Below are 115,343 nucleotides of genomic sequence, written 5' to 3' on the forward strand. Positions count from 1 at the left end.
AATCACCTGATCGTAGGCAACGGTAAAGGTGCTATTCTGCAGGTTGGGACAGTTAGTAAAGAAGAGGTATTGCTTAGTAAAGATAAAAACGTCATGTTCGATTATGCAGCGAAGACTGGGAATATGCTCTTCTACATCAACCCTAATCCCGATAACACACTGTCGGCCTACAATTTGGAGACGAAGAAAGAGACGATCGTGGACAAATCCGTATGGAGAATGTCACTGTCCCCTGACGGCAATCAGTTAGCCATGCTGAAGAGTACGGGGGATACGGAACGCACGCTGTTCCTCATGAACTCGAACGACACCTCGAAGCGGACTAAGCTCGCCGTGACGACTCAGATGTACGCCTTCGATTGGTCCCCAGATAGCTCATACTTGGCCTTCGCCGTGTATAACAAGGACAGGGACGGCATGAACGGTGTCTACGTTGCGGATGCGAAGACCGGCAAGATCGAGCAACTCGGCGATTTCCAGGATGTCGCAACCGTCGCCTGGAGCCCTTCGGGCAAGCAACTAATGGTCTCGACGAGCACATTTGTGGATAATAAGCCCAAACTTACGACTTATCGGTTAGTGTTGAAGTAATTAACAAGATTAATATGTTGATTACACCAACGGAGAACGAATATTACAATAAGAAAAAAAGCGTCCAACATATTAGTCACGACTAATATGTTGGACGCTTTTTAAATTTGAGATTTTTGATGTTAAGGTCTAGATAAATAGGAAGCAATCTTCGACATTTTTTTCATTAACTGCGGCTATCTAAAATGAGAGTAACCGGGCCCCAATTGGTCAGCGACACATCCATCATCGCTCCAAATACACCCGTCTCCACCTGAAGACCTCCGGCTCTAAGCTCTTGGTTAAAATAATCATAAAGTCGCTCGGCTTCCGCTGGAGCTGCTGCTCCCATAAAGTTCGGCCGTCTCCCCTTGCGACAATCCCCGTATAAAGTAAACTGGGATACCGAGAGAATTGCTCCCTCAGTCTCCGTGACACTGTAGTTCATTTTACCGGCATCATCTTCAAAAATACGCAGTCCTGCTATTTTGTCCGCCAAATATTTGGCATCCTTTTCTGTATCTTCATGCGTAACGCCGACTAGCAGCATCAAGCCTTTGCCAATTTCTCCGGTCACTGCCCTATCCACGGTTACTTTGGCGTCCTTACAACGCTGTACTACAACTCTCATCGTACTACTCCGCTCCTTGCCCTATTGCATAATCCGATTCACTGTATATACATCCTTGACTCGTTTCACTTTATCTACAACGGATTGCAGATGCTCTGTGTTACGGATGAGAATGGTCATATGAATCATTGCCATCTTATTCTTGTCAGAGCGCCCAGTGACCGCAGAAATGTTCGTTTTACTCTCGGAAACCGCCTGCAGCACTTCATTGAGTAGTCCATTACGATCATGACCAGTAATCTCAATATCCACACTGTAGTTCGCTTCCATCGTACCTTCCCATTCCACCTCAATCACTCTTGCTGCTTCTTCTCCATCACCTTCACCCGGAATGTTAGGACAATCCTGGCGGTGTACAGATACGCCCCGGCCCCGTGTAACATACCCTACAATGTCGTCACCCGGTACCGGATTACAACATCGTGCAAAACGGACAAGCAGATTCTCAATTCCTTTTACACTTACGCCATTGGTAGGTTGATTACGTTTTTCGCCGGAAGACTTGATCTCCTTCATCTCTGAGGTAAGCTCTAAGTGATTAGCGGCTTCTTCCTGCTCTCTGCGCAGCTTCTCCGTCAAACGGGAAGCAATCTGAGAAGCGGTAATTCCCCCAAAGCCAACAGCAGATAACATATCCTCAACATCGTTAAAAGCGAATTTCTTCGCAGCTTCTAATAATTTCTCATCGGAAATCCACTCAGAAACCTCGACATTCAGACGCTTCAGCTCACGTTCAATCGCTTCGCGACCTTTTTCGACATTTTCCTCACGCTTTTCTTTTTTGAACCATTGCTTAATTTTGCTTCGCGCATGAGAGGATTGGGCAATCTTGAGCCAGTCGCGGCTTGGTCCGTAAGAATGCTTAGACGTCAGTATTTCAACAATATCGCCTGTCTTCAGCTTGTGATCCAGCGGTACGATTCGTCCGTTTACCTTAGAACCGATCGTGCGATTCCCCACTTCCGTATGAATACGGAATGCGAAATCAAGCGGTACAGAACCCGCAGGAAGCTCAATAACCTCGCCTTTAGGCGTAAATACGAACACGAGATCCGAGAAAAAATCCATTTTGAGTGATTTTACGAACTCTTCGGCATCCTTGGCCTCATGCTGAAGCTCCAATATTTCGCGAAAAAAAGGCATCCGGTTCTCCGGATTCACATTATTGCTGGTACCTTCTTTGTATGCCCAGTGTGCTGCGATCCCGTATTCAGCCGTGCGATGCATTTCCCAAGTACGAATTTGCACTTCGGTCGGCTCTCCGCCAGGACCTACCACTGTAGTATGCAAAGATTGATACATATTCGCTTTGGGCATAGCTATATAATCTTTGAATCGACCTGGCATCGGCTTCCAAAGCGTATGAATAATTCCGAGGGTTGCATAACAATCCTTGATATTATCCACAATGATACGGATGGCCAAGAGGTCATAGATCTCGTTAAACTGTTTGTTTTTTGTGCTCATTTTGTTATAAACACTGTAGATATGCTTCGGGCGACCTGAAAGATCACCTTCAATGCCCATTTCATCCAGCTTGGCACGAATACGGCCAATTACGCTGTCGATAAATTGCTCACGTTCTGCCCGCTTCTTATGCACCAGATTAGCAATGCGATAGTACTGCTGCGGATTCAAGTAACGAAGTGCAATATCCTCCATCTCCCACTTAATCGCGGAAATCCCCAAACGATCAGCCACAGGACAGAAAATCTCCAACGTTTCGTAAGAAATACGCCGCTGGCTCTCTTCAGATTGATACTTTAACGTACGCATATTATGCAGGCGATCCGCTAGTTTGATAACGATAACCCGGATATCCTGCGCCATCGCAATAAACATCTTACGGTAATTCTCGTTCTGCTGCTCTTCCTTTGAGCGAAAACGGATGCGTTCCAGCTTAGTTAAGCCATCGACAAGCATCGCACAGGTATCGCCAAATTTCGCGCGGATTTGTTCCAATGAGACCGTCGTATCTTCCACAACATCATGCAAAAGCGCCGCAACAATAGATATAACATCCATTTGCATATTGACGACAATATCTGCCACCGCCAGCGGATGCAGAATGTATGGCTCCCCCGACTTGCGGATCTGCCCGTGATGAGCCTGATCGGCAAATTCATAAGCTTCCCGGATGCGGAGAAGATCTTTATCTTTTATATAGGCGCCAGCCTTATCAATTAATCGCTCTATGCCCATTCTCGTCGTATCCGTTTCCTTTCTATAATAAAATGAACCCGCAATCATTCTAAAATCTGCAGGTTCCAATCATTTCGCAAGCAACTTACGCTCTTGTTCAAAGTTGTCTATAATTATGACGCTTACGAAGGATTACGTCAACACTTGCCATCTCATGGTATTCAAGAAGTAAAAGTTATGAAAATCGGACAAATTAATAACACTTGTGAAAATGTTGTTGTAAAAATGCCCAGTTCTATTTAATCTAGTAAAGGCGGATTTTCGCTGGACAATATCATAGCCAATAAGAAAGAGGAGTGAACTCCATTGCAACGCGAAATTCAAGTTAATGAAAAACTTCCATGGGGCCCCGGTTTTCTATTAAGCCTACAGCATTTGTTCGCCATGTTTGGCAGTACAGTGCTAGTGCCTAACTTGTTCGGGGTTGACCCTGGGATGATTTTGCTGATGAACGGTATCGGCACACTGTTATACATCTGGATTTGCCGTGGTAAAATACCTGCCTACCTAGGCTCCAGCTTTGCATTTATTGCACCAGTCTTATCTGTGCTTGCCGATCATCAAGATGATCATATGAAAGGGTATTCGCTTGCTTTAGGCGCTTTCATCATCACTGGTGTTATCTTTGTACTCGTTGCTTTAATCATCCGTTATGCAGGAACAAAATGGATTGATGTCGTCTTCCCACCAGCTGTAATGGGTGCTATCGTAGCAACGATCGGACTTGAGCTTGTTCCTGTTGCCGCGCGTATGGCAGGACTTATTGCTCCTGAAGGTGTTGCAGTTGCAGACTGGACTCCTGATGGCAAAGCAATCACACTTTCTATGGTAACACTGGGCGTAACGGTAATCGGAGCTGTGCTTTTCCGCGGTTTCCCTAAAATCATTCATATCCTCATCGGTATCGTAACTGGTTATGGTTTAGCTTATATTATGAAAATGGTGGATACTGCTGCCATATCTAATGCAAATTTTTTAGCACACCCTACCATTGTTACTCCATCCTTCGATTGGAATGTAATCCTAACCATTATTCCAGTATCGCTTGTTGTAATTGTTGAGCATATTGGACATTTGCTTGTAACCAGCAATATCGTCGGTAAAGATTTGGCTAAAGATCCTGGACTTGACCGTTCCCTGATGGGTAACGGGATATCAACCATTCTTTCCGGTTTTATCGGTTCTACTCCAAATACAACCTACGGTGAGAATATCGGGGTTATGGCTTTAACTAAAGTTTATTCGGTATATGTTATTGGCGGTGCAGCGGTGATCGCCATTGTGCTTTCGTTCTCAGGGACTTTCTCCTCCGTTATTGCTAACATCCCGACACCTGTAATGGGTGGTGTATCCCTGCTGTTATTCGGCGTAATTGCCGCATCAGGTTTACGGATCTTTGTTGAGCAAAAAGTTGATTTTTCCAAGGCTACTAACATGATCATGGCTACCCTGGTACTTGTTGTCGGAATTAGTGGCACAACCCTTACTATGGGCAACGTAAAACTCAGTGGTATGGCTCTAGCTACAATTGTTGGTATCGTTCTAGCCATATTCTTCAAACTCATTGAAGTTCTTGGACTGTCCAATGATGGTGGGGAAAGCGATAAAGCTGCTCACTAATTTATTTATGAATTAATAATTCAAAAAGACTGCTCTAGATCCATTTTATGGATTAAGCAGTCTTTTTTTTGACTCAAAACTGAAATTTCCGGTTGATCGTTTAAGAAGCATTTTGATCAAAAAATGCAAAACAGCAATTCTCCGCAAGTGGTGACAGAGAATTGCTGTTGTTTGCACTTTTCAACATCATTCGATACATAAATGCCCATTTATTTCCCGGGAAAAGACAAGTTTATCGGATTAATCTTCGTAATCAACTAAAGTAATAACTTCAATTCCAGAAAGCTTATTACGTCCAGCAAGCTCAACCAATTCAATCAAAAATGCTGCGCCTACCACCTTACCACCAAGCTGCTCCACAAGGCTTACCGAAGTAGCTATAGTGCCTCCTGTTGCTAATAAATCATCAGCAATTAATACATTTTGTCCAGGCTTAATCGCATCTGTATGAACAGCAAGTGTGTCTTTACCATATTCAAGATCATACCCAACCTCGATAGTCTCATAAGGCAGTTTCCCACTCTTACGAATTGGCACAAAACCTACACCCAATGCATAAGCAAGCGGTGCACCAACTACAAAACCACGTGCTTCCGGTCCAGCTATTACGTCTATTTCTAAGTGAGCTACAAGAGCTTTCAGTGCATCAATCGCCTGGCGGTAAGCGTCACCGTCTTTTAGCAAAGTGGTGATATCTTTAAAACTAATACCTTCTTTTGGAAAGTCAGGAATCACGCGAATACTATCTTTGAAATCCAAATTTTTCATCTCCTAAAAGTTTTGTTAGCATATGCTACTTTGAGTTCAGTTCGGCAAAACTTACTTCGTAAGCGCCCGCTTTGTTTTGTTAGCATATGCTTCATTGAGTTCAATTCGGCAAAACTTGCTTCGTAATTACGATACGCCTAAACGACGTGATAACATCCAATCCTGTAGCTCAGACAGGCTACCTTCCATGAAGTACTGCTCCATTTCCGCCATCTGCCCCAGTCTAACGAAATGACTTGATGCTGTAAGACTCTTAGCTGCGGGCTGCGTAATAAAGGTCACACTTCCCTGACTTCTTTCGATAAAATCAAGCTCCTCGAACACATCTAACATTTTATTAAGCATTCGAATACTTAATGATGATTGTCGGCTTAGCCGCAGCAGCACTTCATTCTCAGGTGTTGCAACAGCAGTGATTGACGCCAGCAGTTTATAAAGTATTTTAAAATGATCCCGTGTCGGAATGATAAGTCGTTCACGACCATCCTTTATAGAATGCAACAGTGCGATATTATCAGCATTAGGAAAAGCCTTTAGTAACGCGTCAAGTTGTTCAGGCGTCTCCGGCATATCCAGTAGACATAACAATGAGACATGCCCTGATTCCTGAATTGAGTCATCCTTATTAGCGGCGCTAATGCCATCTTCTTTATCATATACCCAGAAGGACATTCCTATCAATTCAGTCTGTGGGTTCATACGACCGCTCTGAAACACTGCTGCAGCACGATATGGACCAGCACCGCTATAAGGCAGCAGCAGCTCTCTAATATGCGCAGCTTGCCGTACAGCGTCAGCAGCGCCACGGAGATCGAATAACTGAGCATCTTGAACAGATAAATCCTGGAGCATCAATTGTGGTTTCCTCGAGCCATTCCACTCGTTGATCGACAGTTCTGCCAGCACATTGATTGTGGTGCCCGCAGGAAGGAGCTTAGCCAAATCTCCTTTACCAAAAGCTAAGGCTTCAATTGTACTCTTCCCTTGCTGCAATACAATCTTCAAGTGTTTTCCTTCTTGCCCCATTGTTCGTGTCTCTTTCACGGTAGCCCCGCGAATGATAAACTTTGGCAAAGGATTTGACATCCCGAAAGGTGCAAGCCTTTCCAATTCAAGCGCGGTCTGAAGGGACAAATCAGATATCGACACTTCTGCATCAGCAGAAGTAACAGGAACGAAATGCTCCGGTGTCAACACAGTAGCCGCGTATTCATTTAATGCCGCAGCGAAGGCTTCTAAGCCGTCCTGATGCAGACTCATTCCTGCGGCTGCTGGATGACCACCGAAATGCTCCATTAAGTTAGAACAAGAGGATAACGCCGCATATATATCAAAGCCAGGAATGGAGCGGGCAGAGCCTTTGCACATACCGGTCTCTGGATGAATATCCAGAATAATCACAGGCCGATAGTAACGCTCCAGCAGTTTGGAAGCCACTATACCTACCACACCCACATTCCAACCTTGTTCAGCAAGAACAATGATATCTGGTATTTCTCCGCCCTGAGCAATCTGCTCCAGTTTTGCAGTGGCCTCCACTACAATTCTTTCTACAACCAATTGGCGTTCTTTATTGAGCAGATCAAGTTCTCCAGCCAGTTGCTCTGCCTCATCAGCATGCTCTGTTGTAAGTAAAGCCACTGCCCGTCCAGCATGATCCAGACGGCCGCTCGCATTGATACGAGGCGCCATTCCAAAAGCGATATTAACCGCACTCACGGTACTCATGCTCACCCCGCTGACACCTAATAAAGCACGAATACCAGGGAATCGAGAGTTTCGCATACTGACTAACCCGTTTCGAACAATCTCGCGATTCTCGTCTAGAAGCGGCATTAAATCCGCTACAGTACCGATAGCGGCTATTTCCTGCCATTCTTCGGGAGTTTCCTCACCTAACATAGCCTGAGCCAGCTTATAAGCTACCCCCACACCCGCCAATCCTTTGAAGGGATATGGGCAGTCGGGTAGCTTCGGATTAATCAGCGTGTAAGCCTCAGGGAGAAGCTCTGGTGGCTCATGATGATCCGTGACGATCACATCGATCCCGAGTTCATTAGCGTAAGCAATCTGATGATAGGCGCTAATGCCAGTATCTACAGTAATAATTAAGGATACACCCTGCTGTAGAGCCCAATCCAAAGCATGATTATGCAGCCCGTAGCCCTCATTCGAACGGTGCGGGATATAAATATCAAAGGAAGCACCCAAGTAACGTAGCAAATGAATCATTAATGCGGTACTGGACACACCATCGGCGTCATAGTCACCGTAAATAAGAATATGTTCTTCTTCTTTTAAAGCCTTTCTAATTCTGGGAACCGCTTCGGCCATTCCTTTTAGGAGGAACGGATCATGCGAAGCTTCCACACCGCCATCCATGAACGATAGAGCCTCATGCGGCGTATTCATTCCTCTAGTCACTAATAGTGAGGATAAGAGCGGAGAAATAGAAAGGCTCCGGGCCATATCCCTTACGATGTCGGGATCGGCTGCCGGAGATTGCCATCTTGTTTTTGAATAAAGCAATAGCGCTCACCTTTCTCTCACCTTGCGAACTACTGAAGCAACGTCGGAATATCATTATCCGCCAATTCATAGTTACTTTTGTATGGATATCCGGGATCATAAGGAACTACGTCCATGTGTACCTCACCAACATGAACAAACCGGTGTTGTAATAACTTTCTTGCACATTCCGATATATCCTGTGCTTCCATCACCGTTATCCGCGGATTTACACTGATCTTCACATGCAGATTCACATAATTTCCTTGCTCAAGCGCCTTCAAATGTTCCACACGGATAACGCCGTGAACACGTTGTACAGTTTCAATAAAATTAGCTGCCTCCTCAGAAGGTAGCTCCTGCACATTCTTACCATTTACCGTACTAACAATGAGTATATAGCCTTTACGAAGAATTAAGCATCCTGTTAAAAGTGCGGCAATAGGGTCCATATAGAGTAGAGGATGCCAATAGGTCCCTCCCATTGATAATGATATCCCAACTAATACTGTGATAGAAGTATATAAACTGAAACGATGACTATTGGTATAAGCAGCATGACTGCCATCACCTATTTTTTTAAAGTACCGATATTGATATTGAAATACAGCTTCTTTAAATACAATAGATAGCAAGACAGTTACAAGTGCAAGTTCACCGCGAGTAGATGACTGTCCTTCGGTTAAGTCACGGATTGCAGAGAAGACGATCTGCAGCCCTCCCATTAGGATTAATACCGAAAAAAGTATAGCTAAAAGCGGTTCCTTATTCCCCCGCCGGTCTTCTATCCGTTGCTTGCTCTTTCTGTTCTCTTCAGAGCGCCACGGAAGAATATCCGCCAATTTAGCTGCAGCATCTGCTCCGGAATATAAAGCATCGCCCATTAATGCCTTGCTACCTGAAATATAGCCAAAACTACCCTTAGCTACTGCCAAAGTAACATCGCTGATGATCCCTGTCCAAGCAACCGTCTTGCTTTGCGGTGATCGTTCTTTATTCATACGAGGCCCCCCTTACCACTAGCAAGTAATCTCATGATGATACAATACACATGACATACTACCCCAAAGATTTCGAAAGCCGCGTCGCATTTGACGCGGCTTTCTTAAATTATAAAGTTGATGTTTTTTTCATTCAAGTGTAGCCATGTTATTTCTCTTGAGACATTAACCTTTAGCTGGGCTACTCTTTACCTTTGTCTTCTCACGCTTCTTAAGCAGTAGCCACACCGGACTTGCAATAAAGATGGAGGAGTACGCTCCAAATAGCAATCCGATAACCATCGCAAGCGAGAACATCTTGATGGACTCTCCTCCGAGAATTAACAGGAAGAACGCCGCAATAAACACGGTAAATGCTGTGTAGAGAGAGCGCATAAGGGTCTGAGCCACACTCTTATTCACAAGTTCTTTCAAGTCTTCATAGGTCTTCTGTTTACCAAAACGTAAATTCTCACGGATACGGTCAAAGATAACGATCGTATCATTGATGGAATAACCGATAATCGTAAGCACCGCTATAATGAACGTCAAATCCACTTCCAAACGGAAAATAGAGAAGATGGCAACGACCATAAAGGCATCATGGATCAGTGAAACGATAGCTGCCAATGCAAACCGCCATTCAAAACGGATACTTACATAAATGATAATCCCTAGACAAGAAATGAGAACCGCATAGATCGCATTACGTGCAAGTTCTTTAGACATTTCAGTATCCACGGTGTTAATCTCAAACGATGCCTTATCGTCCAGCTTCAAGATCTCTGCTTTAAGCGCTTCATCTTGTTGCTCATCAAGTACTTGATCGTAACGAACGTTGACCCGTTCACTTCCTAACGTAATGCTTGGCTCACTTGAAATCCCAACTTTTTCAACCGCTGAATTAACTTCTTCCAATGTCAAATTCTTAGACAGAGAGATATCAACATTAGATCCTGCTTTGAAATCAACGCTGTAATTCAATCCAAAGGTTGCTAGGAAAATCAAACCTGCCACTGTAAGAGCAATGGAAAAAACATAGAAAAATTTACTCAAATGTACGAAATCAAGCTCTTTCTTAAAGCGCACGAATATCACTCTCCTTAACACCGAAACTCTTCGGTTTGTTCAGCTTACCTGCTTTAACAAGCTGGCTAAGCAACCAGTGGGAGAAATAAAGATTCGTAGCGATACTCAGTACGATTTCCACGATCAGTACCAATGCGAAACCTTTGACTGCACCTGTACCGAAGGCGAACATGACAGCCGCCACAATAACAGTTGTGACATTGGAGTCCATTACTGTCCGGAAAGAGGATTTATTACCTGCTTTAACAGAGGAAAGTACACTTTTACCACTGCGCATTTCTTCCCTTATCCGTTCATTTGTAATGATATTGGCATCGACGGCCATCCCTATACCCAGAATAAACGCGGCTATACCAGGCAATGTCAATGTAAAGTCCGCAAAGACAAAGACCACAATTAGCAACCATGTATGCAAGATCAGTGCAAAACTAGCCAAGAGACCTGGCAAGCGATACATACCGATCATGAAGATAAGGATAATCAAAGAACCTATTAAGCCAGCTTTGATCGTTTGTTCAAGCGACTGTTTACCAAGTGTTGCACCCACACTTTGGGAGTATTTCTCAGTAAGTTTCAGTGGCAACGCACCAAGATTAATAGTGTCAGCCAGTTCACGTGCTTCTTTAATTGTATACTGACCGGAAATAGACGCACTACCATCGGTAAGTACTGCTTGTACCGTAGGGTCCGATAGTTTGTTCTCATCCAAATAAATTGCGAGATTCTTTCCTAAGAGGCGTTTAGTAATCTCTGCGAATTTATCCTTGTCTTTTATTTTGATACTGATGATTGGCTGATTCAGGTTATCCCGTCCAACCTCTGCTGCACCTTCAACAAAATCACTACCTACCAGTTCGATCTTGCTGTAAGTACCTTCAGCGTCACCTTCAGCAGCACTACGGAAAGTCAGAACTGCAGGCTCCTTCATCTTCTTACGAACCTCTGCTTCATCAGTAACGCCCGCAATTTTCAAACGAATACGGTCAGTACCTTCAGTTGTAACCTCTGGTTCACTGGTTCCGAGCGCATTAGCCCGTTTTTCCAAACTTTCTGCTGTTTTCAACAGTGAAGCTCGGGACAATGCAGCTCCCGCTTCCATAGGCTCTGCATGGTACAGAATCTCAAATCCGCCTTTCAGGTCAAGACCAAGTCTAACCTTGTCCAGCAGTCCAGGAGTAGTAAATACCATGACGCCTGTCAAAACGAGCACGGTAATAATAAAGCCCATTAGTCTCTTCATGCTCTAGCTAGTTCCCCTTTCATTAACTCAATATTCCTATTATAGCTACACGCGAAATGACCGTCAATTCACAGCATGGACATAGCTATACTCACACAAAGAAACGGCCGCCCCTGCTCATAACAGCAAGACATCCGTTTATATAGGAAATGTGAAGTTATTATTCTCTCACTTTACAGCTTTATGTACCTATTCGCAAAAAGAAACGGAGTGTTTGTTATTCAGTTCAACCCCCGATAGGCCGCTATAGTCAAATAAGTCATGTAACTATTGGCTTTTAAGGAATAAATATCATTTACCAGCTTATGCAAGGGAGGCATCCCGTCCTTATCATAATTACGACTGATACAATCCCAAATATCCTTGCTGGTTACATACTCATAGCCGAGGAGCCGGAATTCTTCAGCTTTGCTGCGGCACATGGCTTCGATTTCTTCACTATGTTGATCATGATTCCACTGTTCCGATTCCACGTGATGACACCTCCAAAGATCGCTCGTGTGCGTATGCTTACCATAAGTATTCGACCCAAGTTCTCTGCTTTCCTCCTTCCGTCACAAAAAGTTACAACTACTAAAACAAGGCATGCAGGGATAGGGGTACAGCATATCCATAAGAATAGACAAGTTGGCCAGCGTTTCATTTCATTTGGGGAAGAAGGCGTGACCTTTGAGGAAACAGAGCTTTATTCAAGGAACTTTAATCTTGCTTGCCGCCGGCATCATTAATCGAATGCTTGGATTTATACCCCGAATTGCTTTGCCGCGCATCATTGGAGCAGAGGGCGTGGGTCTATATCAGCTCGTGTATCCTTTTTTTCTCGTGCTGGTTACTGTCATTACAGGTGGTATTCCTCTGGCTATTGCTAAAATGGTGGCGGAAGCTGAGGGAGAGAACCGCCCTGAGAAATCGCGGCAAATTTTACGGACTGGCCTTACCCTTAGTGTCGGACTAGGGATCTTCTTTACCATTGTTGCGCTGGTCAGTGCTTCATGGGTCTCCAATGTGCTCTTAACAGACCGCCGAGTTTATTATACTTTTATTGCCATGATCCCAATGATTGGAATTGTTGCTGTATCTGCGATCTACCGTGGTTATTTCCAAGGCAGGCAGAACATGATTCCTTCCGCACTTTCTTCGGTTTTTGAGTCTATCGTGCGAATATTTTTTATGCTGTGGTTCTCTTGGCTTCTGCTACCTAAAGGTATCGCTTTAGCTGCTGCAGGGGCGATGCTCGGTGTAACTGTGGGAGAGATTGGTGGAATGTTAGCCATTCTGTGGCAATATTATGTCATCACGAAAAAAGATAAAAAAACAACCCCCTTCCTAGAGCAGCAGCCGGTCGAACAGGACAGTATACCCTCTAATCCAGAAGCTGTAAAATCAACCTCCCCCATACTGCGGCGTTTACTAGGTGTATCTATTCCTGTAACGGCAAGCCGACTTGTGGGCTCTTTTTCCTATCTACTGGAATCTATAATTACCGTACGTAGTCTTGCATTGGCAGGAATCGCAACAGCCGCAGCGACTGCGCAGTATGGGTCTTTACAGGGAATGGTGATTCCTTTACTGCTGCTTCCCGGAGCTTTGACCTCCTCCCTTGCGGTGTCTTTGGTCCCATCTTTATCCGAGGCTGCCGCGAGAAAGGACTTGCCTACCATTCACAAACGAATGCATCAAGCCCTTCGACTCGCTCTGGTAACAGGCGCTCCCTTTGCTGTTCTTATGTATGTCTTGGCGGTCCCACTATGTAATTTGTTATACGGCAATGCGGACACCGCTCCTATGCTAAAACTAATGGCCCCTTTCGCTTTGTTCCTCTATGTTCAAGCCCCCTTACAAGCTGCGCTTCAAGCTATGGACAAACCGGGCAGGGCACTCATCAATACCCTTATTGGGGCAGTAGTCAAAATCATTTTGATTGTTATATTAGCTTCACAGCCTGATTACGGAATCTACGGCGCAATCATTGCCATAATTGTGAACAGTGTTCTTGTTACTCTACTGCACGGGTACAGCGTGGTCAGTCTAATTTCATTATCCTTACGAATAACTGATACCATTAAGACCTTATGTGCGATGATCATTATGGGAGCGGGCGTGCGTTATGTATACATCTCCATTCCCATTGCAGATGCACAATGGATTCAATTTTTATTTGCCTCTGCGATAGGAATGGCCCTGTATTTCGGTATCAGTCTATTAGCTGGTCTTATCTCACTTCGTGATTTGGATCGACTGCCGTTCATTAAGCGCTGGCTTTAGAATGGTTATCTGTTATCCAAACGGTCAACATACACTCGGCCTTTATGATCAATGGAGCAAAGAAATACATCCCGGAAATCTGATACTCCCTTTTGGCGAATCTGGGTTCTCAGCCAGAACCTTGTTTTCCCTATCATCTCTAAATTATGATCCTGGACCTTTCCATCCATAATCAGTGGAATAGGAAGCCCTTCATATCTGATTTTGTTCTTTGGCAGCTTTACTTTCTGACTGCTTACATCTGCATCCTCATCGTTCTTATTGTTCTCAGCAACTGAACTGCTATTGCCTGTTTGATTAGAAGATGAAAGTCCTTTGTCTTTTTCGAAAACGGTAAGTTGACCACTGGGCTCCAGAATCGCAAATTCCACATCTGCAGGACTAGCTATGTTCTGACCTCGCAATTGCTGCAGCAGATCATCAATATTGTACCTTTGTTTACGCATCTCTCCCCGGTGCAGCTTACCTCCAGAAATAAGTATGCTCGGTTTACCGTCCATTAACAGCCGAATCTTTCTACTCTTAAGACTGAGCTGAGCAACCACAACCTGAATGATAACCAATGTGGCCATCGGAACCAGACCTTCGTAAATCGGGCGATTAATATCCTCGATCACAAAAACAGCAATCTCAGCAATCATAATTGAGATCGTTAGATCAAATACAGATAACTTACCGATTTCCCTCTTCCCCATGATACGCATGCACAGGAATATGAAGAAATACATCAGCACGGTCAAGAAAATATGGGTAGTGATATGCTGGGACATATAGCTTCGCTCCCCTCCACTCTCACCCGCAGACTTGTTTTCTCGGGCGGATTAATGTAACCCTATTCTGACCGCTCAGCACAGGGAACATTCGGAAGCGAACATATTAATTAATGGTAAAAAGGCTGCAATGCCCATTCTTGTACTATTGGGGCAAGCCTCCCCATACAATGAATAATAACTTATGTAGATTATTTTTCTAAAAAAACTTTAGGAGGTTGTACCATGTATTTAATCCGGCGCCTGTTCTCATGGAGAATAGCCAATCCTGTGTTATCTGGTCTATGTCGATCCTTCCTTTGGATGCTGTTTGGCGCGTTTGTCCTCTCTCTTTTATTATGGGGCAGCGGTCTCAAGGAGCAAGATCTCTCAATGTACACTTATATAGTACACGGCATAGCCGCAGCATTCGGAGGACTAACCGCCGGTCGCAGAGCCACGAACAAAGGCTGGTATCAGGGAAGTCTTACAGGAGTCTTTTACGGGATTATCGTTCTGCTAATTGGATTTCTGGCTCTGGATAGCTCACCTTCTGGTGTTGATCTTCTTTGGGTGCTGGCTGCTGCAGCAATTGGAGCGCTTGGCGGAATGTTTGGGGTTAATTTACAGAAAAGCTAAAATTATTATTTCATTAAATTCGAAACATTCCTTGAAAATATGTTAAACTGTGATCATCTGACTTCATAAAGAGAATCAAGGAGGCTTCGAATGCTTTGTTTTACCAATCAATGAACCATATTGTTTTGTACACAGTTGCATTAGTAGTGATATTAGTATGGATTGGCGCTCGTCGTAATCCCATCATGGCATTAGTTGAAATTGGGAGAGAGATGCTGCGATCCTATAAGTTTTTGCTACTGATGGCAGGAATGTTTGGTGTACTGGTCTTGAATAAATATGAACTGCAAATTGAAGAAAAAATGCATCTTGCCTCAGATTATACATCCTTTGTATTTGGATTAGAGGGGCATTTTGTCCAAGCTGTTCAGGATATATTCTATAGTCCATGGCTAACGCCTATCATAGTTTTCTTCTACATTTTCATGCTTCAATCTGTACTAGCAGCTTCTCTAGGTGTTTATCTGTTAGATAAGAACCGTGTGATGCTGTACGCAACCTGCTATGCTATTATCATTAACTATGCCGTAGCGATTCCATTCTACCTATATTTCCCTGTAAATGAGGTATGGTCCTATGTACCTGCAGGTGTTAGGTTTACTATGCTGGATGTATTTCCGAAGTTTGAGCAAGAGTACCGCCCTCTATCCGGTCTCAACAACTGCTTCCCGAGTCTACATACGTCCATTTCCGTTACAATGGCACTACTGGCATTCCGTTCAGGGAACCGCCGCTGGATGGTCATTACGAGTATTTCCGCAGTCGTAATCGTCTTTGGTATTTTCTATCTGGGCATTCATTGGCTTACAGATATGATAGGCGGCACTCTGCTAGCAGTCTTGGCTTCTACAGTTGGTGTTCAGCTTGCCAAATTGACTTTACGGGGACGTGAAGAATCGCTCACAGTTCGCAGCCGAATAACGGATATGCGTTAAACGAATAGATCACTATGAAAAATGAAAGTCAAAAAAGCGGTGTCCCTCTTAAAGAGAGACACCGCTTTTTATGTAGTTAATACAGATAAAACTATACTTTCTCCTCCACATCCGTCGCAACGGAGTGACTAATGGAACCGCGATCAAAGGTCAGTTTAGTTACATCATTAACCCGTAGAACCACGATATCATCGGAGATTTCCATGATCGTACCGTGAAGACCACCAATTGTGACGATCTTGTCGCCCTTTTTCAAAGCCTTTAACATCGCATTACGAGTTTTGGTCTTCTTTTGTTGCGGACGAATCAGCAAGAAGTAGAATACTACAAACATAAGTACAAATGGACCTACAAGACCTAGTATACTACCTCCACCTGTTGCTGCTGCATATTGAAACATATTTCTCCCCCCTTTCAAAGTACATTAAGGCATTAAATTCAACCTAGAAGCCTTTAAGATTATCATATAATCCGTATTTTGCGAAAAACTCATCGCGAAAATCAAGCAGCCGATCTTCCTTGATGGCTTCACGTACTTTACGCATCAAATCCAACAGGAAGTGTAAGTTATGGTATGTCGTCAATCGAAGTCCGAAGGTTTCATCGGCTTTGATTAGATGGCGCAAATAAGCGCGGGAATAATTCCGGCATGTGTAGCAATTGCACTCCGGATCAAGCGGCCCAAAATCGCGGGCATACTTTGCGTTGCGTACAACGAGTCTTCCCTGACTGGTCATCGTTGTTCCATTTCGAGCAATACGAGTAGGCAGAACACAGTCAAACATGTCCACTCCCCGGATTGATCCTTCCAGCAGTGCATCCGGTGAACCAACGCCCATTAGATAGCGAGGTTTTCCTTGTGGCAGCAGGGGAACTGTATAATCCAGCACTTCATACATTAGCTGCTTGGACTCTCCGACGCTGAGCCCCCCAATAGCATACCCCGGGAAATCCATGGAAGTCAAATCAGCCGCACTCTGACGGCGAAGATCCTCATACATACCACCTTGCACGATAGCGAATAGACCTTGATCATTCGGACGAGCATGACTTTTCAGGCAACGTTCCGCCCAGCGTGTTGTACGCTCCAGTGATTTTTTCACGTAATCATATTCAGCTGGGAATGGTGGACACTCATCGAATGCCATCATGATATCAGAGCCAAGTGCGTTTTGAACCTCCATAGCTACTTCAGGAGACAAGAACTTCTTGTCCCCATTTAGATGAGAACGGAAATGAACGCCTTCTTCTGTGATCTTGCGCATGTCACTGAGCGAGAATACTTGAAACCCGCCGCTATCCGTCAGAATAGGACGGTCCCAGTTCATGAACTTGTGCAGTCCGCCTGCTTCACGAACGATATCATGTCCCGGTCTCAGGAATAGATGGTACGTATTACTCAAAATAATATGAGCATCCATTTCTTTCAGTTCTTCAGGACTCATTGTCTTGACTGTGGCTTGTGTGCCGACTGGCATAAATGCAGGTGTCTCAATCACACCATGTGGAGTGTGGACTCTTCCAAGTCTTGCTCCGGATTGTTTGCACGTTTTGATGTGCTCATAAGTAATTGCTGCCATAAGTTAACCCATCCTCTTACCTTAGTAAATAAACATTGCATCTCCAAAGCTAAAAAACCGGTACTTCTGATTTATCGCTTCTTCATAAGCAGCTAAAATATGTTCCCGACCTGCCAAAGCACTAACCAACATTACCAAAGTTGACTTTGGCAAATGAAAATTAGTAATTAACGCATTGACTACACTAAACTTATATCCCGGATAGATGAAAATATCCGTCCAACCACTACATTCAACAAGCGGACCGCCTTCACATTGTCTTCCTACCGTCTCAAGTGTCCGACAAGAAGTCGTTCCAACTGCAATAATGCGGCCCCCTTGTTCCTTGGTAGCATTTATAGTGTCTGCTGTTTCTTGAGACATTACAAAATACTCTGAATGCATAACATGCTCTTCAACCTTCTCAACAGACATTGGACGGAACGTACCGAGACCCACATGAAGTGTGATATAAGCGATATTTACACCCTTTGCCTCAATCTGTTCCAACAGTTCTTTGGTAAAATGAAGCCCTGCTGTAGGAGCAGCTGCCGATCCCTCATGCTTAGCATAAACGGTCTGATATCGTTCACGATCATCCAGTGTTTCCTTAATATAAGGAGGCAGTGGCATCGTTCCCAGCCTGTCCAAAATCTCTTGGAAAATACCCTGATAAATGAAGCGAAGCGTTCGGCCGCCCATATCAGCCTCGTCCTCGATAACAGCACGAAGCTCATCACTAAAGATGATAACCGCTCCTGTCTTAAGCTTCTTACCCGGCTTAACAAGCGCTTCCCATCGATCGTCTCCCAAATTCTTTAGAAGAAGCACTTCAGCCTTAGCTCCCGTATCTTCTTTAACCCCAAACAATCTGGCAGGAATGACTCTCGTATCATTCAGAACGAGCGTATCTCCCGGTTGAAAATAATTAATAATATCGGTAAAATGCCGGTGAGCCAGCGCCCCATCCTCCTTATTTACTAGGAGTAGTCTAGAAGAGCTACGGTCAGAGAGTGGTGTCTGGGCAATTAATTCTTCCGGCAAATGAAAATCATATGCGTCTACATTCATGGTCTGTCTTCATTCCTTAACTATAGTAACGTTCTGATAATAGTGTTGCAATATCTGCTTGTAATCATACCCGCTGTCAGCCATGCCTTTTACGCCCCATTGTGACATGCCTAGACCATGACCGTATCCTTGGCCAATGAATAGAAAGCCCGAACTGTTAGTAATCGCTCTGGCTGATGAATCCCCGCCCATCACTACAGTTCCACTGCCGTTTACATTAACCTTACCTGATGCAGAGAGTACACCTGCGCTCTGTGAACTTCCAATCGTGCTAGTAGTACCGTCAGCGCCTAATACAGTATAACTTCCGGCTGGTACAATATCAAACAATGTACTTGGCAATCCATTAAACGCAGAACGGAACATATCAGGATATTTCACATCCAGAGACTGACCATTTGCTTTCACCTGAATCGCTCTTCCAGAAGGACCGCGCTGAGTAACCTGCAAATTAAGAATGCTGGAAGGGAGCGTGCTGGTTGTTTTACCCTGCAAGCTTTTTAGAAGGTCGGCAGAGGTATATGGCCCTTTGATCCAGCTATAGCTGCCGGACTCATAAACTTTATCCAGAACAACTGCATTCTCGCCTGGATTCAACTTACCTACCGCACTTACACTACTTTCAACAGCAGGAAGGGGTCGTACATTGACATCTTTAGTGGTAGCTGTCGCGATGTCCAGTCCCGCTGCAGTTTTATTCCCTGTCAATTTAATGTTATCCTCACGTGCGTATCCTGAGGTGCCATTAGCGAGCAGTAAATAATACCACTTCTTAGCGGTCGCGGTAGCTGCGACATCCTCTTTGCTGGGAACACTGGCGAATGCATCTCCACCATTGCCCCATACCTCCGATGGATCAGCTGTTACACCGCCACTGTTCGAGGAGAACACAGCCTCCACAACTTTGCCACCACTCATCAACACTTCACCAGCAGTAGCATCCACAGCCTTAATAATGACAGGAGCCTCTGATCCAATTCCGTTATATACCTGACTCAATGTAGAATCTACTACATTCGCTACATCAAAACGGTTGCCTTGCGCCATTGCATAGCTTCGGGCGGCGACAGCCTGAGCCTTTAGAGCTTCATCCGGCCAGCTGGAGGAAACCTCTCCTCCAACCACTGCGTACAAATATTGTTCCAGTGGCACTTCATTGATAACCGCTAGAGAGCCTCTCAAATTACTTAGCTCCATATTTCCACGGTAGGTACGCTTGGATCTTTCTTCGAGCTGAATTCCAGCCTCATTGCCAACTGCCAAAAACTTAGCATCATTTCCGGAAACCATATAATGATTAGCCTGTATTTCATTGCTAAAATCAAGCCCAGCATCTACACGCAACATTAACCCGGGTGAAGTCGCAGCAGATCCAGCCAGCTGCGGCAATGCTGCAGACACTGCAGTCTGAACAGCAGCCAAATCTTTATCGTTCGCAGCTTCGCCAACCCATACTTCATACTGAGCGCTGCCATCACTTCCCGACAATAACACCTTCCATGCATCAAAACCAGCAGCTGTAATACTACTCAGAGCACTATCAGCTTCTTGTTCCGAAGAATAGCGACCCGCCGATAAATGCTTATCGCCTTTCACTGCAGGGGTTTGATCAGCAGGAATACCGAGCCCTGCCTTTACTACACGGGCAAGCCCATCCTTGGCAGCAGCTTCACTGGCATAGACCCCTGTATACAACTGGTACACATTGGTTCCATTTCTAGAAATCATAAAAATCTGAGGCTTATCAGAAGTAGACTGAAGCTTTTTAGCCGCATCAGCAGCTGTTTTCCAGCTTGAAGTCTCCATTACCTTCACTCTATAACCATCCACACTAACACGAATTCTGCTCTGCGCAGGCACCGATAACAAAGGAGCGCTCCCTGGTTGGTTTGACATCAAAGTAAAGCTTTGTGTTGATTGCATAGTTACTACTGGCACGGTAGATTTATATTTACTACCAATATCGGCATAAAGGGCAACTCGTATCGTACTATTAGAATCGGCATGACTGGCACCCGCAGGGATCAAGAGACTTCCCACAGCAATTGCAGCTGCTAGCAATCCTTTGCTTAGTGGAGCTATACCTCTCCATTTCATCTTCGTATGCTTCATCCAGCATCCTCCTTTTGAATGTAGTTACTGACTCAGTGCTGCTCCGGAGGGAGCGGAAGGCCTAAGTGATGATAAGCGGCCGGGGTTACAATTCTTCCACGAGGACTCCGCTGCAAGAATCCGATCTGCAGCAGGTAAGGCTCATAAACGTCCTCAATCGTCTGACTTTCCTCACCAATTGTGGCAGCAATCGTATCCAGCCCTACAGGACCGCCACGAAAGCTTGAAATCATTGCTCTTAACATCTTGTGATCGATGCTATCCAACCCGCGTGGGTCTACTTGTAGCATCCTCAGGGCTTCCCCAGAAATCTCAGGGGTTATAATCCCGTCTCCGCGCACTTGAGCAAAATCACGAACCCGCTTCAATAGTCGGTTCGCAATCCGCGGCGTTCCCCGGGAACGAAGCGCTATCTCTTCCGCCGCATCACCGATAATCTCAATCCCTAAAAGATCTGCATTTCGAGCCACAATGTAGCTCAGCTCATCTATCGTATAGTACTCCAAGCGGCTGACCACTCCGAAGCGATCACGCAGTGGCGCTGACAATAGCCCGGCACGGGTGGTAGCACCTATAAGTGTGAAAGGCGGCAGATCCAATCGTACCGAACGGGCACTTGGTCCTTTGCCGATCATGATATCCAGCGCGAAGTCTTCCATCGCCGGATACATAACCTCCTCCACCGTCCGGTGCAAGCGGTGAATTTCATCGATGAACAGCACATCGCCTTCCTGCAGGTTCGTCAGCAGGGCGGCTAGATCTCCCGGCCGCTCTATAGCAGGACCGGACGTGGTTCGTAAATTCACACCCAGCTCATTGGCGATAATGTTCGCGAGTGTTGTTTTACCGAGACCTGGAGGCCCGTAAAGCAGCACATGATCCAGCGCTTCACTTCTCATTTTGGCCGCTTCGATATATATTTTCAGGTTTTCTTTTACCTGATTCTGTCCGATATATTCTCCCAGATAACGAGGGCGTAAGCTTAATTCTACCGCCTGCTCGTCCATCATCAAATTTGCGGATATGATCCGGTCATCCATTCCTATCGCTCCCTTTCTTCAGGATGTGTTCGGCTTTATTTAGCAATGTATAACAGCCCCAGTGCCTTCTTCATTAACACATCTACAGTCCCTGTCTCTGCTCCCTCTTTCTTCATAGCGAGCCACACGCGATCCAATTCACTTTCGGTATAACCCAATCCTTTAAGAGCATCTCTAGCTTCTTGCCAAGCTAACCCATCCGCCCTTTCTTCCATCGGCACTGCAAATAATCCCGTTTGCATCGAGGCCATACTGAGTCCGTCCAGCTTATCCTTCAAATCTAGAATCATCCGCTGCGCCGTTTTTTTGCCAATGCCCGGCAGTTTCGTTAGGAAGGTGATATTCTCTTGGTAAATTGCCGAAATCAACTGATCTGGAGTTCCACCTGTCAGTATTCCGAGTGCAACCTTCGGACCGATCCCAGATACCTCTATCAACTTGCGGAACAATCTTTGCTCCTCCCGTGTCGGGAACCCGAACAGCAGCGTAGCATCCTCACGTGTTTGATAGTGAATATAGATCGTTACAGGCCCTTCTACTTTAGCGAAAGTATAAGGGTTCGGGCAGAACACCCGATAGCCTACTCCTTGTACATCCAGCACCACATATTCTGACTCCAAATGAACGACGGGTCCTCTTAAGAAATCTATCATTTTCGCAATACCTCATTTAATTTAGAATTAAGACTGCTCGAATGGGCATGACATACCGCTACCGCAAGTGCATCCGCTACATCATCCGGTTTAGGGATCGCCGATAATTTCAACAACAGCTTCACCATTTCCTGTACCTGCCGCTTCTCTGCCTTACCATAACCAACAACAGCCTGCTTCACCATCATCGGTGTATATTCCGAGACGGGTAGGCCGCGCTGTACAGCAGCTAATATCGTTACTCCGCGGGCCTGTGCTACTGGTAATGCTGTTGTAACATTACGTGCGAAGAACAACTTCTCTATCGCTACAGCATCAGGTTTATATTTATCAATGAGCTGACCCATGCCTTCATAGACATGCAGCAAACGTTCTTCCTCAGGCGTATGAGCCTCAGTCTGGATACAACCATATTGGACCGGAGTCAACTTATGACCTTCCTTATCTACAAAGCCAAAACCGACAATCGCCAGCCCTGGATCAATTCCCAAAATGCGCAAGCACGATCTCTCCTCTATAACAGGCAGTTTATTCCACCGTTTTCATCCATTACTCCGCAATGAAGCGAACATATGTATTCCTTCAAACCATTATAGCAAAAATACCCCTTCCGGGAGAAAAAAAGTTTACCCTTTGATGCGAAATGACAACTTTAGGCCTACAATGGGAACTTTACACTTTCTTATATTTGCAAAAAAAAGCTGCCCTATAGCCATTAATAATGACTTTAGGACAGCTCGTATGCTTTTAATGCTATTGCTTGTTCTGCATGACATGTTCGGCAGCCTCACGCGCATAGTCACTGAAGGTGGACAACACGCTGTTGTACTCCTCTATATCCTGCACACGAATGCCTTCATGAAGCTCTTTCCACATATTTTCCGGTAAAGAGGACTTTAAGGAACCCATATCCATTTGAAAAAAAGTCTTCAAAACCTTTTCCTGCACCGGGGGTCCTTTAAATAATTTCAAATTTCCAAAAGCATCGACACCGATGTAGGCTTCTTTTTTCGTAAGGGTCGAGAGATCATTCACTTTTTGTTCCAGCCACAAATCTCCCTCGCTGCTGATCCAACCGTTCCAAGCAGGGTGTTCGTTAATAATTTTCTTAAGCTGAAGCGGGTTCTTTACACCCGGCAATGTCTGAATTTCTTCCCCGGATACATACGATATTTTTAAATGAACGGTTCTGCTGAGTCCGCTTTGAGTGATTGTCTGCAACAGTTGTTCGTTATTTAAAGCAGCCTTCTCTTTCTCCTCACCGCTGTCCACGCCTACTTTAAACACAGCTGCGGCCAATTCACTTTCAGTACTATCCGCCAAGCTAGAATTCGTCAGCAGCCCACTGATTTCCTCAGGCACCTGCATACTGCGCCAAGCTAGTAAAGTAAAAGCCACACAAGCTGCTCCTACCCAAAGCGCTTTTTTCCAACGTCTCCATCGCTGCCAAAGTTGTTTTTTTATGCGCGACACGTTAATCCCTTCATTCTGGTTTTTCCCTATTGTGACCTGAGAAGGGATCATTTATGCGCTTTTCTGTGAATAATCGATATTTTATTACAATTACAAGGTTGACCTTACAGTATAGTTCAGGCGTTAGGAATAACCGGCAGCTTCACATGGCTTGGATATTCACTATTATGGTAAACCGTCTGCAGCACTGTAATCGCCTCTGTATCTTCATACGGGTTACCGCCAGTATTCGTATTAGGGAAAGCAACGAATTTACTGGACGAGGTAATCGAGAAACGAATTCGGTGTCCTACCGCAAATCTGTGAGCAATATTCGGCATGAAAATATCGTATTCCTCCACTTGGCCAGGAGTGAGCAGTTCTGGTGCATCAAACCCGTGACGATATTTTGCTCTGACAATATAGTTAGATAACCTGATAGAGTCTCCTTGTTCATTTACATCACTAAGCGTAACTACCCAATCCGTATCCTTACCTGTGCTGGCAGCGTAGATGATAGCAGACAATTCGCCAGCTATAGTTAATTCTTCTGTCAACACCTCACTAGTGTACACAAGAATATCATTTCGCAGCTCATATTTTCTCAAGTTTTCAGGCTCTCGTTCCCCGCTATCATCCATAGGATCATTTGGGTTATAGACATAAGTATCTTCTGGTGAATGCTCCTCTGGCGCTGTAAGCAGCTTCCCATCTCCTTGTCCTGAATTAGCCCGGCCACCACTGGAAAGGTAAAACGGCGTAGTTGTTGCTTCAACCGGTGTCCAATCCTCCGATGTTCTCCACTGATTCTCACCAACGACATAATAAGAGGCTCTAGGCTCCTGATCTATTCCGTTCGGAATGCCTTTGAGGAAGCGGTCAAACCAGCGCAATACAGAAACATCATAATCATAAACCACTGCATCATTGCCGAAGCTTACACCCTCATAGTCTCTGGCCCGGTTTGGACCATGCTCCCAAGCTCCTAAACGGATTTTGCGATTCGGCACATCATGTTCAGTCAGCATTCTCCAAGTCTCCGATACACCAGGGCTGTCACCGTCATACCAGCCTGAGATTACATACATAGGGACCTGCACCTGATCCCCACGCACTGTAAAGGTACAGTTTCTCCAGAAATCATCATACTCCGGATGCTGGCTCCATAGATCCCATGGTCCGGATGCTTTACCGATCATTTGTTGAGGAATCTCCTTAATCGGTCTTGCATCGACGGCCGCTTCTGGGTTCACCGTAATGCCCCCAAAAATATCAAAATCCGTTCGGGTGCCTACAGATTGTGCAAGCGTCCAAGACAAGAGTGGCCAAGAGCAAAGCGTTCCACCCTTACGCGCCGTATCTACAAACGGTGAGCCGACATTCACTTCATCCACAACAGCCTTTAAATTGGGATGCCCGCTGGTCGCCGCTGAGACAACCACAAAGCCCAGATAGGACGCGCCCCACATGCCAACATTTCCGTCCGACCATTCCTGCGCGATAATCCAATCGATCGTATCATAGCCATCATCCCGTTCATTATAAAAAGGGATCAATTCCCCTTCCGAATCCGCCCGGCCTCTAACGTCCTGCGACACCACGGCATAACCTTTGTTGGCCCATCTCATAAAAATCTCTTTTTTCCCGTTACGGTCATAACAGGTTCTTACCAGAATCGTCGGAAGCTTGGTTCCCGGCTGAATGCCTTCAGGTAGAAATACATCCGTCGCTAATCTCACACCGTCGCGCATCGGAATCAGATCCGTACCCAAATCATTCACACCATACTCTGGTTTGGACAAAAGGGGATCATCATAAACAACCAGAGGCGTCAGCTTCTCATATCCTGCTTTAACAATCAGCTCGATGCCATACCGATTCGGCGTAAGAAAAGCAATAATCTCACCGTCCAAGGTCACGATATCCAGTGCCGTCTCATTTCGCAGCGCCCATACTTGTGAAGTAAGCTCACGGCCATCCATTACAGCCTGATACTGAATATGCTTTTGATAAAGATCACCGTTACTTAGAACTACCTCATCATTGACCCATTTTGCTTTAGCATAAGCGTCTATATGTTCATGGATTTTCTGAAATGGAAGAACGGTCTTGAACTGGCTATCCAACACGTTGTACTGCATTTGTGTTCGTCTACGTGGATCAACCTTGGCGAGCATAATCTGTTGTTCCGTAAAATGTATTTTCCCTGAATAAATGCCCGAACAGTAGAAGTTAAATGTAGTTGTGTTCAAATATGTTGTCATCTATTTATCCCCTATCCCCAAATTTCTTCAAATACGCGCAACCAGTTGCCACCCATGATTTTTGCAATATCCTCATCCTTATAACCGCGAGCCACTAGACCTCTAGTAAAGTTGATAAAATAACTATATTTTTCAAGCCCAGCAACGGTTTCAGTAGAAGGTCCGTCTCCTTTGGCGAAACCTAGTTTAGGTGCGATATGTTCTTTAAAATAGATCAAAGACCAGAGCACATCACTCATCGGCCAATCCGTCCCAATTCCGACATGATCTACGCCTACAAGCTGGATTACATATTCGATATGATCCAGCACATGATCAATAGTTGTATGATTAGGGTCTTCATGAGCAAACCATGGCATAGCAAAAATACCGATCACTCCACCTGTCTTAGCGATCGCAATGATTTCCTCGTCACTTTTGCAGCGCATATGCGGATAGATGGCCTCTACACCTGTGTGTGAAGCAATAACCGGAGTCTTAGAATACTGGCAAGCATCGAGCGTGGTCTGTTTTCCGCAATGTCCCGTATCTACAATGATCCCCAGCTTGTTCAGACGCTCAATGAACCTTTTTCCATAATTCGTAATCCCAGCGTTCGACTGTTCTGCACAACCTGCACCAACCTGATTCTGATTGTTATACGTTAATTGTAGAATTCTCAAGCCAAAATTATGTAACACATCTAATAGATCCAGATTCGTACCTAGACCATCCGTTTCTTGCGCCGTGATAATACCCGACTTATGGCCATTACGCTTGGCTGCACGTATGTCTCCTGCGGTTAAAGCTTTAACTAACCAATCTGCGGAGTCGAACTGAAGCTGAACTTCAGCCATGCTAGTGATCATGCTTTCTAAGGATTCTAAATGAAGTTCCCGGTTCCCCGCGGTAATTCCTGATTTATACCATTCACTTTTATACTCTGGGATCTCACCGCTGGCCGACAGCTTAGTGATCATTTTAGCTGGCATACTGCTGTATACCATCGGCTCATCTTTATAGGGCTCACACAGCTCTTTAATTTTTTCGGACACAGATTCTGGAATTGCGCTTGGAGATAAGGGTCCTTGAAATAGCAAATCAATATTAATGTTCTGCTCATGTAAACGTATGGCCCGCTCTTCTTCTAGCTCCGTCAACTTGAAATCATACAAACCTTCATATGTGCTCATCATGTGGTCGCTCCTTAAAATGCAATTTCAATCCCTTTTTGTAATCTAATTGCTTCATTATAAATGAAGTTAGCTGCTGCTAAATCCTCTATGGCAAGTCCTAGTCCTTTAAAAAGAGTGATCTCATCAGCTGTAGCTCTGCCCTCGATACTCCCGCTGATCAGTTCACCCATTTCACCGATGATATGGCCTGAAGTGATCACGCCTTCGTTCAGCGGAATTAAATAATCCCCAGATTCATTATGCGTGGATTCCAATCGGTCTACATACAACTTAGCTAACCGGACGACCTCCGAATCCAGCTCACGATCCGCTGGTCTGCACGCTCCAACCGCATTGATGTGAACACCGGACTTCAGCCATTCTCCTTTAAGTACAGGCTCTGTGGATGCTGTTACGGTACAAATGATATCTGCTGGGCTGACTGCCTCTTGTACAGACTCAGCGACAACGATCTCTATACCATATTTACGGCTCATCTCTGCTTGGAAATCTCTTGCTTTTGCAAGTGTCCTACTCCAAACTCTGACCTCACGTATGGATCGAACCAGCAGCATCGCTTCCAGATGGCTTTTGGCTTGTTCGCCCGTACCAAGAATGGCAAGCACTTCAGCATCTTCTCTGGCCAGATAACGAGTGGCTACTGCGCTAACAGCCGCTGTGCGAATTGCCGTAATCTTTAGTCCATCTACTACGGCTTTCAGAACACCGGTAGAAGAATCGAATAGCGTAACAAGTCCTTGATGGGAAGGTAGACCTGAGCCATGATTGCTTGGGAATACACTGATGATTTTGGCTCCTGCTACTTCTTCACCCTGCAAATAGCCCGGCATTAAGCCAATCAGGTTGCCTTGGTGCAGCGGGAGTACTTGTCTTAAGCTCTGTACAGCTTGTCCAGCGGACAAGTCCTTCAAAACAGATTCCATCACTGTGATGCAAGACTCCATTGCTAATAGCTCAGTCACTTCATTTTGATTAATGACTAGCATAAGACAACCCTCCTTTACTTCATTGTGAGAACAAATATGGGAATGCAAAATTATTCTTTATATCATAACTTATACGCTTTAATTATTCATGTATAAAGCTGGAAGCCATGAATTTGTTTTACCACGAGCCATTAGCTATACTTAATATAGTTCATATTCTATTTTAAGGAGCTGACGATTGATTATGTCTAGTAAAATAACTTTAGGTAGAACAAATTTGCAGGTACTCCCTCTCGGACTGGGTGCCAATGCTGTTGGTGGGCATAATTTATTTCCCGGCTTAAATGATGAGACTGGTAAAAACATCGTTCGCAACGCTCTTGATCATGGGATCAATTTCATTGATACCGCATATATTTATGGTCCAGGTAGATCTGAGGAACTGATTGGAGAAGTACTGAAAGAAAGAGGCGGCCGTGACAATGTGGTCATCGCTACTAAGGGTGCTCACAAGATTACTGGTGATAAGGTTACAATCGACAACTCTCCAGCTTTTCTAAGACAATCTGTAGAAGACAGCCTGAAACGCCTCCAGACCGATTATATCGATCTTTACTATATTCATTTCCCGGATGAAAGCACACATAAAGATGAAGCTGTTGGCGAGCTTAAGAAGCTGAAAGATGAAGGAAAGATCAGAGCAATTGGGGTCTCCAACTTCTCCATTGAACAGCTGAGAGAAGCCAACAAAGACGGGCATGTAGATGTTCTTCAATCCCACTACAATTTATTGCAACGTGATGCGGAAAAAGATTTGCTCCCTTATACACAGGAGCATGGTATTTCCTTCGTGCCTTATTTCCCTCTTGCATCCGGCCTGCTTGGCGGTAAATATAAGCAAGGCGATACATTCAGCGACATTAGAAAGAACGACCCACTGTTCCAAGGGGAGACTTTTGCTAAAAACTTGGAGAAAGTGGATAAGGTTCGCCAAATTGCCGATGCCAAAGGTGTTGAAGTCGCTCATGTGGTGCTCGCATGGTATTTGACTGTACCTTCTATCGACGCACTTATTCCCGGTGCTAAACGTCCAGAGCAGATCGTATCGAACCTGGAAACGCTAAAGGTTCAACTGTCATCTGAAGAGATCAGAGCGATTGATTCAATCTTTAAGGCGTAATAACGCCTTATAACTAAAGTAAGGGGTTGTCCCAGAAGTCATGAAATGGCTGCAGGGACAACCCCTTTTTGCTTTGTTCTATTATTTGAGCGGTTTGATTGGTTTGTTACGTTCATTGCGCTGCAGTTCATTCGTTGGATTCGTTGGAAGAACATCTTTAACTAACATGCCCACATGCACAGCTGCTATCGGACACAGCTGACCTTAAACAGAGCATGATTACATATTTGGAATCCTAACGGCCCCCATAGCCGCTCTTGGCATGTAAAACATCCAATAAGGACCTTTTTCTAAGGAATAACGTCAGTGAGGTCCGTAAATCACAGTGGATGTATTAAGTTTCAGCGGTGCAGCCTGCCAGCGAGCCACGGAGTAGCGATCCTTGTCTAACCGCTAAAAACTCAGAGTAGTGTTTCTTATTTAATATCCTAAATTCTTTGTATTAGTAAATATTGTTTGCTATACTTTCTCTGTGTATCAGTAGACTTAAATTTTTATACAAAGGGGAATTCCTTGATGATTATTCAACCTAAAACACGCGGATTTATATGCACAACAGCCCATCCAGAGGGATGCGCCAAACAAATAGAACAACAAATTGAATATGTAAAAGCACAAAAGAAAATTGAGGGACCTGCGAATGTACTTGTCATTGGTGCTTCTACCGGATACGGACTAGCTTCTAGAATTTCAGCTGCCTTTGGTGCTGGCGCCAATACCATTGGTGTGTTCTTCGATAAAGCTGCGGAAGGTCAGCGTACCGCTTCTGCAGGCTGGTATAACTCCGCTGCCTTTGAACAACAAGCAGCAGAGCTTGGGCTTAAATCACACAGCATAGTTGGCGATGCCTTCTCTGATGCTATTAAAGAAAAGACCATTGAATTGATTAAAGCTGAATATGGCACTGTCGATTTAGTTATTTATAGTGTCGCTTCACCTCGTCGTACCCATCCGGTAACAGGAGAAACCTTCTCCTCCGTAATTAAACCAGTGGGAACAGCTTATTCGAATAAAACCTTGAACTTCCACACAGGTGAAGTATCCATGACCACTATTGAGCCTGCTACGGAAGAAGAGGTACGTCAGACAATCGCCGTTATGGGCGGTGAAGACTGGAGAATGTGGATCGATCAGCTTCAAGCAGCTGGTGTCCTTGCAGACGGTGCTACTACCGTTGCTTACTCCTACATCGGACCTGAAATCACTCACCCTATCTATCGGGACGGAACCATTGGACAAGCCAAGCATGATCTGGAACAGACGGCGATCCAAATGAATGACCTTCTTGCGTCAAAAGGCGGACGTGCCTTTGTATCCGTTAATAAGGCGCTTGTAACACAGTCCAGCTCAGCGATTCCTGTAGTGCCCCTTTATATCTCTGCACTTTACGAAGTGATGAAGGAAAAAGGCCTGCATGAGAACTGTATTGAACAAATGTACCGCTTGTTCTCTGAGCACCTATACGGAGAAGGCAAGGCTACTACTGATGGAAGCTGCCTGATTCGTATTGATGACTGGGAAATGCGCGAAGATGTGCAGACTGAGGTTATGAAACGTTGGGACGAGCTGACAACTGAGAACGCTGCCGACCTAGCTGATCTTGAAGGCTACCGCCAAGACTTCTTCAATCTATTTGGCTTCAGAACAGATGGCGTAGACTACGAAGCTGATATTGATCCGAATGTCGACATTCCTAATATGGTCTAAATGCTAATGAGGTGGTCCGCAAAAGTAGTGAATTCTACTGATGTGGCCGCCTCTTTTATTTTTCTAAGCATACCTTTCAATACGACACAGGATATATTGGCTTAGCCTCCCTCTATATGTTATGGTTTGATAGAATACTGCAAGTTCTACTTACATTCGAAGGAGTGAATCACTCATGGTTAAAAAAATTAGTGTAGCGAATGGTGTACTAGACGTATCCCAAATTTCGCTTGGCTGTATGCGGATCGCGGATTTGTCTGCAAAAGAGGCTGATACACATGTACATAGTGCGTTGGAGCTCGGAATAGACTTCTTTGATCATGCTGACATTTACGCAGACGGCAAAGCTGAAGAAGTATTCGCAGGAGTACTTCAGAATAATCCTGGTATGCGTGAAAAAATGCTGATCCAAACCAAATGCGGAATCCGCAAGGGCTATTTTGATTTCTCTAAAGAGCATATTCTCCAATCCGTGGAGGGCAGCCTTAAACGCTTAAAGACCGATTATATCGATGTGCTCCTGCTTCATCGACCCGACACGCTGTTCGAACCTGAAGAGGTGGCTGAGGCTTTTGACATTCTGGAGAGCAAAGGATTGGTCAAGCATTTTGGGGTGAGCAACCAAAACCCGCTGCAAATCGAGCTACTCAAGAAAAATGTTAAACAACCACTCCTGTTCAACCAGCTGCAATTGAGTATAATGTTTACGGGTATGATTGATACCGGCTTCAATGTAAATATGACTAACTCCGGTTCGGTTGTCCATGATGGCGGGATTTTGGAGTACAGCCGTCTACATGACATGACCATTCAGCCATGGTCACCTTTCCAATACGGCTTCTTTGAGGGTGTGTTCTTGGATAACGACAAGTTCCCTGAATTGAATGAGGTCATTAACCGCCTAGCTGCTGAAAAAGAGGTGACCAATACTGCTATTGCCATCGCCTGGATTCTCAGACATCCGGCAAATATGCAGCCTGTTGTCGGTACAACCAATACGCAGCGATTGCGGGATATTGCCAAGGCTTCTGATATTACGCTCACCCGACCAGAATGGTATGAAATATACCGAGCTGCCGGCAATTTACTTCCATAAGTATAAAAAACCACGAAATACGTTAATAACGTACCTCGTGGTTTTTCTTTTTGGATGGACTCTCAGAGATTTGAAGCCTGCACAAATTGATTAAGAGTCAACTGCTCTGCCAACTGGGGGCGGACAACGGTTATACTCCATAAATCAAAGCTTAGACACTCCCGTTCTTAACCGCAATTCAGCTAACCATTTGCACAACAAATCAATAGAACACTAGGCATATAATGAACATAATAACAATTTAGCAATACTATGGAGGTTATTATGAACTGGAAATCGGCGATTGAACACACGCTCTCCACCACCCGTCTTAACATTAAGCACTTTGGTGACTCTTTTCCAATTGTAAGCCTGGGAGACGGCAAATATCATTTAACTGACCATACCGGCTGGACGGAAGGGTTCTGGTCAGGTATTTTGTGGCTGAGCTATGAATACAGCAAAGACCCGGAGATTCACGCCGCAGCCATCCAAACGGTTGATTCTTTCAAGAAGCGCATGGAAGCGGAACAGGAGCTCGATCACCATGACATCGGCTTTCTGTATTCGCTGTCCGCCAAGGCCCGCTGGATCGTTGATAAGGATGAAGAATCGCGTCTGCTGGCGTTGCAGGCAGCAGACATTCTAATGAAACGCTGGCGCTCTGTCCCGCAGCTGTTTCAAGCCTGGGGACCGGAAGGCGATCATGATAACGGAGCCCGGATTATTATTGACTGCCTGATGAATCTTCCGCTGCTCTATTGGGCAACCGAGCAGACCGGAGACAGCAGCTATGCGGATTACGCGAAGATTCATGCCGAGAAGAGCCGACGCTTCCTGGTGAGAGGAGATGATTCCTCCTTTCATACTTTTTATTTCGACCAACTGACGGGCAATGCCATCCGTGGAGGAACCGCACAGGGCTATCAGGATGGTTCAACTTGGACACGGGGACAGGCTTGGGGTGTCTATGGCTTTGCCTTAGCCTACCGCTATTTCAAAGAGCCGCATTATCTGGAAACCTCCATAAGAATGGCCCGATATTTTTGGGAGCATCTTCCTAATGATCATGTTGCGTATTGGGATTTCGATTTGCCGCAGGAGGATTCCACGCCCCGCGACAGTTCGGCTTCCGCCATCTTTGTGTGCGGACTCCTGGAGTTGCTGGAACATTTGCCGGAGGATGACCCGCAGCGGGCATTGTTTGGTGAGGCCGCAGAGAAGTCTATGGACTCCCTGTTGAACCGCTACTTTACCGCAGGCAGTCCATCTGAAGAGGGTTTCCTGCGGCATGGCTCCTATTCTGTCAGAGGAAATTCATCTCCCGATGATTTCATGATCTGGGGTGACTATTTCTTTTTGGAAGCGCTGCTGCGTCTGCAGAAAGGTGTTCCGGGATATTGGTATGAGCACTAAAGTGATTACGCATCAGCCCCCCGTGTCACCCGTGGCTCATATGAAATGAATGATCTATACTGTAATTAATAACGGTTATTAAGGGAGTGTTCCATGAACAGGAACGATCATTTACCCCAAAGATTTAAACCTAATTTATTTATGTACAATTATAAATATGAAAATGAGGAAGCCCATTGGTTTCACGCACATCGGGGAATTGAAATACTATATATTTACACCGGCCGCGGGGAAATCATGGCAGAGAATCAAACCTACCCTATCCGGGATCATACACTGGTCTGGTTTCAGCCCTATCAGCTGCACCGTGTGATGGTTCCTCCGACACCCAACCGTTCATATATCCGGACGAATCTGACCTTTGACCCCAGTCTTCTAGAGCAGTACCTCTCCGTTTTTCCTTTAATGGAGAAGTTTTTCCGCAGGATGTGGAAGGGCAGCCTTCAGATGCCGGTTTTCTATGATTTGCAGGACACCCTGATTCCTGATTTGCTGGAGGAATTAGATTATTCCACAAATAACTCTGCAGCTGGCACAGAAGAAAATATCGGATTTCTGATGCTTCAGCTGATTCGTCTGCTTCAAAAACACATGTCAGGTGACTTGACCGAAGTTAGCCCGCTACATTCGCGTGGAGGTTCACATGCTGAGCGTATCACCGAATGGCTTGATGAGCATTACAAAGAACCCTTCAGCCTCGAAGTGCTGGCTGCCGCGATGCACCTGTCACCCTATCATATTTCGCATTTGTTCAAGGAATTTGCAGGCATCACGCTGTCCGAATATCTGATGCAGCGGCGTGTAAGAGAAGCTTGTATACTGCTTGCCAATACCACTAAACCCGTTAAAGAGATTGCGGCAGAAGTGGGCCATCTTTCCCCTTCATATTTCAGTCAGATGTTCAAAAACAATAAAGGGATTTCACCCGAAAAATACAGAAGGAGCATCCGCTAAAACCAGCTTTTTGGATGGTACAAACAAGAATAGAAATAATCCATCAAATACCTGTCTCATGATCACTGCAAAAAATCACCCTTTCATAAAATGGAGTACTAAGCAGCCATTTTACGAAAGGGTGATTTAAATTTATTTAAAGACGAACAAAGACGTGAAACAAGAAACAGATTGGAAACGGCAGGATCCGCAGCCAACGGTCGAATGTCTCACCTGCCAGTAAAATACGAGTGGTGTACTTCTCTACAGAATAACTTCAACCTTGACCGATGAACGTCCGGGATAAGGGGGAAGTACATTACCTTCCACCTGTTCTCCATCAACGGTGATTACTTTGACGCCTTTGCAGACCTTGCTGACATTCGTAACGGTGATGTCATAGACACAGCCTCTGAAACGCCGTTTTACCGTAAACCCTTCCCAATTTGCGGGAATACAGGGATCAACGGACAAGCCTTCCAGCACGGGCTTCACACCTATAATATATTGGGTGGCGGCGATATACATCCATGCAGCCGTGCCTGTTAACCATGAAACATTGGCGAGACCAAACTTGTCTGACTCCGGCCCGAACAGGTTGGAGGCATAGACATAAGGTTCTGCTTTGTAACGCCATAAGCCCGCCTTATCCATGGCCACATTCGGCAGCAGCTGACGATAATATTTATAGGCCAAATCTCCCCGACCAAGCATGCATTCAGCTATAATTGCCCAGGTGTTGGCATGACAGAATACCGCACCGTTCTCTCCCGTCCCCTTATTGTAATTGGTCAAAGGATCCGCAGGATCGGGAAAGGTGGTAATAGAAGGATGAATTTTTTTGATGCCGAGCTCTGTGTCCAACATTTTGCGTACGCTATCCATTGCTTTCAGGCCCTTATCTTGGTCCGCCATGCCGGACATAGTGGCCCAGGTCTGGGCGTTGAGCCAGATTTTGGCCTCATCGTGTTCATCGCTGCCGAGGAACCGACCATCATCCATAATCGCCCTCCGGAACCAACTCCCGTCCCAGCCGATACTGTTGACCAGCTTACGCTGCGTCTCGTACATAGCTTCATACTGTGCGACGTCCTCCGGGTGGCCGGCGAATACCGCAAGATCAGTCATCCGCAGCAGCACCGTTCCCAACTGCATCGACGTCCAGATGCTTTCTCCTCGCCCCTCACGGCATACGCGGAACAGCTGATCGTTCCAGTCCGAGCGAAGCATCAATGGGAAACCGCTTTGTCCCAGCTTCGACACGGTAAAATCAATCGCCGCCTTCAGATGCGCATACACCGTTCCCTCACCGCCGTCATAATAAGGTACCCTGGTCTTCAGAAAAGCGGCATCTCCGGTTTCCGCCAGAAGATCCCATGCCGCCAGCGCAGTCCACAAATGATCATCGGAATGGATGCTCGTTACCGGGTCCCAGCCTTCGTTCGGAAAGAAGTAGTGATTCACATGCCCGTCCCTGTACTGCTGGCCGAGCAACAGCTTCAGCTTGTCAAAGGCAAGCTCCGTATCAAAGGGCACGACCGCCAAAATATCCTGCGCGGTATCCCGGTAGCCGACACCTCTGAACGTGCCCGTGGCATAAAAGGAAATGTTGCGCGAAAACAGAAAGTTACGGTGCGCCTGGTATGGATTCCAAATGTTAATCATCCGCTCGGCATCCTTATCCGGCAGACTGCTCTCCCACGCACCCAGGTAATCCGCCCAATTTTCTTTCAGCGCCCGGAAGGAGGCTTCTACGAATCCCGCTTCCCGGGAGTGAGCGACTGCCCTCACAATCGCCTGCTCATCCGCTGCAGTACCGAGAAAGACATTTATCGTGCGACTTTCCCCTGGCTGCAGCGTCAGGTTAAACTGCAGCGCACCGCACGGGTCGCCGCCCATCAGGGTGGAGTTGGTGCAGCCCCCGTTTTCAATTGCCGCCGGATTGGATTCGCTGCGGTAACAGCCAATGAATTCCTCGCGATCACCGTCATAACCGGCAAGCGGCATATCCGCTGTCAGATAGACAAGCGGTGTCTCCTCCGGTTTGGGCTGGTTCTCGACGCCATACCGGTACACCAGCGCCTCCGCTTCATGGTACTGCACCGAAACCTGATGTTTGTTGTAGCACTGCCACTGCAGCTCACGCATAAATTCCAGCATACCGAATTCGGCGTAGGCATAGACCTTGAGCTCTTGCGGAGTATTGCCTTGATTGGTCAAGGTCAGATTCCAGATCAGTGAATTTTCATAAGGCCCGACAAAATACACCGTTTGGGCTGCTATGCTCCCCTGACTTGCCTCGAACCGGGTATATCCCATGCCGTGGGAACTCTTCCACATCTCCGGTTTATCTGTGGCAGGTTCGCTGGTCGGGCACCAGTAGCGGCCTGTTTCCGCATTTTGTATATAAATATAAGGGCCTGAACGGTCCATCGGCAGATGGAAGAAACGGTAGCGCGTAATGCGCCAGATCTGGGGCGACTTGTAAAAGGCCACACCGCCGCCCGCATGCGACAGCATCGTGTGGAAGGTACCGTTCGACAGGTAGTTCATCCACGGCGTCGGCATATCCGGCCGTTTGAATTCCACCTCCTTCTCCTCGTCCCTGAAGATATAATAATCCTTGGGATCGGTATGTTCATGGGGATCAGCTCTCACTTGGTTCCAGCTCCTTTATAAGATTATCGGGTTTATTTCGGCTCGACCTCGTCAAGGGTCAGCCGGTATTCCAGGCCCTTCATATAAGTGCCGTCAGAATTCAGAAAGGTCAGACCAATTATGAGGTCACCGCCGCTTCCCCGAACTATCGCAATCAGCCGGTTGAGTCCGCTCTGCAGCGTAATCTCCCGCTCTGGCTCTATCACCAGAGCACCGTTCAAATAAATCTCATAAGAGGCGGTTGTGTTGATACGCAGCCTCCCCCGGTGTAGCTGTCCCTCTCCCCCCCATTCCTCCGGCGTATGCACAAAGCAGCTTAGAAACCACGGACCTCTTCCCGCATCCGCTATTTGCAAAGTACCGTTGCCGGAACGCCGCTCTTTCTTGTGCATCCAGCCGTAAAGGCCTTCGCCCAGATTATTCAAAGAAAACGCCGGATCGGTGTAGTACGCCTTCATCTCCTCATAATCAACATGGGGCTGACAAGGCAGGGCCATCATAGTTTCCACGGCCCACTCCTCATCTCCCTTCACACTGTCCAGCAAGCCGTCGGCAAATGACGCGCCTAGATTAGCGAGCAAACGGGAATACAGGCGGAGTGCCTTCTCACTTCCGGAGTCCGTCAGCAGCTGGGAGCAAAGCACAGAGCCTGTTCCCAGCTTGACTTCGGTCAGGTAGGTTCCCGATGGACGCGTATTTCTGCGGTTCAGCTCCACCAATGCGAGACGGCTGTATTCCGCCGTGTAGCCATGGACGAAATAATCCTTCCAGGCGGTACCTTCAACGCTCGTGCAGAGAACTGTTGCGGCCGGTATCTCCAGGCTGTCCGCAGCCACCACCCGGTTAAGTACATCCCGCGGCGACAGAAATACCTTGTCGAAGCCGAACAGGTCGACCGGGCTGAACCCCTGCACGGCGGCATGGACATCGTCCGCCGCCAAGTGATACGCCTCGTGCGGCTTCACGCGCACGGGGCGGTCCAGCAGGCGGGCAAGCGCCGCTTGCTGGCTTGCCGAAGCCGGCAGGAGCAGCACCTGCCCGCCGGCTTCAGCGTAACGCCGGAGCGCCTCGGCAGCTCCCGGCGCTTCCAGCATGCAGGCTTCGGCCACGATCAGGCCGAAGTCCTGCATGACCCCGAGCGGCGCTGTGTTATCCAGCGCCGTATACCGCAGCCGCAGCTGTTCAAGGAACGCTGCGGTCTGCCCGCCGCGGCGCACCAGCGCAGCCGCGGGCCGGGCCTGAGCTCCGGCGGTGTCCCCGCCGCCGGCGTAGGCCAGCAGGTTCCGCAGTAGCAGGCAAGCCTGCGGAACCTGCTCCAGATTGGCCATCAGCTCCAGCTGATTGGCCAGGAACAGGCCCTTTCCGCTGCGGTATTCCAGCAGCGGAGACCACAGATCGCCGCCGTCTCCGAAATCGCCCGTGCTGCATTCCAGCAGCAGTGAGAAGTCGCCTGTTACCGGCTTCTCAAAGGCGGCCTGAATAATCGGTGTCGGCCCCTCTTCGCGCAGCTCTTTATGCCAGAACATCAGATCCCTGTCACCCAACCCAGCGAGCACCGGATGTAGGTAGCTGCCGGCATGCGCACGGAAGAACGGCCGCCGCGAGAGCGGCAGCTTGCCCAGCGATAGCTGGTTCTGCTCCAGCAGCAGCAGCCGGCCGCCCCGCGCGGCAAATGCCTTCAGCAGTACCTCCACTTTGCCGTCTGCATCCTCCATCCGGCTACCGACAATAAGCAGATAATCGGCTGGCAGATCGTCCAGTAGTGAACGTTCCACTCTTTCACAGCCCGGAACAAGCCGGCGAATGTGCTCAAAATCGAGGTCCGACCCCCAATAGGCGGACCTCCGCCGCACATTCACAGGCTGACTCAGCAGGCTTGCGGACATGAGCCTGTACTCCAAACGCAGCTTGTGCACCAGCTGCCCACCGTGGAACAACTGTGCTGTCAGCGTCGCCCGCTCTCCGTCGGCAGCAGAAACAGGCATCCAAGAAAACGAAACGACCTTTTGTTCAGCAGGATTCTGACTGAAAGTGAAGCTTTGCTCATGAACGTTCTTGTTCCCCTGCCAGATTACGAACTCCATACTAACTTCCTGTGCGGACAGAGTATCGTTGTATACGTCAAAGCTCCGGAAGACCGGCTTATCATCATAGAAGCAGCTGTTATACTCAGCGGCAATGATCACAGCAGGTTTAAACGCCTCAGCCATAATCGCAAAAGCCGGATTAGGCTGATACAGGGGGTATTCCTCCGGCAGCAGACCGTTGTTGATAGACAGCGAATAGGCCGGGACACATTCCGGCTTCACTCCGGGCGTTCCCGGTTCAGACGGCGGCAGCGTAAGATTCTGCTCCGGCATCGGCCGCATGAAATAATGAGCAAAATTAAAGGTGGAAATGCCGGACACCCCCTGCCGCCTTGCATATTCCACAAACAACCGCTCCTTCAGCGCCAGCCCTGCTGTGCTTTCGTCCGTACCGCGGTAGGCCTGCAATCCGTTGTACATGCTGCTGTTCTGCGGACAAATATACCACCAGCCGCCGTGTTCCCCAAAAGTCAGCGGAACCGTACGGTCCCACTGGCTGATCGTGCCGTCGATATTGTAATGGCGGCTTTCCACCTCCGTATAGGCTTTTGGCAGCAGCCGGTTGTCCCCCTCGGCGATCACCAGACGAGTAGGATCAAGTTCACGGATCTCCGCGATCAGGCCGGGCATATGCTGTTTGAAGCCATCCCGTCCGTCTACCCAGCGCATTTCGTTCTGCAGGCTCCAGAGAATGACCGATGGATGGTTTTTGTCGCGTTGCACTAATCGGCGTACATGCTGCCGGCAGTTCTCCACATAAGCGGGATGGTCCGCCTGCATCGATTTGCCCGAGCCGTAAATCGCCGTCTCATCGACGATCAGCATACCTTCTTCATCAGCGATACGGACATAATCGGAAGGATAAGGCTCGGCATGCAGCCGGATGCTGTTAATACCGGCGGTGCGGCAGATGCGGTACCAGTTGCGGATATAAGCTTCCGTCATCTGAAGTCCTCCCTGAAAATGCCAGGAGTCGCCTCTTAGATTGACCGGAATGCCATTCAGCATAAACCGCGGTCCTTCACACCAGAATTCTCGGAAACCGAATACTTGGTCATACCGGTCGATGACTTCCCCGTCTTCGAGCAGTTCCAGCACCGCACTATACAAAAACGGCTCATCCGGGCTCCACAGTCTGGCGCCGCTCCAATCCAGATGAAATGAGGCATTATACACTTCACCAGCCCGTTCGTTCTCACACAGCCTAAGTTTCTCCGCAGCGGCAGCATCAACAGCTCCGGCTATACACTCCGCAGATAGAACTGGCCCGGGTTCGGCTGCCACCTCGTAACTCTCCTCACTACCTGACGTCAAGGAGGCTGTCAACAGCTCTACTTCTTCCCCTTTTATCCCAGCACTAGCCATAGCTGCGGCTCTCGGCTCTTCGGAATCTTCTGCCGCTTCCAGCCCTCTGGCAAATTGCCGCAGCACGCCTTTCTCCCAGATGCCCAGCCTTACTGTTAGCGGACCTCTGCCCCCGGCTGTTCCTGATCCGGCAGCCACAGCCTTCACCTCTATTCGCCCCTCCCTGACGGAAGTGCGGATCGTAACATCCTCCAGCGACAGCACAGGAATACCTTCCAGATAAACATCCTGCCAGATTCCCCGGCTGATTCTTCCATACCAGGAGCCCATAAGCCCCGTTATTTTTGACATACCGTTTGGAAGCACGACGGTGTCGAAGCTGCTGCAGACAACATGCAATTGATGCTCCCGTTCCTGTTCTACCCTGGAAGTAATATCAAGTCTCAGCGGCAGGTACCCGTCTTCCCAAACGCCAACCTCCTGCCGGTCAATATAGATCACAGCCTTTTGCATAATACCATCCAGCCGTAATATGATCCTCTGCCCGGCCATGCTTTCTGGAACCCGGAAGCTCCGATGCAGCACACCCGCTTCAGCGGCATCCCACTCCTCCGGATAGCCGTACAGGTCAAACGGGGCATACTCATATTCCGGGATGCCGCCGAATGATTTGCCGTCCGAAAGCGGGTAGGTCCGCCTCCAGCTGGAAGGTACCTGAAGCTTGCGCTCCTCATAGTTGATTGTTTCGGGCAGCCTGCGGCATTGTGGCTGATCATATAAGGGCATGAAATTCCAATTCCCGTTTAGACATAGCAGATTACGCATCTCTTGTTCCCCACTTTCCAGGGAAGGCGCGTACTTCGAGCACATTCTCCAGCTCCCGCCACAGCTCCTGGCCCTTAGACGCTTCCTCCCATTTGATAAAATGCGGCTCCATCACTTCAGCCCAGTTGTCCGGCCGCAGCCGGGTCTTCAGTTTTCCTTCATAAGGGGCTGGCTCCCGGGTAGCCGGCTGCTCTGCATAAAAAAACAGCACATTCTCATGCAGGCCGATCATGCCGTATTTATCGCCGTCCCCCGGCCGCTCCTCCTGGTATTGATAGTGGTAATAAATATAGCTGGCTGCCTCTTCTGGCTTCAGCAGCGCAAGCCGTCCGTAAGGCTTGCCTTCCGTGCTCCGGCGCTCCCAGTGCTGTATGGAGATTGGCTTTTGGTAATGAAAAATATCCGTCATCGGCACCCAGCGGCGCCCTTTTTTCCCTCCAGGCCACACGGCAAGCCGCTCCGAGACCTCCGGCAGTAAAACTTCCGGCGAAACCGGCGTTCCGAGACATTCATAATATAGAAACAGTTGGCTGCTGCAGACAAACAAGCTTAAATGGTCCACTCGGAGACGCTCCATAACGTCGATAAGCGAATGAGAGACCTCCCTGTTACGGAATAAAGCAGCGGCCTCCTCACCTTCCAGTTCTTCAGCTCTATATAAACAGCGCTTCATTCCGCACCTCCTTATCCTCACACTCATGTTACTGCATGCAAGCCTTTCCAGCCTTGACGATGCTGACCTTGTTTAGCATAATTACGACATTGTCTGCAAGAGCATTGATGGGATATTCCTTAGACTCCTCCTCACAGGTTAACTATAAAGCGCTCTCCCCATAGGAAGAGCGCCCAATAACATTTAAGCCATAACCGAGAAGGTGAAGTCATCGAACAGCATGTAGGGGAAGCCGTCCTTAAGCAGCAGGTTCCTACGATCTCCTTACTTCTTCAATCCTTTATCTTTAAGGAACTGCTCGAATTGTTTGGTTACTTCCGCTACGTATTTTTCTTCACCCGCTTCCTTCAGCTTGCCGTAAAGTGCAGGCCAGGTTTCTTCGAAATCGAGTGTTCCAGTAACCAGTCCCCGTTTGTATTCACCCCAGACAGCGTTAAGGTTGGCGATCTCCGTATTCACCGGCTCGGAATTGAACTTGAAGGCGCCGACAGGATTGACCTCTGAATTGGAATTGATCTTTTTAGTTTCTTCCCAGACGTTTTCCGGCTGTCCCTCTTTCAGATAAGAATTGAATACGCTCCCAAAAACCCAGTCCATATTCGGCAGATAACGGGAATCTGCCAGAGCCTTGATGTATTCACCATTGGTCTTCTCATAGTGTTCACCAGCTACGCCGTTGCAGAGCAGATTGTACAGCTCCTTATCGGTATTCACCAGATTGAGGAACATCATCGCACGTTCCGGATTAGGAGCAGTCCGGCTGATCGATTGGTTGGTCGTAGCCGAATAGCCGTTGGAGAACCAGTCGCTGAGCGGAACTGTAATAACCTCATTGCCGCCGTTTTTGGCCTTGACTTCAGCTTCCACACCGGGCTTTAGTGTAACGTTGAAATCGACTGCGATTTGGCCTTTGACGAGATAATCATTCATTTTTTCCGTAGCTGCATCTTTATAAATATAACCTTCCTTATACCATTTGCTGGCCAGTCGGAAATTGTCCAGCTCTTCTTCCGGATAACGCTGCAGTGTGTAGGTAGGATCATCTGTTTTGATATAGAAATGGTCATCTAGTCCCGGAACTACCCAGTACTTGTCGTCATGTGACTGAGGATTGATGAAAGAAGTGCCGAATAAACCAAATGGAATAATGTCCGGTTCATTTTGCTTGATTTGGGCCAAGAACGGTTCAATATCTGCAATTTTCTTAATGGAAGCGGTATCAAGATTATACTTGTCAGCAAAACGTTTCTGGATGATAAATCCGTAACGGGAGCCGTTGATCTGCTGATTCGGGATACCGTAAATTTCTCCGTCGACCGAAAGACCGTCCCACATCACCTGCGGTACATCCGCCTTCAGCTCCGGTGCGTATTCATCAAGCAGAGCATCCATCGGCTGGATGGCTCCTTTGCGCACCAGCTCTTCCGGCTTCAGCATATAGCCGGTCCAGAGAATGTCGAACTTCTCCCCCGCCGCCAGCACCGTGTTCATCTTCTGCACATAATCTCCGATCGCAACAGGCATTAGCTTGACTGTGGCATTAATCTTCGCCTTCACGATTTTGTTAACTTCCTCCTGTACCTTCTCCTGGTCGGCCTGAAGCTGTGACAGCGGATAATACCAGGTCAATTCAACCGGCTTTAGCTCGCCTGCGTTTCCTGATTCCGGAGCCGCGCTTTGTGTGCTTTCCGCTCCGCTTCCTTCCGCGCCTTTCCCGGCATTACTGTTGCCACCGTTATTGTTCCCTCCGCAGCCTGACAACACGGATGCAACGAGCAATACGGATGCCAAAACTCCAAACAGCCTCTTTTTCATGTAAGTGACCTCCTGTACTTTGTACATGTAATTGTATGTTAACCCTTTAGGGAGCCAACCGTAAGTCCTTTAACGAAAAACCGCTGAAAAAACGGGAAGATCACCAGCATCGGTCCACCGGCCAGCACAGCGATCGCCATCCGCGCCGAATTGTTAGGGAAACTCGCCAGATCAATGCCGAGCTGCTGCGTAAATTCCGAGTTCGTAGTCAGAAACTCAATACTGTTGAGCGTCCGAACCAGCAGGAGCTGCAACGGAACTTTATTAGGATCGTCAATGTATAACATCGCGTTGAACCATTCGTTCCAGTACGTAAATGAAATCAGGAGACCCAGCGTAGCCAGTGCTGGCGTCGACAGCGGCAAAATAATCTTGAAGAAAATGCGGAATTCCCGCGCTCCGTCAATTTTGGCTGATTCAATGATCTCAAGGGGAATTTTGGACATGAAGCCCTTCATGACCATGATGTTAAACGGTGACAGCAGGATAGGAAGAATCAGCGCCAGCAGGCTATCTTTCAGATGCAGATATTGCGTAATGAGAATGTAGGAAGGAACGAGTCCCCCGCTAAACAGCATGGTGAAAAATACATAAAATGTTGTCACCCGGTTATACCGATAATCCTGCCTTGAAATGACGTATGCGGTCATCGCAGTCAGCAGCAGCCCGGCTAATGCGCCAATCACGGTCACCATGAGCGTCACTCCGTAAGCCCGGAGCAGAATGTCGGGAGCGTCCAGCAGATAACGATAGGCATCCAGACTGAACGATTTAGGGAGAAACTGATACCCGTTTTCGGTCAGCGACTTTTCATCCGTAAGCGACACTGCTATAACGAGCAAAAAAGGCAGGACGACCACCAGTGAAAGCACCGTAAACAGCAGGTTAATGAATAGCTTGGAAAATTCGAATTTCTTGGACACTTTCTGGGCACCTCCTTACCATAAGGAATGATCGGGATTGATTCTGCGCACGATTCGGTTTGCACTCAGCACCAGCACCAGACCGACAACCGATTGATAGAAACCTGTAGCCGCAGACATACTCACATTGCCGACTTCGCGCAGCGCACGGTACACATAGGTGTCAATGATATCAGTAGAACCGTAGAGAAAGCCTGAGTTATTCGGTATAAAATAATGCAGGCCAAAGTCGCCGCGGAACATGTTGCCAATGGACAGGATCAGCATAATAATGACCAGCGGAGCCAGCAGCGGAATGGTGATTTTGAACGCCATCTGCCTTTTGGTTGCCCCGTCTATCCGCGCCGCCTCGTAATATTCGCTGTTAATACCTATGATGCCGGCAAAATAAATCAGCGTGTTGAACCCTACCACTTTCCATAATTGAACCAGGATAAGAATCACCGGCCACGGTGTAGCATTCTGATACCAACTTACCGTGTCCAGACCGAAGGATTCCAGCGTACGATTGATAAAGCCGTCAGAATGGTTCAAAAAGGCGTACGCCACGTAACCCACCAGTACCCAGGAAAGAAAGTGGGGCAGAAACAAGGCTGTCTGGTAGAACTTGCTCCACTTTGCCTTGATTTCGTTCATGAGAATCGCCAGCAGCAGCGCTGCCGAGGTGCCTACCAGAATGTAAGCGGTGTTATAAAGAACTGTATTACGGGTAATCCGCCACGCTGTGTCGGTAGTGAATAAATAACGGAAGTTATCCAGTCCTACCCACTTGCTGCCGAAGATTCCGAGATCATACCGGTAATTTTTGAAGGCGATAATCAGGCCGATCATTGGAATATAGGCAAAAATCAATTTGTACAGTAATCCCGGCAGCGAGAGTAGAAACAGCTCCCGGTTATTCCGGAAATGATGAAGCTCTCTTCCGATCCAATTCTTTTTGCGCGTTCCGGGCGGCACACCTGAATTTGCTCTTTGATCCGCTAGTGGAACCTTATTCAACATAACCAAAGCCCCTTCCTTTCCTTCCTTAGCTGCAGCTGTTTGCCTGTGTTCCAGGCTTTGCACGACTAACAATAGCGCAGAATCAAGCTTTGGCGTTACTGTACAATTGCAAGATTGCTGTAAAGAGGGACTGTATTGTTGCCAGTTTACTGTTCTGGCCGGGCGGAGTTGAAGCAGCGGGTAATAGAAAGATAATTTATAGCGGGGATCTTTTAGATTCCTTTAGTTAGCAAAAAGCCCGCTAAATGAACAGGGTTCATTTGCGGGCTGACTTAAGTATAAATTGGACAGGTTATCTGCTGCGGTCAATGGCAGATTTCAGTCGGTACTCCTTCGGTGTCGTTCCATAGCGCCGTTTGAATAAACGGTAGAAATAGCTTTCATTCCCGAACCCGACCTTTTCCATAATTTCAGTTACGGTTAAGTCCTTCTGTTCCAGGCACTCTCTGGCACTGCTCAATCGCGCTGCGTTAATCTGGTCAACAACGGTCGTTCCTTCCTGCGCTTTGAAGACTTGGCCCAGATAGACGGAGCTCATCTTGAGCATGTCGGCAATCCGCTGCACATTTAGATCTGGATCGGCATAATGCTTGTCGATAATTTCCTTCACCGTTTCTGCGAGCAGCCTGTTCTTATCTTCACGCCCGCTCTTGCGCTGCCCTGTGACCTCGCGTACAACCTCCAGAAGTACACCCTCAATCTCATCCAGTGTCTCCTTTTCAAGAATACGCCGATTAATGGCCTGCAGGTTGTAAGGCACCGGATTGACGTTACGATTGTTCATCTCGCCAAGCGTATTGCTTAATGTAACCGCAAGATGAAGTACCGCAGAGAACATATTTTCGAAACTGAAGCCGCCGAGCAGCTCTCTCCATTTGCGGATCGCTTGCTCCGTCTCCGCCAGATCCCCACCCTTCAGTCCTTCCGTCAGCTGCCTTTCCAGCTCCTGCGGAATGCGCAGGGATTCATTCTCCTCATTCTCCCGAAGCATTTCAGGTTCAAGCACCACTCCCTTGCCGAAAATCATCCGGTAATTGGAGTGGCGAATGGCTAGATTGTAATGCTCCGATATGCACCGGTAATCTGTGAACAATTCGCTAAGCGTAACCGTAAAGGTAATATGGTAATAGTCAAAAATAGTCTGCTGAAGCGCTCTAAAGCGCTCATCCAGCTTCGTAAGTGTCCCTGCTTCACTTCCGACGATAAAGACAAGATGGCCGCTTTTCATGTCCGCCGCTTCGCAGGACCCTTCAAGCCGCAACAGCTCCTGACCGATATTGGCAATGGCAAAGTAAAGCAGGGATTCCATCGGCAGCCCCGGATCTGCCGCAAGTCCCTGCAGATTGTCGATCTGCACCAAGGCTAGTCGCAGAGGCGACGGAAAAGCGATGTCAATTCCGTGCTGCTTTCTGATCTGCAGGAATACCTGTTCATCAATACTGCCGCTTGACCCGATCAGACTCCGCAGCTGGTAAAGCTTAGCGATATTCGACTGCGATGCCCGTTCCAGCTCCAGACCCTTCAGCTTGCTGATCATCTCAGTTACGTTGGCCGCAATCAGCGACAGCTCATCCTTCGCCTGCGGGGCGCCGCGTACACCCTGCGGCACCAGCGTCAGCAGCTGGCCCACCGGCTTATACAGCCGCAATGCAAAGAATACGGACAGCAGGATAGCGAGCAGGACTACAGACAGCGTGACCGCTACCTCCGTCCATTTCATCTGCCGGACGCTGCCCAGCACAACATCGTAGTCCTGCATACTGACGATCTGCCAGTTATTCATCGCTTTGCTCAGATAAGTGACCTTATATTTCCTTTCTCCATTCGTATAGTTAAAAGAATTAAGAACCGTATCCGAGGAGGAAATCCGCGGCAGCAAATCCGCCTTGATGTTAAGCCCGTCAGGCAGCTGCCCGTTGGTAGAAATAAGCACCTCGCCTTCGCTGTCCGTGATAAAGAGCACATCATTTTCCCGTTCCGCTACATGATTAAGCGCTTTCATGTTATCCAGCATCCAACCCGGCTTCACCGTTAAAATCAGCACATTGTCATTGATAGAACCAAGAGACTCCCCGTCATAAATGAATGTAGCAAACACATCAATCCCCCCGTCCTTTCCGTCAAGGTCCAGCGGAATCAGCTGCAGCTTCGGCAGATCAGCCCGGGAGTTCATGTATTTCTTCAAGGAATCGTAAAGAAGACTATTGTTAATTTCATGATTCAGCGAGGAGAAGAACCGGTGCTGGGCACCGTTGTAAAAGACAGCTGCATGCAAATACGGGGAAGCCGCCACTGTATGGTTTAGGCGCTCGATCTTGAGAATGCTCTGTTTGTAATCTGCGCCGGACTTCAGCGCGAGCAGCTCTTCATCATTATAAAGAGATACTGCCAGATCCTTAACGATACCATTCATATTCTCTATATTGTAGTTAATTTGGGTAAGCAGCTTCCGGTCGGCTTCGTTCTGCAGGCTAAGTACCTTGCCGCGGGCGCTCGAGTTCACAACCAGCGAAGCGACCGCCAGAACGGCGACAACAAGCATAAAGCTGAGCAAAATCCGCTGTAGATATTTGCGCGAACGGATTGTCTGCAGTACATTCATGTGTCCTCACTCCCTGATTTTAGGGTGACCTTAATATAATCCCGCCTTGTTTTGCTTGTCAATCCGTGTTTTCGCGGGCCGCCTCCCGCGAATCCTCTGTATCCGACAGCTTATCCAGCTCTGCGTGGAACAAATCCCGCAGAAGTATGCGTGCTATAACCCTATGTCCTGATACATCCGGATGGATACCGTCGCCATATCTATACGAGGCATTAACCGACCTCTCATGCCGGATATGCTCCAGCAGCGGTGTGCGCAGATCGATGACACCATCAGCGGGACAGCCCCCGCTTAGCAGCCAGTCCGCATAACGCTCCAGCACATGATCGTAATCTCTGTAGGGCACCAAATAGCTGAAATCATCCGCTTCCGCCGGCTGCAGCGTACCGTTCATTGACGGGGCGTCGAATGGCGGCGGTGTCATCAGCACGGCTTTGGCCCCTGCTTCCCGAATTTGTGTGCTCAGCCGCAGCATCCCCGCCTGATAGGCTGCAAAACGTTCTTCCGAAAAGGGATGATAAATCCCGTCATTCATCCCGTAGCAGGCTACGACCACACTGGGAGAGGCTTCCTTAAGCTCTCTTGACAGCCGGTTATGTACACAGGGCCGTGGAAAAGGATGAGTGGCTTCGCTAAGTCCCGAAGCCGTCTCGCTGGGAACACCGCAAGGGACCAGTTCTACCGTCCAATCCGGACGGTGCACCTGCAGCCACTCCCTAGTTAAGCGGATATATAGACCGTCAGCCGTAATGCTGTCCCCTAGAAATAGAATCTGGGAATCTGCGGAATCTTTTGTTACCTTGTCAGTAAATAGATGCAACATATTTATCCCTCCTGACCATCGCGCAGATCTCCCGCTTGGCCGAAGCCAGGCGATGCCCCGCATTCTAATGGTAGCGCCGGCTGTCCTTTTCCGCCTTGACGATTTCGACCTTCTTTAGCATAATATGGCCATGACAACCAAAATATTTGCACAGGACATCGGACTTGAACCCGGTTTCACTTTTAGAATCCAGAAATGTCCGCTGACCCATGATTACTATGTCCACAGCCATGATTTCTCCGAGCTGGTCGTCATTCTGTCGGGAAACGCCGTGCATATCATTGAGGGGAGAGAGTATCCAGTCACTGCCGGCCAGGTTTTTCTGATCCACAGCGATGTTTCCCATGGTTACAAGGATGTCGACGGCATCGAATACTTTAATGTGATGTTCCAGCCTGAGCAGCTGCTGCATCAGTCCGAGCTCAGACTGATGCCGGGCTTTCAGGAATTATTTTACATTGAACCTTTTTACCGAAAGGAAATGTATTTCAAAGGTATGCTCTCCCTTGAAGCAGAACAACTCTTGGAGGCCACACGGCTGCTGGATAATATCCTCGAAGAGCATGACCGGCAGCCTGAAGGGTACAGGCTGATGAGCCGCACCTATTTTACTGCTTTGGTAGGCATGCTATCACGCTATTACCAAACCAGCAGCAAACACGAGGATAACAAGGCGCTGCGGATCGGTGAGACAGTCACCTATATCGAAGAGCATTTTCTACAGCCAATCACCTTGCAATCCATGGCGGATATGGCTTATATGTCAACCCGCCAGTTTCTGAGAGTCTTCACCCGCAATTATCAGACCACTCCTATGGACTATGTCATCCGTAAGCGGCTGGACTATTCCTGCACGCTGCTGCGCAGCCCCGGACTCACGATTTCCCAGGTGGCCATGGACAGCGGCTTTCATGACCAGAACTATTACTCCCGCCAGTTCCGCAAAGTATTTAACTGTACACCCAGCGAATACCGAGAGAGAAATCAGGAATCCTGCCGGACCCCAAGGAACTCCTAGAGCTCCAGCGTATCGTTCACGGCAGTAGCATCTTCCTTTTGACGCAGCCGCCGCCGGTACGCTCCGGGCGTTACGCCGAATCTTGTGCTGAACAAACGTGTCATGTAGTTTGGATCGTGAATGCCCACCCGTTCGGCGATTTCGGAGATGCCCAGCACCGTACCGCTTAGCAGTTTCTTGGCTTCTTCCAGGCGCCGCTGCAGCACGTACTGTAGCGGTGTGGTTCCGATATGCTGTTTCATGCACCTCGTAATATAATCCGCCTGGAAGTGCAGCTCCTCCTCGAGTGCGGCAAGGTTAAATGGCTGTCTCCATTGAATATCTAGATAGGCAGCGGCTGCCCGGGCCAGCCGGACCGCCGGCTCCGGCAGGGTCGTCCGCGCACATTCCTCTTGTAGTGCCGCCAGCAGCCCAGCCAGTAGCAGATGAAGCTGGAGTGCGTTCTCAGCATTCAGCCGGCTATGGATCTCGTTCATCTCATGCAAGATCGGCTCCAATGCTTCTACGTCAACAGTGGCGTACTTAGGCATGTATAGACGCTGTTGTACAGAGGGCTCCTCATCCTCTACCGTTCCTTTGGCCAGCAGAGACGACCATGGAATGTCCTCCCGCCGGATATGAGCTGGCTTACATCCATGGATGAAGTGCACCCAGTAAATCTCCGTATCCTCCCCGCAGGCCCGATACCCATCATGCAGCAGCCCTGCCTCCAGCACCAGCAGTTTTCCCGGACCCACTGCATAATCCTTGCCCTCTTCAGTCATATAGAGTGTTCCCCGTTTGACCAGCAGCAGATCATACACGCCGAAGGTGCGGGCGAAATGCCGGTCTCCCGGCGACCAGACGGCATGTCCCACCGTGACAAATTGCGGCAGCGGAGGTATCGCGAATTCCAGGCACAGCACCATATATCTCTCCTGTCAAAGTCGATTTTATGCTATTCCAAGTCTATATTATCACTGGCTGCTCCGACAGAAAAGAGTTACATTGACTGGGAACCCGCTTTTCATCCAATTAGATAAGGGGCTGTATATCCATGCGCTTTCGTCAGGTTCACCTTGATTTCCATACTTCTGAAGCCATTCCCGGCATAGCCAATGAATTCTCCAAATCTCAGTTTCAGTCCATGCTGCGTGCCGGTCATGTAGACTCTATCACTGTGTTCTCCAAATGCCATCACGGGTGGGCTTATCATCCCAGCGAAGCCAATGAAATCCATCCGCAGCTCTCTTTTGATCTGCTGGGGGAGATGATCACCGCAGCTCATGATATCGGAGTACTGACGCCGGTATATTTGTCGGCTGGTCTTGACGAGAAGCTTGCTCGCCGGCATCCCGAGTGGCTGATCCGCGATGCAGAGGACCGCACACGCTGGGTGAAGGACTTTATGACACCGGGTTACCATGAATTTTGCCTTAACACGCCTTATCTGGACATTTTACTGGGGCAAATCCATGAAGTGGTCTCCCGGTATGACACCGACGGTATCTTTCTTGATATCGTCGGCGTCCGTAAATGCCGCTGCCAGTATTGCGTTGACGCACTTCGTGCCTCAGGCCTGGACCCCCGCGACGAGGCTTCAGTCATTGCCTTGGGCGAGCAGACTTATCTGAATTATGCACGCCGTGTCCGGGAGACAATCGATGCTGTGAAGCCTGGTCTACCGGTCTATCACAACAACGGTCATCAGCAGCGGGGCCGCCGGGATCTCGTGCAGGTCAATAGCCATCTCGAGCTCGAGTCGCTCCCTACCGGAGGCTGGGGCTACGATCACTTCCCTTTGTCAGCACGGTACGCCCAGACGCTGGGCATGGAATTTCTCGGTATGACCGGCAAATTCCATACCTCCTGGGGTGAATTCGGCGGATACAAGCATCCGAATGCGCTGCGGTTTGAAGCAGCGCTCAGTCTGGCCCACGGTGCCAAATGCTCCATTGGTGATCAGCTTCATCCTTCAGGCTTAATGGATGAAGCGACCTATGCCCTGATCGGCTCTGCCTACGCTGAGGTGGAGGCGAAAGAGCAGTGGTGCAGTGGAGTTGAGTCCGTTGCAGACATTGCCGTCTTGTCCCTAGAGGCGGCACGTGAGGCCTGCCCCGACGGGCAGGCACTGAGAGGAGCGCGCAATCTGGCCGACGCGGGTGCGGTACGCATGCTTACCGAAGGCCATTATCTGTTCGACATCGTAGATACCTTCAGCGATTTTTCCGCTTATAAGGTACTGATACTTCCGGATGAGGTACCGGTATGGCCGGAGTTAGCCACCGTTATTGAAATCTTCACAGCTGGAGGAGGTAAAGTGCTCGCCACCGGGCGTTCAGGTCTGAATACAGCAGGCGATGCGTTTGCACTGAACCTGGGTATCAACTGGCTGGGAACCAATCCTTACCGGCCAGCTTATTTCTATCCACATTTCACCCCGGGGGCTCTGCTGCCAGCCTCCTACGTAATGTACGGTGAAGGTCAGCTTGTGGAATTGCATGACGGACAATCACTGGGTAATCTGGAGAATCCATATTTCAACCGCGATGTATTCACCTTTTGTTCACATCAACACACACCTGGTACCAGGGAAGACAATGGACCAGGCATGGTCGAAAGCAGCCATGGAATCTATATCGCTTGGGATGTGTTCAGCGAATATGCGGAAGCAGGCCATCTTATCCTGAAAGAGATGGTGCTTCATGCGCTATCACGGCTGCTCCCCCAGCCTGCCCTGCGCACCAATCTGCCGGCCCGGGGAATAGCGACCCTGCAGTATCAGCAGGCGGAGCAGCGCTATGTGAACCATCTGCTTTATGCCTCCCCCGTGCTAAAAGGACGCATTGAAGTTATCGAAGACCTCGTGCCGCTACGGGACATTTCTGTCAGCCTGCGTCTTCTATCTTCTGCTCCTGTCCAGCGGGTCTATCTGGCCCCGTCAATGACAGCTCTGCCGTTTACGGTAGGCCAGGATGAAATTTCTTATATAATTCCTTGCTTGGAGAATCACCAGATGGTAGTAATAGAGCTGGCACAGGAGAAATTTCCAGTAGAGTAAATTCGCTCAATCAAACAGAATCAGGGAGGTCCAGCAACCTATCATGGCTTCTATAACCTCCCTTTTCTTATTGCAATGTCCCCTTCAAAACATAGTCCCTTAGCCGATCCTCTCCGATTCAGATATAAAAAAATCAACCCATCGCTGATGAGTTGATCCATAACTATTTTTTAAACAAAGTTGCTCATAGAAGATCTCAAGCTTAAGCCATTTGCTGTACCAGTCCTCCCAGTGCACCAAAGACCATATTCTTCGTCATAGTTGTGCTGTGTTACTGCGCTTCTTTCCAATGGCGTCAGTATGAAAAAAGTTCAGGAATCTCCTTAAGTTCAATTCAAAAATCAACATAGCAGAAACCATGAATAAAACAATAAAGATATAATATATTTCAGCAAAGAAAAAGAGTTTATAAGATCGCTTAGTAAGCAATCTTATAAACTCCTTTAGGATGGACTCTCAGGGGCTCGAACCCTGGACAAATAGATTAAGAGTCTACTGCTCTACCAACTGAGCTAAGAGTCCACAATATAATGATTTATCTTATAGAACTTGAAAAGCAAAAGCTCTTAGCATAACGCATAAGAGCTTCGCTTGCTAATTGATACCGGTGAGAGGACTCGAACCTCCACGGTTTCCCTCTCGATTTTGAGTCGAGCGCGTCTGCCATTCCGCCACACCGGCAAATTATTGAGTTAAAAGATGGCGCGCCCTGAGAGATTCGAACTCCCGGCCTTTTGATTCGTAGTCAAACGCTCTATCCAGCTGAGCTAAGGGCGCAAAATTTATATGGAGCGGACGACGGGAATCGAACCCGCGACCCTCGCCTTGGCAAGGCGATGCTCTACCGCTGAGCCACGTCCGCATACGGTATGTATTGATGTCCGACTCACTAAAGAAGTGAGCCATGAAGGACTCGAACCTTCGACACCCTGATTAAAAGTCAGGTGCTCTACCAACTGAGCTAATGGCTCATAAAGCAAGAAAAATGGCGGAACCGACGAGATTCGAACTCGCGATCTCCTGCGTGACAGGCAGGCATGTTAGGCCAACTACACCACGGTTCCAAAAGATATAATTGCTTGATGAAAATTGGTTGCGGGGGCAGGATTTGAACCTGCGGCCTTCGGGTTATGAGCCCGACGAGCTACCGGGCTGCTCCACCCCGCGTCATTAAAAAATATTCAACTATCCATTACAATAAGAAAGCTTCATGGTGGAGGCTGAGGGGATCGAACCCCCGACCCTCTGCTTGTAAGGCAGATGCTCTCCCAGCTGAGCTAAGCCTCCATGTAAAGAAGCAACTCAATTATCATAACACAATCTAACCAGTAATGCAACATTTTATTTCAGAAGAACAATAACGTTTTAAAGAAATTGGTGACCCGTATGGGATTCGAACCCATGTTACCTCCGTGAAAGGGAGGTGTCTTAACCCCTTGACCAACGGGCCTTATTGAAAACAAAATGTTTTGACAACAAAAAAGATTATATCATGTATTTCGAAGTATAGCAATACATAAATTAAAATACTTTCACTTCTATTCTAAGCAGGCATTAAAGTAATGCCTAGCTTGAGTGATATAAGCTCCACGACTTCAAGAACAGTCCGGTTATTCGTGTCTAAATGCTCTCGGAATACGTCCTGGTTCAGTCCTGTGATGCATCTGTCGATCTGTTGAACGGCCCATGAGTCCTTCTCCTCACCTCTACTAGTCAATCGCTTAAGCAGCGTCTCTCGTGAGGCACATAAAGTGAAATGATGAACCTCTATTCCTTCATTCATTAGCTTCCCCACAATCTCTATCCAATAATCTGGGTTGACTATAGTCATAGGTACGATAATCGTCCCACTATATTCGCTAACTATGTATTTTAACATGGAATGATTAATTTCACGCCAAAGGTGATAGTCCTGAAAGTCACTTATTGTCATCACATCAGGAATGTTTGCTCTTATGTAATACCCAACATTCTCTGGATCGTATACAAAGGAATTAGGAAGCCTGCGATGTAATTGATATGCAGTTTCTGTCTTCCCCGCACCAAAAGCTCCATTGATCCATATAATCAAGATGATTCTCCCCCATAAATAATCTATATTTTGAGTGGCCAAGACTAGTCTCATTAAGACTCTATTAATCACAATATCATAAGAATCCTTTCATGTAATAATGTATTTAATAGATTTAGTTCTTTTTGTTTTCTTTAAACCCTTACATGCAGGTTCTCTGTATAACAAAAAGACCACTGTCGATTACTCAACAGTGGTCTCGCGTGCTTGGCAACGTCCTACTCTCCCAGGACCCTTCGGTCCAAGTACCATCGGCGCTGGAGGGCTTAACGGTCGTGTTCGGGATGGGTACGCGTGGAACCCCTCCGCTATCGCCACCAAACGGGCATTTGCGGTACAAATGCATTATTCAGGTCTCAGCATCGCCAAATGCTGAAAACAAATTCATCATCATACGGTCACTAGTACCATATGGGTTAGAACTTGATTCCTGAAAACTGAATCCGAATTGAATTTGCGTTCGCCCTTCTTACGGGGCCCCCGGAAAGTACTAGGAATTAGCTTCGCAGCTTCTTCTTCACTTTTTGGGGTATTTTTAGGATAAGCCCTCGACCGATTAGTATTGGTCAGCTCCATGCATTACTGCACTTCCACCTCCAACCTATCTACCTCGTCGTCTTCAAGGGGTCTTACTAATTGGGAAATCTCATCTTGAGGGGGGCTTCACGCTTAGATGCTTTCAGCGCTTATCCCGTCCGTACGTAGCTACCCAGCCATGCTTCTGGCGAAACAACTGGTGCACCAGCGGTACGTCCATCCCGGTCCTCTCGTACTAAGGACAGCTCCTCTCAAATTTCCTGCGCCCACGACAGATAGGGACCGAACTGTCTCACGACGTTCTGAACCCAGCTCGCGTACCGCTTTAATGGGCGAACAGCCCAACCCTTGGGACCTACTTCAGCCCCAGGATGCGATGAGCCGACATCGAGGTGCCAAACCTCCCCGTCGATGTGGACTCTTGGGGGAGATAAGCCTGTTATCCCCAGGGTAGCTTTTATCCGTTGAGCGATGGCCCTTCCATGCGGTACCACCGGATCACTAAGTCCGACTTTCGTCCCTGCTCGACTTGTAGGTCTCGCAGTCAAGCTCCCTTATGCCTTTGCACTCTTCGAATGATTTCCAACCATTCTGAGGGAACCTTGGAACGCCTCCGTTACTCTTTAGGAGGCGACCGCCCCAGTCAAACTGCCCGCCTGACACGGTCCCCGTACCCGATTAGGGCACTAGGTTAGAACCTAGATACGATCAGGGTGGTATCCCAACGGCGCCTCCACCGAAGCTTGCGCTCCGATTTCTACGGCTCCCACCTATCCTGTACAGATCGTACCCAAATTCAATATCAAGCTGCAGTAAAGCTCCATGGGGTCTTTCCGTCTTGTCGCGGGTAACCTGCATCTTCACAGGTATTAAAATTTCACCGGATCTCTCGTTGAGACAGCGCCCAAGTCGTTACGCCATTCGTGCGGGTCAGAATTTACCTGACAAGGAATTTCGCTACCTTAGGACCGTTATAGTTACGGCCGCCGTTTACTGGGGCTTCGGTTCATAGCTTCGGGTTACCCCTAACCACTCCCCTTAACCTTCCAGCACCGGGCAGGCGTCAGCCCGTATACTTCGCCTTGCGGCTTCGCACAGACCTGTGTTTTTGCTAAACAGTCGCTTGGGCCTTTTCACTGCGGCCCCCTCGTGCTATTCACACTACCGGGGCACCCCTTCTCCCGAAGTTACGGGGTCATTTTGCCGAGTTCCTTAACGAGAGTTCTTCCGCGCGCCTTAGAATTCTCTTCTCGCCTACCTGTGTCGGTTTGCGGTACGGGCACCTTCTCCTGGCTAGAGGCTTTTCTTGGCAGTGTGAGATCATGACCTTCGCTACTACAATTTTCGCTCCCCATCACAGCCCAGCCTTAACGATGTGCGGATTTGCCTACACATCAGCCTCACTGCTTAGACGGACATATCCATCAGTCCGCGTCACTACCCTCCTGCGTCACCCCATCGCTCATAGCGGATTACGGTGGTACAGTAATTTCAAACTGTTGTCCTTCGACTACGCCTTTCGGCCTCGCCTTAGGTCCCGACTTACCCTGAGCGGACGAGCCTTCCTCAGGAAACCTTGGGCTTTCGGCGGATCAGATTCTCACTGATCTTTTCGTTACTCATACCGGCATTCTCACTTGTATGCTGTCCAGCGCTCCTTACGGTACACCTTCAACCCACATACAACGCTCCCCTACCCCAGATACATACGTATCTAGCCATAGCTTCGGTGGTGTGTTTAGCCCCGTTACATTTTCGGCGCAGAGTCACTCGACCAGTGAGCTATTACGCACTCTTTCAATGGTGGCTGCTTCTAAGCCAACATCCTGGTTGTCTGTGCAACTCCACATCCTTTCCCACTTAACACACACTTGGGGACCTTAGCTGATGGTCTGGGCTGTTTCCCTTTTGACAATGGATCTTAGCACTCACTGTCTGACTCCCGGCAATAAGTATATGGCATTCGGAGTTTGACTGAGCTTGGTAATCCTTGCGGACCCCGCACCCAATCAGTGCTCTACCTCCACTACTCTTATACCGAGGCTAGCCCTAAAGCTATTTCGGGGAGAACCAGCTATCTCCGAGTTCGATTGGAATTTCTCCGCTACCCCCACCTCATCCCCGCACTTTTCAACGTGCGTGGGTTCGGGCCTCCAGTGCGTGTTACCGCACCTTCACCCTGGACAGGGGTAGATCACACGGTTTCGGGTCTACGTCCACATACTGAGTCGCCCTATTCAGACTCGCTTTCGCTGCGGCTCCGTCTTCTCGACTTAACCTTGCATGTTAAACGTAACTCGCCGGTTCATTCTACAAAAGGCACGCCATCACCCATAGATAGGGCTCTGACTTTTTGTAAGCACACGGTTTCAGGTTCTATTTCACTCCCCTTCCGGGGTGCTTTTCACCTTTCCCTCACGGTACTGTTTCACTATCGGTCGCCAGGTAGTATTTAGCCTTAGCAGATGGTCCTGCTGGATTCATACGGGGTTTCACGTGCCCCGCACTACTCGGGATCCGTCTCGGAGAGAACACAGTTTAGGTTACAGGGCTTTTACCTCTATCGCGGGCCTTTCCAGACCTCTTCACCTACCATATTCCTTTGTAACTCCATGTGAGACGTCCCACAACCCCTAAGAGCAAGCTCTTAGGTTTAGGCTGTTCCGCGTTCGCTCGCCGCTACTGACGGAATCACTATTGTTTTCTCTTCCTCAGGGTACTTAGATGTTTCAGTTCCCCTGGTCTGCCTCTACACACCCTATGTATTCAGGTATGAGTAACTGCGAATTACCACAGCTGGGTTTCCCCATTCGGACACCCCCGGATCAAAGCTTGCTTACAGCTCCCCGAGGCAGTTTCGTTGTTCGCCACGTCCTTCGTCGGCTCCTGGCGCCTAGGCATCCTCCGTGTGCTCTTATTAGCTTAACCATGATTTTTCCGCAGGAAAATATCATACGATATCTCTCTTGGAATCATCTCACTAATAACATTTACTTGTTTGCACAAGTTGCTAAAAGATGTTCTAAAACGCAAATTCGTTTCGGTATCCAGTTTTCAAGGATCAAGTCTTACTTGAGAGCTTAAACTCTCAAAACTGAGCAACGAGTGAGTAACAGGCCTAAACCTGAGTTTTGGAAGTTTAACTTCCGATTTGAATGTCTTCATTGCAGAAGACAATTCTCCATAGAAAGGAGGTGATCCAGCCGCACCTTCCGATACGGCTACCTTGTTACGACTTCACCCCAATCATCTACCCCACCTTCGGCGGCTGGCTCCCTTGCGGGTTACCCCACCGACTTCGGGTGTTGTAAACTCTCGTGGTGTGACGGGCGGTGTGTACAAGACCCGGGAACGTATTCACCGCGGCATGCTGATCCGCGATTACTAGCAATTCCGACTTCATGCAGGCGAGTTGCAGCCTGCAATCCGAACTGAGACCGGCTTTGATGGGATTGGCTCCACCTCGCGGCTTCGCTTCCCGTTGTACCGGCCATTGTAGTACGTGTGTAGCCCAGGTCATAAGGGGCATGATGATTTGACGTCATCCCCACCTTCCTCCGGTTTGTCACCGGCAGTCACTCTAGAGTGCCCAACATTACTTGCTGGCAACTAAAGTTAAGGGTTGCGCTCGTTGCGGGACTTAACCCAACATCTCACGACACGAGCTGACGACAACCATGCACCACCTGTCTCCTCTGTCCCGAAGGCCGCTGCTATCTCTAGCAGATTCAGAGGGATGTCAAGACCTGGTAAGGTTCTTCGCGTTGCTTCGAATTAAACCACATACTCCACTGCTTGTGCGGGTCCCCGTCAATTCCTTTGAGTTTCAGTCTTGCGACCGTACTCCCCAGGCGGAGTGCTTACTGTGTTAACTTCGGCACCAAGGGTATCGAAACCCCTAACACCTAGCACTCATCGTTTACGGCGTGGACTACCAGGGTATCTAATCCTGTTTGCTCCCCACGCTTTCGCGCCTCAGCGTCAGTTACAGCCCAGAAAGTCGCCTTCGCCACTGGTGTTCCTCCACATATCTACGCATTTCACCGCTACACGTGGAATTCCACTTTCCTCTTCTGTACTCAAGTCACCCAGTTTCCAGTGCGACCTTAGGTTGAGCCCAAGGTTTAAACACCAGACTTAAATGACCGCCTGCGCGCGCTTTACGCCCAATAATTCCGGACAACGCTTGCCCCCTACGTATTACCGCGGCTGCTGGCACGTAGTTAGCCGGGGCTTTCTTCTCAGGTACCGTCACTCCGGTAGCAGTTACTCTACCGGACGTTCTTCCCTGGCAACAGAGCTTTACGATCCGAAAACCTTCATCACTCACGCGGCGTTGCTCCGTCAGGCTTTCGCCCATTGCGGAAGATTCCCTACTGCTGCCTCCCGTAGGAGTCTGGGCCGTGTCTCAGTCCCAGTGTGGCCGTTCACCCTCTCAGGTCGGCTACGCATCGTCGCCTTGGTGGGCCGTTACCCCACCAACTAGCTAATGCGCCGCAGGCCCATCCCTCAGCGACAGATTGCTCCGTCTTTCATTCTTTCTTCAGGAGAAAAAAGAAATTATCCGGTATTAGCTACCGTTTCCGGTAGTTATCCCAGTCTAAGGGGCAGGTTGCCTACGTGTTACTCACCCGTCCGCCGCTAAGTTATTTTGAAAGCAAGCTTTCAAAATAACTCCGCTCGACTTGCATGTATTAGGCACGCCGCCAGCGTTCGTCCTGAGCCAGGATCAAACTCTCCAATTAGTATTGAAAAGAGCGATATGCTCATTTTGAAACATCTGACGAGAAAATTAATTCTCACGATGAAATTTCAAAAGCGTAAAATACGCTGTGAAACTCATCAGTTTTGGATTTCACTTTCATGATTTCCTACTCACTCGTTGTTCAGTTTTCAAAGATCAAGTTCTCGTTGGCGCCGTTTAATGTCTCAGCAGCAACTCTTATAATATATCATGCTTTCCGATGAATTGCAATACTTTTTTTTCAAAGTCTTGTGTAATCTCATCTGGATTAACATTCACCAATCGAAAGTTTATATCTCCTCTTTGCGACTGGATTTATAATGTAACATATAACCCACTCTAAAAACAACCCCTAAATTTTAAAAATTCAAAAAAATACTTTCGCCTCATTCTTACATCTGCTTCATTTCTTCTCATAAAAAACGTGCAAACTCTGATAATCAGAATCTGCACGTTAAAGAGAGATTGGCTTTTAGTTTAAAACTGTATTAATTAGAAATCCACGGATTTCTGCGTTTCTTAGAACTCTCTGTACGACCACCTGCACTTGAACGCTGAGATTTCACAACCGTTTTGGTCTTCTTGCTGCTATTTTGACTTGAGGTCTTTGCTTTTGCTGCCGTTTCCTTCGTTGCATTCCCCTTACTCTTGAGCGAACTACCAGAGCTAGATTCCTCACTCACTGTTCTAGCAACTTCGGGAGTGTCCTGTACAAACGTTTCAGGATCTTGGATTTCCGGAACCCGATTATGCTGCGAATAATTACCTATACCAGGATACTGCGGATTAGACGGAATACTCGACATTATCGGCCCGCCAAAAGCTCCAAGAGGAGAATCTGGGACTATTCCCTGATTAGGTGTTCCTGCTCCATAAGCAGAGAATGCATTTGGGTTTCCATATGCAGGATAGGTATTATATGAGGGCATTTCATATGAATAGGGTTGAACATGCATTCCCCCGCACCCACAAGTAGTTGGCCAAGGAAGGTTCGATGACATCCCATACATCGGGTTCATCCCCGAAGCATTAGCCTCCATATTGTTAGGTGCAGCATTTGGATTCCATTGTTCCGGACTCACATTAGGCGCAGCATTTGGATTCCATTGTTCCGGACTCATATTAGGCCAAGCATTTGGATTCCATTGCTCCGGACTTACATTAGACGCAGCATTCGGATTCCATTGTTCCGGATTCACGTTAGGAGCAGCATTCGGATTCCATTGTTCCGGACTCACGTTAGGCGCAGCGTTCGGATTCCATTGTTCTGGACTCATATTAGGTGAATACATGTTTTCTGAAAAGTAGTATGGAGACATGCACTCTGGTCCAAATGCCGCTGGCTGAACATAACTTGGTGCCCAGTTCATATTCATATTAGGGTTATTTTGATAAGAATCATAGAGATAAGGATTTCCACCTAGACCTGGATATCCCATACTGTCACAAGAATTCGCCTTTTCCTCTTTGCAAGCCACTGGCTTCATCTCAGCTTTTGACGCCTCATGTTGTGCTACTGGCTCTTGATTTGGTACTGTAATCTGAACAAACAAGCTCTGCATTTCAATTTCTTGCACAGGAGCAACTTCCATTTGCATATTTGGCGCAGGGTTCGGTGCATTAATTGGAGCTATATTTACCGATGGATGTGGTGCTGAATTGGATTCAGGTGCGATTTTTGGCGATGGTTTAGGTGCAGGTTTAGTTTCTGGTTTTGCCTCAGGTTTAGTTTCTGCTTTTGCTTCCGGTTTAGTTTCTGGTTTAACCTCTGGTTTAGTTTCCGGTTTTGGTGCAGGAACCACCTCAGCAACTGGCTGTTCTTTTGGACCCGTATATTCCTTCCCGCCAACTTGTGTTTTCTCAGAAGCATTAGAAGGCATGTAGCCTGGCTGTACGGGGGAAGCGTTTGATGTCTTTTTAGGAATGTTAACTACTTCCCCTAACATCAATACATTCGGATTCTTTAGCTGGGGGTTTGCTTCAACCATATCCTTTAAGGGGATTCCCCACGCCTTAGATAATTTCCATAAGGTATCTCCTTGTTTAACTGTATGCTTGTAGTAAACTTCACTGTTATCCGGTACGGATACAGGAGCCGTAGGTATTTTTACTTTTTCACCAAGTGCCAGCACATTCGGATTACTGATCTGTGGATTAGCTTCAATAATTTTTTGTAACGGCACTCCGTACTTTTGCGATAATGCATACAGACTATCGCCTTGTTTGACAATGTGTATTTTCACGTAGCATTAACCTCCTAAAAGTTTTGTGGAGTATTGCTTTCTTACAGCTACACAGCAAAACTGGCTTTGAAAGCAAACACCCTTTGGATGGAACATTGCTCTCTTACAAAGTTATATGCGGTACAGCCGCCTCCTTCGTTACTACATCTTATGCAGCCCATGGGCGAATGACATCCCTGAAATAAAAAAAATCCTTTCATGAGACATGAAAAGATTTACCAGAGACCTCCGGCCATCTTCTTCATATGCATGAAAGGATATCCAATACCTATTCAACACTCATTACACGACTAGCATGTAAAAGAGCATATTGTACGATTAACTGTTATTCCCAAACCTTGTAGCCATCTTTGTCAACAACATTGCGGAATTCTTCAAGAAGCTTCAACGTTATTGGACCTGCATGTCCTTCTCCGATGATGCGTCCGTCAATTTCACGCGCTGCAATAACCTCTGCTGCCGTTCCAGTGAAGAATACCTCGTCGGCGATGTAAACATCATGCATGCTGAATGGTTCTTCTTTCAGTTTAATACCCAATTTCTCGCATAGCTCGATGATAGCCTGACGTGTGATTCCTTCGAGCGCACCCAGATAGCAAGGTGGAGTGGTGACCACGCCATTTTTGATGATGAAAATATTATCGCCAGATCCTTCAGTAACATATCCTTGAGCGTTCATCATAATCGCTTCATCGGCTTCTGCCAGATTGGACTGAATTTTCACTAGGATATTATTGAGATAGTTAAGTGATTTAATCTTCGGATTCAGTGCATCCGGAATATTACGGCGTTGGGATACAGAAACAGCACGAAGCCCATTAATGTACGCTTGCTCTGGGTAAATAGCTAATTGTTCAACGATAATGATTACGCTGGCTTTAGGGCAACGGCGTGGATCAAGACCCAAGTTACCAGGACCACGGGATACGATCAGTCGAATATAACCGTTACGCATGTCGTTGAGGCGAATCGTTTCAGCCATAGCTTCCAGCATCTCGTCATAAGTGAGCGGAATGTCCAGCATGATCGACTTCGCCGAATCATAAAGTCTGTCCAAATGCTCTTTACATTTAAAAATATTACCGTTGTAGATACGAATACCTTCAAATATGCCGTCTCCATACAAAAAACCGTGATCAAAAACGGATACCTTTGCATTTTCCTTAGTTACGTGTTGTCCATCCAGATAGATCCATTGTTCAGCCATGAATTTACTGCACCTCCGCTTTCTCTTCCTCATAGGTGTATGTGGGATACGAGCCCAGAATCCGTACCTGGCAGCCTAAAGCATTAATCTCTTCAATAGCCCCTGGCAGCAGGACCGATTCTATCGGTTCCAGCACATCAATATAAAAATAATAAGTACCCAGCTTTTTTTTCGTTGGTCGTGATTCAATACGCGATAAATTCAGCTTTCGCCAAGAAAAGGCAGCGAGAACCTGATGCAAAGCACCTGGAAAATCCTCAGGCAGCGTTACTAGGACACTCGTCTTTACACCATTGCTGCTCCGTGGAAGATCTACCTTCTGCGGACCGACAAGGACAAATCTTGTGTAGTTGTTGTTGTGATCTGTAACTTTCCGATCAACAATCTCCAGTCCATGAGTAGCTGCACCAAGCGCAGTACCGATCGCAGCCCAACCCTTTCCAGGATTGTTCTTAACGATTTCAACAGCTTCAGAGGTACTTCCGACCGACTCCAGTTCAGCCCAAGGTGCATGCTTCCGAACAAATTGCATACACTGTGCCATTGCAACAGGATGCGAAAGGATTTTTTTCACTTTAGTGAAATCCTTATTACCGTTCGTATCTCTGAATTCCAGCGGGTGACCGATGAGATTCTGTATCGATGGAAAGATCCATTCCGCCTGCATAGGTAGATCAACTTCATTAATAAGCCAATCAATATGGAGACTAACCGAACCTTCAATAGTATTCTCAATCGGGATAACGCTGTAATCAGTGGCTCCACCATCCGTAGAGAGAAAGACATCGGAAATTAACTTGTGATGCACAATTTTTACAGGCTCACCGTTAAACAAATGCAGCAGCGCTTCGTGAGATACTGAGCCCTGCGGCAATACCGCTATTGATTTCATGACCGTACTTCTCCTTTTATCATATCCAAAAATGATACGTTTTGCATCTCGTTTCTTTTAAGCAGCTCTGATGTAACACCTGAAGTACAAGGCATCAGCCAGCAAGTCTTAGCAGAGATGCCGTGTTCTTGCATCGTATTCTTCAGAAAAGCCTCAAGCTCACTCTTACGAGTCTCACGGCGATCAACTAAACACAGTAGCGTAGGGCCGGCACCGCTAAGTGCGATCCCTAAAGCACCATGTTTAGGTGCTTCCGCGAGCAGCTTCTCCATGCCTGGAATAAGCGCTGCCCGATAAGGTTGATGCAAACGATCCTGCATCGCTCTACTGATCAGGTCAAGCCGACCTGATGCAAACGATGCCGTCATTAAAGAGGTTCTACTGATGTTGTACACAGCATCACTAACTGAGATTTCTGTTGGAAGCACTCCCCGTGCTTTTGTGGTTTCCAGCTCGAATTCAGGAATAACCACGAGAACCTCAAGGTCTTGAGGTGGATCAAGGCGAACGTAATCCGCATGATCACCGTCCCACACTGCGGTAATGATGCCACCAAATAAGGAAGCTCCTACATTGTCAGGATGCTTCTCAAGCTGGGTAGCCATATCAAACAGCTTCGCATCATCGAGCGGAGAGCCGATCATCGTATTAGCTGCGACCATGCCCCCAATGATGGCCGAGGCACTGCTGCCGAGTCCACGCGTAAGCGGAATCTCAGAGTACATCGAAATAGATATTTCAGGCACCGTAACGCCAGCCTCTGCAAATATCATTTGAGCGACCTTATAGAGTAAATTACTCTTATCCCGAGCCACTCCCTTCATCTCGTCACCATATAGATGAAAAACTGTCTCCTCTGCTTCCTCCATCTCAATCCAGGCATACAGCGGCAATGCCATGCCAAGAGTATCGAAGCCCGGACCAAGATTGGCAGTACTAGCAGGTACTTTAACCCTTGCTACTCCATAAGTACTCATAACAGGTGCAATCTCCTTACTCATTGTTTAAATATAGAAAGTATAGTCCATCTACAGTGCTAACCTTCCACACGATAATGACTCTTGATCCGGTGGATGACTTTCAGTTCCTTAAAGTGGCGCAGCACTTTATTCATACTTGCTTTGCTGGCGTTATGGGTAACAATAATAATCTCCGCATCAGGATTATTTGGATTGGCTTGTTGAACTACCGAATCAAGACTCACATCATACTCGGCAAACACCTGAGTAATCTTGGCCAATACACCTGCTTTATCATCAACGTGTAAAAGTAGGAAGTTTTTATAAAAGATATCCTCATCACTCTTAAGCTTCTTCTGCTTATAAGGTACTTTTTGCTTCAATCCATTAACACCCAGCTTGAGGTTCTTAATAATGGCTACCAAGTCAGCTACTATCGAAGTTGCTGTTGGCATTGCACCCGCGCCCGCACCATAGAACATCGTTTCTCCTACCGCTTCACCATAAACATAAACTGCATTGAAGACACCATTTACGGATGCAAGCGGATGACTTGTTCGAATCAAGGTCGGTTGAACACTGATACTAAATTCCTCATCCTGACGTTCAGCGATACCCAGAAGCTTGATTTCATATCCGAGACGCTTCGCAAAAGCAATATCGGCTTTACTCACTTTTGAAATCCCGCTCACACTTACATCATGTAGCTCCACGTTAGTGCGGAAGCCTAAGGTTCCGAGAATCGCCATTTTGCGGGCAGCATCCAGACCTTCAACATCGGAAGTTGGATCGGCCTCTGCATATCCTAGATCCTGCGCTTCTTTTAACACATCATTGTAGGATGCGCCTTCTTGACTCATTTTGGTTAGTATGTAATTAGTTGTTCCATTTACAATTCCAATAATCTTCATGATCTTATCTGAAGAAAAGCCTTCGATAAGCGTCCGAATAATCGGAATGCCACCCGCAACGCTAGCCTCATAAAAGACATCACATTGCTTCTCTTGCGCCTTAGCCAGAATCTCCGAACCGTGCAGCGCCATCAAATCCTTGTTCGCAGTTACGACATGCTTACCGCGGTCCAAAGCTTCAAGAATATATTCCTTTGTTCCATCGACACCACCCATCACTTCAACGATTACATCAATTTCAGGATCACGAATAACATCCCATGGATCTGTTGTTATTTTGGCAGGGTCAACCTCAATATCACGTGGCTTATTGGAATTATTCACCGCTATGCGCTCAATGAGTATTGGAGAGCCTACTTGACTGCTCAAATCCTCTTGATTTCCTTCCACGATACGAACTACACCTGTACCAACTGTTCCCAGACCCAGCAACCCTACTTTAACCGGCTTCATCTGTATCCTCCTAAAAGTTTTACGTATATAACTTCTCTATCCCTGTCCAACGATTAGGGCGCGCTTCACTCCCGGAATATTCTTCAGACTATCAAGCATCTCTCCGAGCTCCTCATTCAAATGTGAGATTTCCACGGAAATCACCACATTCGCTCGTCCTTGTAGCGGAATACTCTGGTGAATCGTCAGCACGTTAGCCCCATGTCCCGCCACAGATCCTAGAACCTTGGAGAGCATCCCAGATTCATGTTCCAAATCCATGGAGATCGTAACAATTCGCTCACGTTCGAGCTGATGGATCAGGTGAATGCCATCCTTGTATTTATAAAAAGCACTTCGGCTTAATCCTACCTGTTCTACACCCTCATGTACGGTCTTCGCATCCCCGGCCTCAAGCAATTGTTTGACCTGCATTGTCTTAAGTACGGCATCAGGTAATATGTCCTCACGGACCAAATAATAGCGTTCTTTCACGAACGTCCTCACCTCAAAGACTTTTGTGTTTTCTTAGTGGACATTATATCGGAAAAGACTTATAAAATGCAATAACTTTATATGTATACTCTGAGGTCGGGGAGTTCGGTGCAGCAAAACCCCCGGATTCCCGGGGGCAGCAGACAATCGTATGTACACTAACTGTATGGAATCGTCGTCCCGCAATAGTCACAGATTTTATCCTGCCCAGGAAGTACTCTACTCTTAGCACCGCAACTCGAACAAACGATGGATTTCGGCAGTTGGACAGGTGGCTTAGGCCTATTCTCCGGTAATGACTGCCGCCCAGATGATGGCTGGTTCTCTGATGCCGCGGAGGGCTGTGCCCGGTCAGGATGCACAAGATTGGGCGGTTGTTTATCTAAGAGCTTAACACGTCCTTCATAATAGACAAGATCAGAAGCAAGTAACCCCCATCTCACCAAATACCGTAGGTCTCTACGTACATCATCTTCACTTTGTTTCGTGATATCAGCTAAATTACCAATATGTCTAACATCATCCACTATGATCAGCATGAGATACTTCTTGCACAGAAAATCAAAGTTTTCTGTTGCGAAGGTAGCCCTCCCTGCAAAGCTGTCCGCCGGAATTATAAAGATCAAGTAGAGGACCACCAGAATGATCAATAAAGTGAACCACTTAAAATCCCCTTTGTAGGTCCCCACGGCGAAGAGGACGGCAAGTTCCATAAAAGCTCCCATACATACATGATAGAGCAATTTGTAGTTAAATGATTTCCGCTCATTCTTATAATGAGTGCTTACAAAACGAAGCATCGCAAGTACAAACCCAAGCGGAGCAAACAAATAGGCAATCGCCATGATGATTCGATCAAACACTGTCCGGTCTCGCTTGTTACGGTAGCGAAGGTTATTCTCAGGAGCACGCACCAGTGCTTGTGCCCGTTTGGAATAAATAAGCTTCGGCGGCATTTTTACAAATGGATTGTCTACACGTCCTTCATAATAAACAATATCTGGAGAAAGTACTCCCTGATCTTTTAAATATTCCAAAACCTCGCGGACGTTCTCTTCACTGAATCCGCGAATATCGGATAGGCTGCCGATATGCCTTATGCCGTCCACAAGAACCAATGCGATATAGTCATTGCAAAGATAGGTGAATCCCTCTCTCCATCCTACGGCCCTAACCGACAATTTGATGGCAGGAATCCTAAACAATGCGTAGATAATCACCAGCCTGATCAAGAGTGCGACATAATCGATTTGACCGAGTAGCTTACTAATAATGAAATAGATCGCCAATTCTACAAAGGCACCCATACACGCATGATAAAACAGGTTAATATTGCTTGCTTTGCGCTGTCTCTTGGAATGTGTAGATAATAACCGAATGGCAGCCAATATAAAGCCAACCGGAGCAAATATATACGCAAACACAATAGTCGTATAATCAAACGCCGTCCGCTCATATTCATGCTTATACACGGGCTTTCCCGATGTCGGCGGCTGTCTGCGTATATCCAATCCACTCATTTTGTCTTTAATCCCCTTATTTATGTAATCCTATATGCGATGCAGCTAATCTGTTGGTTGACGGCATTAACTATACGATATCATTGTTCCACAATAATCACAGCTCTTGGACTGACTAGGCTGAACCGTGTTCTGTGCTCCGCAGCCCGGACAACGAATGGACTTAGGCAGTTGCGGCGAGGACTGAGGTTGAGTATGAACCTGCTGTCCCGAGGCTTGGGCTCCGAAGCCTGATGGCCTTCCAGGATGAACAAGATTAGGTGCTGTCATGGATGGATCTGGCGTCTGGCGCCCCTCCGAAAGGACAATATCAATATCTAGTAATCCTTTATTCTTTAGATACTGGACATCCCTCCGTACATCACTTTCGCTTATACCTATCCGTTCTGCTATACTGCCGACATATCGGATATTTTTATTTTGAATCAGCTCTATATAAGAAGTGTTAAGTTTAGAAAGTGTATATTTAGCTTTTGCTGTCACACTCGCAAGAATAAAAGCCGGAATCAAAAATATGACTGCAAGGAAAATCTGGATCGTTAATAATTCGGAAGTTCCAGTGTTTCCACTCATGGTATCCACAAACATTGCAATAGAGAGCTCAACAAATCCTCCGATAAATACATGCATGAGCAGATTTAGATTGGTGGGCCTCCGGTAATTTTTATAATGGGTCAGCATCAACCGTAACAATGCAAGGACGAGTCCAATGGGCATGAATAAATAAGCTGCCGCTAGAATGACATAATCAAACCCAGTCCGATCTAATTTAATCAGAGGAACCGCTGCACTCCCCGCTGGGTTCGGTGACGGCTCTTGTATGTTCAATCTGTTCATGTAGTTATTTTCCTCCTATTTAAGTGCCGCTAATTCCCGATTTCGCCGCTCTAGAGTAGCTTTAATACTGTCGGCCATTTCGTTGATTTCAGCTTGCCAGTTCTCATGTGGCTCATTTGTCATGAGCAGCAGCTTCACATGATCATGCAACAGGGAGATCTGCTGATGCATGATATCCTCAGTAGCATATAAAGATGAATCTGAAACAGGATCGCTGAACTTAAATTGATCTTGCAACTTATTGAGCATCTTCACAAGCGTTTCAGATTCGGGATCCTTCCAGCTGCTTGCCAGCGCTCTGATCTCGTTTATTTCACTCTGATGCTGCCGAAATGCTTGTAAGGATCTCCGCAGTTGCTGTTCTTCTGTTCCGGCATTCCATCCATAGATCCCGATCACAGCCAGTGTGATTCCACCAATCAAAAGAATCAGCAGTTGCACGGCAGCATACCACAAAGGAGACATCTCCAGCAGCCAATCAAAAACAATAGCTGATACGAATACGACAGCCGCATAGATTCCCGTGATGAATGCACCACTGAGAAGAACGGGTGAGGTTCTCTGAACACTACCTGCACTACGGAGCCAAAAAATACAATAGCCATACACCACACTCTCCGCCAGCAGAACAGCAACTAGCGAAGTCACGAATCGAAACAGGGATTCAGAGAAGCCTAATCCTATAAAGGAGAACACCGTTAGTATTATAGCAGCAACATAAATAATGGTGATGATACGAATATAGCTTTTACCCTTGTTCATTACGTCCTCCTTCAGCCTGCCTTAGTTCCACACTCAGCACAGAATTTCTGTCCAGGCTTCAGCTCATGCCCACAGCCTCCGCATTTAATAACCAAGCTGTCTCCACAATGAGGACAGAATTTTACCCCTGGCGATACCATTTCTCCACATTTGCCACAGGCCTTAGGCATTTCTTTTCCACAAGAGACACAGGAAGAAGCACCCTCAGGATTATCCGCTCCACAGGTTGGACAAGCTCGATAAGGATTACCACAGCCAGGACAGAACTTGGCTCCAGGTTTCAGTTCATGTCCACACTCCAAACAATTGATCTTATTTCCGGACGGCGTACTTTGCTGAATGCTCTCCAGAGCATGCCCACAGCCGCTGCAGAACCTTCCCTCTACAGGATTCATAACCCCACACTTCGAACAGGAGCGTTCTTGACGTACAACTGTTGTCCCTGAATCAAAACTCATCCCTCGGGTCATACGGTTTACCATATCCATAGCCGGACCAGCGAATCCCATTCCAAGCCCAAGTCCCATCCCAGTGTTCATCATACCTACACCAAGATTGCCAGGATTGCCGGCTGCTTTCTCCATCGTGTTAAAGCCCCGCTCTTGCTGGTAATTGAAACCGATAATATCCATTTCTGCTTTTTTAGCTAAAGCTTCCTTTAATCGAATCGTTGCCGGATCATCATCAGGAATATTGATCGAATCAATATAGAAGTTATTCAGCTCAAGACCATTATCCAGAAAAGTCGATGCTAACCGCCCCTGGATATGCTTTGAGATCTCTGCAACATAAGCATTAATCTCCAGAATACTGATTTGCTTATGTACAAGGTAGGATGAGATCAGTTCATTAATATTCGACATAAGCAAGCCGCGGAAATAATTAACCAGTGTATCGTGATCAAACTGAGGAAGCGTTCCAACGAGCTGCAATAAAAATTTACGTGGATTATCGACCTTTACACCAAACTGTCCGAAGGAACGAACAGAAATCATAATTTTATATTTAGGATCTTGGAGTTGTAAAGGTGCGCTTGTTCCCCATTTAACATTCATCGAGTTAGTCTTGTTCACATACCATACTTCTGCTGTAAATGGTGACTTCCCGCCGAAAGGGAGATTAACGATACTAGATAAAATAGGTATATTGGCGGTGCTTAGGGTATGTCTTCCTGCCGAAAAGGAATCAAGCGCCTGTCCTCCTTTGAACAGGATCGCTTCCTGAGATTCATTAACGATTAGCTGAGTCCATGTTCCTAGCTCTTGGTTAGGATATTTCCATGCGAAAATCCCTGGAGGACCGTCGTACTTCACCACTTCTATAATTGCCATCTGCTATTCCTTCTTTCATCATCTATGATATACGAATAACGTATGTGTTCCCGGTTGGGAATAAGTGTATTTCGATATTTATTGTATACGATATATATCGTGTTTTGGGTTCTTTTCTTGAAAAAAAATGCTCTGTACGGAAATAAAAAAAAACGCCACTTGTGTCTTCCTTTACAGGAGAACACAAGTCGCGCTTTGTAATCAGCTAAATATTAATAGTAACTACTACTCTCTACGAACTCGAATTCGAACTCACCAATACGGACAATAGTCCCCTCTACAGCTCCACGTTTACGAAGCTCTGCATCTACACCCATATGCCGCAAAGTCCGGGCGAGCTTTAGAATCGCATCATGTGTGCTAAGCTGCATACGTTTCAACATTTTCTCGATACGAGGGCTGTTGACCACATATGTTTCATTATCACGTGTAATCGTGAATGAGTTATCATCTTCCGCTTCTAGCTTATAAACCTTACGTTCAGTTGTACCTGATACGTCTTCAACTACCGGTGCCACCGGAATACTATCAAGAATATCCGTTGCACGATATAACAGTTCCTGAACACCCTGACGAGTAAGCGAGGAGATTGGCATAATCTCAAGATCCGGACGCACCTCAGCTACGCGTTCTCGGAAAGCGATGAGATTCTCCTCTGACGCTGGCATATCCATTTTATTTGCAGCCACGATCTGAGGACGATCAATTAGAGCCGCATTATATTGCTTCAGCTCGTCATTAATGAGAACCCAATCCTCGAAGGGATCACGCCCCTCTGAACCAGACATATCCACTACGTGAATAATGATCCGTGTACGTTCAACGTGACGTAGGAATTCATGACCAAGCCCTATGCCTTCACTAGCTCCCTCAATTAATCCTGGCAGATCTGCCATTACAAAGCTTCGTCCATCCCCAACATCTACTACTCCTAAGTTCGGTGTAATTGTAGTGAAATGGTATGCGCCAATCTTTGGTTGAGCTGCGGATACGACCGACAGTAGCGTAGATTTGCCTACACTCGGGAAGCCTACAAGTCCCACATCAGCCATAACCTTAAGTTCCATAACAATATACCGCTCTTGACCCTCTTCGCCGTTCTCTGCTAGCTCTGGAGCCTTATTAGCTGCTGTGGCAAAACGAGAATTCCCACGACCCCCACGACCCCCACGGGCAACAACAACTTGCTGACCATGACGAGTCAAATCGGCGATGATCTCTTGTGTATCATCGTCAATTAATATGGTTCCAGGTGGAATCCGCACGATCATATGATCAGCGTTCGCCCCATGCTGACTTCTGTTACGTCCTTTAATCCCTTTGTCCGCTTTAAAATGGCGCTGATAACGGAAATCCATCAGCGTACGCAAGCCCTCATCTACGCGGAAGATAACGTCGCCACCACGGCCACCGTCACCACCTGCTGGACCACCATCCGGTACATACTTTTCCCGACGAAATGCAACGATACCATCCCCGCCGTCTCCGCCCTTAACATAAATCTTAGCTTTATCTACGAACATTAATGTTCACCTTCCTCACATTTCAAGCGGCAACCGCAGTTCTACATAAGCCTTACTAGGCTTAAACTGCTCCGCTTTCATGATTTTTCCTTGTACTATATTATAAATTTGCCCTTTGAGCTGCTCGGGATTGCCATGCTCTCCCTCACCTTCGAAGGAGATAAGAATGTCTCCTCCATCCTGAATAAAGCCAAGACGCAGCTTGCGCGTTTCTCCCTGGGGAGCCAGTCCGTTATATTGATAAGCCCGTACGGTCTGCATAATCACTGAAGTCAGCTCATCTCCTGCTTCCCGGTTTAGCTTGTCCTCCAGCTGCAATCCTTCCTCCACTTGAACTTCCAGTTCCAGACTAGTCCGGTAAGTTCGGAAAGATTGGATAAAAAAGACCAATGAAGGAATGCCCAGCTTAGCGATACGACTATCAAGCGCTATGCGCTCCTTTATTCTTTCCACACACTCCACGGATTTATCAGGTTTTCCAAGCTGAATATATCCGTAAAGAATCTGCAAATCGTTCATCCAATCATGACGATGATGATTCAGTGTCCGAATCGCCGCCTGTTGCAGAGTGTTCTCTTGTATGCGCAGTTCCCGTTCCCAATGACGCTGATTCCAAATGAAACTAAAGGCAACTATTACCGCTACCCAAATTCCAAGCAACAGACACGTCAAAAGGGAGGTATGCCAATACACGAGTCCTAAAGGAAGCATTACGGATAACATGACTGCCCAGATTGCACTTTTCCAGGATTTCATTCTTTCTCCCCGTCCCTCAGTTCGCAAAATTCATGACTTTGTTTAGAATATTACCTCATCAATTACCATTTCCTAGTATAACACAGCAGTTCCCTGTAGTTCACCAGAGATAACCATGAGTATTTTACATATGTTTAAGGATGTTCATGCTTTCTTAAAACTCTGAAGGTATGTTTCTAAAGTGCTCAAAGAGGTTTCACAAACGATTCTGAATATTCTACAAAAAAGCCTCCGGCACTCATGCCGGAGGCTTCTACATGCAAATATGGTTCCGTAAGCTTACGCTTCCAGTGCCGCTGCTACCGGAGCGACATCAACTGGGTATACGCTCACTTTTTTGCGATCGCGGCCCCAACGTTCGAACTTCACTACGCCATCCACCAATGCGAACAACGTATCATCTTTACCGATGCCTACGTTAGTGCCTGGGTGAATTTTTGTTCCGCGTTGACGAACCAAGATGTTACCGCCGGTTACTGCTTGACCGTCAGCACGTTTCACGCCAAGACGTTTGGAATGGGAATCCCGTCCGTTTTTTGTGGAACCTACACCTTTTTTCGATGCGAACAATTGAAGATTCAATTTCAACATGTTGTCAACCTCCTTCTTTAAATATTTACTTGCTCTATTTGAAGATACTTTCCGTATGATTCTGCGATATCATTTAGCATCACGACCATGGATTCAAGCAACAATTGCACCTTCGCGGAAGTATCGAAATCATCAATGGAACTTAATGTTCCACTTAGGAATCCGTTCTTCATGGATGTATCCATGGAGATTCCGGTCAATGTCTCAATCGAATTGACGGTTCCAACCGTTACGGCCGAAACTCCGGCACATACGATATCTTCGCCACGCTTTGCATAACCCGCGTGCCCTTTTACCTCAAAGCCAACGATAGTCCCTAGATCCGAAGATCGTGTAATCCGTACGTTAATCATTCACGCACCTTCTTACGCTTGAATCTTCTCGATAGTTACTTTCGTGTACGGTTGACGATGGCCTTGTTTCTTGTGGTAGTTCTTCTTAGGTTTGTATTTGTAAACTACAACCTTAGCGCCTTTACCATGTTTCTCGACTTTAGCTGTTACAGACGCGCCGCTTACGAGCGGAGTTCCTGCAGTCAGACCACCTTCGTTAGAAACAGCCAATACACGGTCAAAAGTTACACTTGCGCCGTCTTCAGCTTCCAACTTCTCAATGAACAAAACATCGCCCTCTTGGACTTTGTATTGTTTACCGCCAGTTTCGATAATTGCATACATTTTACTTGCACCTCCTCATGTCTCAGACTCGCCTAGTCTAGGTGGCAGATTCCCGTGGGAACTGCACTTATGTACCCGATCGGAGCGGTTACAGCATGTGCAGGACCGAATGAATCAAACACATACTTGAAGATATTATCATACTTATCGCCTATCGTCAACTCATTCCATCCATTCTCCAACTTTCCCAGTCCCTCCGCAGCACTGACAAAGGATAGGTGCGAAGCTGGCTGAATCATGTCTTGCCTTCTTCCGGGTCATCTCGAGGAGTCCAAGTCTTGTCCAACCGAGAATATGTGTTTTGGTTCGATCCCTGCAGATCACCTTCTCCAGCCGTTCAGTAACCATTTTACGATGTATTTCTTCCTCCATGTCAATAAAATCGACAATAATGATTCCGCCCGTATCTCGCAAACGGATCAGACGACCAATTTCCTCAGCCGCAAGCATATTAGTATTCGTCACCGTCTCTTCAAGCGATGCTCCTCCAATGTATTGGGCAGTGTTAACGTCAATAACGGTGAGCGCCTCCGTTTCATCCCAGATCATTGTTGCTCCGCCCTCCAGTGTGATCTTGCGACTGAAGCTTTTGTGCAGCTGTTCCTGAATTCCATACGCTGTAAAAATGGACTCCGATCCATTATATAAACTTACAGGCTTGTACCCATCAGGTGCCATGTCATCCAGAAATGCCGTGGCTTCTTTAACTGCGGCAGGAGAATCTATAATCAACTGATCTCGCTGCGGATTAAATGCATCTCTAATGAAGCGCTGAACAATACTAAGATCACGATGCAACAGTGCCGGAGCTTCTGCAGTTTGCGCCCGACGTGTAATGTTATCCCATTGTGCACGTAAAAATGAAAGATCACCTTCCACCGCTTCATGCGGCTCGTCTTGAGAGACAGTCCGCATAATAAGCCCTTCTTCTTTCATGCGCAGACGTTCGCCGATTCCTTTGAGCCGGCTACGTTCTGCATCGCGACTTATTTTTTTGGATACCCCGACATAATCAGCAAAAGGCATATACACCATCCAGCGACCTGGCAATGTATAATGTGTGGTTACACGGGCCCCCTTACCGCCACTTGGCTCTTTTCTTACTTGTACAACAATATCCTGACCAGGCTGTAAAAGCGTCTCAATAGAAGGCTTCACATCCGGCTGTTTATCCAAATGAGGGTGCAATACATCATCAACATATAAAAAAGCATTCTTCTTCTGTCCGATGTCAACAAAAGCAGCCTGCATACCTGGAAGTACGTTAATCACACGGCCTTTGTAGTAACTTCCGACCAGCCCTTGCTGCTGATCGCGCTCAGCCGCGTACTCCACAAGCCTTCCGTTCTCCAGAAGAGCCATTCGGGTAATGTGCTGCGTGCAGTGAACGATCATCTGTTTCATGGCTTCACCTCTGGTTTCGTTCATTCATTGATTACTTGCTCATTCTCTGCATAAATACACTACATTCCGAAGTAAGTAGATATTAAGCGCTGTTCCGGCACAACAGCAACAACATTTCCTTTGCCGTTTAATACATAGATAAAATGATATTGATTACGTTTAAATAGACGCAATATAGCATCTAAAGGTTTCGCCGATAAGGCAACAATTGGACGAGCCACACTACCTGTCCGCAAATGATACTCGTAGACAGCCTCCCTATTCATCAAAAATGCAACGAATCGGTACGGTAAATTTCGATGATCCGTAAGATTTGAATACAGCAGAAAGGCACCGATCATGACCATATTCAGCCTGAGTCCTCCACCCGCTCCAAGGGGCAGTAGCGCATAAACAATCACAAGAACACTTGCAGCAACACTAATTCGTCCGCTCCACAGCAAAGTATAGTAATAAGGAAGGAATAGACTCACTGTCGCTTGAAGTACTTTGCCTCCGTCAAGTGGGAGAACAGGCACTAGATTAAAGAGTGCAATAATTGCATTGGCATTTATGAAATAGGTTAAAAATTCCTGATTGCCGTAACCTGCCTGCTGAAGCCCAAGAGCCATAACAATCATGATTCCATTTTGCAGCGGACCGGCAAGTGCAATGCCAATCTCACGACTAGCTGTAAGCCGCCCATGATCTTCAATAACCGCAACGCCACCAAACGGAAGAAGCTGAACCGACTTGACGGTAACACCAACCAGAAGGGCAGCCACCACATGTCCTAATTCATGTATGAGGACGATCGTAAATAAAGTCAGCAGCTCCAGAAATTGTCCTGTGAGTACAGAGAACAACATGATGATTACGAACAATGGATGTAGTGACAAATCGATCCCTAAGATCCTAATCAAACGATACCACTTCTGTAGGATCAATATAAGTCTTGTCTTTCATCACGGCAAAAAACAGCGTTGGTGCTGAGGAGCCCTCTTTCTCCAGCATCCAGCCAAGTGAATCTCCGCTTTGAATCCAGTCATCTATCTCCAGCTTGGTGCCGCTTAAATGTCCGTATTCTGCTGTAATTCCTCCAGAATGCTGGACCGCAATTCGAATTCCTCCGTCCAATTCTTTGGATATGGAAAGAACGCGTCCCATGTCTATACTCTTCACCGTCACATTTAAGGTTGAATCGAGTTGAGGCATAATTTCAACACCTTTTAACGTGGATGCAAAAGGCTCCACAATGCTCCCGGCTACCGGAGCGCTAAGCTCATGATGAGCCGCTGCCTTTTGAGCAGGTTCATCTTTATCCCCAAATATCGGTATGAACGCTGGTGCACCGTTAAAATTCTCCTCATACCAGACCCGCACTGCTGTGAAATCCATGTCATTGCTCAAGGCATCACTCACAAAAGCTTGAACTTTATAGGACCATGGCTGGTGAATTGTAAATACTCCCCACACCGCTCCAAACACTAGCACGCTGGCTACGACCCTTCGAATAAAGCCGGAAAAAAAATTAGAACCCCCTCCACCAGGTTCCTCCCAGCCCCCACGTCTCTCTTTCCACATCACCTCTGGATCAGGCTCTATAGAGGATTGCTCATCATTCCCCTTAAATCCCGCTCCCCATTCTCTGAAGCTCGTACTCTTTTCGGGCATAACGAATAACGGAGCTGCCTCCGCTGTTTCTATATCTGGGATTTCTTCCAACAAACTGCGAATACGCTCCTTGCGGCGATTCTTGATATCTGATTTCAGATCCATATTTATCCCTCCGGACGGGCTTGTTTTACTTCCATTTTATGAAGCACGGAAGTCTCTTTAGAACAAGCCCGCCCAAGGCGGAGCACTTAAATCCCTGAAACGGTCAAATATTCTTATTTTCCCCAAAATAAATCCCACCCCTTAGATTTCTCAAGTGGTGGGACCGTTAATGCTTCTATAGTAAGATTGCTTGGCAAGCAAAAACGCATTCGGCGTCCTTATAAGGACGGTAAGCGTTTTAGCGAGAAATATAAGACATAAAGTATTGTGTGAAACTTATCTTTCTTATATTTTGCAAAATTAAGCCATACCGAAAAACTTTTTAAATTTCTTAAATGCGCCCGGCTTCCGATCAAGCTGCATCAATGGTACAGCATCGCCTAAAATTCGACGTGCAATATTGCGATAGGCAATAGCTGCTGACGAATCAGGATTCATAACTGTAGGCTCTCCACTATTTGCGGCTTTAATGACCAGTTCATCATCCGGAACAATTCCGATAAGGTCAATATTCAGCACCTGTAAAATATCCTCAATATCAAGCATATCCCCAGACTTTACAAGACCTGGACGAATACGATTTACCACCAATTTTGGGGATTCCACATGCGACTGTTCAAGCAGTCCGATAATCCGATCCGCATCCCGCACAGCAGCATGCTCTGGTGTGGTAACTACGATCGCTTTATCCGCACCGGCAATCGCATTACGGAAGCCATGCTCAATCCCTGCTGGACAATCAATCAGAATATATTCATATTCCTTCTTCAGTTCGAGAATGATATCTTTTACTTGTTCAGGAGTGACAGACGTTTTATCCTTTGTTTGTGCTGCGGGCAGCATATACAGCTCATCAAAGCGTTTGTCTTTAACGAGTGCTTGATTTAAACGACAACGTCCCTCCGCTACATCCACAAGATCATAAATAATGCGATTCTCAAGCCCCATAACTACATCCAGATTACGCAGTCCAATGTCGGTATCGACGAGACATACTTTTTTACCCTGCAGTGCAAGTGCGGTTCCAATATTGGCTGTTGTGGTTGTTTTGCCAACTCCGCCTTTGCCCGAGGTTACGACTATCGCTTCTCCCATGGAGGCTACACCCCTTTAAACACATTTAAATCCTGACGTACTTTGACTAAATTATGAATTTTATCGATTTGCATAGCTCCGTTCGTTAAATATGCAAATTCCATACTGCTTTCACGGGTTTCCCACTCATCGGGAGGACGACTGATAATATCAGCAATTCTCAGTTGTGTCGGAGACATTAATGAAGCAGCGATAATTGCCTCTTCATTGCCATCTACTCCAGCATGCGCCATACCTCTAAGTGATCCTAGAATATAGATATCGCCTGAACAGGTTATGGTCCCTCCTGGGTTCACATCTCCCAGATATAAAAGATTTCCATCATGGTGCAGCACCTGACCGGAACGAAGAATCCCGCTCATTAGAAACAACGCGTCATTATCCTCACTGCCGGGTACTGGTAGCGCCTCTATGGAACGAATCAGTAGGTTTCCCTGTCCCTTCAGAATCTCCAGCACAGCTTCCTTATCTTCCTCAGTTACGAGACGATTGCCTAGCTTAATGTCCACATGTACAATCGGTCCAGTTAAAATATTTTGATGGCTGTGCTCCAGCTTATAGCGAAGCTCACTCAGAAGATCTTCGAAGGGACATTTGTCGTCTAGCAGGAATATCAGGCCATCCTTGATGCCCTTAATCCTTACATGCTTGGATTTTACTGTCATATGCCTGGCCCCCTATCCTCATTCATTCGTGCCGGGCCTCTTAAATTCCTGCTTTATCAAGAAAGAAATTAGAAGCTCTTTATGCTGCTTCTTCCGTACTCTTCTCTTTCTTGATCAGCTCAAGCTGGCGTCGTAACGGTATGTAGAGGATCAGAGCAATAGCAAAATGAAAGAGCATCGTTGGCAGCATATGATTCAAAATCGCCCAGCTATAAGGCTCCTGATTGAGATTAAATACACTATAAATACCAAATAACACGCTATCCTCTAGCAAGCTTCCGAGCAGAATCACAGTCATCATAAGAGGCAATGGAGCACGCGGGATCTGAAACAGAAGGCCGATTAAGTAAGCCGACAGACCCATCGCAAAGGAATGTGCTCCTAGAATTCTGCCATAAAAAACGACATCATGTATCATTCCGAAGGATAGACCTAATATAAGGGCCGTATGACGATGATGGTATACAGCCACAAACAATAGTACAACGAACACTAGATTCGGAATAATTCGCATCTGCCAAGCATCTGGAATCAGCCAAGGCAGAATGGTTCCCTCCAGAATAAACAAGAGGAACAGTAACAGAACAAGAACAGATCTGCGCATATTCACTATTCAGCACGCTCCTCCGTAAACACAACGATCAGCTGCTTCCAGTCCTGGAATTCTGCTGAAGGCTTAATCACTGCTGTGGAAGTTAATCCAAATTCACCAACCTCAACACTTTCAACCGTACCGATGGTCAAGCCTCGCGGATACAATCCGCCAATACCGGAGGAAACTATAACATCCTTCGGTGCAATCGGATCGCCTGGCGGGATCTTGTTCATCAATAACCTATTTGTCTTAGGATCATAGCTTTCAATCATACCAAAGGTCTTGCCCTCTTTGGAAATAGCAGTTGCCGCAATTGGCGGCTGAGAATTAGGGTCATTCGTATCCATCATAGTCATCAGCTTCACAGTAGAAGTGAAATTGCTGACTTGACTAATAACCCCCACCAAACCATCAACAGAAATCACGGACATATTTGGTCTAACGCCATCTTTGGCGCCTAAATCGATTACAATCGTGCTATTGCTTGGTTCTGTAGTCTGACTAACCACCTGCGCAATATGATATTGATATTTATACAATTCCTCTTGAGCTTTTGTGAACTTCAACTGTTCCTTCAATTGCTCATTTTCTACCTGAATGAAATTGTATTGAGCTTTATCACGCGCATATTGGGCAGCAAGTATCTTCAGCTGCTCATTTTCCTTAGAAAGATCTTTCAGATTTCCGATATCTTCAAACAAGCCCGCTACATATCCAGCGGGCTTGTAGAACATTTTTTGCACGAAACCAGTCGTATCTCTAAGAAAATTCTCCGGCCAGGACAAGGAGCTCCTTGATGCCAAGCTGAAGCCCATCACCACAATGAACAGCACCAGTGTAATCAACAGTATAAACAAACGTTTATTGCTTAAGAGTTTAAACAGTTTCAACACCCTCTAACAACAGTATTTCTCCCATAACAGGGGTTGACTTACACAAGTGGCAATACATAGGCTTATCTCTTAGAGCGAAGACTGGAACTGCTGCGGCTCTTGAACAAATGGATATTTTCAAGCGCCTTTCCTGTTCCAATAGCTACACAATCCAGAGGGTTCTCAGCGACAATAACTGGCATTCCAGTCTCACGAGCAAGGAGCTTGTCCAAGTTACGAAGCAAGGCGCCTCCACCTGTCAAAACAATTCCGCGATCCATAATATCTGCCGCGAGCTCCGGTGGACATTTTTCCAAAGTTACTTTAACAGCTTCAATAATAGAATTCACAGTGTCGGACAAAGCTTCACAGATTTCATCGGAAGTGATTGTAAGCGTCTTTGGCAGACCTGTTACGAGATCGCGTCCGCGAATTTCCATAGTCTCAGCCTTCTCAAGCGGAAGAGCAGAACCCACATCCATTTTAAGCTGTTCCGAAGTACGTTCACCAATCATTAGATTGTATTGACGTTTGATATATTGAATGATCGACTCATCCGCTTCATCACCCGCAACACGTACGGAACGACTAGTAACAATACCGCCAAGTGAAATTACAGCAACTTCTGTTGTACCTCCACCGATATCAACAACCATACTTCCTGTTGGCTCCCATACCGGTAGATCTGCACCGATCGCAGCAGCAAAAGGTTCCTCGATAATGTAAGCTTCACGAGCACCAGCTTGTCTAGTAGCATCTTCTACGGCACGTTGCTCTACAGCAGTAATGCCGGAGGGTACGCAGACCATTACATTAGGGTGACGTTGGAACATGGAACGCTGTTTCTGTGCTTGACGGATAAAATATTTAATCATCGTAGCCGTTGTGTCGAAATCAGCGATAACGCCATCCTTCATCGGACGGATCGCACGAATGTTACCGGGTGTACGACCAATCATCTTTTTAGCGGATTCACCCACGGCTTCAATCGTCTTAGTGTCAGTGTTAATGGCTACAACGGAAGGCTCTCTTACAACGATCCCCTTACCGCGTACATAGACAAGCGTATTCGCTGTCCCCAAGTCAATTCCTAAATCTTTCGTAAAACTACCCAACATGCTAATTCTCCTTTTCCTAAGTAAATCTTCACATTTATATTACATGTGTCCTTTTTCTTTCAAGCTTACAAAGCTGCTATCACCGATAATTAGATGATCTAACACGTCTATTCCGACAATCTCACCTGCTTGAAGCAGTCTCTGAGTCAAGGAGATATCCTCCGGACTAGGCGTTGGATCACCACTAGGATGATTATGTGCGCATATGATAGAGGCACTGCTACATTTTATAGCTGCTCGGAATACCTCGCGAGGATGAACAATCGAAGCGTTAAGACTGCCCATAGACAACGTTTCTTGTCCAATCACGTGATTCTTCGTATTCAGAAACAGGCAGACAAAATGCTCCTTCTGCAAATAACGCAACTGCTCGGTCAGAATCTCTGCAGCGTCCTGAGGACAACGGATAATGACCGGCATGTTAAACCTGGAGTTCGCAAGGCGCCTTCCAAGCTCGATGCCTGCTTTTAGTTGTACGGCCTTGGCAGGGCCAATACCTTTGATTTCGGTCAGTTCTTCGATGCTAAGGTCAACCAGCCCACGCAGGCCACCGATCTTCCCTAGCATCTGCTGAGCAATATGAATAGCCGATTCACGGCGTGTTCCCGTACGCAGCAGAATGGCTAACAACTCCGCTTGACTTAATGATTCCGCCCCATAATGCATCATGCGCTCTCTTGGTCGTTCTTCATGGGGGAGGTCCCGCAGCATTACTGATTGCGACTCCATCCCTATCCCTCTTTCCCAAGCTTCCTACCGGTTCAATACAGCTATACCGAACTCGGACAGCATTTCGCCAAGAAGCGACAGCGGCAATCCGACAACATTGAAATAACAGCCTTCAATTCGTTCCACCAAGGTCGAGCCAAGCCCCTGTATCGCATAAGAGCCAGCCTTGTCAGCGGGCTCTCCCGTAGCTATATAAGCAACAATTTCATCTTCAGTCATTGCTCTCATCGTTACGGAAGTAACACGGTGCTCCACTATAGTCTTTCCATGCGGAAGTCCGATACAGGCTACACCCGTGTATACCTTATGATTCCGGCCCTGAAGTCTGGTAAGCATCGATTTGCTGTCCAGCTCGTCCACCGGTTTGCCTAGCACAGTGTTATCTAGCACAACAATCGTATCACTACCAACGATTACTGCGTTACGCTCTCCTGCTGCAGCTACAACGGCCTCTGCTTTACGCAAAGCCAGACTGCGCACGATTTGCTCCGGCGTAAAGTCAGGTGGTGTGCTTTCGTCAGCTTCGCTGGTAATAACCTCAAAAGGCAAGCCCAGTAAAGACAAAAGCTCTCGTCGACGCGGTGAACCTGAGGCTAAAATAATGAGTTGTGAGTTGTCCACGTTGTAAACGTCCCTTCTTGATCAGTAACGAGAGTTACACTCTTCGGTACAGCCATACCGCTGTAATAATACCGATGAGACTTAGCATGCACAATTTCAAATGAATAGTGATGTCATAGGTTATGATGTCCAAATCGGCTCGCGGAGACCACTTAAGCACAGTCGATGTTGTTAGAAAAGAAAGAGCCTTTACCGGCTGCAGTAGCTTGGCGATCCAGGCTCCAGCCAGCCAACCTAGAATTAGAAATAACAGCAGTGTTCCTACATTTTTCTTCTTCATCTCAGTCTTCCCTCGCCATTTTTTGACACCCTAATTATTATACGGTGAAATTGTGATCAATACAAACGTAAAATCCCTTACGGTAATGTTTACCACCATTTGCCCTAAAAGTTGCGGAGGGATACCACCCTCTGTATCCATTTCAGTTTATGTTATATATCGGAATATAGCGAAGTTCCCATCCTATCGCGCCAAAACAGCAAGCCCCAACATCCAGAGGCTTGCTGTTTTTAAAGTCACCCGTTTATTCGTTAATTCATTGCAGACAGTAACTGTTTCTGACTAGTCAAAAAGCTTAGCATCGATTCTTGTACTTCCCAAAGTAGCCCCTGCGCCTTGTTCTTGTTATATTCACTTAATGCTGATATCCCTTGGCTCATTGATTTCTCTAGCGCTGCGCAGATGCTTTTCGCTTCGGGAGACACGCTTTGCTCCAGCACTTTGACGGCTTCACTCCACTGCAGATGCAGATCACTCACAACGGATGTATTTGCTGCCGTACTCGTTTGACCAGCGCTTAATAAAGAAGCAGATTGAGTGCTTAGTTCGCTGAGCAGCTGCCCGCTTACAGAGAAATAGTTCTTCACTTCTTCTGCTTTACCGGAATAGACAAGCTGGTCTGCCCCCGGAAGTGCCACCTCTCTCACATATAGCTCAATCCCCTGATTCTGCAGACCGCTGCTTAGCAGCTTGGCCTGTTCACGGTCCGATGACATTCCGGCATAAACACGATTGCCGTCAGCAGGGTCCATACCCGCAGCCAATCCTGCGTTTAACAGCTCCTGACGGGCCTGCTCGGCACCTGCGGGCGTACTGAATACTCCGTACTGTAACAGATAATAGCTTTGTGCTGCGACTTGAACAGGGATGCTGTTCTTCCCTGCATTCTCAGTTCCTGTAACCGGCAATCCCGATGTGCCTACACCTGCCGGATCTTTAGCTCCACTGGACTGCACTGAAGTAGCCACCATGTCTGCTGTCCCATTTCCAGAGCTACTGTCCATATTCCCTCCGTAAAAAAAAGAAAGTGCAGCATATCCAAGCAGCACCCCTGTGCCGATGGCTCCCGTAACAGAAAGAGCTAGCTTCCACCAATAAGAGGGACGCCGGGTATGGTAAGATCCTCCGTAGTTGCCAGTGGATACATGCTCTAATTCATCTCTGCTATCCGAAACCATATCTGAAAGAAGATACGATGGTTGTGTATATCTAAAATCTTTATCCTGTTCGTCCCATTCTTCCTGACGCGGATCTACAGTGCCCGAGTAATAGTCGTAGGAATCTTCCGGCGGTGCCTCACGCGTAGAACGAAAATCAGGCTCATAAATCCATGTCTGCTGCGCTGGGCCAACCTCTTGACGCAGCCCCTCAGCATACTCTTCAGCTGTGCCCAGTCCGCCATTTGACCAGCGCTCCACCACCTTAGGCTTTGGTTTAGGCTCGTCCTTGTTCACGTCAAATCGGAATGTCATTCTTCCGTTATTCAACAGTTACACCTCACCTCATCTAATCTATAAATAATATATGATAGACAATAGAGAGATATGCTATTTTTAAGCGCTAGGAATTATGAAAGATTATGCAGATTCAGTTTACATTACATGTAACTTTTATATACTATATAAAAAGAGCTGAAATTGTACACTATACTAGGTAAACTAGAAATAGTGCTTTAGTTCACTACTGATTAGGAGGGCTTCTTCTGAAACAAAAAATTCAAGCAGCTATTGTAGGCTACGGAAATTTAGGAAAAGGTGTACGTAAGGCTATCAACCAAAGTGAAGATATCGAGCTAGTTGCGATCTTTACGCGCAGAGAACCTGGACAACTGGAAGCCGGAGAAACCGGTGTGAAGTTCGAGCACATCTCTGCCGTCGAACAATATAAGGGAAAAGTGGATGTTATGATTCTATGCGGAGGATCGGCTACAGATCTGCCAGAACAAACACCAGCCATTGCCCGGATGTTTAATACCGTGGACAGCTTTGATACTCATGCCAAAATCCCCGAGTTCTACGAGACCGTTGATGCCGCAGCTAAACAAGGTGGAACACTCAGCGTAATTTCTACCGGCTGGGATCCAGGCTTATTCTCAATGAATCGCCTGCTTGCTGAAGCCATTCTTCCGCAAGGTAAAGAATATACCTTCTGGGGCAAAGGCGTTAGCCAAGGTCACTCCGATGCGATCCGCAGAGTGGATGGAGTGAAAGCCGGTGTACAATATACTGTTCCAGTACAAGAGGTTATTGATGCCATTCGCGCTGGCGAAACACCAGAGCTTACCACTCGCCAGAAGCACCTCAGAGAGTGTTTTGTTGTTGCTGAGGCAGGTGCAGATCAAGAACGCATTCGCGAGGAAATCGTGAATATGCCGAACTATTTTGCAGATTATGATACTACGGTTACTTTCATCACTGATGAAGAATTGGCAGCTCAGCATAGCGGAATTCCGCACGGCGGGTTTGTTATTCGCAGCGGTGTAACAGGGGAAGGCACAAAGCAGATTATTGAATTCGGCCTGAAGCTGGAGAGCAATCCAGAATTTACAGCTAGTGTTCTCGTAGCCTATGCCAGAGCCGCTCAGCGCATGAGTCAAGAAGGACAAAGCGGAGCGCGTACAGTATTCGATATTCCACTTGGAATGCTGTCTCCTAAATCTCCGGAAGAATTGCGCCGCAACCTGCTGTAAAATCATACAAGAATATAAAAAACCGCGTTGGATCCTAAAACGTCCGCGCGGTTTTTTTATATACTGCAGGCACACCCTTCTCGGGCAAACCTTCTATACAAGACTAAGAATCTTATTCTTCACATAATTCACTTCGTAATCCTTCAACAATGTGCGATGCGCCCGATCAGCAATAATCGTTGCCATCTCGGGATTCTTTAACAACGTTATTACACTAGCTACAACATCAACTGAGCTGTTAGCAAGCAAAATATTACGGTTATGCTCACAGTTCAATCGTTCACATACCATAGAGCTAGTAACAACTGGCGTTTTGAGTGCCCATGATTCCAGAATGTTTCTGGAGACCTCACAGCCTTCAAGGATAGGCACTAGAACCGCTTTAGCTCGACGAATATAATCCGCTGACGGTTTCAAAGGTCCAGTGATAACTACTGATACATCTTCTTTTATAAGCGTCAACACTTCCGAATGAACCTCATGACTAGTTATGTAACACTTGATATCAGGCACTTGTTCCTTAATCAATGGGTAGCTTTTCTTAAAGAAGTTTTGAGCGGCTTTAATTCCCTGTCTGGTGTTCATATTCCAGTGCAGAACTATTGAATTTTCTTTTGCAACAGGCTCAGTAAAAGCGTCGTACTCGTTCATTTTTATGAAATGAGGAACAACATGAACCTTACGAGCATCCGCAAAGGATAAGGATTTGAATTTAAGGGCATCCCATTCCGAGGTTGCCAGGAGTACCCCTGTTTTATTCATTAGTCTCCGTTTATGCCGCCGAATCAAAGCTTCATTTAGTTTATGGTAAGGATTACCGCTGTTCGGCCTTCCGATTTCTTTTCCAACGGCAACGCCGCTCTCAAAACGATACGTATCTGTAATAACACTTGCCTCAGGTAGCAGATTCCGAACCATATCTATACAATTCCCAAGCAAGCTATGCGATATAAATACATGTCTATAATTATTCGATCTGCAAAGCTCCATGATGGTGCTCTTCATGTCTTTATCTGCATGACTCCGATTAGTGAAATTCCGTAATATATGTAAGGGACGCAGCATGGATTTCCATGAGGTAATGCACCCGTTAATGTAATGAACCTTTAGTGAAGTTCCATCATTTGTAGACATTTCCTTGTGCGTACTGGAATACGTCAGCAAATCGATATCAAATTTCCCAAGCAAAATCTCGAGAATACTCCCTGTTCTCATTTCTCCTTCTAGATCCTCTGCGCTTTGATTCTGAGCTGATAGGAACAGCATTTTTTCTCGCATGACTCTGGCTCCTTGTATTTTTGTATTAAACCCTCTCCACTTTCCACTGCAACTTTAGATGCAGTTCAATAGTAACTCATTTCATATAAAATATTTGTCGATTTATAGGGGAAGCTTTAAATTTATTATATATTTTCATCCTTTATTCGAAATTCATTGCGATAAACCTTTATAAATCGCCATTTTTTTGATAATCCAACCCAAAAATCTCTTTTTTCCAGAGATTCATGAACATGAATTCTCTAAACATAATTGTCATAGTCGTTAGGTATAATGAACCATTCCTTATGCAACAAAAAAAAGTGTCTTCCTCGTCTAATGACGAAAGAAAAACACTTTTATATTTCGTAGCTTCTAACGACGCAGTTCCTGCCCTTTTTCTTAGCCTGATATAATGCGTTATCACAAAGTTTGTAGAGATTGTTCAGAGAAAAACGCTCGCCTGATTCTATCGTAATGACCCCAATACTTATCGTGTAATGCAGCGGAACACCATGAATCACTGAGCCTAAAACGGCTGTGCGCATTCCTTCAGCAATAACATCACTATTTTTCTCATCAGCTCTGTGCAGAAGTACTGCGAACTCTTCTCCCCCAAATCTACCGATCAAATCACCATTGCCAAGCTGTTGCTCGATTTTAGACGCCAGATCAGTTAGTACTTGGTCTCCCATATTATGACCGTAAGTATCATTTATGCTCTTAAAGTGATCCACATCCAGCAGTAAAAAAGAATAGGGCAGCTTCTTCATCGCTGAAGCAGCTATTAAAGGCCGAGCACGCAGAACGAACGACCTGCGGTTCAAAATACCTGTCAACTCATCATAAGTTGCAACCCGCTCCATTTCTGCAAAGGAATCCTCTCTATAAAGCAGCATAATTCCAGCGGTTCCTAAAAACATATACAAATAAATACCGAGATAAAAAATCAAATAAAGGAATTGTGTCACTTGCGTATTGAATCCTAACACGGAACACAGCGGTTCCAAAGCTCTCCCTGCCAACGATAAGATAACAATAAAATATAGCTGTCCCATTATCATTTGTAGCGAGGTCTCCATAACCTTCAAACATAAAACATAAGCAGGGTAGGCGATAATCAGAACTCCCGCAAGGCAAGCAACGGCAATAACGAGTGAATCCTCTTGCTTAAACAAATACATCAGCACCACAACGATAATCGATACTCCGAATAATATAGAATAATATTTCTCAACCTTATTCCCGAATACTCTGAGAAGCATCAGAAGCGCCAAGCTTTCGAGCGTACCGCCAGCCAAAGCAAGAAGTACTATGATCGGTAGACTAAGTGACGAATCTATATAATCCTTCAGCAATAAAAGGATCAAGACTGCTAGTTGCAAATATTTTGCTGTGATAAACAATGAATACGTCTGTTCCTGTGCGTAACGTAAACGATATACCACGATAAGCAGCACCGTGAACGATTGCCATAGAAAGAGACATATCAGCAGTGTCTGGAGATCCAGATGCATATGAGTGAAGTTCACCTCCCCAACTATTCCTGACTCTTAGTATACATATCGGTATCTGATGATTCTATTTCTTCCCTCTTGTTTGGCCTGATATAACGCCTTGTCGCTTAGCTTGTACAACTTATTTATCGAGATCTCCTGATCTGGCATGATCGTAATTACACCTATACTAACTGTGTACCCCTGGGGAATCTTATGAGTGGAAGCATTCATTACCGCCTCGCGAAGTGTCTCAGCTTTCTGGTCACAGCTTTGTTCATCTATTCCACAGAGTATGACTGCGAATTCCTCGCCCCCTAGTCTGCCAAACAAATCACCATTTCCGAGATGATCTTTAATCGTCGATGCGAATTCTTCCAGAACTATATCACCCGTATCATGACCGTAAGTATCGTTGACCTCTTTAAAATGATCCAAATCCAATAGCAAAAATGAGAAGTAATCCTGCTCTCGAAATGCCTTTTCAAGCTTTATCTCCGCTTCCTGAAGAAATGCTCCACGGTTTAGGATCCCCGTCAAATCATCGTAACTGGCTATTCTTTTTAGTTTGACATAAGAATGTTCATTAGAGAGTAGAATAAAACCGGCCGCCCCCACAATAAATAATAAATACATTCCCAGATAATACAAATACTGCGTAAGATTTGTTGAGAACACATTCATCTCAGGCTCCCAAATCAGTGCAACAAATGCCCGCATGAGCATAATCACTGCAATTACATAAAATAACACACCCAATATTTTTTGAAGAGGGGTAGCCTTTTTATTTACAGTTAGATGATAAGCCGGATAGATTACAAACAATATAGACCAAAGTGATGTACAGGCGATGCGCAGGTTGGAATGATTAAAAAATAATGCGATGATACTAAAACTGATTGCACTCCATACCGAAAGGATGATGTAATATCGCTTTATTCTTGGTCCCAGTACTCCCATCATCAGCAGTAAGGCTGTAATTTCTAGACAGCACCCGCCAAGAATCAGAGCATTGCTAAGTGGAATGGACAACGTATGAGGGAGGTAATCCCACAGTAATATCGAACACCAAAAGAGCAGCTGTACCCCTTTTGATCGGATGAACATTGTCGAGGCGGTATCTTTAACAGCGGTACTTCGATAATTGGTTATTAGCAGCAACATAAATAAGTTACCAAAAATAAACAAATAAATTAGTGTTCTAATTTCAATCAGGGAGCTCATACGTCACCACCTATGTGAAAATATCCCCACAACTTGAGTCTTTGCTTCTATGCGTACTCAGGTACTTTGTGGGAGCCCCAAATATACGTTAAAAAATCGATCCTCTTCTGACAGCACTATAGCACTTTATAACTATATCAGTAAATACGCTAACAATACCAAAAAAACACTTCCCCCTAAGCTCCCTTCAGATAAACAAATAGATGATCTGAAGGAAATTTGGGGGAAGTGCTATTGAAGAGAGAATTTGAATATCCTCGTATTAGCTACGATCTGTAATATTAATGCTTCTTCAAACCGTCTGCCAGTGCGTATCCAACCTTCCAGATATCGCCTGCACCCATCGTAATCACCAGATCACCTGAAGCAATACGAGGTGTCAGATCAGCAAGAACATCTTCTTTGGTTGGTAGATGTCTTGCGCCTGCATTACTGTTCTTAACGATAAGCTCAACCAGCTTTGCAGAAGTAACACCCTCGATCTGTTTCTCTCCAGCCGGAGAGTAAATATCGGTGATGATGACTTCATCAGCTTCACTAAAGGCACGGCTGAAAGCATCTAACAGAAAGAAAGTACGTGTATAACGTTGAGGCTGGAATACCGCAATAATCCGTTTTCCTGTAGCCTTGGCAGCACTGATTGTTGCTTGAATTTCGGTAGGGTGATGCGCATAATCATCAATGACCAGAATGTCATCAACTTCTCCGAGCACTTGAAAACGGCGCTTCGCACCATGGAATTTCACAATCGCTTCAGCGATTTTCTCAAAGGAGATTCCTGATTTCAAACAAGCGATTACCGCTGCCATTGAATTATAAAGATTGTACTGTCCGGGAACTGAGAGTTCAATCCGTCCAAGCACTTCCCCATTATGATTCATCGTGTAAGACACCTGACGATCACCTAGAACGATATCAGTGGCGATATAATCCGCAGTATTTGACTTGATGCCATAAGTAATTACCTTACCTGTTACTTCAGGTAAAAGAGAAATCACATTCTCGTCATCAGCGCATACTATAGCCGTTCCATCTTCGCGCGTTTGATTCATAAACTGCACGTATGCAGCCTTAAGACGGTTAAAGTCCCCATCGTAATTTTCCAAGTGATCCGCTTCCACATTCGTAACAATCCCAAGCCAAGGATGATAGTGCAGGAAAGAACCATCACTCTCATCTGCTTCCGCTACTACAAACTCACCTTGTCCTGCCTTTGCATTCGTACCCACGTTCATAATCTCTCCGCCAATAATGTACGTTGGATCAACGTCACATTCTTCCATCACGAGTGCGATCATGGAGGAGGTGGTAGTTTTTCCGTGTGCTCCAGCAACGGCTACCCCTTTACGTTCATTCAATAAACGGGCTAACATTTGTGAACGATGTAGAATTGGAATCTTAAGACGTTCAGCTTCCACCCATTCCACATTATCACTAGACAAAGCCGTAGAGTATACGACTAGATCCGCACCTTTTACTTGTTCCGCAGTATGCCCGATATAAATCTTGGCACCTTTGGCAATCAATTTATCCGTTAATTCTTGGGCAGCCACATCGGAGCCCGTAACTGTATATCCCATTTCCAGCATTACCCGGGCAATCGCGCTCATTCCGTAGCCGCCGATCCCTATAAAATGCACCCGTTCAGTAGTATCCAACAGTCGTCACCAGCCTTTTTCAGTATCGGGTTGCTGCAAAAGTGTACCGCGTACGTCAGAGATTAAATACAGCGTACCAGATACGACGGCAAGGTCATCCTCCGCTGTAATCGACTTCAGTAGCTGCAGCGCTTTTCCCCAATTATGTTCTACTATGATTGCCAAGTTTTCCTTGGCATATTTCTCCCGCAGACTTTCTGCGATAACTTGCAGATTCTCCGCGTCCATTTTGTTCTGGAAATCCGGTTCGGTCAGGATGAGCGTATCCACTATAGGCAGTATATGCTTAAAGTAGGATTCATGATGCTTATTTGACAGCATTCCCATAAGTAAATTTAATTTACCGTATTGATAGAGCTGAGGCAGACTTTTTGCAAGACTCTCCGCACCTTCCGGATTATGTGCTCCGTCCAGTACAATCCTAGGAGACTTGCTTACCTCTTCCAGCCTTCCAGCCCAGAATGCGTGTCGCAAACCTTCAAGAACATCTTCATCCTCAAGCATAAAAGCCATATACTGGCGCAGAACTTCAAGTACCATCATGGCAGCCGCCGCATTGCTAATCTGGTGCTCGCCTTTCATCTCAATCCCAAGCTCAAGCGAACGGAAGGGACCCTTAAAATGAAAAGTCTGGGCTCCCTCACGGATTCCACTAGCTTCATAACTAAAATCTTCTCCTGCAAGATAAAGAGTTGAGCGGCAAGCCGCTGCTTTCTCTTTCAGAACCGCCACAACCTCCGGCTGAGTTACGCAGCTAACAGCAGGTACGCCTGTCTTGATAATTCCGGCTTTCTCCATCGCTATCTTCTCTAGCGTATCTCCCAAAATATCCATGTGATCATGACCAACATTAGTAATCACAGAAACAATCGGAGTCACGATATTCGTTACATCCAGCCTTCCCCCAAGCCCGGTCTCCCATACGACAACATCAGGACAAGAGACGCCCGCAAAAAATAGAATGGCTACAGCTGTAGTTACCTCGAACATCGTAGGTGAGCCAAACTCCGTTTCCGAAATTTCTTGGACTAGCGGACGTAATTGGTTAACCAGCTCGACAAGCGTTTCTTCAGCGATGTCCGTATTATTGTATTGGAACCTGTTCGTGAACTTAGTAATATACGGAGACGTAAAGGTTCCTACAGAATAGCCGCTTTGTATAAGTGCACTAGTTAAGAAAGCACAAGTTGAGCCTTTGCCGTTCGTTCCCGCCACATGAATAAATTTCAGCCGACGATGCGGATTTCCCAGCTTGTCCATCAACATCTCAATTCTATCTAAACCTGGCCGGATTCCAAAAGGAATTAGGCTCTTGATCCAATCAACCGCTTCGGTGTATGTCGCAAGAGGGGCGGTACTTCCGCCCCGATTTAGGTCATCCATGTCTCTTATCCTCTCAGCTCTGCGATGCGGGCAAGTACTTTCTCACGTTTAGCAGAATAATCTGCCTGCTTCGCCCGTTCCTCTTCGATAACTTTAGCAGGAGCTTTAGCTACGAAGCCTTGATTGCTCAACTTTTTCTCTACGCGTTCTACTTCGCTGTTTAGCGTCTGTACTTCTTTTTCCAGACGAGCGATTTCTTGTTCAATGTCAATGAGGCCCGACAATGGCAGAAGCAGTTCTGCTCCTGTTACTACAGCGGACATTACCTTATCCGGCGTTTGCGGATTCAGGCCAGCTTCGAAAGAAGACGTATTACAGAAGCGTCCAATATAGTTGTCGTTACGGGTAATAATACTCAGCGTTTCTTCATTACCCGCTTTGATGATCAATTCAACCTTTTTGCTCATCGGTACATTCACTTCCGCACGGATATTACGAACCGCCCGGATTACATCCATCAACAGGTTCATTTCTGCTACCGCTTGTGGGTTCTCCAGAGCAGCATCATACTCCGGCCATGCAGCAAGGGTAATCGTCTCTCCTTCATGCGGCAAGTGCTGCCAGATTTCTTCCGAAATAAACGGCATGAACGGATGAATCAGGCGCATTGTGCGGTCTAATACATAAGCAAGTACAGACTGTGTCTTAGCTTTGGCAGCGGCATCTGATCCGTAAAGCGACAGCTTCGCGAACTCAATATACCAGTCACAGAGATCGTCCCAAATGAAGTTGTACAGCTGGCGACCGGTCTCACCGAACTCGTACGAGTCAATTAGACGCGTAATTTCGCGAGAAGTTTCGTTCAGACGGTGCAGAATCCAACGATCAGCAGTACTTAGCTCACCAGAAATATCAATATTCTCAAAGCTTACGCCTTCCAAATTCATGAGCGCGAAGCGTGATGCATTCCAGATCTTATTGGCGAAATTACGCGCCTGTTCAACCTTTTCCCAGCGGAAACGCAGATCCTGTCCGGCGGTACTGCCGGTAGAAATCATGTAGCGCATTGCATCTGCGCCATACTTCTCGATAACTTCAAGCGGATCTACGCCGTTTCCGAGAGATTTGGACATTTTTTGGCCTTCGGAATCCCGTACCAAACCGTGCATCAATACATCAGAGAACGGTTTTTCTCCGGTAAATTCGAGGGCTGAGAAGATCATCCGCGCTACCCAGAAATAAATAATATCGTAACCTGTTACGAGCACATCGTTCGGATAGTAGCGTTTGAAATCTGCGCTGTTCTCATCCGGCCATCCTAGTGTCGCAAAAGGCCACAGATTAGAGCTGAACCAAGTATCCAATACATCCTCGTCCTGTTTCAGATCGGTCAGACCGCTGATCCGGCGTGCTTCTTCCTCGTCATTTGCCACAACCAGTTCACCAGTAGACTCGGAATACCATGCTGGAATTCGATGTCCCCACCACAGCTGACGGGAAATACACCAATCGCGAACGTTCTCGATCCAATTCAGGTAAGTTCTCTCGAAACGGTCCGGTACAAAGTTAACCCCGTTCCCATCCTTCTGTGCGTTGATCGCAGCTTCAGCCAGTGGCTGCATCTTCACGAACCATTGTGTGGACAAGTAGGGTTCAACAACGGCTCCAGAGCGTTCACTGTGTCCTACTTGATGCACATGATCTTCGATATTGATCAGCACACCTTGCTCCTTCAGGTCAGCAGTAATGGCCTTACGACATACACTCCGGTCTTGACCTTGATAAGGTCCTGCTTCTTCATTCATCGTACCGCTCTCATCCATTACGTTAATCTGCGGTAAGTTGTGACGTTGCCCCATCTCGAAGTCATTCGGGTCATGAGCTGGTGTAATCTTAACCGCACCACTACCAAACTCTTTGTCTACATAATCATCAGCGATAATCGGAATCTCACGGCCAATAATCGGCAGGATCAACGTTTTGCCGATCAGATCTTTATACCGATCGTCTTCCGGATGAACAGCAACCGCCGTATCGCCCAGCATCGTCTCCGGACGTGTAGTCGCTACTGTAATAAATCCACTACCGTCTTTGAGCGGGTAACGCAGGTGATACAAGTGACCGTTAACTTCTTTATATTCAACCTCGATATCCGACAATGCTGTGCGAGCCGCCGGGTCCCAGTTGATGATACGTTTCCCACGGTAGATCAAGCCTTTATTGTAAAGCTTAACGAATACCTCACGTACAGCCTTCGACAACCCTTCATCCAAGGTAAAGCGTTCGCGGGAATAGTCAAGGGAAAGCCCCATCTTAGCCCACTGCTCATGAATGGTGTTCGCATATTTATCTTTCCAATCCCATACCTGCTCCAGGAACTTCTCGCGTCCGAGATCATGTCTTGAGATTCCTTGCTCACGCAGCTTTTGCTCTACCTTTGTTTGCGTTGCGATACCGGCATGGTCCGTACCCGGTAGCCAAAGCGTATCGAAGCCCTGCATCCGTTTCGTACGAATCAAGATGTCCTGAAGCGTAAAATCAAGCGCATGGCCAATGTGCAGCATTCCCGTTACGTTTGGTGGCGGGATTACAATGCTATATGCTTTTGCATCTGGACGTCCGCCTGCACGGAAATATCCACCCTCTGTCCAGTAGGAATACCACTTGGTTTCTGCCGATTTCGGATCATACGTTGTTGGCATTTCATTCTTAGTGTCGTTTGCAGCGGCAGCATCTGCCGCTGTATCTTGCAGGTCCGGCAACTCTGCCGCTGTTAGATTGTTTTGGTCAGCCATTCTCTGATACCTCCACTTGGTTACTTGTAGTTTCTTGTAAAAATATAAGAACGATATACAGAGTGAAACTTATACATTCTTATATTTATAAAACAAAAAGACCCCTCGTCTCAAAGGACGAAAGGCCATTCTTTCGCGGTACCACCTTTGTTTCGCGCCAATGAAAAATAAACCTACACTTCTCTCACCTTACGGTTCAGAAGCTTAGCGCGACACTCGTACAGATAACGGCTGCTACCGGCCACATCCTAACTTATCTCTCATGCCTATGAAGACAAGCTCAGAAGGGCGACTCCGGGGCGACTTCGGTGGCTGTATCCTACGGAATGTCACAGCACTTGCATTCCGCTCTCTGAAGGGCTGACCGCCTACTCTTCCCGTTCCCAGTCTTTACTTAGATATTGCTTACTCCATAATACATTTTGAGTCATCCCTAGTCAACCTGAATAGGCTTCTACAGCGGGACTTTAAGCGGAATTTCGACTTATAGCGTGCATATGTCGAATTTTCATTCGATTCATCACTCTGCGTTGGTTAGATACCCCACTTTCTAACGTTCTCCGTTCACACAAGAATAAACGCTTACCGTCCTTTTACGGACGGTAAGCGTTTATTCGAGAAATATAAGGATAATGTATAACGTGAAACTTATATATTCTTATATTTAGACAAAAATCCCGATCTACTATCAGATCGGGATTCACCTATTCATGTGAGTGCGCATTGTAACTCAACTACGGAATGTACAATACTTGCCCTTCTTCTACACTCTGCCCTGACAATCGATTATACATTCCCAGCTCCCGCGCACTTAGCTGATACTTCTCTGCGATCGTATCTAGCGTTTCTTCACGCTGCACGATGCAAAGGCGAACCTTCCGGAACAAGTTAGCGCCATCTGCTCCGGTAATGAATCTGCTCTTCCACTCTGTATTATTTCCCGCTTCTGGAATGATCGCTGCAGCCGATGCAGTTCCTTCGGACTGAAGAGCTTCCTGTTCTTTACGGGAACGGCTAGAGCTAAGTAATGAAGAGAAAGTAAGATGTTCTTTGGCTGGAACCTCTGCTTCTTTCTTACTACCTAGCGCAATCTTAAGGTCTTGCTTCTCCTCTGGCTGTGGCACCGTCTCTTGAGAAACAAAGACTTCGTTCGCATTCTCACTGATCGGCTGAGCATTCTCTTCTTGTGCGTGAAGCTCATGGTTTGCCTCGTTTTCTGAAGCGAATACAGCAATGTCTTGTTCTGCCTCAACAGTGGCTGCTGGGACAGCTTTTTCTCTTGAAGCAAAGGTATATTCCGCTTCTTGCTCCTGATCCGCTTCACTCACTTGGCTAACTTGATTCAGCTGTGTGACCTCAGCTTCCTCATTTTGTGACTCAGCTTTAAACCAGTAATCCGCTATACCTGCTTTGGAATCCTCAGTTTGCGAATTCAGACTATGCGTCCGTGCTTTCGCGCCCTTGTCCTTCTCATGAGCGGATGAGAAATTAACTATAGGGGACGATTGACCCGCTCCGCTTGAGACCAGCGGGGGCTCTGTTGCTTCTGCATGCTCATGTTCTTCTACAGCAACCTCCGATGCATCCTCACCAAAGGTCCACTGTGAATTTTCATAAAGTGCATCAGTTTCGTGTTCTTGGTTTACTTCAGATGCTTCGCTTACCCTGTCATCGCTTAGAGGGGAATAGGCTACTGTGTACTCTTCCTGCTGCCAGGTCGGTTGTGGTTGAGGCTCCGCACCACCGATTCCCCGCAGGGATAATACGCCTGTTATATTCACAGTACGCATCGTGAGCAGATCAATATCAAAATTCTCGATCTCCACCCCAATATCTTCAATCGAGCTGACGCGTGTAAGCGGAACAGTGATTTCAACGGGAATGGCGTGCTCCAGACGCTGCGTTCGGTCATCTTCGCTCCGGTAGAGTCCGGTAAGCAACAGCTGACCATATAACTCGGCACGATCCTCCCGCTGAATCACCTGGATTTCCGGAAGTAGTTCAACCTCCTCCAGCTCAGCTATTCCCGGAAGCTCTTCCGATAGGTGAATGCGTTCATAAATATCAAACCGCAAGCCGTGGGACTGATCAAACACGGGATATGTCCTCCTTCTTGGCATAATCTAACCCTGAGACAGGCCCAGAGCATAAGCCCAAAATGTTACTCCCCACATGTATATGCTTCAAACAGGAAGGCATGACAACTTTGGCAGCACTAACCGGACAGGATGCTAATTAATTTCATAAATTCAGAGGCTAATCGAACTCTCCTTGTACAGACATACCCTGCTCCGCATGAACAAAGTATTATATGCTTCGTTTGCTAATAGGACATAGATAGATGTTTCTTTCTGAAAAAAATTAGAAATTTATTTACTCTGCGAAAAATAAATTAATAAAGCCGTAAAACCAGCTTTTGCTGATTTTACGGCTCTTAGGTATACGTATCGTTAAGGTGCTTCAGCCAGCAGCTCCCGCAGCTGTAGCATATCCTCTGGCCACGGGTCACTCACCTCAAGCTGTTCTCCGCTCCAAGGGTGACGAAAGGTCAACGATTCACCATGAAGCGCATGACGGCCGGCTGCGCTTGAAGTCCAGACCGGGCCGCCATATAGCGCATCCCCATACAAGGGATGACCCATATGGCTGAGATGGACGCGAATCTGATGCGTCCGTCCGGTCTCCAGCTGCACATGCACCAGGCTCCCGCCATGCAGTGCCTCGCGTCCAATGATTCGAGTCACGGCGGATTGTCCGCCGGGTGAGACTCTTCTCCGCGCCGCATGATGGCGATCGCGCCCAATCGGCGCGTCGATCACTTTAAGCGCAGGCGGCACTGTGCCTTCGACGATCGCGGCGTAGAGCCGCGAGATGCTTTTGTCGCGCATATTCTCGTCTAAGACAAGCTGTGCGAACTCATTCTTCGCATACATCACCGGGCCTGTTGTATCCTTGTCCAGCCGGTGAATATGGCGCACAGCCACACCTTCTCCGGAAGCTATATAATGCGCAGCTACAAGGTGATCCAGCGTTACACCTAAGCCACTGCCGTCTGGATGAACCGCCATCCCTGCCGGCTTGTGGATGACCAAGCAAAAATCATCCTCATACAGCACCTCAAGCTCTTCCCATACAGGCTCAATACCCGCTTCACGATGAGGGAAAAGAGCCAACCGAAGTCGGTCTCCCTTCCACTGAATGCCTCCCTCGCGGCGCAGACGCAGATGAAGCTTCTCAGGCATCCCTACAGTTTCCAGCAGCCACTTGTCAATTGCAGCTTCAGAATCCTCGGCTCCAGTAATGATTTTACCGGGTGTGACTTCCAGCCACTCTCCACGTCTAGTCCAAGCTCCACCACCGGTTCGATCCCCGGCTCCGTTACTCAAAGGGCTTTCAGGGCGTTATAATGGCCCTCAATGGTATCATCAATATCCTGCTCACTATGCGCAGCCGATACGAACATGCCTTCAAACTGTGAAGGCGGCACGCTAATGCCTTGGCTCAACATATGACCAAAATAACGACGGAATAGGTCTGTGTCGCTAGTCTTGGCCGTCTCAAAATTGGTAACAGGTCCTTCCGTGAAGAAAGGGCAGACCATCGAGCCCACGCGGTTAATGGTCAGCGGAATGCCAGTCTCGATGGAATTCTTTTTCAAGCCTGCTTCCAATCGTGCTCCTAATTGCTCCAACCGATCATAAACTTCAGGTGTTAACAGCTTCAACGTAGTATATCCTGCTGCCATCGCTAATGGATTACCACTAAGTGTGCCCGCCTGATAAATCGGTCCCGTAGGAGCGATTTGCTCCATAATCTCTCTTTTGCCGCCATAAGCGCCTACTGGAAGTCCTCCGCCGATGACTTTGCCGAAGCAAGTGATATCCGGAGTAATGTTGAACAATCCTTGAGCACAGCCACGGTTGACACGGAAGCCTGTCATTACTTCATCAAAAATAAGCAAAGATCCATGGTCTGAGGTTAACTTGCGAAGTCCTTCCAGGAATCCTGGAAGTGGTGGTACAACACCCATGTTCCCGGCAATCGGCTCCACAATTACTGCGGCAATCTCACTGCCAAAGCGTTCAAAAGCAACCTGAGTGGACTCCAAATCATTGTATGGAACTGTGATGGTATTTACTGCTACACCTTCAGGAACGCCCGGGCTATCCGGCAAACCTAATGTGGCTACACCGGAACCTGCTTTAATAAGTAAGCTATCCGCGTGACCGTGATAGGAGCCTTCGAACTTCAAGATTTTGCTGCGTCCGGTATAACCACGTGCCAAACGAATCGCGCTCATCGTTGCTTCCGTTCCGGAGTTAACCATACGTACGATATCTACAGAGGCCACACGTTCAACAACGGTTTTTGCCATCTCTGTTTCGAGTAAAGTTGGTGCGCCAAAGCTTGTCCCTTTTACTGCTGTCTCCTGCAATGCCTTTACAACCTCAGGATGCGCATGACCCATAATCAGCGGTCCCCATGAGCATACATAGTCGATAAAGCTGTTGCCGTCGATATCATAAATACGCGAGCCGACCCCATGATCCACATAAATTGGAGTCAAACCTACGGATTTGAACGCCCGTACAGGGCTGTTCACCCCACCGGGAATATATTGTTTTGCTTCATCAAAAGCCTTACGGGACGCTTCCTCTTTACGCGCCATTGGCACATTACTCATCTATCTTCACTCCTGTTCTGTTCTGGGTCTCACAAGTATAGCAGCTGCTTAGGCAGCGATATCAGTGTGATCGGGATTAACCACGCAGCCAGCGGGCTGCATCTTTTGCAAAATAAGTAATAATTATGTCCGCTCCGGCGCGCTTCATTCCAGTCAGCATTTCCAGCACAACGGCTTGCTCATCGATCCAGCCTTGCTGCGCTGCTGCTTTTACCATGGAATATTCGCCACTCACATTATAAGCCACAAGAGGTAAATCAAATTGATCGCGGATCGTACGAATCACGTCCAAGTAAGCCAGAGCTGGCTTCACCATTAACATATCTGCGCCTTCCAGCACATCGGATTCTGCTTCACGGAGCGCTTCGCGCAGATTAGCAGGGTCCATTTGATACGTTTTGCGATTCCCGAACTGTGGTGCCGAATCCGCAGCTTCGCGGAAAGGGCCATAAAATGCCGAAGCATATTTAACCGAATACGACATAATCGGCACATGCTCAAAGCCATTCTCATCCAGTCCCGCACGAATCGCGTGTACGAATCCATCCATCATATTCGAAGGGGCAATGATATCTGCTCCAGCTTTAGCTTGGGACACCGCAGTACGAGTTAACAGCTCTAACGAAGCATCGTTGATGACATCACCGTGTACAACGCCATTCACCGTATGCGTATGCACCATCCCGCAATGTCCGTGATCCGTAAATTCACAAAGGCAGGTATCTGCAACGACCAGCAGCTCAGGGTACCACTGCTTGATCAAGCGAGTAGCCTCTTGCACAATTCCATCCTCTGCGAAACCGGAAGAACCGATAGCATCCTTCGTTTCAGGAATCCCGAATAACAGCACAGCCGGAATGCCCAGTGCGGCAATCTCGTCCACTTCTGCTTTTAAAGTATCCAGTGAAAAATGGTACACACCCGGCATCGAGCTAATCTCATTCTTCACACCTGTTCCATAAGTCACAAATATAGGCTGTACAAAATCCAGCACATTCAGTACGGTCTCCCGCACCATACCGCGAATTCCAGCAGATCCGCGTAGACGGCGGTGACGTGTTATTGGAAAGCTCATTTGTTCATCCTCCTGAAAATAAAATAATAACTAAACCCTCGATCGTTGACTAACTGCGGCATAGTTGTAGTTTGTGCAGTTATTTTGAAGTTTTATCGTAACTGTAAGTTTTAGTTGCACTCTCTACAGTTATTTATTACAAAAGAGCGAAAACCCCTGTTTTAGCGCATATTTAATTGCACATATTACAACTAAAATGGATTTTCGCTAAAATTCAGGGAATTTAAGTGTATAAAGTGCAACTAAACCTCAATCTGACCTAATCCAAGTACCCAATATCTAACATATCAGTTAGAGCTACGTGAACTTTATACGTACATAGACTTACTCACCCATTCACACCAGTTAGTTTACAACTCAGCCGTCCATCATACTCTGAGCTTCAACAGTAACTACATTCGGAGGTCAAGCTCATGCTACTTAAGTTACTTACAATAGGATGTGAGACTTCCTAGATAGATACAACTTCAGGCGATTTTATAAAGCCGATGTTCGATTGGCGTCCATTCAAGCTTTTTGAAGTTGAGTCTCTGCATTCCAGCGACAGAGCTCCTGCACCAGAGCATTAATAGTAGCTTCTTCAGGAAGTAGTCCCGGAGTAAGACCCGCCTCCACGGCTGTCTGCTCGGTTAATGGACCAATACAGGCTATTTTCACATTAGCTAGCAGTGGGAGTGGATCTTCCAGCCCCATTCGCTTCAGAATGTGGATGAAATTGCGCACCGTCGAAGAGCTGGTAAAGGTTACTGCGTGAACACGCCCCTCCTCCAGCAGCTTCAACAGCTCATCATCATCCTCACCCGTTACAACCGTCTCATAGGTATCGACGTCTGTCACTTGAAGGCCAAGCTCTCTCAGCTTGTCCGGCAGCCATTCGCGCGCCAGATCACCGCGCGGCAACAGCACGTTCTGCCCCGGCAGCAGCCGAGGGCCGAACGTCTCAATCAGACCTTCCGCCTGAAACTTCGCCGGAAGTTCTTCAGCAATCACCCCGCGCTGCGCCAGCGCGGCAGCAGTGCCCGGCCCCACCGCTGCAATCCTTGCGCGGTGAAGCCCCCGAATGTCCGCCCCCTGCTCCGCCAAGTGGCGCCAAAAAAACTCCACACCGTTCGGGCTAGTGAAGAATACCCAGTCGTACGATTCCAGCGCGCCAAACGCCGCTGCAATCTTCTCCTTCTTCTCTGCGCCTTCCGGCATAATCGTCTCGATCACCGGGAACTCGTAGGGTTCCCCGCCGAGTTCCTCAATCATATCCACGAGCTCGCTTGCTTGGCTGCGAGCCCGTGTCACTACGATGCGTTTGCCGAATAACGGCATCGCCTCAACCCACTTGAGCTGCTCGCGTTGCAGCACCACGTCGCCGACAACGATCACGGCTGGCGGCTGAAAATCCGCCGCCTTCACCTTCGCCTCAATATCGGCGAGGGTTCCCGTCAGTGTCTCCTGATCTGCGCGTGTGCCCCAGCGTACCAGCGCCACGGGTGTTTCTGGCGGACGCCCATGCTTGATTAGCTGGGCGCTGATATATCCTATTTTAGCTACGCCCATCAAGAATACTAACGTCCCTGTGGCGTTCGTTACTTTATCCCAATGAATGGAATGATCCAGTTTATCTGGACTCTCATGTCCGGTGATAATCGACAGGGAAGAAGCATGATCGCGGTGCGTGACAGGTATACCCGCATAAGCAGGTACGCTGATCGCCGACGTGATGCCCGGTACGATTTCGTAATAGATCCCATTTTTGCGCAGCAGCTCCGCTTCTTCACCTACGCGGCCAAAAATCGTAGGGTCCCCACCCTTAAGCCGCACCACTGTTTTCCCCTGCAAAGCCAAATCAACTAACAATTGATTAATCTCTTCCTGCTTCATCGTGTGGCGATCCGGCAGCTTGCCTACATAAATCTTCTCACCGCCAGGCTTCATGCATTTCAGCAATCTAGGACTTGCCAGCCGATCGTACACCAGTACGTCGCTTTTTCGAATACACTCGAGGCCTTTTACAGTAATCAGTTTTGCGTCCCCGGGACCTGCACCTACCAAATAAACCTTCCCCGTCAATCCCCTCATCCCCTAACGTCTGACAGTATCTTCTCCGCTCCTCTTGCGATCAGCTTCTTAGCAACTTCTTCGCCGAGCTGTACCGGGTCTACCCCAGTGCAAGTTTCTTTCAAAATCGTTGAACCGTCAGGCGTTCCCACCATTCCGGTTAAGGAGATCACTTTGCGCTCCGCAGCAGCAGCTTCGGAAGCTGTGTCTAGCACTGCATGAGCGCCAATCGGAACTTGGCAGCCGCCATTCAGCGCGCCAAGGAACGTGCGCTCCGCTGCCACCGTCAACGCTGTATCGGCGTCGTTGTATAACGCCAACAGTTTCCGCAGGTCGGCGTCATCTTCGCGGCACTCTATGCCGAGTGCTCCCTGCCCTACAGCGGGCAGGCAAACTTCCGGCGGCAGGTAGGCGCTCACGCGATCCTGCCAGCCCATACGCGACAGCCCCGCTACTGCCAGCAGGATCGCGTCGTACTCGCCGCTCTCCAGCTTGCGCAGCCGCGAGTCAATGTTGCCGCGCACCGGCTCAATGACCAGATCAGGCCGCAGCGCAGCTAGCTGGCTGGAGCGGCGTAGGCTGCTTGTGCCTACGCGTGCGCCCGGAGGCAGCTCGTTCAGCGAGACGCCTCCGTTAGAGATCAGTGCATCGCGCGGATCGACACGCTTCGGCACAGCGCCGTTGATCAGCCCCTCCGGTAACTCGGAGGGCATGTCCTTCATGCTGTGCACTGCCATGTCGATTTCCTTTTCAAGCATTGCTTGCTCGATTTCCTTCACGAACAGCCCTTTGCCGCCGACCTTGGACAAGGTGACATCAAGGATGCGGTCCCCTTTGGTAATAATCTTTTTCACCTCAAAAGTAAATCCAAACCCATGCTCCTCACTAAGTCGCTCCAGATCGGCAATTACATGCCCTGTTTGCGTCAATGCAAGCGCACTCTGTCTACTCCCCACAATAATCTTACGCATTGTCCATTCCTCCTGATAGCGTCTGCCTCTTACTCTTCACCGTAAAACATATATAGTACTTCCGTGGTTGTAGCTCAATTAAGGGGTGTTTTTGTCCCTCTTTTCACTGATATGGTCGTTTTCAGCTAATTCAAGGGTATTTATACACCTCATTTAGCTTTTTCGGCGACTATAGCTCAATTCTGGGGTATTTTTGTCCCTCTTTTCGCTGATATGACCGTTTTCAGCTAATTCAGGGGTATTTATACCCCTCATTTAGCTTCTTTAGCGACTATAGCTCAATTGAGAGGTATTTTAGTCCCTCTTTTCGCTGTTTTGCCCATCTCTAATTAGTTTATCGGTACTTTTACCGCTATCTCAACTATCCCGACAGTAGCCCATTTTTCTCATATCATTAATCTAACCTAATTTTGTAATCTTCACAGTGTTCACGCGCACTTTCACTCCGCCCGATGACTAGCAATCCAAGCATCCATATCTTCCGCGCTCCACGCGATAAAGCTACCGTTTCTCATCTCGTTCAACACATCGATCGCCCCGAGCTTCCGCAAAAGCCTTTCGCGAACTTCAGCAGAAGATTCCCTTTCCTTAATCCGGGTTCGCATGGTATGTACAAAATCCAAATAAGGCTCATACGCCGCATCCAGCGCCTCTTCAAGCACAGTTTTAATCCTCGCAGCCGCAAGCGGCCCAGCTCCTGAAGTAGATACAGCTACCGTCAAACGACCCCTCCGTATAACTCCGGGCGTGATAAAATTACCCGCTTCCGCATGGCTAGCCACATTCACAGGAATGCCAATTCGCCTAGATTCCTGCGCAACCTCTTCATTAACCGTTTTATCGTTAGTGGCTGCATATACGAGAAAGGCCCCACGGAGATCTCCGGGAGCATAAGTGCGGTCATGCCAGGTCATGAGACCCTTATTTGTTAGAGCGACAAGTGTATCTGTCAAAGAGGGACTAATCACCTTAACCACCGCTCCAGCCTCTAGCAGCCCACTCACCTTCCGTTCAGCCACGACACCGCCGCCAATAACCACAACCAGTTGCCCTTCACAATCCAGCATTATAGGTAAATACCGAGTCATGCCCTTCACTCCCCGCTCCAACCGTGAAAACCAGACCAAGAATTCAACAAAAAATTCAAGATAGTAAAAGCATATCCTAAAATCGCCCAGCGAGCCATACTTACTCCACTTTTCCGCCCGGATTTCTTAAAGATAATATAAAATATGTAAATTCCAAGGCCGATAAGCGTTGTTAGTACTTTTAAATCCTTCAATAATAGTGTCCGGCCCTCAGATACAATAGATAAGCTAGCCATCACCAGAGAGATTGCCAGCAAAGGAGTCCCCACCAGAATAGCTGTGTAAGAGTATTTATCTGTAGTCTCTAAGTTCGGCAAACGACGAATTCGGTCACTCCATTGCTTGCTTTTGAGTCTGGTGTGCAGGAATAAATACAATATGGCAAATACGGTCCCTAGTGTCAGTGCAGCAAAACTTAAGTTGGCCAAAATCACATGCATCGTCAGCCAGCCATACACCGCGCTCCAAGTCTCAAGTGTATGTCCCCCAGCCGTCAGCCACACCCGATTTAGCAGAAAAACACAGAATCCAGCCACACTAAGCAGCAGAATCGTAAACTCACCACCACGCGTGAACGCCACCGCAAGCGAAGTCAGAACAATACTAAAGGCAAACCAGAACAAGAAATCATAAGGTGTAAAAATGGGCAGCCCCTTCTCCTGAGAGAAACGAATCCCGAGCCCCGCAGCTTGTAAAAGACCCACAACAACAAGAAGCCCCGTGCCTAACCGCTTCCCACTCGGGTTGCGATAAAGGCAATCCGAGAAAACAAACAGCAGGCTCAGGGCGTATAGCAGCAGAGCGGCATCATATATTCCGTTCAGCAGTTGCATATCACTCACCTACCCAACAGGCCTGCCGGAGCAAGCACCGTCTTAGGCACAGAAAAATCGCCGCTACCGGCAGTTCGTTCTGCGGAACTAGACTGCTTAACCGGGGCGGAATCTCCGCCATCTGAATTGGATTCGAGCTGTTCCTGCAAGGCAAAGATTTTGGAGAAATAATCAAGCGCTTCATTCCCCTGCTTGCCGCCGGACATCTCTTTAATTACATTGATTGGATCATGCATCATTTGGTTCACAATGCTTTTGGTCAAACGGCGAATCACCTTGCGCTGATGCTCGTCCAGCTCAGGCAGCTTATTAAACAGACTCTCCATCGTTTCCTCATGAATTGCATTCGACTTATCCTGAAGCGCCCGGATTACCGGTCTCACGCCAAGCGTCTTCAGCCACAATTGGAATTCATCCATTTCCTCGCTGATCATCACTTCAATCTTCGCAGCTTCACTCCGGCGCATTTCCAGGTTACTCTCCACAATGCCCTCCAGATCGTCAATATCATACAAAAAAACATCTGGCACATTAGCCGCCGCAGGATCAATATCACGAGGTACAGCTATATCAATCATAAAAAGCGGCCGCGAAGGGCGACGCTTCATAGCATTCGCTACCTGATCTGCCGAAAGTACATAGCCGTCAGCTCCCGTTGAGCTGATCACGATATCTACCTCATTAAGAGTTTTTAGCGCATCTTCAATCGTGCTCGGCTTACCCGAGAATTTCTCTGCCAGCTCAATCGCACGCGATAGCGTACGGTTAGCGACAATCACTTCCGCCGCACCGCTACTATATAGATGTTTTACAGTCAGCTCGCTCATTTTACCGGCACCGAGAATCAGCACTCTTTTACCAGTGAACATGCCAAAAATCCGCTTGCCCAGCTCCACTGCCGCATAACTGACAGATACTGCGCTTTCGCCGATTGACGTTTCACTATGTGCTCTTTTGCCCAGCGTCACCGCTTGTTTAAATAACCGATTGAACCAAGTTCCAGTTACACCCTCAGCCTGAGCCGTGAGAAAAGAACTCCGTACCTGTCCCAGGATCTGCGTCTCGCCAATCACCATGGAATCCAGGCCGCAGGTTACGCGGAATAAATGCGCAATCGCCTGCTCGTCTTCATATATATACATATGCTGTGCAAATTGCTCGTTCTTCACTCCAAACCATTGCTCCATAAAGCCGCGAAGGAAATAACCTCCCATATGGAGACGGTCCATGACCACATAAATTTCCGTACGGTTGCAGGTGGCTACTACGACCCCTTCCAGCACACCCTTCGTCTTCATCAGTTGATGAAGCGCTGCCGGAAGATCACTCTCCGCAAAAGCAAACTGTTCCCTAACCTCCACGGGAGCCGTACGATAATTCAGGCCAACGACGACGATGTGCATCGATAGTTCACCATCCTAGTCTCTATTCATTACTGTGTACAGTTATATTAAGAATATTTTTACATAATATTCACTTTCACAACATCTCAAAACACTGTGTTAAGTATATCACACGAAAATACGACTTTTTACAGATTTTTTGAACGCTTTATGAAATCCAGATAATAATTATTATAAATAAAAAACCGCAGGTTCGCTACGGTTAGGATGGGTTATTTTGTGATTAATTATTAGTTAGGTAGGGGAAAAGTGGGAATTTAATAGCACTAACTCATAATTACCCGGGTTATTCAATTTTTATAGATGCTACTTCTGCGCACCTTTTACAAAATGTGAAGATAAGTGGTAAACCATACGTTACGATAATTATCTAAATGAAAGAATCCATCCTGTAGGAAGCTAACGAAACCAGTTCTTTATCTGATCAAGAGTGCTTTTTGCCTCCGGTCCATTGTAACCGAAGGTGTTGCCGATCATCTTGACATACTCGTTGAACGTAGTTTCCCGACTCTTTCGGTCACTCCACCAGCGCTTAGCGTTATATCCTGAGGCAGATGATACATACGTAAGCTCAATATCCGATTTTTTGTACACACGACCAAAAAGAAATTTCACCCTCCGCATGTGAAATTCCGAGGAAACGACAATTGCAGATTGAAAATCGTATTCCTTCATTTTAGGGAGTGTGAACTCTGCATTCTGATAGGTGCTTTCCGCCTCATTTTCGGTATAGATAACACCCTGCGGTATACCGAGATTAAGGGCGGTTCGGAGCATGTCACCTGATGAACTCGTTGACTCCTTGGCATTGGAAAGAATTATATAAGGAGCGTATCCAGCTTTATATAACTCAGCTGCCTGTTCTACACGGCCTTGGCCTCCGCTAAGTACGATGATTACATCGGCTTGTTTGGGAGATTCAGATAAAACTAAGAAGCTGCCTGCACTAAAGAGTCCAATAATCAACAATAGTAAGCACATGAAAAGGACAAATTTCCTATTAATTAATTTACCTTTTCTTTTCTTAATAGATAAGTTACTCATAAATCACTTATGCGATTCGTTACTAAGGATTTGTTGCCACCATTCAGCATTATCAATATACCATTGGATCGTCTGCGCAATTCCTGTCTCAAAAGTATAAGTTGGCTTCCAACCTAAATTCTCAAGTTTCGTCGGATCAATGGCGTAGCGTTTATCATGGCCAAGACGATCGGTTACGAATTCGATCAAATCATCAGATTTCCCTAAGGTACTAATAATCGTCTTAACTACTTCTAGATTAGTTCTCTCATTATGACCACCTACGTTATAAACTTCACCACTTATTCCTTGGTGTACAACAAGGTCAATGGCCGCACAGTGATCCCAGACATGGAGCCAGTCACGAATGTTTTTTCCATCTCCGTATACAGGAATCTTCTCTTCATTTAATACTCTTGAGATGGTTAGTGGAATCAGTTTTTCAGGAAAATGATAGGGGCCGTAATTGTTCGAGCAGCGTGTTATGTTCATTGGTAAACCAAAGGTCTCAAAATAAGCACGAACTAGCAAATCAGACGCCGTTTTACTAGCACTATAAGGACTGTTAGGTTGCAAAGGTGTTTCTTCGGTAAAAAATACAGTAGGATCAAAATCGAGTTCACCATACACTTCATCCGTAGAAACATGTAAGAATTTGGTGATTCCGTATTTTTTAGCAGCATCCAGCAGCACCTGTGTCCCCATAACATTCGTACGAACGAATATCGCAGGATCAGTAATTGAGCGATCCACATGGCTCTCCGCAGCGAAATGAACTACATAATCGAATTTCTCCAACTCAAAAAGTGACAATATTGCCTCCCGGTCAGCAATGTCAGCTTGAATAAACCGATAATTCGATTTTGACTCAATATCCTTATGCTTCGTTAGATCACCCGCATAAGTTAGTAAATCTAAATTCACAATATCATACTGCGGATATTTATCCACCATATACTGTACGAAGTTGCCTCCAATAAATCCGGCACCACCCGTAACTAGCACTTTTTGTTTATTCATAAAACTCACCTCAGATCTTTTAACTGTATATTAAATATAACAATAAAAGATATATGTATATCAATATAATTCATTTCAATGTACCATAGCAAAACCACTATTGTAACCAATGTATTATCTGTATTATTATGCTTTACATATCAATCTCCCAAAAAAAATATAGAAGTTTAATACTTTTTTAGTATATTATCGGTTTGTGGATGCTATACTTCCATTCAAACTCATCAATATTTGGTCTTTCTGTTCATCAATAATTTCTTGATTATACCCTTCGATTTCGGCAATATTTAATTTCCCCACTATGTCGGCATTATAATCAATAGTGCAACATCTTTCAGGATAACCAATACTCTCAAAGAAATAATTCAATTTTTTATCCCATACTAACGCTATTCCAGGAATACCCAGCGAACAAGCTATAATATGACTATGAAGTCTAAACGAAATAATACTTTTATAATTCGAGATTAATTCAACTAATCCATATCCTGCTTCTGGCCTTGATGCTAATGCGCTACCATCGCTAATCCCCAACAAAGTCAATAATTTCTTTGCAAAAACATAATCTTCAATTGAGCCATTACAAAAAAATTGCCACTTAATATTTTTTTTATTTAGATCTTGAATAAGAAACTTCCAAAAACTTATCATCTCAGCTTCTTTTTTAGGTAAATAGATAATCCCCAATCCAACAACTTCACTTTCTCTTCTTTTTACGTTATATATTTTAGCGCACCAAAGTGCAGAATCAAAAGTTTTATAGATCTCCCTTGAATTTCGCAAGTATGTATTTGACAAATAATCCTTATCATCTCTAGTAGAAATGTATTTGACATTCTTATTTATTAAGGATTCTCTTAGTATTTTCTGCAATTTTTTGCTCTTAATAGTCCCGACTCCACATGCATTAAATATGATAGGAACATTTGCTTGAGATAACAATTCAACATATCTTGAAATAGCTATAACAAAATAGTTCATGAACATTTGTCCACCCGCAAATATAGCAAGATCATATTTTTCATTACAAAGTTCTTGAATGTATTTTAATTTTCCTTTGTTTCTATTTTCTAAAAACGACCTAGTATATTCATCTTTGGATAAAATCGAATAAATTATTTTTTTTACATTAACTCCTTTTCCAACCTCTTTAGAGTGATTAATTTCGTCTACATAATCGATTACTTCATAGTCACTTCTTCCAGAAATATCAGCCGTTACTATCTCACTATTAGGATATATTTGTTTGATTAACGCCGCTACTGTTTCACATATTACTCCATCGCCTAAATTAGAAGAATAGATTTCACCAATCAACAGAATTTTCATCTCCCATTACCACTCCTTCTTGTAATTATCTTTTCCTTAACTCTTAAAATCCCTCTAATTACTACTTCCCTTTCAGATTTCCCTAGTATTAAAAAACAACTTAACGTTAAGCCAATCATGGCAGTAAGTAAACAAGCCACTACTAAGCTTGACCATTTATCAATCATAAAGTTTTCTTTAATAATTAATGATGATAATGAGACAGTAACTACTCCTATAAAATTTTTAATTATTACAGGATAAAATGTAGTCCACTTCAAGTTCAAACATTTAGCACCATAAATAGGGAGAAAAGTCAGAGCTCGTACTATACTAAATATAGAGCTTACGCCTACTATCACAAAAAGCTTTTGTGTATCACTATTTAGTGTGTAAAGTAATAGGAATACTAATCCTGTGGATAATAGACTATTAATGAAAATAAAAATAGAGGAGACTTTTACTTTGTTGGTAACCACAAATATATTCCACATACTTTCAAGAGGTAATGCAAATACAAATCCTAAACACCCCGCAATGGACAAATATTGTATTAGTCTAGCGTCTTGAGAGGGCACCCATAAGCTATAAAAAGACTCTCCATAAACAAATAAAATTGAAGTAGGAATCGTAGCAAAAGTACCGAGGAGCTTTACAGAAGAAATAAGTTGCTCCTTCACATCATCATAATTCCCCTTTGCGTAACTGATTGTTAGTTGTGGGCTAAACACACTTGCTAACATTGCAAAAATTGATAAAATCATTGTCGGAACTGTTTTAGATAAAGATAATGTTCCCATCGCAATTCCACCTACGAATAAATTTGCAATAAGTAGATCTAAACCATTTGACAATACACCACTTAACCTACTAAAAGAATTCCAGGCACCAGAAGATACAATTGTTATTATTGCTTTTATATCAAAATAAGTTTTTTTCACTTTAACATAAGGCAACATTTTTCTTGTATAATATATATTCCAAATCAAAATATATATAGAACATAGAAATGTTGCTAATCCTATATACCAAACAGAGGGCTTAAAAAAGTAAAATACCACTAGTAAAACAACCACTCTTATTACAGAAGATTGAATCGTTACAAATGAAGATAAATCTAATCTATTCTTTGCAAATGTTGCAATCCCATATGTACTACCAATAATGCTTATTAAAAAATTCAAAAAAATAAATCCCCATAAAACTTTCACATCCACTAGAATATTCGTTGGAATGTCGAAGATTTTATCCATAAATATAATTATAATCGCTGATGGAATAGACATTATTATGGCTAATGCGATATTAGCAAATACAATTGAAGTAAAATATTTATTTGTTGTTTCAATATCTTTCTGATGAATAGATATCGTAATAAATCTACCAGCCATAGAATTTAGTGCAACCGCTATTATTTGAGCATAATTGGTAAAATTATTTCCAAGTTCAATGAATCCAAAGGCTGAACTTCCGATGTTCTCTACTACAAAAGGTGTTACAAAAAAAACCACACAAGTATTAACTAAAAAAGCTGTTATTTGAGCTATCATATTTACTGCTAAACGATTTTTATTACTCACAATACTAACCCCTCAAAATAACAATGTTAAAACAAGCCATAGTTAATATACAAATTAATCTGAGATATTCGGAATACCTAGAACAACAAATAATTCACATTACTCTGATTATTCTGAATATCTCAAACTCGCTTTATATAAAACTATATTTTATTTTTTTTAAAAAAAATTCTATTCAAGTTCAATATTATTTGCAAACCTTTTTCTCCTAAATTTCTTCTAATTATTCTTGTTGTTTTTTCTTTTATTTTTATATCCTTTGGCTTCCAAGAACCAGCAAAGTGATGAATCGCATAAGTTTTTTCAGTAGTAGAGATAATTCCTGTTGTAAAGTCTTTAGGACAAAAATACTCTTTTGGATAAAAAAGCACGTCGCCATTCGTATATTGCATAGTATTATTTAATGTTATATCGTATTTTTTTTTTGTCATATCCGTAATGATGTCAACATTTGTAGTTAAATCAAAATTACCATTTTTCAAGAAGAAACTTCTATCTTTATAATATGTCAATAAATATTCCAACCATAAATTACCTTTTTGTGCACCTATTATACCAGTAGGAATTGAGCATACATCTTCAAAACCCGAAAATGCATTATGTCTTAAAAATGGGTCTAGATTAGCTACAACTTCTACATCTGTATCCATATAAATCCCACCATATTCAAATAAAACATTTAGTCTAACATAATCAGTAATAAAAGCCATTT

The 115,343-nt window shown here is 46.4% G+C and carries 92 protein-coding genes, 9 tRNA genes, 3 rRNA genes and 2 other annotated features (2 of these 106 only partly in view); of the genes, 13 read left to right on the top strand and 91 right to left on the bottom strand.

Annotated elements, in window-relative coordinates; translation table 11 throughout:
* Positions 1 to 591, top strand: partial view of a TolB family protein gene (locus tag R50345_RS23200; protein ID WP_042130479.1) — the 3' portion only. 531 nt of this gene lie to the left of the window's left edge; only the last 591 of its 1,122 coding nucleotides appear in the window; the start codon falls outside the window, past its left edge; the stop codon is at positions 589 to 591.
* A gap of 166 nt (positions 592 to 757) precedes the next feature.
* Here R50345_RS23200 and dtd read toward each other — a convergent pair whose 3' ends face one another.
* The gene (gene dtd / locus R50345_RS23205) at positions 758 to 1,201 is read right to left on the bottom strand and encodes a D-aminoacyl-tRNA deacylase (protein ID WP_042130480.1); all 444 of its coding nucleotides are present in this window, start codon (positions 1,199 to 1,201) and stop codon (positions 758 to 760) included.
* 21 nt (positions 1,202 to 1,222) lie between these two features.
* Complete coding sequence (locus tag R50345_RS23210) at positions 1,223 to 3,403, bottom strand: RelA/SpoT family protein (protein WP_042132407.1); 2,181 nt, start codon at positions 3,401 to 3,403, stop codon at positions 1,223 to 1,225.
* A 306-nt stretch (positions 3,404 to 3,709) separates the two neighbouring features.
* On the opposite strand from R50345_RS23210, the gene uraA reads away from it, so the two are divergent.
* Positions 3,710 to 5,023, top strand: a complete 1,314-nt coding sequence (uraA, locus tag R50345_RS23215) for a uracil permease (RefSeq protein WP_042130482.1) — start codon at positions 3,710 to 3,712, stop codon at positions 5,021 to 5,023.
* A 240-nt stretch (positions 5,024 to 5,263) separates the two neighbouring features.
* On the opposite strand, the gene R50345_RS23220 is transcribed toward uraA, so the two are convergent.
* The 6 genes from R50345_RS23220 to R50345_RS23245 form a co-directional block, all read right to left on the bottom strand.
* Positions 5,264 to 5,782, bottom strand: a complete 519-nt coding sequence (locus R50345_RS23220) for an adenine phosphoribosyltransferase (RefSeq protein WP_042130484.1) — start codon at positions 5,780 to 5,782, stop codon at positions 5,264 to 5,266.
* Positions 5,783 to 5,917: 135 nt separating this feature from the next.
* The gene (gene recJ, locus R50345_RS23225; protein WP_042130486.1) at positions 5,918 to 8,320 is read right to left on the bottom strand and encodes a single-stranded-DNA-specific exonuclease RecJ; all 2,403 of its coding nucleotides are present in this window, start codon (positions 8,318 to 8,320) and stop codon (positions 5,918 to 5,920) included.
* A gap of 29 nt (positions 8,321 to 8,349) precedes the next feature.
* Positions 8,350 to 9,300, bottom strand: coding sequence for a cation diffusion facilitator family transporter (locus R50345_RS23230; protein ID WP_042130488.1), 951 nt, complete (start codon positions 9,298 to 9,300; stop codon positions 8,350 to 8,352).
* A 165-nt stretch (positions 9,301 to 9,465) separates the two neighbouring features.
* Positions 9,466 to 10,368, bottom strand: coding sequence for a protein translocase subunit SecF (secF, locus tag R50345_RS23235; RefSeq protein WP_042130490.1), 903 nt, complete (start codon positions 10,366 to 10,368; stop codon positions 9,466 to 9,468).
* Positions 10,358 to 11,608 (bottom strand): protein translocase subunit SecD, encoded by a 1,251-nt coding sequence (secD, locus tag R50345_RS23240; protein ID WP_042130491.1) that lies wholly within the window; start codon positions 11,606 to 11,608, stop codon positions 10,358 to 10,360. The genes secF and secD overlap by 11 nt, the downstream gene beginning before the upstream one ends.
* 221 nt (positions 11,609 to 11,829) lie before the next feature.
* On the bottom strand, positions 11,830 to 12,081 hold the full coding sequence (locus tag R50345_RS23245) for a post-transcriptional regulator (protein WP_042130493.1): 252 nt from the start codon (positions 12,079 to 12,081) through the stop codon (positions 11,830 to 11,832).
* A 196-nt stretch (positions 12,082 to 12,277) separates the two neighbouring features.
* On the opposite strand from R50345_RS23245, the gene spoVB reads away from it, so the two are divergent.
* Positions 12,278 to 13,873, top strand: coding sequence for a stage V sporulation protein B (gene spoVB, locus R50345_RS23250; RefSeq protein ID WP_042130495.1), 1,596 nt, complete (start codon positions 12,278 to 12,280; stop codon positions 13,871 to 13,873).
* A gap of 5 nt (positions 13,874 to 13,878) precedes the next feature.
* On the opposite strand, the gene R50345_RS23255 is transcribed toward spoVB, so the two are convergent.
* Positions 13,879 to 14,643, bottom strand: coding sequence for a YetF domain-containing protein (locus R50345_RS23255; protein WP_042130496.1), 765 nt, complete (start codon positions 14,641 to 14,643; stop codon positions 13,879 to 13,881).
* A 225-nt stretch (positions 14,644 to 14,868) separates the two neighbouring features.
* Between R50345_RS23255 and R50345_RS23260 the strand changes: the two genes are divergently transcribed.
* Complete coding sequence (locus R50345_RS23260; RefSeq protein WP_042130498.1) at positions 14,869 to 15,261, top strand: TIGR04086 family membrane protein; 393 nt, start codon at positions 14,869 to 14,871, stop codon at positions 15,259 to 15,261.
* A gap of 95 nt (positions 15,262 to 15,356) precedes the next feature.
* On the top strand, positions 15,357 to 16,196 hold the full coding sequence (locus R50345_RS23265) for a phosphatase PAP2 family protein (protein WP_231573902.1): 840 nt from the start codon (positions 15,357 to 15,359) through the stop codon (positions 16,194 to 16,196).
* Between the two features lie 91 nt (positions 16,197 to 16,287).
* On the opposite strand, the gene yajC is transcribed toward R50345_RS23265, so the two are convergent.
* From yajC to R50345_RS23320, 11 genes are all read right to left on the bottom strand, one after another.
* On the bottom strand, positions 16,288 to 16,596 hold the full coding sequence (yajC, locus tag R50345_RS23270; RefSeq protein WP_042130502.1) for a preprotein translocase subunit YajC: 309 nt from the start codon (positions 16,594 to 16,596) through the stop codon (positions 16,288 to 16,290).
* Positions 16,597 to 16,639: 43 nt separating this feature from the next.
* On the bottom strand, positions 16,640 to 17,776 hold the full coding sequence (gene tgt, locus R50345_RS23275; RefSeq protein WP_042130504.1) for a tRNA guanosine(34) transglycosylase Tgt: 1,137 nt from the start codon (positions 17,774 to 17,776) through the stop codon (positions 16,640 to 16,642).
* Between the two features lie 21 nt (positions 17,777 to 17,797).
* A complete protein-coding gene (queA, locus tag R50345_RS23280; protein WP_042130506.1) occupies positions 17,798 to 18,826 on the bottom strand; it encodes a tRNA preQ1(34) S-adenosylmethionine ribosyltransferase-isomerase QueA in 1,029 nt (342 codons plus the stop codon).
* A 9-nt stretch (positions 18,827 to 18,835) separates the two neighbouring features.
* Entirely contained in the window at positions 18,836 to 20,938 is a 2,103-nt protein-coding gene (locus tag R50345_RS23285; RefSeq protein WP_081954161.1) for a SpoIID/LytB domain-containing protein, read from the bottom strand.
* A 32-nt stretch (positions 20,939 to 20,970) separates the two neighbouring features.
* Positions 20,971 to 21,978, bottom strand: a complete 1,008-nt coding sequence (gene ruvB / locus R50345_RS23290; RefSeq protein ID WP_042130508.1) for a Holliday junction branch migration DNA helicase RuvB — start codon at positions 21,976 to 21,978, stop codon at positions 20,971 to 20,973.
* A 35-nt stretch (positions 21,979 to 22,013) separates the two neighbouring features.
* A complete protein-coding gene (gene ruvA, locus R50345_RS23295) occupies positions 22,014 to 22,631 on the bottom strand; it encodes a Holliday junction branch migration protein RuvA (RefSeq protein WP_042130510.1) in 618 nt (205 codons plus the stop codon).
* Positions 22,628 to 23,131 (bottom strand): crossover junction endodeoxyribonuclease RuvC, encoded by a 504-nt coding sequence (ruvC, locus tag R50345_RS23300; RefSeq protein WP_036677679.1) that lies wholly within the window; start codon positions 23,129 to 23,131, stop codon positions 22,628 to 22,630. Before ruvC ends, ruvA begins: the two co-directional genes overlap by 4 nt.
* 253 nt (positions 23,132 to 23,384) lie before the next feature.
* Complete coding sequence (locus tag R50345_RS23305; protein WP_052414704.1) at positions 23,385 to 24,029, bottom strand: BofC C-terminal domain-containing protein; 645 nt, start codon at positions 24,027 to 24,029, stop codon at positions 23,385 to 23,387.
* A gap of 191 nt (positions 24,030 to 24,220) precedes the next feature.
* Complete coding sequence (locus R50345_RS23310; protein ID WP_042130512.1) at positions 24,221 to 26,347, bottom strand: CocE/NonD family hydrolase; 2,127 nt, start codon at positions 26,345 to 26,347, stop codon at positions 24,221 to 24,223.
* 11 nt (positions 26,348 to 26,358) lie between these two features.
* Entirely contained in the window at positions 26,359 to 27,522 is a 1,164-nt protein-coding gene (locus R50345_RS23315) for a dipeptidase (protein WP_081954163.1), read from the bottom strand.
* Between the two features lie 11 nt (positions 27,523 to 27,533).
* Positions 27,534 to 28,508, bottom strand: a complete 975-nt coding sequence (locus R50345_RS23320; RefSeq protein WP_042130513.1) for an ornithine cyclodeaminase family protein — start codon at positions 28,506 to 28,508, stop codon at positions 27,534 to 27,536.
* Between the two features lie 184 nt (positions 28,509 to 28,692).
* On the opposite strand from R50345_RS23320, the gene R50345_RS23325 reads away from it, so the two are divergent.
* The 5 genes from R50345_RS23325 (at position 28,693) to R50345_RS23345 (ending at position 34,780) form a co-directional block, all read left to right on the top strand.
* Positions 28,693 to 29,628 (top strand): aldo/keto reductase, encoded by a 936-nt coding sequence (locus R50345_RS23325; protein ID WP_042130516.1) that lies wholly within the window; start codon positions 28,693 to 28,695, stop codon positions 29,626 to 29,628.
* A 516-nt stretch (positions 29,629 to 30,144) separates the two neighbouring features.
* Positions 30,145 to 31,335, top strand: a complete 1,191-nt coding sequence (gene fabV, locus R50345_RS23330) for an enoyl-ACP reductase FabV (protein ID WP_042130518.1) — start codon at positions 30,145 to 30,147, stop codon at positions 31,333 to 31,335.
* 175 nt (positions 31,336 to 31,510) lie between these two features.
* On the top strand, positions 31,511 to 32,431 hold the full coding sequence (locus R50345_RS23335; protein WP_042130521.1) for an aldo/keto reductase: 921 nt from the start codon (positions 31,511 to 31,513) through the stop codon (positions 32,429 to 32,431).
* Between the two features lie 264 nt (positions 32,432 to 32,695).
* Positions 32,696 to 33,826 carry a glycoside hydrolase family 88 protein gene (locus R50345_RS23340; protein ID WP_042130523.1) on the top strand — a complete coding sequence of 377 codons (1,131 nt, stop codon included), beginning with the start codon at positions 32,696 to 32,698 and terminating at the stop codon, positions 33,824 to 33,826.
* Positions 33,827 to 33,919: 93 nt separating this feature from the next.
* Positions 33,920 to 34,780, top strand: coding sequence for an AraC family transcriptional regulator (locus R50345_RS23345; RefSeq protein ID WP_042130525.1), 861 nt, complete (start codon positions 33,920 to 33,922; stop codon positions 34,778 to 34,780).
* A 243-nt stretch (positions 34,781 to 35,023) separates the two neighbouring features.
* Here the strand turns inward: R50345_RS23345 and R50345_RS23350 are convergent, their stop codons facing one another.
* From R50345_RS23350 to R50345_RS32245, 9 genes are all read right to left on the bottom strand, one after another.
* Positions 35,024 to 37,417, bottom strand: a complete 2,394-nt coding sequence (locus R50345_RS23350) for a GH36-type glycosyl hydrolase domain-containing protein (RefSeq protein ID WP_042130526.1) — start codon at positions 37,415 to 37,417, stop codon at positions 35,024 to 35,026.
* A 32-nt stretch (positions 37,418 to 37,449) separates the two neighbouring features.
* Entirely contained in the window at positions 37,450 to 41,634 is a 4,185-nt protein-coding gene (locus R50345_RS23355) for a glycoside hydrolase family 2 protein (RefSeq protein ID WP_042130527.1), read from the bottom strand.
* Entirely contained in the window at positions 41,627 to 42,307 is a 681-nt protein-coding gene (locus R50345_RS23360) for a hypothetical protein (protein WP_042130528.1), read from the bottom strand. The genes R50345_RS23355 and R50345_RS23360 overlap by 8 nt, the downstream gene beginning before the upstream one ends.
* A gap of 264 nt (positions 42,308 to 42,571) precedes the next feature.
* Positions 42,572 to 44,122 carry an ABC transporter substrate-binding protein gene (locus R50345_RS23365; protein ID WP_042130530.1) on the bottom strand — a complete coding sequence of 517 codons (1,551 nt, stop codon included), beginning with the start codon at positions 44,120 to 44,122 and terminating at the stop codon, positions 42,572 to 42,574.
* Between the two features lie 38 nt (positions 44,123 to 44,160).
* On the bottom strand, positions 44,161 to 45,045 hold the full coding sequence (locus R50345_RS23370) for a carbohydrate ABC transporter permease (RefSeq protein WP_042130532.1): 885 nt from the start codon (positions 45,043 to 45,045) through the stop codon (positions 44,161 to 44,163).
* Positions 45,046 to 45,060: 15 nt separating this feature from the next.
* Complete coding sequence (locus R50345_RS23375) at positions 45,061 to 46,047, bottom strand: ABC transporter permease (RefSeq protein WP_042130533.1); 987 nt, start codon at positions 46,045 to 46,047, stop codon at positions 45,061 to 45,063.
* Between the two features lie 292 nt (positions 46,048 to 46,339).
* Entirely contained in the window at positions 46,340 to 48,649 is a 2,310-nt protein-coding gene (locus R50345_RS23380; protein WP_042130535.1) for a helix-turn-helix domain-containing protein, read from the bottom strand.
* Positions 48,650 to 48,707: 58 nt separating this feature from the next.
* Positions 48,708 to 49,472 carry an SGNH/GDSL hydrolase family protein gene (locus R50345_RS23385; RefSeq protein WP_052414706.1) on the bottom strand — a complete coding sequence of 255 codons (765 nt, stop codon included), beginning with the start codon at positions 49,470 to 49,472 and terminating at the stop codon, positions 48,708 to 48,710.
* A gap of 2 nt (positions 49,473 to 49,474) precedes the next feature.
* Positions 49,475 to 49,609, bottom strand: a complete 135-nt coding sequence (locus tag R50345_RS32245; protein ID WP_269321971.1) for a hypothetical protein — start codon at positions 49,607 to 49,609, stop codon at positions 49,475 to 49,477.
* Here R50345_RS32245 and R50345_RS23390 point away from each other — a divergent pair.
* Positions 49,597 to 50,490 carry a helix-turn-helix domain-containing protein gene (locus tag R50345_RS23390; RefSeq protein WP_081954165.1) on the top strand — a complete coding sequence of 298 codons (894 nt, stop codon included), beginning with the start codon at positions 49,597 to 49,599 and terminating at the stop codon, positions 50,488 to 50,490. The genes R50345_RS32245 and R50345_RS23390 overlap by 13 nt on opposite strands.
* On the opposite strand, the gene R50345_RS23395 is transcribed toward R50345_RS23390, so the two are convergent.
* Positions 50,487 to 51,398: an AraC family transcriptional regulator gene (locus R50345_RS23395; RefSeq protein WP_231573904.1), complete on the bottom strand. Its 912-nt coding sequence runs from the start codon at positions 51,396 to 51,398 to the stop codon at positions 50,487 to 50,489. The genes R50345_RS23390 and R50345_RS23395 overlap by 4 nt on opposite strands.
* Positions 51,399 to 51,526: 128 nt before the next feature.
* Between R50345_RS23395 and R50345_RS23400 the strand changes: the two genes are divergently transcribed.
* Entirely contained in the window at positions 51,527 to 53,530 is a 2,004-nt protein-coding gene (locus R50345_RS23400; protein WP_042130537.1) for an alpha-amylase family protein, read from the top strand.
* A gap of 449 nt (positions 53,531 to 53,979) precedes the next feature.
* On the opposite strand, the gene R50345_RS23410 is transcribed toward R50345_RS23400, so the two are convergent.
* From R50345_RS23410 to R50345_RS23605, 41 genes are all read right to left on the bottom strand, one after another.
* Positions 53,980 to 54,052, bottom strand: a tRNA-Lys gene (locus R50345_RS23410).
* Between the two features lie 80 nt (positions 54,053 to 54,132).
* Positions 54,133 to 54,211: transfer RNA gene (locus R50345_RS23415), tRNA-Leu, on the bottom strand.
* A 19-nt stretch (positions 54,212 to 54,230) separates the two neighbouring features.
* Positions 54,231 to 54,307: transfer RNA gene (locus R50345_RS23420), tRNA-Arg, on the bottom strand.
* Between the two features lie 10 nt (positions 54,308 to 54,317).
* Positions 54,318 to 54,392, bottom strand: a tRNA-Gly gene (locus tag R50345_RS23425).
* Between the two features lie 36 nt (positions 54,393 to 54,428).
* Positions 54,429 to 54,501, bottom strand: a tRNA-Lys gene (locus tag R50345_RS23430).
* A gap of 15 nt (positions 54,502 to 54,516) precedes the next feature.
* Positions 54,517 to 54,594 (bottom strand) — tRNA-Asp (locus R50345_RS23435).
* 26 nt (positions 54,595 to 54,620) lie between these two features.
* A tRNA-Met gene (locus R50345_RS23440) sits at positions 54,621 to 54,697 on the bottom strand.
* Positions 54,698 to 54,741: 44 nt separating this feature from the next.
* Positions 54,742 to 54,817, bottom strand: a tRNA-Val gene (locus R50345_RS23445).
* An 88-nt stretch (positions 54,818 to 54,905) separates the two neighbouring features.
* A tRNA-Glu gene (locus R50345_RS23450) sits at positions 54,906 to 54,980 on the bottom strand.
* A 93-nt stretch (positions 54,981 to 55,073) separates the two neighbouring features.
* The gene (locus tag R50345_RS23455) at positions 55,074 to 55,601 is read right to left on the bottom strand and encodes an AAA family ATPase (RefSeq protein WP_042130542.1); all 528 of its coding nucleotides are present in this window, start codon (positions 55,599 to 55,601) and stop codon (positions 55,074 to 55,076) included.
* A gap of 205 nt (positions 55,602 to 55,806) precedes the next feature.
* Positions 55,807 to 55,923: ribosomal RNA gene (gene rrf / locus R50345_RS23460) — 5S ribosomal RNA — on the bottom strand.
* Positions 55,924 to 56,137: 214 nt separating this feature from the next.
* Positions 56,138 to 59,066: ribosomal RNA gene (locus R50345_RS23465) — 23S ribosomal RNA — on the bottom strand.
* A 259-nt stretch (positions 59,067 to 59,325) separates the two neighbouring features.
* Positions 59,326 to 60,883, bottom strand: a 16S ribosomal RNA gene (locus R50345_RS23470).
* The 16S, 23S and 5S rRNA genes sit together here, the layout of an rRNA operon.
* Before the next feature lie 487 nt (positions 60,884 to 61,370).
* A complete protein-coding gene (locus R50345_RS31745) occupies positions 61,371 to 63,125 on the bottom strand; it encodes a LysM peptidoglycan-binding domain-containing protein (RefSeq protein WP_042130544.1) in 1,755 nt (584 codons plus the stop codon).
* A gap of 325 nt (positions 63,126 to 63,450) precedes the next feature.
* Complete coding sequence (ilvE, locus tag R50345_RS23480; protein ID WP_042130546.1) at positions 63,451 to 64,332, bottom strand: branched-chain-amino-acid transaminase; 882 nt, start codon at positions 64,330 to 64,332, stop codon at positions 63,451 to 63,453.
* Between the two features lie 4 nt (positions 64,333 to 64,336).
* Positions 64,337 to 65,224, bottom strand: a complete 888-nt coding sequence (pheA, locus tag R50345_RS23485) for a prephenate dehydratase (RefSeq protein WP_042130547.1) — start codon at positions 65,222 to 65,224, stop codon at positions 64,337 to 64,339.
* On the bottom strand, positions 65,221 to 66,201 hold the full coding sequence (thrB, locus tag R50345_RS23490; RefSeq protein WP_042130549.1) for a homoserine kinase: 981 nt from the start codon (positions 66,199 to 66,201) through the stop codon (positions 65,221 to 65,223). The genes pheA and thrB overlap by 4 nt, the downstream gene beginning before the upstream one ends.
* A 59-nt stretch (positions 66,202 to 66,260) precedes the next feature.
* Positions 66,261 to 67,547 carry a homoserine dehydrogenase gene (locus tag R50345_RS23495; protein ID WP_042130551.1) on the bottom strand — a complete coding sequence of 429 codons (1,287 nt, stop codon included), beginning with the start codon at positions 67,545 to 67,547 and terminating at the stop codon, positions 66,261 to 66,263.
* A 36-nt stretch (positions 67,548 to 67,583) separates the two neighbouring features.
* Positions 67,584 to 68,021 (bottom strand): ACT domain-containing protein, encoded by a 438-nt coding sequence (locus R50345_RS23500; RefSeq protein ID WP_042130552.1) that lies wholly within the window; start codon positions 68,019 to 68,021, stop codon positions 67,584 to 67,586.
* Positions 68,022 to 68,179: 158 nt separating this feature from the next.
* Entirely contained in the window at positions 68,180 to 69,541 is a 1,362-nt protein-coding gene (locus tag R50345_RS23505) for a hypothetical protein (protein WP_042130555.1), read from the bottom strand.
* Positions 69,542 to 69,607: 66 nt separating this feature from the next.
* Positions 69,608 to 70,378, bottom strand: coding sequence for a DeoR family transcriptional regulator (locus R50345_RS23510; RefSeq protein WP_042130556.1), 771 nt, complete (start codon positions 70,376 to 70,378; stop codon positions 69,608 to 69,610).
* A 15-nt stretch (positions 70,379 to 70,393) separates the two neighbouring features.
* Positions 70,394 to 71,140: a hypothetical protein gene (locus R50345_RS23515; protein WP_042130557.1), complete on the bottom strand. Its 747-nt coding sequence runs from the start codon at positions 71,138 to 71,140 to the stop codon at positions 70,394 to 70,396.
* Between the two features lie 11 nt (positions 71,141 to 71,151).
* Complete coding sequence (locus R50345_RS23520) at positions 71,152 to 72,471, bottom strand: SPFH domain-containing protein (protein WP_042130559.1); 1,320 nt, start codon at positions 72,469 to 72,471, stop codon at positions 71,152 to 71,154.
* Between the two features lie 212 nt (positions 72,472 to 72,683).
* Positions 72,684 to 73,994 carry a GTPase ObgE gene (gene obgE, locus R50345_RS23525; protein ID WP_042130561.1) on the bottom strand — a complete coding sequence of 437 codons (1,311 nt, stop codon included), beginning with the start codon at positions 73,992 to 73,994 and terminating at the stop codon, positions 72,684 to 72,686.
* A 15-nt stretch (positions 73,995 to 74,009) separates the two neighbouring features.
* On the bottom strand, positions 74,010 to 74,750 hold the full coding sequence (locus tag R50345_RS23530) for a Spo0B domain-containing protein (protein ID WP_042130563.1): 741 nt from the start codon (positions 74,748 to 74,750) through the stop codon (positions 74,010 to 74,012).
* Between the two features lie 279 nt (positions 74,751 to 75,029).
* The gene (gene rpmA, locus R50345_RS23535; protein ID WP_042130564.1) at positions 75,030 to 75,341 is read right to left on the bottom strand and encodes a 50S ribosomal protein L27; all 312 of its coding nucleotides are present in this window, start codon (positions 75,339 to 75,341) and stop codon (positions 75,030 to 75,032) included.
* Positions 75,342 to 75,358: 17 nt separating this feature from the next.
* Positions 75,359 to 75,694, bottom strand: a complete 336-nt coding sequence (locus tag R50345_RS23540; protein ID WP_042130565.1) for a ribosomal-processing cysteine protease Prp — start codon at positions 75,692 to 75,694, stop codon at positions 75,359 to 75,361.
* A gap of 12 nt (positions 75,695 to 75,706) precedes the next feature.
* Positions 75,707 to 76,018: a 50S ribosomal protein L21 gene (gene rplU, locus R50345_RS23545; protein ID WP_042130566.1), complete on the bottom strand. Its 312-nt coding sequence runs from the start codon at positions 76,016 to 76,018 to the stop codon at positions 75,707 to 75,709.
* Between the two features lie 14 nt (positions 76,019 to 76,032).
* Positions 76,033 to 76,118, bottom strand: a sequence feature (ribosomal protein L21 leader region).
* A complete protein-coding gene (locus tag R50345_RS31460; RefSeq protein WP_156114857.1) occupies positions 76,051 to 76,200 on the bottom strand; it encodes a hypothetical protein in 150 nt (49 codons plus the stop codon). It overlaps the preceding feature by 68 nt.
* A complete protein-coding gene (locus R50345_RS23550; protein ID WP_042130568.1) occupies positions 76,181 to 77,422 on the bottom strand; it encodes an Rne/Rng family ribonuclease in 1,242 nt (413 codons plus the stop codon). The genes R50345_RS31460 and R50345_RS23550 overlap by 20 nt, the downstream gene beginning before the upstream one ends.
* 59 nt (positions 77,423 to 77,481) lie before the next feature.
* A complete protein-coding gene (locus tag R50345_RS23555) occupies positions 77,482 to 78,324 on the bottom strand; it encodes a M50 family metallopeptidase (protein WP_042130570.1) in 843 nt (280 codons plus the stop codon).
* Entirely contained in the window at positions 78,317 to 79,180 is an 864-nt protein-coding gene (locus R50345_RS23560) for a M23 family metallopeptidase (RefSeq protein ID WP_042130571.1), read from the bottom strand. The genes R50345_RS23555 and R50345_RS23560 overlap by 8 nt, the downstream gene beginning before the upstream one ends.
* A 300-nt stretch (positions 79,181 to 79,480) precedes the next feature.
* Positions 79,481 to 80,275, bottom strand: coding sequence for a septum site-determining protein MinD (gene minD, locus R50345_RS23565; protein WP_042130573.1), 795 nt, complete (start codon positions 80,273 to 80,275; stop codon positions 79,481 to 79,483).
* Between the two features lie 5 nt (positions 80,276 to 80,280).
* The gene (minC, locus tag R50345_RS23570) at positions 80,281 to 80,940 is read right to left on the bottom strand and encodes a septum site-determining protein MinC (protein ID WP_042130575.1); all 660 of its coding nucleotides are present in this window, start codon (positions 80,938 to 80,940) and stop codon (positions 80,281 to 80,283) included.
* Positions 80,941 to 81,019: 79 nt separating this feature from the next.
* Positions 81,020 to 81,550 carry a rod shape-determining protein MreD gene (gene mreD, locus R50345_RS23575; protein ID WP_081389959.1) on the bottom strand — a complete coding sequence of 177 codons (531 nt, stop codon included), beginning with the start codon at positions 81,548 to 81,550 and terminating at the stop codon, positions 81,020 to 81,022.
* Positions 81,550 to 82,428, bottom strand: coding sequence for a rod shape-determining protein MreC (mreC, locus tag R50345_RS23580; RefSeq protein ID WP_042130577.1), 879 nt, complete (start codon positions 82,426 to 82,428; stop codon positions 81,550 to 81,552). Before mreC ends, mreD begins: the two co-directional genes overlap by 1 nt.
* A 62-nt stretch (positions 82,429 to 82,490) precedes the next feature.
* A complete protein-coding gene (locus R50345_RS23585) occupies positions 82,491 to 83,525 on the bottom strand; it encodes a rod shape-determining protein (protein WP_042130579.1) in 1,035 nt (344 codons plus the stop codon).
* Positions 83,526 to 83,564: 39 nt separating this feature from the next.
* A complete protein-coding gene (radC, locus tag R50345_RS23590; RefSeq protein WP_042130581.1) occupies positions 83,565 to 84,254 on the bottom strand; it encodes a RadC family protein in 690 nt (229 codons plus the stop codon).
* A gap of 24 nt (positions 84,255 to 84,278) precedes the next feature.
* Positions 84,279 to 84,875, bottom strand: a complete 597-nt coding sequence (locus R50345_RS23595) for a Maf family protein (protein ID WP_042130583.1) — start codon at positions 84,873 to 84,875, stop codon at positions 84,279 to 84,281.
* Positions 84,876 to 84,909: 34 nt separating this feature from the next.
* Positions 84,910 to 85,155 carry a DUF4321 domain-containing protein gene (locus R50345_RS23600; RefSeq protein WP_042130585.1) on the bottom strand — a complete coding sequence of 82 codons (246 nt, stop codon included), beginning with the start codon at positions 85,153 to 85,155 and terminating at the stop codon, positions 84,910 to 84,912.
* Between the two features lie 251 nt (positions 85,156 to 85,406).
* Complete coding sequence (locus tag R50345_RS23605) at positions 85,407 to 86,627, bottom strand: SPOR domain-containing protein (protein WP_197069711.1); 1,221 nt, start codon at positions 86,625 to 86,627, stop codon at positions 85,407 to 85,409.
* 230 nt (positions 86,628 to 86,857) lie between these two features.
* On the opposite strand from R50345_RS23605, the gene R50345_RS23610 reads away from it, so the two are divergent.
* On the top strand, positions 86,858 to 87,844 hold the full coding sequence (locus R50345_RS23610; RefSeq protein ID WP_042130586.1) for a diaminopimelate dehydrogenase: 987 nt from the start codon (positions 86,858 to 86,860) through the stop codon (positions 87,842 to 87,844).
* A 93-nt stretch (positions 87,845 to 87,937) separates the two neighbouring features.
* On the opposite strand, the gene R50345_RS23615 is transcribed toward R50345_RS23610, so the two are convergent.
* The 20 genes from R50345_RS23615 to R50345_RS23710 all read right to left on the bottom strand — a co-directional run.
* Positions 87,938 to 89,122, bottom strand: a complete 1,185-nt coding sequence (locus R50345_RS23615) for a glycosyltransferase (protein WP_042130587.1) — start codon at positions 89,120 to 89,122, stop codon at positions 87,938 to 87,940.
* A 338-nt stretch (positions 89,123 to 89,460) separates the two neighbouring features.
* Entirely contained in the window at positions 89,461 to 90,618 is a 1,158-nt protein-coding gene (locus tag R50345_RS23620) for a GGDEF domain-containing protein (RefSeq protein WP_042130590.1), read from the bottom strand.
* 36 nt (positions 90,619 to 90,654) lie between these two features.
* Positions 90,655 to 91,821, bottom strand: a complete 1,167-nt coding sequence (locus R50345_RS23625) for a GGDEF domain-containing protein (protein WP_042130592.1) — start codon at positions 91,819 to 91,821, stop codon at positions 90,655 to 90,657.
* A gap of 281 nt (positions 91,822 to 92,102) precedes the next feature.
* Positions 92,103 to 93,479: a UDP-N-acetylmuramate--L-alanine ligase gene (gene murC, locus R50345_RS23630; RefSeq protein ID WP_042130593.1), complete on the bottom strand. Its 1,377-nt coding sequence runs from the start codon at positions 93,477 to 93,479 to the stop codon at positions 92,103 to 92,105.
* Between the two features lie 6 nt (positions 93,480 to 93,485).
* Positions 93,486 to 94,862: a bifunctional folylpolyglutamate synthase/dihydrofolate synthase gene (locus R50345_RS23635; RefSeq protein WP_042130595.1), complete on the bottom strand. Its 1,377-nt coding sequence runs from the start codon at positions 94,860 to 94,862 to the stop codon at positions 93,486 to 93,488.
* Positions 94,863 to 94,867: 5 nt separating this feature from the next.
* Positions 94,868 to 97,504: a valine--tRNA ligase gene (locus tag R50345_RS23640; protein WP_042132415.1), complete on the bottom strand. Its 2,637-nt coding sequence runs from the start codon at positions 97,502 to 97,504 to the stop codon at positions 94,868 to 94,870.
* Between the two features lie 203 nt (positions 97,505 to 97,707).
* Positions 97,708 to 97,991 (bottom strand) — a binding site (T-box leader).
* Between the two features lie 340 nt (positions 97,992 to 98,331).
* Positions 98,332 to 99,693, bottom strand: a complete 1,362-nt coding sequence (locus R50345_RS23645; RefSeq protein WP_042130597.1) for a LysM peptidoglycan-binding domain-containing protein — start codon at positions 99,691 to 99,693, stop codon at positions 98,332 to 98,334.
* Between the two features lie 354 nt (positions 99,694 to 100,047).
* On the bottom strand, positions 100,048 to 100,983 hold the full coding sequence (locus R50345_RS23650; protein ID WP_042130599.1) for an RluA family pseudouridine synthase: 936 nt from the start codon (positions 100,981 to 100,983) through the stop codon (positions 100,048 to 100,050).
* Complete coding sequence (gene hemL / locus R50345_RS23655; protein ID WP_375103843.1) at positions 100,980 to 102,281, bottom strand: glutamate-1-semialdehyde 2,1-aminomutase; 1,302 nt, start codon at positions 102,279 to 102,281, stop codon at positions 100,980 to 100,982. The genes R50345_RS23650 and hemL overlap by 4 nt, the downstream gene beginning before the upstream one ends.
* A gap of 76 nt (positions 102,282 to 102,357) precedes the next feature.
* The gene (hemB, locus tag R50345_RS23660) at positions 102,358 to 103,356 is read right to left on the bottom strand and encodes a porphobilinogen synthase (protein ID WP_042130600.1); all 999 of its coding nucleotides are present in this window, start codon (positions 103,354 to 103,356) and stop codon (positions 102,358 to 102,360) included.
* A 507-nt stretch (positions 103,357 to 103,863) separates the two neighbouring features.
* A complete protein-coding gene (gene cobA / locus R50345_RS23665) occupies positions 103,864 to 105,417 on the bottom strand; it encodes a uroporphyrinogen-III C-methyltransferase (protein ID WP_042130602.1) in 1,554 nt (517 codons plus the stop codon).
* Positions 105,418 to 105,422: 5 nt separating this feature from the next.
* Positions 105,423 to 106,376, bottom strand: a complete 954-nt coding sequence (hemC, locus tag R50345_RS23670; protein ID WP_042130603.1) for a hydroxymethylbilane synthase — start codon at positions 106,374 to 106,376, stop codon at positions 105,423 to 105,425.
* Positions 106,377 to 106,816: 440 nt separating this feature from the next.
* A complete protein-coding gene (locus R50345_RS23675; protein ID WP_042130605.1) occupies positions 106,817 to 107,464 on the bottom strand; it encodes a precorrin-2 dehydrogenase/sirohydrochlorin ferrochelatase family protein in 648 nt (215 codons plus the stop codon).
* 5 nt (positions 107,465 to 107,469) lie between these two features.
* Entirely contained in the window at positions 107,470 to 108,297 is an 828-nt protein-coding gene (gene ccsA / locus R50345_RS23680; protein ID WP_042130607.1) for a cytochrome c biogenesis protein CcsA, read from the bottom strand.
* Positions 108,298 to 108,302: 5 nt separating this feature from the next.
* On the bottom strand, positions 108,303 to 109,700 hold the full coding sequence (hemA, locus tag R50345_RS23685) for a glutamyl-tRNA reductase (protein ID WP_042130608.1): 1,398 nt from the start codon (positions 109,698 to 109,700) through the stop codon (positions 108,303 to 108,305).
* Positions 109,701 to 110,099: 399 nt separating this feature from the next.
* Positions 110,100 to 110,669: a YdcF family protein gene (locus R50345_RS23690; RefSeq protein WP_231573906.1), complete on the bottom strand. Its 570-nt coding sequence runs from the start codon at positions 110,667 to 110,669 to the stop codon at positions 110,100 to 110,102.
* Positions 110,670 to 110,747: 78 nt separating this feature from the next.
* Positions 110,748 to 111,743 carry a dTDP-glucose 4,6-dehydratase gene (rfbB, locus tag R50345_RS23695; protein WP_042130610.1) on the bottom strand — a complete coding sequence of 332 codons (996 nt, stop codon included), beginning with the start codon at positions 111,741 to 111,743 and terminating at the stop codon, positions 110,748 to 110,750.
* 186 nt (positions 111,744 to 111,929) lie between these two features.
* Complete coding sequence (locus tag R50345_RS23700) at positions 111,930 to 113,072, bottom strand: polysaccharide pyruvyl transferase family protein (RefSeq protein ID WP_042130613.1); 1,143 nt, start codon at positions 113,070 to 113,072, stop codon at positions 111,930 to 111,932.
* Positions 113,069 to 114,631, bottom strand: a complete 1,563-nt coding sequence (locus R50345_RS23705) for an oligosaccharide flippase family protein (protein ID WP_042130614.1) — start codon at positions 114,629 to 114,631, stop codon at positions 113,069 to 113,071. Before R50345_RS23705 ends, R50345_RS23700 begins: the two co-directional genes overlap by 4 nt.
* A gap of 143 nt (positions 114,632 to 114,774) precedes the next feature.
* Positions 114,775 to 115,343: the 3' portion of a glycosyltransferase family 32 protein gene (locus tag R50345_RS23710; protein WP_042130616.1), read on the bottom strand. Its footprint extends 178 nt past the window's final position; 569 of the gene's 747 nt are visible here — the last part of the coding sequence; the start codon falls outside the window, past its right edge — the gene reads right to left on this strand; the stop codon is at positions 114,775 to 114,777.

The sequence above is a fragment of the Paenibacillus sp. FSL R5-0345 genome (assembly GCF_000758585.1).
GTDB lineage: Bacteria > Bacillota > Bacilli > Paenibacillales > Paenibacillaceae > Paenibacillus_AQ.

Coding starts and splice junctions, on each gene's coding strand:
- dtd (WP_042130480.1), bottom strand. CDS start 1,201: ATGAGAGTTGTAGTACAGCGTTGTAAGGACGCCAAAGTAACCGTGGAT.
- R50345_RS23210 (WP_042132407.1), bottom strand. CDS start 3,403: ATGGGCATAGAGCGATTAATTGATAAGGCTGGCGCCTATATAAAAGAT.
- R50345_RS23230 (WP_042130488.1), bottom strand. CDS start 9,300: ATGAATAAAGAACGATCACCGCAAAGCAAGACGGTTGCTTGGACAGGG.
- secD (WP_042130491.1), bottom strand. CDS start 11,608: ATGAAGAGACTAATGGGCTTTATTATTACCGTGCTCGTTTTGACAGGC.
- R50345_RS23255 (WP_042130496.1), bottom strand. CDS start 14,643: ATGTCCCAGCATATCACTACCCATATTTTCTTGACCGTGCTGATGTAT.
- R50345_RS23260 (WP_042130498.1), top strand. CDS start 14,869: ATGTATTTAATCCGGCGCCTGTTCTCATGGAGAATAGCCAATCCTGTG.
- yajC (WP_042130502.1), bottom strand. CDS start 16,596: ATGTTTCAATATGCAGCAGCAACAGGTGGAGGTAGTATACTAGGTCTT.
- tgt (WP_042130504.1), bottom strand. CDS start 17,776: ATGGCAGCAATTACTTATGAGCACATCAAAACGTGCAAACAATCCGGA.
- queA (WP_042130506.1), bottom strand. CDS start 18,826: ATGAATGTAGACGCATATGATTTTCATTTGCCGGAAGAATTAATTGCC.
- R50345_RS23285 (WP_081954161.1), bottom strand. CDS start 20,938: ATGAAGCATACGAAGATGAAATGGAGAGGTATAGCTCCACTAAGCAAA.
- ruvB (WP_042130508.1), bottom strand. CDS start 21,978: ATGGATGACCGGATCATATCCGCAAATTTGATGATGGACGAGCAGGCG.
- ruvA (WP_042130510.1), bottom strand. CDS start 22,631: ATGATAGATTTCTTAAGAGGACCCGTCGTTCATTTGGAGTCAGAATAT.
- R50345_RS23310 (WP_042130512.1), bottom strand. CDS start 26,347: ATGACAACATATTTGAACACAACTACATTTAACTTCTACTGTTCGGGC.
- R50345_RS23315 (WP_081954163.1), bottom strand. CDS start 27,522: ATGATGAGCACATATGAAGGTTTGTATGATTTCAAGTTGACGGAGCTA.
- R50345_RS23320 (WP_042130513.1), bottom strand. CDS start 28,508: ATGCTAGTCATTAATCAAAATGAAGTGACTGAGCTATTAGCAATGGAG.
- R50345_RS23325 (WP_042130516.1), top strand. CDS start 28,693: ATGTCTAGTAAAATAACTTTAGGTAGAACAAATTTGCAGGTACTCCCT.
- fabV (WP_042130518.1), top strand. CDS start 30,145: ATGATTATTCAACCTAAAACACGCGGATTTATATGCACAACAGCCCAT.
- R50345_RS23335 (WP_042130521.1), top strand. CDS start 31,511: ATGGTTAAAAAAATTAGTGTAGCGAATGGTGTACTAGACGTATCCCAA.
- R50345_RS23340 (WP_042130523.1), top strand. CDS start 32,696: ATGAACTGGAAATCGGCGATTGAACACACGCTCTCCACCACCCGTCTT.
- R50345_RS23345 (WP_042130525.1), top strand. CDS start 33,920: ATGAACAGGAACGATCATTTACCCCAAAGATTTAAACCTAATTTATTT.
- R50345_RS23355 (WP_042130527.1), bottom strand. CDS start 41,634: ATGCGTAATCTGCTATGTCTAAACGGGAATTGGAATTTCATGCCCTTA.
- R50345_RS23360 (WP_042130528.1), bottom strand. CDS start 42,307: ATGAAGCGCTGTTTATATAGAGCTGAAGAACTGGAAGGTGAGGAGGCC.
- R50345_RS23365 (WP_042130530.1), bottom strand. CDS start 44,122: ATGAAAAAGAGGCTGTTTGGAGTTTTGGCATCCGTATTGCTCGTTGCA.
- R50345_RS23375 (WP_042130533.1), bottom strand. CDS start 46,047: ATGTTGAATAAGGTTCCACTAGCGGATCAAAGAGCAAATTCAGGTGTG.
- R50345_RS23380 (WP_042130535.1), bottom strand. CDS start 48,649: ATGAATGTACTGCAGACAATCCGTTCGCGCAAATATCTACAGCGGATT.
- R50345_RS23385 (WP_052414706.1), bottom strand. CDS start 49,472: ATGTTGCATCTATTTACTGACAAGGTAACAAAAGATTCCGCAGATTCC.
- R50345_RS23390 (WP_081954165.1), top strand. CDS start 49,597: ATGGCCATGACAACCAAAATATTTGCACAGGACATCGGACTTGAACCC.
- R50345_RS23395 (WP_231573904.1), bottom strand. CDS start 51,398: ATGGTGCTGTGCCTGGAATTCGCGATACCTCCGCTGCCGCAATTTGTC.
- R50345_RS23400 (WP_042130537.1), top strand. CDS start 51,527: ATGCGCTTTCGTCAGGTTCACCTTGATTTCCATACTTCTGAAGCCATT.
- ilvE (WP_042130546.1), bottom strand. CDS start 64,332: ATGGCTGAACAATGGATCTATCTGGATGGACAACACGTAACTAAGGAA.
- pheA (WP_042130547.1), bottom strand. CDS start 65,224: ATGAAATCAATAGCGGTATTGCCGCAGGGCTCAGTATCTCACGAAGCG.
- thrB (WP_042130549.1), bottom strand. CDS start 66,201: ATGAGTACTTATGGAGTAGCAAGGGTTAAAGTACCTGCTAGTACTGCC.
- R50345_RS23495 (WP_042130551.1), bottom strand. CDS start 67,547: ATGAAGCCGGTTAAAGTAGGGTTGCTGGGTCTGGGAACAGTTGGTACA.
- R50345_RS23505 (WP_042130555.1), bottom strand. CDS start 69,541: ATGAGTGGATTGGATATACGCAGACAGCCGCCGACATCGGGAAAGCCC.
- R50345_RS23510 (WP_042130556.1), bottom strand. CDS start 70,378: ATGAACAGATTGAACATACAAGAGCCGTCACCGAACCCAGCGGGGAGT.
- R50345_RS23515 (WP_042130557.1), bottom strand. CDS start 71,140: ATGAACAAGGGTAAAAGCTATATTCGTATCATCACCATTATTTATGTT.
- R50345_RS23520 (WP_042130559.1), bottom strand. CDS start 72,471: ATGGCAATTATAGAAGTGGTGAAGTACGACGGTCCTCCAGGGATTTTC.
- obgE (WP_042130561.1), bottom strand. CDS start 73,994: ATGTTCGTAGATAAAGCTAAGATTTATGTTAAGGGCGGAGACGGCGGG.
- R50345_RS23530 (WP_042130563.1), bottom strand. CDS start 74,750: ATGAAATCCTGGAAAAGTGCAATCTGGGCAGTCATGTTATCCGTAATG.
- rpmA (WP_042130564.1), bottom strand. CDS start 75,341: ATGTTGAAATTGAATCTTCAATTGTTCGCATCGAAAAAAGGTGTAGGT.
- R50345_RS23540 (WP_042130565.1), bottom strand. CDS start 75,694: ATGATTAACGTACGGATTACACGATCTTCGGATCTAGGGACTATCGTT.
- rplU (WP_042130566.1), bottom strand. CDS start 76,018: ATGTATGCAATTATCGAAACTGGCGGTAAACAATACAAAGTCCAAGAG.
- R50345_RS23550 (WP_042130568.1), bottom strand. CDS start 77,422: ATGAAACAGATGATCGTTCACTGCACGCAGCACATTACCCGAATGGCT.
- R50345_RS23560 (WP_042130571.1), bottom strand. CDS start 79,180: ATGGATCTGAAATCAGATATCAAGAATCGCCGCAAGGAGCGTATTCGC.
- minD (WP_042130573.1), bottom strand. CDS start 80,275: ATGGGAGAAGCGATAGTCGTAACCTCGGGCAAAGGCGGAGTTGGCAAA.
- minC (WP_042130575.1), bottom strand. CDS start 80,940: ATGACAGTAAAATCCAAGCATGTAAGGATTAAGGGCATCAAGGATGGC.
- R50345_RS23585 (WP_042130579.1), bottom strand. CDS start 83,525: ATGTTGGGTAGTTTTACGAAAGATTTAGGAATTGACTTGGGGACAGCG.
- radC (WP_042130581.1), bottom strand. CDS start 84,254: ATGGAGTCGCAATCAGTAATGCTGCGGGACCTCCCCCATGAAGAACGA.
- R50345_RS23600 (WP_042130585.1), bottom strand. CDS start 85,155: ATGAAGAAGAAAAATGTAGGAACACTGCTGTTATTTCTAATTCTAGGT.
- R50345_RS23605 (WP_197069711.1), bottom strand. CDS start 86,627: ATGACATTCCGATTTGACGTGAACAAGGACGAGCCTAAACCAAAGCCT.
- R50345_RS23615 (WP_042130587.1), bottom strand. CDS start 89,122: ATGCGAGAAAAAATGCTGTTCCTATCAGCTCAGAATCAAAGCGCAGAG.
- R50345_RS23620 (WP_042130590.1), bottom strand. CDS start 90,618: ATGCATCTGGATCTCCAGACACTGCTGATATGTCTCTTTCTATGGCAA.
- R50345_RS23625 (WP_042130592.1), bottom strand. CDS start 91,821: ATGAGCTCCCTGATTGAAATTAGAACACTAATTTATTTGTTTATTTTT.
- R50345_RS23635 (WP_042130595.1), bottom strand. CDS start 94,862: ATGGATGACCTAAATCGGGGCGGAAGTACCGCCCCTCTTGCGACATAC.
- R50345_RS23640 (WP_042132415.1), bottom strand. CDS start 97,504: ATGCCAACAACGTATGATCCGAAATCGGCAGAAACCAAGTGGTATTCC.
- hemL (WP_375103843.1), bottom strand. CDS start 102,281: ATGAGTAATGTGCCAATGGCGCGTAAAGAGGAAGCGTCCCGTAAGGCT.
- hemB (WP_042130600.1), bottom strand. CDS start 103,356: ATGAGCTTTCCAATAACACGTCACCGCCGTCTACGCGGATCTGCTGGA.
- hemC (WP_042130603.1), bottom strand. CDS start 106,376: ATGCGTAAGATTATTGTGGGGAGTAGACAGAGTGCGCTTGCATTGACG.
- R50345_RS23675 (WP_042130605.1), bottom strand. CDS start 107,464: ATGACTCGGTATTTACCTATAATGCTGGATTGTGAAGGGCAACTGGTT.
- ccsA (WP_042130607.1), bottom strand. CDS start 108,297: ATGCAACTGCTGAACGGAATATATGATGCCGCTCTGCTGCTATACGCC.
- hemA (WP_042130608.1), bottom strand. CDS start 109,700: ATGCACATCGTCGTCGTTGGCCTGAATTATCGTACGGCTCCCGTGGAG.
- rfbB (WP_042130610.1), bottom strand. CDS start 111,743: ATGAATAAACAAAAAGTGCTAGTTACGGGTGGTGCCGGATTTATTGGA.
- R50345_RS23700 (WP_042130613.1), bottom strand. CDS start 113,072: ATGAAAATTCTGTTGATTGGTGAAATCTATTCTTCTAATTTAGGCGAT.